Source organism: Rhodococcus gannanensis (assembly GCF_042681175.1).
In the GTDB taxonomy this organism is placed as follows: domain Bacteria; phylum Actinomycetota; class Actinomycetes; order Mycobacteriales; family Mycobacteriaceae; genus Rhodococcus_G; species Rhodococcus_G gannanensis.
In genome coordinates, this window is sequence record NZ_JBHUFB010000009.1 from 264,281 (window position 1) to 378,480 (window position 114,200).

A 114,200-nucleotide genomic window follows, 5' to 3' on the forward strand; every position below is an offset into this window, starting at 1 on the left:
CTCATGCCAGCCTCGCCGGGAAGAACATCAGCTGCAGCTGGCTGACGAGGAGATTCGTCGCGAAGATGCAGAAGACGCTGAGGACGACCGAGGCGTTGACCGCGTTAGCCACGCCGGTGGGGCCGCCCTTCGCCTCCAGGCCGCGCAGGCTCGCGATGACGACCACCGTGGCGGCGAAGAGCAGCGACTTCACCACGGAGAAGGCGAGGTCCGTCGGCGTGGCGAATGCGCCGAACGACTGCCAGAAGCTGCCGGGTACGACGTCGTTGACGTTCGCGGAGATCAGCAGGCCCGCAGCAACACCCGCGGCGATGATGATGATGCACAGCATCGGCGCGATCGCGATCATGGCGATGAAGCGGGGCACGACGAGGCGCTGGACCGGGTCGATGCCCATCACCCGGATGGCCTCGATCTCCTCGCGGATCGCGCGCGCCCCGAGATCGGATGCGATCGCGGACGCCGCCGCCCCGCTCATGAGCAACCCGGCCGCCATCGGAGCTCCCTGCCCGACGACGCCGAGGCCGCTCGCGGCACCGGCCAGGGAGTTCGCACCGACCTGGTTCATGATTCCGCCGACCTGCACCGACACCTCGGCGCCGATCGGGACAGCCATGAGCAGCGCGGGCAGCGCCGTCACCTTCAGCAGTTTCCACATCTGCTCGACAACCTCACGCAATGCCAGTCGACCGGACAGCGTGTCGGTGACGCAGAATCGCAGGACGTTGCCACCGAGACGCGCGGACCTGCCGATCGTGGCGAGGCTCCGGCTGGGCTTGTCGCGCAGGTATCCGGCGAGCTGGGCGAACCGAGCCCGCGCGGACCGCTCCACCGCTTCCGGCACCGCGGTCGGGGCGCTCATCGCGCCATCACCCGGGCGGCGTCGAGATCGTCGGCGATGGCATCACGTGCCTCCGGCGGCAACGTCGGGAGCATCCGGCGGACCCGCTCCCGCCTGCGTGCCACGGCCCGCCGCTCCGGGAGTCCCGGCGTGGGGCGCATCTGCGGCGCGATGCCGACGAGGCCCTCGACGCCGCCGGCGTGGTGGCCCGCGTCGACGAGCGCCTGCTCATGCGCCATCTGCGCCTCATCCTTCTCCTCGGACATGCCGATCGGACCGATCATCGCTCCGCCGAGGAACTGCCGGATCACCGGCTCGTCCGAGCTGAGGAGCACCTCGCGGGGGCCGAACATCACCAGTTCCCTCCGGAAGAGCATGCCGATGTTGTCCGGGACCGTCCGGGCGAGATTGATGTTGTGCGAGACGATCAGGATCGTGGCGTCGATCTCGGTGTTGATGTCGATGAGGGTCTGCGAGATGTACGTGGTGCGAACCGGGTCGAGTCCCGAGTCGGGTTCGTCGACGAGGATGATCTGTGGTTCGAGCACGAGTGCACGGGCGAGTCCCGCCCGCTTGCGCATGCCGCCGGAGATCTCGCCGGGCAGCTTGCCCTCGGCACCGACGAGGCCGACCAGTTCGAGTTTCTCCATCACGATCCGCGAGATCTCCGACTCGGGCTTGCGGGTGTGCTCCCGCAGCGGAAACGCCACGTTGTCGAAAAGATTCATCGACCCGAACAGCGCCCCGTCCTGGAAGAGGACCCCGAACAGGGTTCGGATCTCGTACAGCTCCCTCGCCGAACACCGCATGATGTCCACGCCGTCGACGACGATCTCGCCTTCGTCCGGGCGGAGCAGCCCGATCAGCGACTTGAGGAACACCGACTTGCCCGTTCCCGACGGGCCGAGCAGTGCACTCACCTCACCCGCCGGCAAGGTCAGCGACACATCCCGCCAAATTTGGTGCGAACCAAACGACTTGGTCAGATTCCTGACCGACACTTCGATGCCCACCCCGGTTCCCTTCCACCGCGCGATCACGTGCACGGCTCCGCCGCCCGCAGCTGCCGATCGCAGCCCGAACCGAATCCACCGGTCACGCTCTCGCTCGTCACGTGTGTTTCGATTGGCCCGCCGTGCCCCGACCACGACGGTCCCTGTACGTCCTCCTCCGCGACTCTGTCGAGCCGCGGGCTACTCACTGGCCCGCCACGGCCGGTGACGTGTTCACACCGCTTTCGACACCTGACGTCCCAACGCGACGTCGACCATGCCCACACGACCCACAACCTTCACCCGCGAACGCCCCACAGCCCGACCGGCCTTACGCTCATGCGCGTCCAACCGTTTCCACCCCGCCAGATCGACACGATCGGCGTGCCGATCGGCGAGCAGTCGACCGAACGCAGACGGATCCTGCTCAACGACGCCGAAACGTCCCCCGGCGAAGTCCGCAACAAGCTCTGCCACAGTCTCTTCCGAACACTGCCGGTTCGAGCCGATCACGCCGGTCGGACCACGCTTGAGCCACCCGGCCGTGTAGACACCCCGAACAGGCGTGCCCGTCTCGGGATCGTGGACGGCGCCGCGACGGTTCGGCAGCACACCGAGTTCGTCGTCGAACGGAACACCCTGCACAGGACGCCCCCGGAACCCGACCGAGCGGAGCACGAGCCCCGCGGTCAGATCCTCGACCCTCGGGTCTCCATCGAGCGCCGGCCCGGTGGCCTCGATCCGTAGGCCCGCCGTCGCCGCCGCACCGATCACCTCGGTCGGCGACCGGAAGAACTGCAGATGGATCTGCCGGTTGCCCGGTACCGGCCTGGCGTTGCGATACCGATCGAGGATCGCGGCGCGGAAACGCGTCAACTCGTCGACGACTGCAGCCGCCGGATCGAACGCGTGCGACGCCGTCACGTCCACCCCGGGAAGGTGCCCGAGCCCGAGCAACTCCGCGGTGCTGAACGCCGCATGCTCCGGTCCACGCCGACCCAGAACCACCACTTTTCGAATCCTGCTGGCGGCCAGTGCCTCCAGGGCATGTTCGGCAATATCGGTGCCGAACAGCCGTGAGACGTCGCTCGTCAGGATCCGGGCGACGTCGAGTGCCACGTTCCCGTTGCCCACCACGACGGCGCACTCACCCGTCAGGTCGAACGTGCTGTCGGCGTGGTCGGGATGGCCGTTGTACCAGAGCACGAAGTCACGCGCAGCCACCGTGCCGGGCAGGTTCTCACCGGGAATGCCCAACCGCCGGTCACCCTCGGCACCCGAGGCATAGATCACCGCGTGATGATGGCGCAGGATCTCGTCGTGCGTGACATGCACTCCCACTTCGGTGTTCAGGTGAACCGTGCAGGACTTCCTCCCCAGCGTGCGCGCGAAGAGCGTGGAGATCCCCTTCGTCGCAGTATGGTCGGGCGCCACTCCGTAGCGGACCAACCCGCCCGGCGTAGGCAACTTCTCGAGGATGCTGACCTCGACGTCGAGCCCCTTCGTCGTGCACAACGCCTCTGCCGCGTAGCACGCCGACGGTCCGCTACCCACGATCGCCACCCGGAGGGTGCCGAGCGGGGGCGTTCCGATCTCAGGTTCGCCCTCGTCCGGCGTTTCCGCCCGAGGCAGGCGGAAGTACGCCGCGTTCAGTTCGACGAAAGGCTCTGTCGCGGACGTGATGTCCTCCGGCGGCACGATCGCATCCACCGGACACTCGTCCACACACGCACCACAGTCGATGCACGCACCCGGATCGATGAAGAGCATCTCCGTCCGGATCGTCACCCGCTCCTGAGGAGTCGGATGAATGCAGTCGACCGGACATACCGCGACACAACTCGCATCGTTGCAGCACGGCTGGGTCACCACGTGCGCCATTGGTCGCTCCTCGTCGCTGTTGTCTCGCACCCTCACCTCTGGCGGTAGGACGCGGGAGGGTCGTCGGGGTGCACACGGAAAACTCGGTGGCCGTGAGTGTTACGCGCTCATCGTGTGCAGCTCTCCGGCGAGCTGATTTACAACTTACAGGTTCTGTCATCCGTTATACGTCATGTGACCCACACCACGCAAGGGTGCGGTCGGAGCAATCGCGGACGCGTCGCGGCAGTGGGGACGCCACGCAGTGAAACGAACGACCCACAGGCGTCAGCTCAGCGGAGGAAGGACGTCTCCAGCGGGCCGATCGGCGACGATCCCGGGCAGCATGAGGCGGGTCAGGAATCCTCGGAGGTCCGGGTCGCTCGCAGCACCGAAATCCATGCGCCCCACCAGGATGAGCTCCACGAGGACGATCCAGTCGGTGATCTCGCGGTTCGTGGCCCCGGGCCGGATCTCCCCGCGCTCCCGGGCGGCGTCGATCACGGGCGACCACATCTCGTGAGTCAGTTCGGCGGCGAGTTCGGAACTGCCGGCCAGCGGGGCACCCCAGCCGAGATGTTCCGGACCGACGATCAGGCGGATGAGCGGGTCCTGGCGGCCGAGATCGACGAGATGGAGCAGCCCTTCGACGAGTTGCTCGGCGACCGACTCGTACCGGCACAGGAACTCGCGGGTCTCGTCGAACAGCCGCCGCGACCGCACCTCGATGAGGGCGGTGACCAGTGCGTCGCGGTCCCTGAAGTACCGATACAGGGTCGGCCTGGACACCCCGGCTTCCCGGGCGATGTCGTCCATCGTCGACTTCAGCACGCCGTACCGCTGGAACGTCGATTCCGCGGCAGCGAGGATCTGCCCGCGGGCGATGCCCGCGTCGGCGCTGAGAACGCCCGTCGCGCGTCGTCGCGCCATGTGCACCTCCTCGACTCAGACCGGGCCGTCGGCCACGCCGACAGCGGTCTCCGCGGTGGCCTGCGCCGTACCGTCGACGATGGCGGGCAACAGGAATCGGGTGAGCATACGACGATGTTCGGGATCGTTGCCGCTGCCGAAATCCTTGCGTCCCATCAGGATCAATTGCACCATCGTGATCCAGTCGCAGATGTCCTCGCTCGTGGTTCCCGACCGGATCTCACCCCGAGCCCGGGCCTCGTCGATGAGCGGGGTCCACATCTCGGTGGTCAGGCGTGCCGCCAGGCCCGAGCTGCCGAGCAGAGCCGTCGCGGTGTCCATGTGCTCCGCGCTGACGATCAACCGCATGATCGGATCGGATCGGCCCCGATCCACGAGGAACACCAGACCGTCGACGACCTGCTCGCCGAACGTCGGCCGGCGTCGCAGGTAGGCCCGGGCCTTACCGAACAGTCGCCGCGATCGGGACTCCACGATCGCCGAGAGCACCGCGTCACGATCCGCGAAGTAGCGATAGATCGTCGGCCTCGACACACCGACTTCCTGGGCGATGTCACCCATCGTGGCCTTGACCACCCCGTAGCGCTGGAACACGACCTCGGCGGCAGCGAGAATCTTGGCGCGCGCGTCTTCCGCGTCTTCCCCCAGGACGCCGACGCGCCTGCGCGCCATTCGACCCTCCACTCCACCGATTCCACACTCGCCATCCGGCCAGCAGAGCCTAACAAGCATCGCCCCTGGTCTCGGCGATGACCCCGCCCGGGAACGGCGGACTCTCGGAGTCCCACCGGGCCGCTCGCGGCGTGACCGCACCCCTGTTCGGCCACGCCGCGGGCAGTGGAGTCACGCGACCGTTCGTCGCGACGACCCCGCATCCTGAAGGGGGTTGACGGCCCTCAGTCCTCCGGGGTGAACCGAATGGGGAGGCGGACGCATCCCCGGACCTGGCTGCCGTGCAGGATCGGCGGATCCTCGTCGACCAGGCGGTAGTCCGGGATCCGGCGATGCAGTTCCTCGAGTGCGACCGACAGTTCGATCCGGGCCAGGTGCGACCCGAGGCAGCGGTGCGCTCCGGACCCGAACGACAGGTGCCGGTTCGGGTGCCGATCGAGCTCGAGGTCGTTCGGATCCTCGAACTCGTCGCCGTCGCGGTTGGCGGAGCACAGCATGAGAATCAGCTGGTCGCCCTTCCGAATGTGCACTCCTCCGAGTTCGACGTCCCGCGTGGCACACCTGCCGGGAACGACGGCCGCCTCGATTCGGAGGATCTCCTCGACCGCACTCGAGATCAGGTCGTCGTTCTCGATCAGGTCCGCACGCTGGGCAGGGTTGTTGTACAGGTGGATGATGCTCCAGGCCAGGGACCCCTGCACGGTGTGCAACCCGGCGATCAGGAGCAGGAAGAACATGCGGTTGAGCTCCTCGTCGGTCAGCAACCGCGTGCCGTCCTCGAGTTCCACCTCCGTGTGGATCAGCGTCGACGTGATGTCGTCACCCGGGTTGGCCCGCCGCTCGTCGACGATCTTCTGGAAGTAGGTGAGCATACCCAGGCCGGCTTCGGCGCGCGCCTGCATCGATTCTTCCTCGCTGGCACCGGGTTTCCCGGTCAGGACGATGTCCGTGGCCTCGGTGAACATCGGCGCGTCCTCGACCGGCCAGTCCATCAGTGCGAGGAAGACCCTCGTCGGGAGCTCGTGCGCGAACTCGCTGATGAACTCCGCCTCCCCCTTCGCCGCGAAGCCGTCGATCAGCTCGCCCACGAGGTCCCGGATCTGGGCGGTGAGCGCCTTCATGCGGTTCGGCGAGAACAGCGGCTGCAGCGCGAGCCGGTACCCGGTGTGCTCGGGTGGGTCGAGTTCGATCGGGATGAACTTGCCCATTCCGCCCGGACCGGTGACGAGGTTGTTCGGGTAGCTCGAGAAGGTCTCGGGGTCGCGGAGGACCTCGTGAATCTCTTTGTAGCGCGTGACGATCCAGTGTCCACCGTGCGCGGTCGAGTACACGACCGGTCCCTTGCCCGCCAGATCGGCGACGCGGTCCTGGATGGTGTCGACCGGCTGCGTGAGTCCCGGGTCGTAGATGTCGAAGTCGACGACGAGATCGGATGGCGCATCGTCCACTGTTGTCGTGGTCATGTCTTTCCCTTCCTCGAAAGCCTTGAATTTCTGTCTGTTTCGGAAGATCACACCGATTCGACGGTGAGTGCCCGCTCCGGACACGCCAGGGCGGCAGACCGCGCCGACTCGACCTCGGCCTCCGTCCCGAGCGGGTCGCGCAGGACCACGGGATCACCCTGGTCGTCGCAGTCCAGTACGTCGGGCCAGCCTCCGTAGCAGAGGCCGTGCCCGGCGCAGGCGGTGCGGTCGACAGCCAATCGGACCGCCGATGTGCCGTTGGGATTCATCCGAGCTCCTTGAGAGACGGGAGTGTGTGGCCGCACGCGGGCAACGGCCTCGCGGCGCTGTACGAAACGCCACAGGGAGTGGCGCCGGAGAAGAACCCGACCGGGATGCGACCTTCCGCCCCGGCCTGTGACCGACGTTACATCCACTGACAACTGACGTCAATCGATATTTGTCACCAGTTCGCAGTGCGCCCACCTCGGAAGACACGGAACTCCCCGGGATGAACCTCGTCCCGGGGAGTTCGAATGTGTGAAACTGCTGGTTGTTCGCGAATACGGCGATGGGGGCGGACCGCCGCGGTCCGCCCCCACTCGTGTGGTGTCGCCGTCGGGTCAGCCGACCTCGAGCGGCAGCGACTCGTCGGAGACCCACTCGTTCATCGACCCGTCGTAGACGGCGACGTCGTCGCGACCCAGCCGGGCGAGCTGGAACGCGAGGAAGGTCGCGGCAATGCCGCCACCGCAGTAGGTCACCACCGACTTGCTCTCGTCCAGTGCGCCTGCCTCGGCGAACAGCGGCCGCACCAGATCGAGGCCACCGACCCGGCCGTCCTCTGCGACCAGGTCACCGAAGAAGACGTTGACACTGTCCGGAATCCGTCCCGGGCGGCCGTACCCGTAGGTGTCGACCTCGCCGCGGAACGTCTGCGGCTCCAGAGAGTTCACCAGGACGCCGTCCGGATTGCCGATCCCCGCGAGGATGCTCTCCTTGGTGGCCAGCAGCTCGGGCCGCCGCTCACCGGTGAAGACGGCGGCCGGGTAGCTGTTGCCGCCGCCCTTCTCCGTCTCCTTGCCCGCGGCCCTCCACGCACCCAGTCCGCCGTCGAGGACCGACACCCGGTCGAATCCCTCGAGGCGCAGGTTCCACCACAGGCGGGTCGCCCACAGGTTCCCACCCTGGTCGTACAGAACGACATGGGTGTCCGGGCCGATACCGAGGGCACCCGCGCGCTGCGCGAACGTGTCGTGGTCGAGGCTGGTGAAGGCATACGGCGAGTCCGTGTTCGCGAGGTCGCCGAACACGTCAGCGTGCGCAGCCCCTGGAATGTGCTCGGCCTCGTACGACTCGCGACCCGACGTGGTGAACGACTCCCCCGCATCGTCCTTCCCGTGCGAGATGCTGACGTCGTAGATCCGGATGTTCCCATCCGAGCGGTGGGAGTCGAGCCAAGCGGCGTCGACGAGCAGGGGCACGGTGGGCATGGGTACAGCTCCATCCTGCGCGGCAGTGGCCCGCCACGCATCGAAAACCTATTCTTCGTAGACAAGGCTATCTCCCGAGCCGAGCGCGGCGAGGGTTCCGATCCCTGCGATCGGAACCCTCGGCGCCGCGACAGTTCCGGTCACTGAACGGCTAGTACGCGATGAAGAGGATCTCGTCGCGCGAGTAGTTCATTCCCGGATGTACGTCGGCGAGGTGTGACCGAGTCTTCTCGACCAGGTCGTCCTCGTCGGATCCGGTAATCCCTGCGCCACAGGGGCAGCTGAGCCTCGTCTTGATTCGCATTGGCTGTCAACCTTCCGGTCGAGAGAGTTGGAGTTCGAAATCATCTGTGCGGAGGGAGGAAACGGACCCCATAGCGGTCCGCGAGTTCGCGGGCACGAGCGGCAAACCGATCCGCACCCCCGGGATAGGAACGAACAAACGAGACGACCCCGCCGGTGCGCGCTGGAAAGCCAATGCCGAGCACCGATCCGGTGTCGGCGTCGTCGTCCGAACCGACGACGCCTTCATCGAGACAACGCAGCGCCTCGACGGCCTGGACGAACATCAACCGGTCGCGCATGTCGTCGAGCTGTATCGTCCGGCGCGTACCGAACACCTCGTGGAGGCCGGGCCAGAGCCCGATACGTGAACCGTCGACGTCGTAGTCGTAGAACCCACGTCCCACAGACCGGCCACCTCGGTCGTGGTCGTCGATCAGCCGGTCACGGACCCGATCCGCGCTCGTTCCCTGCCAGGTGCCACCGACCGCCTCGACAGCGGTCCGGTTCTCACGTTGAACCGCACGATTGAGTGTCAACGAGATCTCGTCCAGAAGTCGCAGAGGCGGAACCGGGTACCCGGCGGCGGTCGCCGCGCGTTCGACGACGTCCGGATCGACTCCCTCCCCGACCGCGGTCAGGGCTTCGTCGAGGTAGCGCTCCATCACCCGACTGGTGAAGAAGCCCCGACTGTCACGGACAACGATCGGGGTCTTTCCCAGCATCCGCGCGTAGTCGAGCGCTGTCGTGAAGACCGCCTCCGATGTGCGTGCGCCGGCGATCACCTCCACCAGCGGCATCCGGTCGACGGGCGAGAAGAAGTGCATTCCGACCAGGGCCTCTGCCCGCGTCAGCGCGGATGACAAGGTCGTGATCGGCAGGGTCGAGGTCGTGGACGCGAGCACGGTGCCCTCATGAGTGACAGCCTCCACCGACCTCATGACCTGCTGCTTGACGACGACGTTCTCCGGCACCGCCTCGACGACGAGCGAGGCTGGCTCGAGGTCCGCCAAGCGATCGGTCGGCGTGATGCGGTCGAGCAACGCACGTGACACGGCCGAGTCTGTCGTCCGGGCTCGGGCTTCGCGGTGGCTTGCGTATGCGACACCTCGGCGTGCGCCGTCGACGGTCCGTCCGACCAGGACGACGTCGGCTCCGGCTCGTGCGCACGTGTACGCGAGTGCAGCGCCCATCATCCCGGCGCCGACTACGCCGATGGTCTCACCCCCGAGGCACTCCAACCGCCCGGTCCCGGTGGCAGGTTCCGGTGCGGCGTTCACGACGCCCCGGTCCTTCGCCGCCCCACAGCGACGTCGACCCACAGCGACGTCGACCCCGGGCGCACCGCGGCCCGCCTGGCCTTGCGCTCGTGCGCGAACTCACCGATGAACTCCGCCTCGAAGTCGACGACGAGATCGGATGGCGGATCGTCCACTGTTGTGGTGGTCATGACTTCACCTTCCTCGAGAATCGTGAAGCTCGGCGTAGGCGGCCGGCGCCGACGTCGGCTTCCGTATCCGTGGGTGTCGGCCTCGCCGCGGAACGTCTGCGGCTCCGGCGAGTTCACCGGGGCCGACTGGGTATCCGTTGATCGCACGACGACGAGGGTTCCGATCGCCCGGATCGGAACCCTCGCGCTACCGCGCACGTGGCCGCGCCATCATGCGGCCACCGTCACCTCGTCGCGTGTTTGCTCCTGCACCGACTCCCCCCGGGCCCGGGACATGACCGCCGCGACGAGTCCGAGGAGCGCAATGCCACACAGCAGCAGGCTGAGCCAGATCGTGGTGTCGTCGAAGGCAAGCGGCACTGCCACCACCGGCACGACGGCTGCACCGAGCGCGTTGCCGGTCTCGCGACCGAGACCCAACCCGCTATACGCGTGCTTCGTGTCGAACAGCTCGGTGACGTAGGCGCCCATCGGACCGAAGATCGCCGCGACCCCGATGCCGTTGCCGAGCGCGAGGACCACCCAGAACAGGGTCGGCGACCCGTGGCTCGACAGCAGCCAGAACGCGAGCCACGCGAAGACCGCGCTGTAGGCGAAACCGAACATGATGACCGGTCGCCTGCCCACCCGGTCCGACAGTCCGCCGAACAGGGGGATGAGAGCCGCGTTCGCGACCTGCGCGGCGATGAGACCGATCAGGATCTGGGTCTTGTCCAACCCCAGCTGGTTCGCCCCGAACGTGCCCATGAAGACGAGGTAGAAGTAGCCGATCCCGGTCTGGCCGACCGTCATGCCCAACACCGTGACGAGGGCACGCGGTTGCTGCCGGATCACGTCACGCACCGGAGTGCTCGCCGTGTCGTCGGCATCCTCGATCCGCCGGAACTCCGGCGTCTCCGGAAGCGACCTCCGCAGCCAGAGCCCGTACGCGAGGATCAGCCCGCTCATCAGGAAGGGAATGCGCCAACCCCAGTCCAGGAAGGCGTCCTTCGACAACACCGTCGAGACCAACAACAGGGCACCGGTGCCCAGCACGCCACCCAGGGCCGCACCCATGCCGGGGAGCGATCCGAGGAGGCCGCGCTTGCGCTGCTCGGCGAACTCGACCGCGACGAGGGTTGCTCCCCCGTACTCGGCGCTGGCGCCGATGCCCTGCACGACACGCAACAGCACCAGCAGGAGCGGCGCGAGCCAGCCGATCTGCGCGTAGCTCGGCAACAGTCCGACGAGCAGTGTGGCGGCGCCCATGAGGACCAGAGTCAGTACGAGAATCTTCTTGCGCCCGATACGGTCTCCGAGGCTGCCGAGGATGACGCCGCCGAGCGGGCGCACCAGGAATCCGACCGCAAACGTGCCGACGGCCTGGAGGGTACCGAGGAACGGACTGGATCCGGAGAAGAAGACGCTGGCGAACACCACCGTCGCGGCAGAGGCGTAGAGGCTGAAGTCGTAGTACTCGAGGAGGGTTCCGACGAACGCCGCTCGACTGGCCCGCCTCGACTGGCTCCGGGAGGTCGTTCCGGCGGATTCGGGCTCCGATTCGACGGTTGGGGGGTGGATCTCGGTCATGCACACCTCGTGTGTGTGAGCCCGACGGAAAGCCGGGCACGGCCTGTGATGCACGACACGTTAACCGACAACTGTTAGGTTTGTCTACGCGAGCACGAACGCCCGAGTCAGCATCAAATACGTGTATGGAACACGTATTTCGTGATTCGGATCGCATGTCACGCCCTGCGGCGTCCGGCCCCGGATCGGCGCAATGTCACATCGGGCGCATCCAGTGCGCACGATGTGACATTGCGCCCACAGAGCAGGGGCGCCAGGTTGCAGCGAACGGGTCGCGGGTGCGGCCTGACAGAGGCGCGGGGTGGTCAGCCGCCGCAGGCGGGACTTCCAGGGAACGCAGACACCCCGAACCTGCACCCGACCTCGGTGACGGCGGCCAGGCGCTCGATCGGGTTCCGGTGCTGAAGGGCAGGCAGCAGCCCGTCCCCGAGCAGAGCGGACTTCTCCGACGGAGCCATGGCCGACTCGTCGAGAACACCACGCACCTGGGCGAATTCGGACAGTTCGTCGAAGATCATCGACAATGCGGCTTCGGTGGTGCGGTCCTCCGGCTCGATCCCGGTGACGTCCACCCCGGTCTCGTACTCGTGGCGGACGGCGTGCGGGCCCTGGTCGCAGGTGGGCTTGTTCAGGTCGATGCGAAAGTCCGGGCGTTCCGCGGATGGCGCCGTGACCGTGCCGGCATCGGTGCAGGCGTGATGCGAGATCCGGTCGGCGAGCGCGTGGATGTAGATGCCGATCCTCGCGTTCCACGACTCCGCCCCCACCCACGAGTCGAACTGTGGGGCCAGCACACCGTCCGAAATCACCTGCGGTCCGGTCATGTTGGTGAACGGAATGGCGAGCGGCGCCTGCACGCTGTACGTGCCGTTGATCTGCGTCGGATCGGGATCGTCGAAGCACTCGGCGCCGGTGGCGTAGTCACCGGACGCCGAGGGGTTCGTGAAACCGCCAGTGCACAGCGGCACGGCGCTACCGGGCCCGGCCATCGCCCAGCGCCGTACATGCGTGAGCATCACCTCGTGCGCCGGGTCGTCCACGTCGGGACGCAGACCGTCGGGCTCCGGGTCTCCGGGCCCGCGCATGGTCGGCAGGAAGTGGAACAGGAATCCGCCGGTCGCGAAGTGCGTCCGCACGAGTCCGCTGATGTCGGCGGTGGTCAGGGCGGCGGCGTCCGGTACCGGTGCTCCGTTCGCGTCACGCGGCACGAAGGTGCCGAGGTCCGTCGCCTCGTCGTACGCCGCGATCCAGTACGCGTCTCGCTCGGAGAACCCGACGGTGCGCGCGATGATGTAGGTGGAGTCGGAATGCACGAGGCTGCGACCGCCGAGCGGCTGACGGAGCGTGTAGCCATATCGCACGAACGCCTCCAGCCCACAGAGCGGACCGTTCGGATCGTCCGCCGGGCACGGCGGTGGCAGTGGCGCGCAATTGTGCGGCGGCGCCCCGCCGGGGGTGTAGCAGATGTCCTCCGCGAACCCCTGTGCCTGTGGCGGCGCGAACGCGAACGTCGCGCCGACGACTGTCAGCAACACCGTGGTCAAGCTCCGAATGTGGCCGCCCATCGCGCGCACCTTCCGGTTACCCGCCCCCGATCACCGTACACCCGACGACGAGACACCGGACCGGAAAACCGCAGGTCACAGCTTGATCACCGAATACGCGCGCTACCCGGCGGTGACCGCCGACCGCAGTGCGGGGTCCGCGGCCGACGGCTGCAGTACGCCGGAACGCACCAACTCGTCGACCTCGGCATCCTCCATGCCGAGCAGTTCGGTGCAGATCTGCCGGCTCTGCTCGCCCGCGAGTGGGGCCTGCCGGGCCGGCGGGTCGTCGATCTCGCCGAACACCGCAACACGAGCGGTCGCGGGCAGATCGGCGGCCAGCAGATCGTGACCGATGGTTGTGTAGGTGTGCCGCGCGGTCAGGTGCGGATCGGTGAGCAGTTCCGGCAGGCGCACCATCGCGCCCGCCGGAACGCCCGCGGCCTGGAGTGTCGCCGCCGCCTCGAGCCGGTCCCGATCCCGCAGCCACGCTGCCACCAGTGCATCCGCCTCGGCTCGATGGGCGACGCGTTGCGCTGCCGTGGAGAACCTGCTGTCCTCCAACAGATCCCGTCGGTCCAGAGCCGAGCACAGCGCGGCCCACTCGTCGTCGTCGCGGACAGTGACGACACACCACTCGTCGTCACCCGCGCAGGCGTACACGCCGCTCGGCGCCGCGTACGGGTCGGTGTTTCCGGGAGCGGTGACCGTGCCTGGTAGCAGGCCCTCGGTGACGAGCTGCGTTCCGAGCTGGACCAGTGCCGTGTCCGCCTGGGCGATCTCGAGATTCGTCCCGCGTCCCGTCCGGCGACGGTCGATCAGTGCGGCGAGCACGGCGACCGCAGCCACGTGTGCCGCGATGTGGTCGGGGTACACCGTCTGCCCGTCGCACAGCAGCTCCGCGTTGTCGGGGTAGCGCCACAGCGCCGACACACCGCACGACGCGCGCACCAGGGGTCCGTAGCCAAGGCGGGTGCGCCACGGTCCGGTACTGCCGAACGAGCTCGACTCGGACACCACGATCCGCGGGTTGATCTCCGCCAGGCTCTCGTAGGAGAAGCCCATCGAGGCCAGCGTTCCCGGTTTGAAGTTGGCGAGAACCACGTCGGCGCTCTCCACCAGACGGCGGAAGATGTGGGCACCGTCGGAGCTGCGCAAGTCGATACCGAGGCTGCGCTTGTTGCGGTGTCCCCAGGCAACAGACGCCGCGAGCGCCGCACCGCGCTTGGACTGGCGCAGGCCGTCCGGGAAGTTGGCGTTCTCGATCTTGATCACGTCGGCGCCGTAGTCCGCGAACTGCCGGCTGAGCTCGGCGCCGAACACGATCACACCGAGATCGAGGACGCGCAGACCAGCCAGCGGTGCTTCGGACGGATCGGCGCTTCCGCTCGGCAGTGGGCTCCGGGGCGCGAAGGCCCGGCCGTCGTGCTCACCGAGCTTGGGCGCCCGCGCGCGGATTCCGGCACGCTCGCCGGCCACGCTGACGTATCCGGACGGGACGCGAGCGTGGAGCCCGGGCGCGATCTCGGCATCCACCAGGGAACCCGACGCCGCGAAGTGCTCGGTGGTCAACACCTCCGCGAGGGTGTGCACGCCACCGACCGGGACACCCCGACGCGAACCTTCGGCCACCAGCTCGGCCTGGGTGTACGAGGCGAACAGGTCCTCGATCAGGGGGTGCAGGGTGTCCGCCGCAGCGAACCGGGCGGGAATCGTGTCGTACTTCGGATCCGCGAATTGCGCGGGTTCACCGAGCCATTCGAACATTCCGCGCCACTGCCGCTTGGCGAGCAGGCAGATCCGGACGTGTCCGTCCTTGCACGGGAAGACCGGATAGAAGTTCGCCGCGTCGGGACGACCCCGCGGAAAGTCCTCAGACCTTCCCGCCGCAGCGGACCCCTGCGCACCGAATCCGGGATCGAAGCCGTGCACGATCGCCTCGAAGGCGGACAGGTCGACGGTGTCGCCACGCCCACTCGCCAGCCTGCGGTGGTACGCCAACAGCGCCGCCCACGCGACGTGCGCGCCCACGCTCTCCTCGACGAGACCGGCCGGCGGCAGCAGCGGTTCGGCCCCAGGCGCACCGGACCGGGACAGCACCCCGGACAGCGCGTACAGCACGGGCTCGGTGGCGATCCAGTCGCGGTACGGTCCGGTCTGGCCGAATCCGGTGACCGACACCCACACCAACTCCGGTGCCAGCGACCGGACCTCGTCCGGTCCGACACCCCGATCGGCCAGCCGTCCGGGGCGCTGCGACTCGATCAGGATGTCCGCACTCGACGCGAGCTCCCGAAGTCGGGCTCGGCCCGCGTCGTCGTCCAGGTCGAGGACGACGCCGAGCTTGTTGGCGTTGCGCAGCGCGAACGGGATGCTCACGCCGTCGACGACCGGTTCCGTTGCCCGCGAACGCGATCCGCCGGGGACCTCGACACGGATCACCTCGGCGCCGAGGTCGGCGAGGTAGCGCCCCGCGGATTCGCCGAGGCCGTCGGTGAGGTCCAGGACGCGGACGCCGTACAGCGGAAGGGTCATCGTGCGCTCCGTTCGCAGAAGGTCGAGTCGCTCAGGACCAGAAGTAGATCGACTTGCTGTCGTAGTAGGGCGCGATGCCCTCCGGGCCGAGTTCACGACCCAGACCGGACGCCTTGACACCGCCGAACGGCGCGTCGAAGTCGAGGGCGTAGTGGTTGACTCCGACCGTGCCGCTGTGGATCCGGTCGGCGATCGCCAGCCCGCGCTCCTCGTCGGTGGTCCAGACGGTGCCGCCGAGGCCGTACTCGGAGTCGTTGGCGATGGCGACAGCCTCGTCCTCGTCGCCATAGGGCGTGATCGTCAGGACGGGACCGAAGATCTCCTCCTGCGCGATGCGGGCAGAGTTGTCGACGCCCTCGAAGACGGTGGGTGCGACATACCAGCCGGTGGGTTGATCGGCAGGCACAGTGCCACCGGTGGTGACGCGGTACCCGTCGCCCCGTCCGATGTCGATGTAGCCGAGCACCCGGTCGCGCTGCGCGGCGCTGACCAGCGGCCCGATCTGGGTGGACCTGTCGAGCGGGTCACCGATCCGCAGGGCACGCACCGTCTCGGTCACCGCGTCGACGACCTCGGCGTAGCGGCTTCGCGGCGCGAGGATACGGGTGCCGGCGTGGCACGTCTGACCGTTGTTCGGCAGGGACACCCCGAGGATGTTCTCCGCGAAGACATCGAGGTCCGCGTCCTCGAGGACGATCGACGCAGACTTTCCGCCGAGTTCCAGGGTCACCGGGCGCAGCAACCGGCCGCACGTCGCGCCGATCGCGCGCCCCGCCGGTGTGGAGCCGGTGAACGCCACCTTGTCGACACCGGGGTGCTCCACCAGGTAGGCGCTCACCTCGCGTCCGGCGGGGACGACGTTGACGACACCGGCGGGAAGCCCTGCTTCGGCAGCGGCGTCGGCGAACACGAAGGCGTCCAGAGCGGTTTCGGGTGCCGGCTTGAGCACGACGGTGCAGCCGGCGGCCAGGGCGGGCGCGATCTTCATCGCAGCGAGCGACTGCGGGTAGTTCCACGGGGTGATCGCGGCGACGACGCCGACCGGCTCACGCCGCACCACGGTGCGTCCCCCGAGTGCGCTGGGCCGCACGTCGTCCGACGCCGTCCGACGGATGAGATTCGCGTAGTAGCCGACCATCATGCTCGGCGCGAAGCCGTTGGCACCGATGGACAGGGAGATCGGCATGCCGTTCTCCCTGGTGGTGAGCGCAGCCGTCTGTTTGGCGCGTGCCTTGAGCGCCGCCGCGAACCGGTCCAGGTGGTCGGCGCGGTCCGCGGCTTCCAGTGCCCGCCAGGTTGCCAGGCCACGGCGCGCGGACGCCACAGCCGCATCGATGTCGGAGGTGGAAGCGAGAGCTGTTGTGCCGAGCACCTTCTCGGTTGCAGCCTCGATGACGTCGAACGTGGCGTCGGACTGCGGGGTCACCCACTCGCCGTCGATGAACAGGGTGCGCCGGTCCAGGGAGATGTCCATGTCGATCCTTTGGCTGCGTCGTCTACGGGTGGCTGCGTCGTCTACAGGGCGTCTTGGTGGCCGAACAGCGTCGAACTGACGACCGGCGCCATCGGGCCACCGATGAACAGCGACGTCCGTGCGCCCTCGACCGGGTTGGTGGAGGTGCCGCGAATCTGCCGGACCGCCTCCACGGCCAGGCCCATCCCGTTGACGAACGAGTCGGCGATGTTGCCGCCGCTGGTGTTGACCGGCAGCTTGCCGATTCCCGCCGTGAGGTTGTCGACGGTGAGGACATCGCCCGCAGCGGGACCGGTCGGGACCAGCCCGTGATCGATGAGCGCGGCGACCGCCGGCCCGCTGAAGTTCTCGTACACCTGCACGACGTCCACGTCGTCAGGGCCGAGACCCGCAGCAGTCCAGAGCCGTTCGGCGACACCCGGCCGACCGGGACGGCCGGCGAACCCGGCGGTGGTGTAGAGGTCGTCGTTGTCGATGATCGACGAGTAGCCGCCAGGTGCGCCCTGCGCACCGGCGAGCACGTAGGCGGCGTCGGGTCGCATGCTCTTCGCCCGCTCGGCGGAGACCAGCACCAGCGCCACGGCGCCGTCGTTCTCGCGGGAGCAGTCGAACAGGTGGAACGGCTCGGCGATCATCCGGGACGCATCGTAGGTTGCCTCGTCGAGGGGCCGGCCGTACCCGGCGGCGGTCGGGTTGTTCTGCGCGTGCCCGTACGCGGCGAGCACCAGTGCCCGCATCGCCTCACGAGGCACGCCGTCGTGCTCGAGCAGCCGCTGCGTGCGCAGGGCACACACCTGGGCAGGAGATCCGATGCCGTGCGCGAGGTAGTGCGAGCCGTAGAAGTACTTGGCGTACCCGAGGCGACCGGTGTCCTCCTGCGCCATCGAACGGTAGACGATGACGCACTCGGCCTGACCGGCGGCGATAGCAACGGCCGCGTTGTTGACGGCGGCGGCGACGGTGCCGCCGCCCCCGCCCCACATCATGTTCGACCAGCGCACGTCGTCGACGCCGAGGGCGCCGCCGATGATCGCGCCGTCGTGTCCGCCGCCCGCGTAGGAGACGAAGCCGTCGAGCTCACGCGGCGAGATGCCGGCGTCGGCACAGGCGGCCACGATCGCCTCGAGAGTCATCCGCAACTCGCCGTGCGGGGCCTCACCGCGCTTGTAGTGCAGCTCGGACACGCCCACGACCGCGGCCGCGCCGCGCATGGAGATCCCGCTCATGCCTGTGCTCCTTCGCGTCGACGCCACCGCAGCAGCGGCCACGTCGCGCCCTCGTCGAGTTCGATGTGCCCGACCACCGGGTCGCCGATCCGGACGTCGGTGTCGTCGCCGGTGAGAATGCCGAGGACCCTGCGGTTTCCGGCTCCCGGAAGTTCGACGAGGACGGTCACGTAGGGGATGCGCTCGGCGAGTTCTGTGATGAACGGGTAGTGGCTGCGCGCCCAGCTGTACACGGCGCCCACCGCCTCCACCGTCTCCCATCCGGGGTCGAAGGTGTGGCAGGTGGCGCAGATCCACTGCGGGCCCCAGATCCACTCGGCACAGTTGCCGCAACGCTGCAGCCGCAGTTCACCGGCGAGCAGACCGTCCCAGTACGGCTGGTCGAGACCGTCCGGCGCGGGGCCCCAGGGGAATTCGACCGCGGCGGTGCCGCTCACGCCGTCGGTAGCGGCGCCGCTCACGCCGTCGCTCCGGCGGCCGGGAAGTTCTCCAGCGCAGCGGCTTTCCACTGTCCGTCGTGGAGCTCCCAGATGGAACGGAGGCCGATGACACCCTCGGGGGTGTCGTACACCGTTTCGCCGATCTGCCGGTCACCCTCGGCGCGAACGTCCTTGATCTCGAAGGCGTTGACGGCGCCGCGCGGCACCGACACTCCGTCGAAGACGGCCGGGATGTTCTCCTGAACCATGTCGGCGAGTGCGGCCTTCATGTTTCCCGAGACGACATACCCGACGTGACGCTCGTACAGCGTCCGAAAGTCCTCTGCAGACATTCGAGTTCTCCTTGATCCACGTGCGCCCGAGGCGCCGGTTCGGCGCGATGCGCCGGTATGCGATTTACCTTATGCCTTTAGGTAACGACGCGTCAATGGGTGCCCGAGGACCCACCTGCGAAGGGAAGGGCTCACACGAACCCGAAACCACCGTCCTCCGCGACGACAACACCCTGACCTGCATCATCGGCGGCGAGCAGTAGGTCGAGAGCCTCGGTGTCCGTGGTCGACGCGAGCGTCCGACCACCGTCGGGGGTACGGGCCGCGAGGAAGCCGCGCTCCGGCTCCCCCGACCGGTCGTACAGGACCGCCCACGACTCGGCCGTCGCCGGACCGGCGTAGGTCGGGTGCGCGCGAACGGTCGGCTCGCGGTCCACCGTCGCCTGCACGTCCTCGCGGCGGAACCCGCCGGTGGGCGGCTCGGTGCGGTACACCCCGAAGGCGTGCTTGGTGAGGTACCCGCTGTTGGCGGTGACCAGTCCGTAGCTGCCGGGCGACTCCCGCAGTCGGGTGGCCATGGTCGCGATGGCGTGCGTGCTGTAGTTGTTCCACGGCCCGCCGGCGAAGGTGAGACCGCCGGTGAGCGTCAGCGGCCGGCCGGGATCGCCGAGGGGAAGCCCCAGCTCACGCGCCGCGACCTGGACCGCGGACGGGAAGCAGGAGTAGACGTCGACGTGTGCGAGGTCGTCGACGCCGATGCCCGCCAGGTCGAGTGCGCGGGCACCGGCGATCTGGATGGCCGGCGACCGGTCGAGCGCGCCGCGCTCGGCGATGTCGTAGGTGTCGTGCGACTCGGTTCCCGACTGCGGAAACACCCAGTTCTCGCGGGGGATGCCGAGCCGGGTCGCGGTCTCCACCGAGCAGAGCAGCAACGCCGCACCCTGCTCGACCATGTTGTTCGAGTTGAGCAGCTTGGTGTACGGCGAGACGATCCACCGGTTGTCCGGGGACGGGGTGACGATCTCGTCCGCGGTGTACTCGCGCTGCGTCCAGGCGTGCGGATTCGTCGCCGCGACCTTGCTGAAGCCGGACCACAGGGCACCGATCGCGTCGCGGTGCTCGGCAACGGTCCGCCCCGACGCGATCCGCAGCGCCTGCTCGAACAGCGGGTAGACGTACGCGGGCCGGTCGATGACGGCACGCATCTCCGTCTCCGACCGCATCGGAACCTCGTCGACCACCAATGCCGCCTTCGGCACGGAGTCGTCCTGCACGGTCCAGTCCGGGCGAATCCCCTGTGCGCGCAGTTTCATTCGGGTGCGCCACGACTCGGCACCACCGATGAGGACGACGTCGGACCGGCCGGCCGCGATGTCCTCGGCCGCCATGTTCACGAGCACCTGCGGCGTGCTTCCTCCGCTGCCGGTGTAGGCGGTGTGCCGGGGCGCAGCCCCGATCCGCTCCCCGACGAGCGCGCCGGGGTCGCGGTACTTCCACGACAGCAGGCCGACGATGCGGACGGAGTCGACGAGTTCGAGCAGCCTGACGCTGCCCGCCTCGGCCGCCGCCCGATGCGCGGCGTCGGCGATCAGGTCGACCGGCTCGCGGCCGCCGTCGCGGTCGTTGATCTGGCCGCCGCCGACCAGGACGGGCGTGCGGGGGTCGAGCGGGGCAGTGTGGGCAGACAACGGGCACCATCCAGATCTCGCACGGGTTCAACTAACTTCTTTAGGTTACTGCAGTGCGCTCCCGCGCCTGTGCGTGGTTTCACCCCGGTTGGGGTGAAAACCACTCACAGCGGCGGAGCTGCATCAACGGATGGCATCGAGGATCTTCTCCCTGTTCTCGGGGCGCGGCCAGCCGCCCAGGATCAGGGTGGTGAGGCAGGTCGGCTTCCAGCGCCTCTCGATGTCCTCGCAGATCTTGTCGGCCGGGCCGACGAGGGCCACGTCCTCGACCATCGCGGTCGGGACGGCCTGCGCGGCCAGGTCGGCCCGGCCCTTCAGGTAGAGATCCTGGATCTCGGCGCACGCGTCACCCCACCCCATCCGGACGAACACGTCGTTGTGGAAGTTCGCGTCCTTGGCGCCCATGCCTCCTGCGTACAACGCGACCACCGGCTTGAGACGGGACGCCGCGCGCTCGACGTCGTCGTCCTCGACGAGCCAGCAGACGTTGGCGATCTCGAAGTCGTCGGCTGTGCGACGGGCGCCCTGGCGGGCGAAGCCCTCGGCGAGCGCGGCGCGGTAGAAGTCGTCGGTCTTCGGAGAGAACCACAACGGCGTCCAGCCGTCCGCGATCTCGGCGGCCAGCGCGACGTTCTTCGGGCCCTCGGCACCCATGTAGATCGGGATGTCGCGGCGGAGCGGATGCACGATCGACTTGAGCGGCTTCCCCAGACCGGTGCCGCCCTGGTACGGCAGCTGGTAGTGCCTCCCGTCGAAGGTCACCGGCTCGTCCCGGGCCCACACCGCCCGCATGATCGAGATGTACTCGCGGGTGCGTTCGAGCGGGCGCGGATACGGCTGGCCGTACCAGCCCTCGACGACCTGCGGGCCCGACGCACCGATGCCGAGGATCACGCGACCACCGCTGAGGTGGTCGAGCGTCTGCGCCGCCATCGCCAGTGCCGTGGGCGTGCGCGCCGACATCTGGCACACCGAGGTGCCGAGGGCGATGGTCGAGGTCCGCGCGCCCCACCAGGCCAGTGGGGTCAGTGCATCGGACCCGTAGGACTCGGCCGTCCAGAAGCTGTCCACACCGAGCGCCTCGGCCTCCGCGACGGTCTGCTCCATCCGCTTCGGCGGTCCCGATCCCCAGTACCCGGCCATCACGCCGACCTTCATCGCCGCCACCTTCCGTTCGTCACAGTCGTTGTTCTTCAGTGGTTCCGATACACGGGAGGGCGCTTCTCGAGGAACGAGTGGACGGCCTCCCGGTGGTCCTTGGTCATGGCGGCGAGGATCTGGGTCCGGTTCTCCAGATCGATCGCGGCGCGCAGGCTGGGGACCTCGAGGTTGGACCACATCACCTCCTTGGTCATCCACACGCCGAACGGGCTGTTGCGCGCGATGTTCTCCGCGGTGTCGAGTGCCGTGTCGAGCAGCCGCTCGGCCGGATGCACCGAGGACACGATGCCGACGCGCTCGCATTCGGCGGCGTCGACGGGTCGCCCGGTGAGGAGAATCTCTGCGGCCCTGGAGAATCCGATCATCCGCGGTAGCAGCCAGCTGACGCCGATGTCGCAGCTGGACTGCCCACGGTTGATGAAGGACGCGTGCAGCGCCGCTCCCTCGGCCATGATCCGGACGTCGGCCATGAGGGCCAGCGCCATGCCGCCGCCGGCAGCGGCACCGTTGATCGCCGCGACGACGGGCGGCCTTGCGCCGCGGAACGCCTCGACCAGGGAGGCGATGTGCTGCTGGACGCGCATGCCCGCCTGCGCGCGCCCCTCGCCCTCGGTGGCGCCGGGCGGGGTGCCGTAGCCGCGCAGATCGATTCCCGCGCAGAAGGCCCGACCGTTCCCGGTGAGGACGATCGCCCGGGTCTCGGAGTCGTGCCGGACGCTCGCCAGCACCGCGTGCAGCGCCTCGACGAGTTCGACGTTCATCGCGTTCAGGGCGTCCGCGCGGTTGAGGCGGATCAGCAGTACGCCCGGCCGCGGGCGCTCGGTCTGGATCAGTTCGGACATTCGGGGCCTTCCCCTCGTGTGGTTCCGACAGCCACCGTCTCGCAATGTGACCGTCGACATATCAAGCTAATGCCTTTAGGTTAATACCTCAAGATCGGTCATCGAGGAAAGGACTCGACACACATGACGGAGCTACACGGCAAGGTTGCGGTGGTGACCGGCGGAGCGAGCGGAATCGGCGCTGCGACATGCACACTCCTGGCAGCGCGCGGCGCGCGGGTGGTCGTCACCGACATCGACAACGAACGAGGCGAGGCCGTCGCAGCGGGCCTGGGTGAACACGCCGTCTACGTCCACACCGACGTCACCCGGGAGGACGACGTCGCGGGTGCGGTACGCGCGGCGACCGAACACTTCGGACGCCTCGACGCGATGGTGAACAACGCGGGCCGGGTCGGTGCGTGGACGTACGTCACGGACACCACCGCCGACGAGTGGGACGCGTCGTTCGCCGTACTCGCCCGCAGCGCCTTCCTCGGCACCAAGCACGCCGCCCGGGTGATGCGCGAGCAGGGCTTCGGCACCGTCGTGAACGTGTCCTCGGTAGCCGGGGTACGCACCGGCTTCGGCCCGCACCCCTACGGCGCGGCAAAGGCCGCCGTACTGCAGATGACCCGAAGCGCTGCGCGGGAACTGGCGGAGTTCGGGGTGCGGGTCAACGCCGTCACCCCCGGCGGAGTGGCGACGCGGATCACCGGGCACGGCGCCGGACTGGAAGGCGACGCCCTGGACGCCAGCGTGGCCGCCGTCCGCAAGGGACTGGCATCGTTCCAGCCGGTCCCCCGGGCCGGCGAGGGCGAGGACATCGCCGGCGCCATCGCCTACCTGGTCTCCGACGACGCCTCGTTCGTGACCGGGCAGAACGTCGTCGTCGACGGCGGACTCACCCTCGGCAAGGCGTGGCCAGGCAACTACCGCGCCGAGGCCGACGCCGCCAGGCACTGACGCACCTGTGCGCACTTTTGGTAGTCCTGGCTACCAGAAGTGCGCACAGGCAGCGGAGCTGCTTACACCGGGCCGCCGAGCCAGACGCCGACCTCTTCACCGGAGACGTGCCTGCCGTCCTCGCTGACCAGGAACGACACCGTCGACGCGATGGACTCGGCGGGGATTCTCGGCCAGTGCGCGGCGAGGTTCTCGACGGCGGTCTCTCCGCCGGAGGCGATGATGTCGGTCTCCACGAAGCCGGGCATGACGGTGTTGACGGTGATGCCGCGGCGGGCGACCTCCAAGGCCATCGTGCGGGTCATGCCGACCAGCCCGGCCTTCGCGGCGGCGTAGGCGCTCATCCCCGGGGACGGGCGCCGGCCTCCGGACGGGCTGTTGACGAACACCACGCGACCCCAACCACTCTCGTACATCGCGGGCAGCGCTGCGTGCGTGCAGTAGAAGGCGCCGCTGAGGTTGACGCCGATCACCCGGTCCCAGTCCGCCGGCGACTGCTTGCGCGCCGAACCGGCGATGTTCATGCCCGCGTTGTTCACCAGCACCGTCGGCGCACCGAGCGCGGAGGTGGTCGCGGCGATCAGCTCCTCGGCCTGCGCCGCGTCGGAGACGTCCGCGCGTATCGCCGCCGCCCGGCCGCCCGCCGCCACGATCTTGTCCACGACGTCCTGCGCGTCCGCCGCACTGGACGAGTAGTTCACCGCGACGGCGAATCCGTCGGCCGCGAGTCGCCGAGAGATCGCGGCACCGATCCCCCGGCCGCCGCCCGTCACCACCGCGACCCGTTGCTGCTGCGTCACGCCGGTCACCGCACCTTCGGGTAGGTCTGCGGCACATCGGAATACGTCTCGCGAAGGTCGCGCTTGGAGATCTTGCCGCTGGCCATCCGCGGAAGGCCCTCGTCCACGAAGACCACGTACCGCGGAACCTTGTAGTCGGCGAGGTGCTGGTTGCAGTGCTCGACGATGTCGCGCTCGGTCAGCCCCTCGACCTTCTTCACGATGGCGGCCGGGGTCTCGCCGAACTTCTCGTCGGGGACGCTGATGACGGCGACCTCCTCCACGCCGGGCATCCTGTTCACGACCTGCTCGATCTCCGCAGGCGAGATGTTCAGTCCGCCGGAGATGATCATGTCCTTGAGCCGATCCACGAACGTGAGGTAGCCGTTCTCGTCGAGCTTGCCGAGATCACCGGTATGCAGCCAGCCGTCGATCAGCGCGGCGCGGGTGGCGTCCTCGTTGCGCCAGTAGCCGGGCATCATGCCCGGCCCCCGCAGCAGGATCTGTCCGACCTCACCGGGGGCACAGTCGTTCCCGTCGGCGTCGACGACGCGGATCTTGGTGAAGATGCCACCGAAGCCACACTTGTCGGGGTGGTCGGCCGCCTCGTGCCGGGGCATCGCGGTCGCCGATCCACCGATCTCGGTCTGCCCGTAGATCTGCCGCAGCTGGACCCCGCGGGCCAGCCAGGTGCCGACCAGTGCCGACGGCACCCGGGCACCGCCGACGTGGGCGGTGGTCAGGTGGCTCAGGTCCGCGCCGTCGAAGCCGGGAACCCGGGAGATCTGCTCGAACAGGATCGGCGGCCCGGTCAGGGTGGTGGCGCGGCTGTCCTTCATCACCCGCAACGCCGCCTCGGGGTCGAAGCCGGGCTGCAGCAGCAACGTGCCGCCGTGCAGGACGGTGCGCGAGATGCCCCAGATGATTCCTGCGGCGGTGAAGAGGGGGAGCACGAGCAGCGGACGCAACTTGTTCTGTTCGATCGGCTCCATCAGCGACCACTCGTGCATCTCGCCTGCGATCGTGGCGTGTGTGAACACGACACCCTTCGGCTTGCCGGTGGTGCCGCTGGTGAACACGATCGCGGTGGCGTCGGACTGATCCGACAGCGGGGTACGGAAGGGCGAGTGCGTGATGCCACGCAGGGGGCGGACGTCCGCATCGAAGTCCGCGACCTGGAACGTGGGACGCTCGGCGTGCACCTCGTCGAGCCGTGAGCGCAGCGCCGCGTCGCAGTACACGACGGTCGGTTCGCAGTCGTCGACCAGCACGGTCAGCTCACCAGCCAGCATCCGCTGGTTGAACGGGGCCGAGATCGCGCCCACCTTCATCGCGCCGAGCGCGGCTACGCACCACTCCAGGGAGTTGACGCCGAGGTAGCTGACGCGATCCCCGGCAGTGACGCCGCGCGCGGCGAGATCGTGGGCGACGCCGTCCGCCCAGGTGTCGAGTTCGCGGTAGGTCACGACGTCGCCGGCGAAGTCGATCGCCGGCTGGTCGGGGACGGTTCGCGCCCAGTAGGTGAGTGCGTCGATCACGGTTCCGCTCATGGCAGGCCTCCCGGGGGATTGCTACGGACGATTCGTCCGGCCGTAGCCGCGCAGGACAGGGGTGATGGCAACGATGGGTGTCCCACGTCACACCCTCTTAACCTAATGCCATTTGGTTATCTGCACAAGCCTCGAACAGGAGGCCTGCCCCCGTCCACATCTCGTCAAGAGCATCGCCGTCAGACGAGGACGACGATCAACTCACCCACTCCGACTAAACACACGACACCGGCAAGCATCAGCGACGGAAGTCCGCTGCGTGCAGCTCCGCGCCGGGAGTCGGAGACGCGGAGGCACCGCACTCGACTCATTGCGAGAGCCCATGCCACCAGCAGCGTGACTCCAACGAGAAACGCGACCCACATGAATCCCGACGTCAATCCCACCAGGCGCGTGATGACCGCCGTCCCGACCACCACAGACAACGCTGTCCGCTGCCACGCCAGCGCGGTCCTCTCGTTCGCCAGGCCCGAATCCGTGCTCACCAGGTGGCCGGCAGAACGATCAGGGCAGCAACGACCGTGACCGTGGCGAAAACGAGGCCGAACCGGAACGACGGAAGCGCCTCACCGCGCCGGATTGCGGCCTCTGCCCTGGCCCACCGTAGCCACGAGGCCACGGCCACCGCGATGCCCGTGCACACAAGGAGAAGCCCCAACGAACGTCGCGCAACCTCGGGCAGTGCCAGATCGACGACCTCCAGCGCCGCTCCCGCAGTCAGCAGCGCGAACGCAGTTCTGATCCACGCCAGAAAGGTTCGCTCGTTGGCGAAGCTGAATCGGTAGTCGGGATCCTCGCCCTCTCGATAGACCCACTGCGGCCACCTACCTGCACCACTCACGTCATTCACCCTCGCCCCAAAGCATCGTTGACTTTTAATCCTAATGCCTTTACATTTTCGATCATGACGCAGCTCACATCGCGGGAACGCATGATCGATGCCGCCGAAGAGTTGATCGCCGAGGACGGGATCGCAGCGATGACGCTGCGTCAGGTTCACACCAAAGCTGGACAGTCCAATCGCGTTGCTGCGCAGTACCATTTCGGCTCCAAGACAGGACTCGTAGAAGCGGTCGTAGAAAGACGGATGCCGAGGATCAACGAGGAACGACGAGCAATGCTCGAACGCACCTCGAACCCGCCGACTCTGCGAGCCCTGGTCGAAGCACTCGTCCTGCCATTCGCACAGGAAACCATCTATCGCGAAAACAGTTACTGGGCACGCTTTCTCGTGCAGTGCATGAATGATCCGCGACTTGCCGACATGATCTACAAGCACTTCCATGCCGACAGTGCCCGTGACGTGATCAACCTGATCGTGGAGTACTGCGATCTTCCGGAACGCACTGCCCGCAACCGCGCGATGAACCTGGCCCACCTGACGGCCGTCGCCATCGCACGAATGGAAGTTCCTGACAACGAAATCGACGACCTTTCCGACAGGATCGCCGATCTCATCGACTCTGGAGTCGGGCTGCTCGAGGCCCCGGCGTCAGCGCGACGCCAGTAGTCGCGAACCGCACCCACACAACGACCCGGTTCGGCTCGGCCACGCCGTCAAGCCGATACCTCTGCACCGCAGCGCATTCTGCTCACGCGGGCGACCGAGACTGTCCGACGCATGCCTGTCAACCACAGGAGGCGCACAGGTATGTCGTTTCGGCTCTCCTGTTACCCCGGACCCTTCGTCATTCGACCAGGGCACACCGCCTGGTTCTTCGTCATACACGGATTCTCTTGGAAGGAAACCTCTCATGTTGCGTCAGCACTCGGTGACAACACCCGCCATGGCGGCCGTGGGACTGGGTCCCATCGTGTCCCGTCGCTCACCGGACTCGTTCGGCCCCCAGACCTACAATCGGATCACCGTACGCGCGGTGACCCCGACGATCGGAGCCGAGATCACCGGGATCGACCTCGGCTCCGTCGACGAGGAGTCGTTCGCCGAAATCGGACGGGCACTGTTGGAATGGAAGGTCCTTTTCTTCCGGGACCAGCACATCACGCGCGACGAGCATCGGGAGTTCGCCGCCCGGTTCGGCGAGATCGAACTCCACCCCTTCTTCCGCTTCGCGCAGCCCGGCCAGTCGGCGAAGGATGTTTCCACCCTGGCCAGGGGAACCGGAAGCCCGGGATACGAGAACAACTGGCACAATGACGTTACTTTCCTTGAAACTCCCTCGAGAGCAGCTGTTCTCAGAGCAGTCGAGATTCCGGAGGTTGGCGGCGACACACTGTGGGCGGACATGGGCGCCGCCTACGACGCCCTCACGGACGACGTCAAGGAGCGCCTCGACACGGCACACGCCGAACACCACTGGGTGGACACCTTCGGCTCGTACATGCAGGACGATGTTCGCGACGGGTTCCTCGCGAGCCATCCCCCCATCGAGCATCCCGTGATTCGGGTGATCCCGGAAACCGGACGCCGCGTCTTGTTCGTCAACGCACTCTTCACGAAGCGCATCCTCGGGGTCACCGAAGAGGAGTCGAGCGCACTGCTCGACGGGTTGTACCGGCACATCCAGCGTCCCGAGTTCCAGGTCCGACTCAGGTGGCAACCCGACACGATCGCTGTGTGGGACAACCGGTCCTGCCAGCACTACGCCACCAGTGACTACTTCCCGGCGCGCCGGGTGATGGAGCGCATCTCGGTGGTCGGAGAGCGCCCTCTCGGTGTGCTGTCATGACCACGGAATCGGCCCCTACCGACCGTGCGATCGCGGACGCGAGGCAAGAACAAGAACCCGCGCCCTCAGCCGAACTGTCGAGCCGCCGATCGATCGTGATCGTCGTCCTCCTCGTTCTGCTGGCGGAGGTCTTCGCGTTCGAGTTCAACATGGTTGCGCCGGCACTACCGAACATTGCGGCGCACTACGGCGTCACCAGCGTCAGCATCGTCTTCGCGCTCGGACTGTTGGTGGGTGCCGTCGTCGTCCCGGTCTTCGCCAAACTGGGTGACAGGTACGGCAAGAAGAAGATCCTCCTCACCGCGTCGGTGGCCGTCGCTGTCGGTGCCGTCATCTGCATCTTCGCGCCCACCTTCGAGGTACTTCTCCTCGGTCGCACAGTCCAGGGAATCGGCATGATCGGGTCCGTCATCACCTACGGGCTGATCCGTGACCTGCTTCCCCCACGCTTCGTCCCGATCGGCATCGGCGGCATCGGCCTGGGGTTCGGGGTATCCGGGTTGCTGGGCCCACTGCTCGGCGGCTGGCTGATCGACAACAGCGGATGGCAGGCCACCTTCGTGTTCCTGCTGGTGTACGTGGCCGTCACCGCGCTGCTGGTGGCGCTGTTCGTACCCGAAACGACCGTCCGAACCCGCCATCGCGTGGACTACACCGGCGCAGCCCTTCTCGGTGTCGGGGTCGGGCTCCTCATGTACGCCGCGACCTTCGACAGTCACAGGTGGGCGGCGGCAGTCGTCGGCGTCCTGGTACTGGGCGTCTTCTATGTCGTCGAACGGCGTACCGCCGAGCCCTTGATTTCGTTCCGGCTGCTCGCTCATCCCCCCGTGTGGACGACGCTGGCGGTGTGCGCTCTCCTCGGCGCCGCTGTCGCGGCCGGCAACGGCATCCTCCCGCAGATGTTGCGTGCGACCTCCGAACCGGGGTCGGACGCGATGGGAATGGGCCTGACTGCACTGAAGTACGCGCTCTACCTCGGTGTGCCCTTCGGTCTGACGGGTGCGCTCACGGGTCCCCTCGCCGGCTGGTGCAGCCGCCGGTGGGGTCCGCGGTTGCCGTTCGCCCTCGGTGGCGTGTCGTGGCTGCTCGCATGTCTGCTGCTGGCCAGCGGAATCGTCGACAACGTGGCAGCCGTCGTCGCGGTCGGTCTCCTGCTCGGGGCGGGTCAGGGCTGCTATTACGCGTCCTCGGGCAACATGCTGATCGAGGCGGTGCCAGCGACATCCCAGGGCATCGGCGCTTCCATGAAGTTCCAAGCAGAACAACTGTCGGGCTCGCTGAGTCTCGCGGTCTTCGGCTTGATTCTCACGTCCTCGGTGCAGGGCGTCGACCCGAAGACGTCGATGGTCTGGTACGACATGGACGGGTTTCGGATCATCTACCTGATCCTCGCCCTCGTCTGCCTCGTCGGTGTGGTAAGCGTGCTCCGGATGAAGCACGGTCGAGCCCCTGCGACTGGCGGCACCGTGTCCGACCGTCCCGAGATCGTCGCGCTCGAGAGCAGTCACTGACATCCGAATTGCGGGGTGGTGGTGCCGCACTCCCATACATCGGAGCGCGGCACCACACTCGCTCCTCAACACGATGGACGCGGTGGACCTCCAGATCCACGGTCATGATCAAGTCCAGCGACCGCCGCGCCCGGGACTCCACGGCCTCCGGCAGGCGGGGCGAGAGTTTGTACGCTGCATCTCATGTCGAACGGATTCCTGACGGCGGTCGGTGCGGAGCTGACCATGCCGGAGCGCAGCACGGTCGCCGCACACCCGGAGGGCTGGCTCGTGCGGTCACCGCGAGGGGTGGACGTCTTCGACGCGATGTTCGAGCAGGTGCTCTTCACCGCGACGTTCGGGGGGTGCGGCACGTCGACTGTCTCGGACGCCCTCGACTACGCCGCGGTAACCCTCCAGGATCGGGCGCAGCTGCGTGGACGTGACGGCTCCGTGGTCTGGGAGCACGTGCACGGCGGCTGGCCACAGTGGGGAACGGGATCCGCGTACTGGGATTCGGCGACGGAGACGTTCGCGTTCACCGAACCGGGTGACGACAGCGACCACTGGCATCTCGTGCGTGACGGGAAGTTGGTCGCATCCGTCGAGCTCACCGAGCTGACCGCGGGCGGATCGCATGTCGCGCGTAGCGCGGACGGCAGGCTCGGGCTTTCGATGGGCGCCGGCCAGGACGGCTGTGCGATCTACTGGATCAACCCGACGGGGCTCGGCGAACGGCTCGATCCGGTCGTCCACGACGACGAGATCCTCCTCGACGTCGTCGGGCAGAACTCGGTGGTGACGCTGTCGCACGAGACGGACGTCCTGCGGGTGCGGTCGACCGTGGACGCGGTCTCGTTCGTGTCGGCACGCTCGGACGAGATCGGCGACGGACTCGACGAAGGCGTGCCGTTCCACTGGGTCGTCGCCGCCGGGGATCACTTCGTGGCGTGCGCCGGCGACGAGGAGGAGCGAGTGTTCCTCTCCGCCGCCGACCTCGGATCCTGGGTCGAACTCGACCGCCCGACCGGAATGGATGACGGAACCGTTCTCGTGAGCGGGCCCGGCGGGCTCTGCGCGAGCTACGACTGGCCCTCCGGAGCGGTGCGGCTGTGGCAGGTGTCCGAACTCCCCCGACTCACCGACGGACCACGTCCACGTTGATACCGGTGAGCTGGGACTGGTTGCTGAGCGGGTCGTAGCCCTCGCGTCCGGTGGGCGCGAGCCGGTTGACGTTGACGCCGGGGTGCCGGCGGGCCACGTCGAGCCCGTGGGCGGAGCCCTGACCCCAACCGTGCGTCATCGACACGACCCCCGCGCGCAGGGCGTCGTCGTACACCAGCACCGCATCCACCTCCCCGTACCGGTTCCGCACCGTGACGTCGTCGCCCTCGACCAGGCCGCGCCCACGCGCGTCGTCCGGGTTCATCCACAGCGGATTATCCTGGTGGACACCCTGTTTGAGTACCGGAACGTTGTGCAGCCAGCTGTTCACCATGTAGTTGGTCCGGCGGGTGACCAACTTCAGCTGATCGGAGGGCTCCGACACCAACTCGTCGAAGATGCGTTCCGCGACATCGTAAGCGCGCTCGAACAACGCCGGGCAGCAGTCGATCAGCCCGTCGCCGTGCTGAACCGCGACGGAAAACACGTCGGACGGCACCGCCTCGGGCAGCACCGCCGTCTGGCACGGCATGCCCTTCAGGAGTTCGATGCTCACTCCCGAATCCGCCATGACCGCGTCCACGGCGGCGAACGGATTCGGCTCCGGCTCGTCGAGCAGCCCGGGGACTCCCATCTCCTGCTGGATTCGCGAGAGGATCCACCAGTCGTCGCGGCGTTCCCCCTTCGGCGGGACCACCGCGGGCGTGTATTGCACGTAGGGCTCCATCGCGACGCCCATCGTGTTCAGGAAGTTCACGTCCTCCCGTTCGAGCCAGTCCGTCGCCGGCAGAACGTAATCCGCGATCTCCCCCGTGACCGTGCGGTAGAGGTCGACGGTCACGATCAGTTCCAACTGTTCGAGAGCCCGCCGCAGGCGCCCGTCACCGCCCACCGACAGCAGCGGGTTGCCGGACACCACGATCAGCGCGCGGATCGGGTCGACGGCGTTCTCCACGAACTCCGGGAGCAGTGCCGCGGGCAGGTCGCCGCCGACCGTCCGCATCTCCCCGAGCGCGCCCTCGAAGAACGGGTCCTCCCGCTTGCGTTTCGAGTGCTGCACCGTGTCCGCGGCACCGCGGGAGTAGATGTTGCCGCCGCGCCTGCCGAGATTGCCGGAGAAGAGGCTCACCATCGTCAGCATCCAGTACGCCAGGGTGCCCTGGCGGCCCTGGTTGACCCCGGTGGCCATGTAGATGCTCGCGCTCGACGCCGCGCAGAACTCGTCCGCAACGCGCCGGATCTCCTCCACCGGGACACCGACGACCGCCGCGACCCGCGAGGCGGGGTACCGCCGGACGAAGTCCAGCAACTCGTCGACACGTCGCGCACGACGTTCCACCGCCGCCCGGTCGAAACCGATCCGGAAGACGATCTCGTGCAGGACCCCGGCGAGGAAGTAGAAGTCGGTGTCCGGCTTGATCTGCAGGACGTCCCCGGTCTCCGGCGACGACGACTCGATGCGGCGCGGATTGACGAACAGCACCGTCCCACCCCGCCGGTTGATCGCGCGGATCTTCGCCATCGGATCCGAGATGTGGATCAACGTCATGTGCGAGACCTGCGGATTGCTGCCCAGACACAGGAAGTAGTCGGTGTGCAGCAGGTCCGGGATCGGGTGCGCCATCGACGCCCCGTAGATCGCCTCGCTGGCAGCGTATTTCGCGGAGGTGTCCTGTGTTCCTGCGCTGAATCGCATCCGGGTGTCGAAGCCGCGGGCGATCGTGCCGGCGTTCGCGTAGTAGGCGCCGTTGAACGCCGACGGGTTGCCCTGATAGACCGCGAGCGCGTTCCGCCCGTGTCGCCGACGGATGTCCTGCAGCCGTGCCGCGATGTCGGCGACGGCGTCGTCCCAGCCGACCGGTTCGAAGACCCCGCGTTCCTCGTGGCGCGGGTTCGTCCGCCGGAGCGGCCGGTCCAGCCGATCCGGATCCCGGTGGACCTGCAGGTAGTGCACGCCCTTGTGGCAGGAGAAGCCGCGGTGCACCGGATGCTCCCGGTCGGGTTGCAGCCGGGTCACGTCGCCGCCGTCGACCTCCGCCAGCAGCCCGCACCCCGGCTCGCAGATGCGGCAGAAGGTGTGGACGCGACGTGTCATCGCGATGCCCTCGCCACGGCCGCGACCTCGAACGCCGCGGCTGCGTCGACGATCTTGACCCGCGGGCGTCCTGCCGCACGACCCTGCTCACGTTCGTGCCTGTCGATAGCGCGCCAGTCCCCGCCCCCGAGGGCGTGGGGCCGTCGGGCACGGACCAGGGCGGTCAGGTCCGCCGCGGACCCGGTCGGCGCGACGAGTCGCCCCTCGCGGTGATCGTCGAGCAGGGACTCGACCGTCTCCGCCGCGCAGTAGCGATTGGTGCCGATCACGCCGGTCGCGCCTCGCTTGATCCAGCCGGCCACATATTGACCGGTGACCGGGTTCCCGGTGTCCGGCTCCACGACGCGGCCCGCGACATTGGCGACGGTGCCGGAACCGTCGTCGAACGGGAGACCCGGGATCGGGAGTCCCCGGTAGCCGACCGCCCGGAGCACCAGCCCGCACTCGATCCGGCCCTCGGCACCCGAGTCGGTGTCCGCCACAAGTAGCGCCTCGACGACGTTCACACCGACCACCTGCGTCGGCGTCGACCCGAACCGCAACACGATGCGCCGATTGCCCGGTGTCGGCGTCCGCCGCGAATACTCCGCCAGGATCTGCAGCTTCATCGGCGCATCCGGACCCGCGTCCACCGGTCCGTCCACCAGGACGTCGATCCCCGGCAGCGATCCGAGCGCCAGCAGTTCCGGTGTGGTGCAGGCCGCGTGCTCCGGTCCCCGCCTGCCCAGCACCACCACCTCCTCGATCCGGCTGTCCGCGAGTGCGGACAGGGCGTGGTCGGCGATGTCGGTGCGGCGCAACGTCTCCACGTCGGACACGAGGATGCGGGCGACGTCCAACGCGACGTTGCCGTTGCCGACCACGACGGCCCGCGAGCCGGTCAGGTCGAACGAGCGAGCGGCGTGATCGGGATGGCCGTTGTACCAGGCCACGAACTCCCGGGCGGCGTGGCTGCCCGGCAGCTCCTCGCCGGGGACACCGAGGCGCCGGTCCCCCGACGCACCGGACGCGTGGATCACCGCGTGGTGGTGGGTCAGCAGCTCCTCGACGGTCACGTCGCGCCCGACCTCGACACCGAGGTGGAACGTGAAGCCGTCGCGGCGTGCCGTGCGGTCGAAGACGCGGTCCACCGTCTTGGTGTGCCAGTGATCCGGCGCGACACCGAATCGCACCAATCCACCTGCAACAGGCAGCCTCTCGACCATGGTGACCTCGGCGGCGATGTCGCGGCGCGCGAGAAGTTCCTCGGCGGCGTAGAACGCGGACGGCCCGGATCCCACGATCGCCACCCGCAGCGGCGGCGGGTCGGCGACCCCCGCGGTCGCGATGGCGAGCGGCAGCGGCTGGACGTGCGCGCCCGGGGCCGCGGCGCGCGGATTGCGCTGGAAGTACTCGGCATTGATGTCGCGGTAACGGTCGATGTCCGGCACGAGTGCGTCACCGGGGACGATCGCGTCCACGGGGCACACGTCGGAGCAGGCGCCGCAATCGATACAGGAACCAGGATCGATGTACAGCATCTCGGTGCGCTTGTACTCGCGTTCGGCGGGCGTGGGGTGGATGCAGTCGACCGGGCACACGGCCACGCAGGTCGCGTCGTTGCAGCAGTTCTGGGTGACCACGTACGCCATCAGGAGTGCTCCTCGCTCGTGCGCGCCACCGTGACCGGGACGCCGTTGAAGATCGGGGAGGCGGTCAGCGCCTCCAGTTCCGTGGTGTCGTCCACCAGCGCGTTGTAGTTGCTGCCGGGAGCCGATGCCGACCGCGTTGTGCGCAGCCCCGGGCCGTCGTGGCCCCATCCGTGCGGCATGCTCACCACCCCGGGCCGGAGCGCGACGTCGATCCGCAGTTCCGCGGCGACTGTGGTGATGCGCGATGTCACCGCGACGCGGTCGCCGTCGACGAGGCCGCGCGCGGCCGCATCGGCAGGGCTCATCAGCAGCGCGCACTGGCCGCCGTCGGGTTGGGGCAGCGCATTGTGCAACCACGAGTTCATGCCCCGCCGCTGACGCCGGTTGATCAGCAGCAGGTCCGGTACCGGCCGGGTCAGGCTCTCCCGCAGCCGCGGCAGATCCGCGGTGATCATCTCGGGCACCAGATCGATCCGGCCGTCCGGCGTCCTCAACACCTCGGGCAGTCGCGGCGTCAGCGGTCCGTAGTCGATGCCGTCGAGGTTGTCCTCGAGCACCGCGAGGGTCAGCCCGCCGGGGTCGAGTCCGAACCGGTCGCCGTACGGCCCGCTGCGCAGACGCAGGTCGAGCAGGCGCAGCGGACCGCGGCGACCGTCGGTCGCGGCGACGGCCCGTTCCGGTTCACAACCGCTGAGCTTCGCGGCCCGCCTGGCCGCGACGGCCGCGACCTCGTCGTCCATCTCGTCGACGGGCCGGTGCGGGGTGCCCTTCGCGATCGCGGCCAGCCGCAGCAGGATCTGCCACTCCGCCATCTCCCCGTCCCCGAGGTCGAGCAGTGGCGGCGTGTAGCGGGCGACGTTCCGGATCTGGAAGTGCGACAGCGTTACGTCGTGGTGCCCGCGGGTGGTGACCGGCGGCGGGGGCAGGATGACGTCGGCGTGGCGGGTGGTCTCGTTGAGGTAGCAGTCCACCGACACCATGAAGTCGAGCGCGCCGAGCGCGTCCTCGATCGCACCGCTGTTGGGCAGGGACCGAGCGGGGTTGCCCGCGAGGGTGATCAGTGCGCGGGTGCGTCCCGGCCCGGGGGTGAGAATCTCCTCCGCGAAGCAGACGGCGGGCAGTTCCCCCATCGCCTCCGGCAGCCCCCGAACCCGCGACCGCCACCGGTCGAACATCAGCTTCGGCGGCTTCGTCACCGGCCAGGTGTTCTGACCACCCGCGGCGGGGAGCGAGAACATGGCGCCGCCGGGGCGGTCCAGGTTGCCGGTGACGATCGTGAGCACTTCGACGAGCCAGTTCGCGAGGGTGCCGAACTCCTGCATGCAGGTGCCGATGCGCGAATGTGCCACCGCGGCAGATGCTCCCGCGAACCCACGGGCGACGACCCGGATCAGGGCAGCGTCGATGCCACACGCCTCGGCGACCGATTCCGGGGTGTACTCGCGTGCCAGGGCGAGCGCCTCGTCCAGCCCGTCGACGACGTCCGGCACTCGGCTCGGTCGGGCCAGGCCCTCCTCGGCGACCACAGAGAGGACGCCGAGCAGGAACAGCGCGTCGGTGCCGGGCCGGATCGGCACGTGCAGGTCCGCGACCTCCGCGGTGCGGGTGCGTACCGGATCGACCACGACGAGCGTCCCGCCGCGCTCCCGCAGTGCCCGCAGCCGCTGGTGCATGCCGGGCGCCGTGACGGTGCTGCCGTTGGAGACCATCGGGTTCGAGCCGAGGACCAGCAGATAGTCGGTGCGGTCGATGTCGGGCAGGCTCAACCCCAGCCCGGTGCCGTACAGCAGCATGTGCGCGAGGTTCTTCGGCCAGGTGTCGACACTGGCCGGGGAGTAGACGTTCCGGGTGCCGACGGCACCGATCAGTTCGCCGAGGTAGAACGTCGCGTCGAGGTGGTGGGCCGCCGGATTGCCGTGGTAGATCGCGCAACTGCCGGGATCACCGGTGACGAACTCCGGCAGCCTGCGTTCGATCTCGGCGAAGGCCTCGGCCCAGGTCGCCTCGCGGAACCCGCCGTCCCCGGATCGGAGGAGCGGGGTCCGGATCCGGTCCGGATCACCCTCGATTCGTCCGAGGCCGAGGCCTTTCGCGCAGCTGTGACCGGCGCTCATCACGTCGTCGGGATTCGGGGCGACCCGCACGATGGATCGTCCGTCGAGCTCGACGAGCAGCCCGCACGTGGACTCGCACAGCGGGCAGATGCGGTGCCCGGTACGTACCTCGGTGGAAGTCACCACTCGTCGTCCTCTCCGCCGGTGACGGGTTCGACCGCGACGGGCACGGCGGTCAGGGTCGGCATGGCGTTGATCGCCTGCACTCCCGTGTCGGTTCCGGTCAGTTCGTTCACATTCACTCCGACGTCGTCGCCCGGGTCGACGCTGCCGAAGCAGTGGGTCATCGACACCACGCCCCGGGCGAGGGTGCGATCCGCCTGGGCCATCGCCCGGAGGCGCCCGGACACCGAGCGCACGGTCACCCGCTGCCCGTCGGCGATGCCGAGGTCCGCGAGGTCGTCCGGATGCACACGGGCCGGGTTGGTTCCACCCGGAACGAGGCCGGGCACGCGGGTTCCTGTGGAGTTCACCGATTCCCGGATCCGGCGGACCACCAGGCGCATCGGAAACCGGACGTCGACCGACTGGTCGGTGAGTGCTGCCCGGAGTTCGGCACGCACGTCGTCAGGCATCAGGTGCAGGCGGTGCCCGGCGCCCTCCTCGGTCGCGGGGCCCACGACGGCGCCGCTGTCGCCGGCAAGGTGCCCGTGCGGGGCGGCGACCAGGTCGGTGAACGGGACGCGTCCACGTTCCGCCGTCATCGCCAGCATCTGTTCGGAGGTCGGCGGCGCGGCCGGGTCGAGAATGCGGCCGGCGAACTTGACCGGCTGCCCCGACGCGGCGGCGAGGCCGAGGAAGAACCGCCAGTCGTCGACGACACCGGGCGGCGGTGCCACGACCGCGGGGGTGAACTGCGCGAAGCGGCGCGCAAAGAACGGTTCCATGATGGCGGTGTGGTCGGCGCGTTCGTACATCGTGGTCGGCGCGATCACGTAATCCGCGAGCCGGGCGGTGTCGGACATCCGCGGGTCCACGCACACCAGCAGGTCCAGGGACCGCAACGCGCGCAACGCTTTCGCACGGTCCGGAAGTGCCGCCGCGGGATTGCCTCCGGACACGACGAGGGCGCGGACCCGGTCCGGCCCGGGTTCGAGGATCTCGTCGGCGAGGATGCCGGACGGGAGTTCGCCGCGGATCGCGCGCACGCCGCCGACGCGGCTGCGGAACCCGGTCTCGTAGGCCCGGGTCGGCGGGGCGACCTCGGCGCGAGCCGGCACCTGCCGGGTCAGGACCGCACGGTCGTCGGCCCGTTCGCCCTCGCGCAGGTACCGGCCGCACACCACGTTCAGTGCGGCGACGAGGTGCTCGGCGAGGTTCGAGTGCGGACCCATGCACAGACCGGTGCCACTGGTCGCCATGCCGCGGCGACCGTCGGCGAACACCCGGGCGGCCTCTCGGACCCGGTCCGCACCGACACCGCAGACGTCCTCGACGACAGCGGGAGTCACCCCGACGATCGCATCCACGAGCGCGGGCAGGTCCGCGACGTACCGGCGGCAGAAGTCGCCGTCGTGCAGACCCTCGGTGAGGATCACGTGGAGCAGGCCCGCGAGCAGCACGGCATCGGTACCCGGCCGGGGCGCGAGGTGGATGTCGGCCAGGGCGGCGGTCTCGGTGCGCCGCGGATCGACGACGATCAGCCGCAGGCCCCGCTCGCGGGCGGCTCGCAGCGTGACGGACGGATTGTGTACGACGGCGCCGTCGCCGTCGCCGCCGTTACCGGAGACGACGGGGTTGGTGCCTGCGAGCAGCCACACGTCTGCGTCCTCGAATCGTTGCCTGCCCCCGAGGTAGGTGCCCATCCGTTCGGCGACAACCCATTTCGCGGACTGGTCGATGGTCATCGTGGAGAAGAGCTTGTGTGATCCGGTGCCCTTGAACCAGGCGCGGACCATCGGCGGGGTGAGCGCGGCGAAGTTCTGCTGGGTTCCCATGAACAGCGCGACCGCGTCGGGACCGTGCCGGTCGACGATGCTGCGCAGGCGGTCGGCGATCTCGCCGGTTGCCTCTGCCACGGTCACCGGTTCGTGAGTGCCGTCGGCGGTGCGCCGCACGGAGGTGGTCAACCGGTCGAGACCGTGGCCAAGATCGCCGCCGCGCCGTCCCTTCGGGCAGGTGTAGCCGCCGGAGATCGGATGGTGGGCGTCCCCGAGAACCCGTGCGATCCGCCCGTCCTCCACGTCGAGCAGCACCCCGCAGGAGGAGGCGCAGAGCCTGCAGAACGACGTGTGGCGGGACGTGGCGGATCGCACGGCGATCAGTCCACTCGGACCGCGACGGGCGCGGTCGTGGCCGCGGCGAGTGTGACCCGCTCGCGACGGCGCTCGCGGGCGAACAGCAGTCCGAGGGTGACGACCGCGAGCGCGGTCGGCGCGATCATGAGCAGGAAGATCGTGCGGGCGTCCATTCCCGCCGCGATGAGCGCGGCACCGACCGTGGGGCCGACGATCGACCCGATGCGGCCGATGCCCATCGCCCAGCCGATGCCGGTCGACCGGGCCGCGACCGGGTACACGGACGCGGCGATCGCGATGATTCCCGCCGAACTGCCCGAGACACCGAATCCGACGACGCAGATCGCCAGGAGGAGCAGGGTGGAGTTCGCGAGGGAGAGCGCGACAGCGCCGATGAACAGCGCACCGAGGGTGTACCCGGCCATGACCACCGCGTACGCCGCACGGGGACCGTCGGAGCGACCCCATGCCGCCGCAACACGGTCGGTGATGCGGCCGACGGACAGCGCACCCGCCATGCCGCCGAGGTTGAACAGCGCCGCCGCCAGGATCGCGTTCGACGAACTCTGACCGGCCTCGCTGAACAGCGTCGGCATCCAGCCGAACAGGAAGTAGATCACCAGGAAGTTGACGACGAACACCACCCAGAGCAGTGCGGTGTCCACCGCGCGGCCGCCCGCGAACAATTCACGCACCGGCGACTTGGTCTCGGCCACCGAGTCCTGGGTGAACCGCACACCGTCCGACAGATCGGTCTGCGGCGAGATGGCCGCGACGATCTTCGACACGGAGTCGTGGTCGCCGCGTGCGGCGAGGAACTTGCCCGACTCCGGCAGCCACCTCCAGGCGACCGCGGCTGCGACCAGTGGCAGGACACCGCCCGCGACGAAGATGGACTCCCAGCCGTACGCCGGGATCAGCCGAGCCGCCGCCAGTCCGCCCAGGAATCCGCCGAGGGACATGCCCGCGACGACGATGGTGACCGTCGTGGCGCGACTGCGTGCCGGGCTGTACTCACTGGTGAGTGCGATCAGGTTCGGGGTGACGCCGCCGAGGCCGATGCCGGCGAGGATGCGCAGCACGATCAACGCACCCATCGACGGCGCGAACGCGGACGCCAGGGTGAACACCGAGAAGAGCACGGTGCACACGAGGATCACGCGGCGCCTGCCCCAGCGGTCGGCGACGGGTCCGAACAGCAGGCTGCCGACGACCATCGCGCCGCTGCTCAACGCGAGCAGCAGACCGAACGACGCTTTCGTGACCCCCCAGTCCTCGGACAGCGCGGGGATGGCGAAGCCGATGAGCTGTGCGTCCATCCCGTCGAGGATGGCAAGCGCCAGACACAGTGCGATGGCACGTTTCTGGAGGGCAGAGACCGGTTGAGTGTCGATGAGGCGGGAGATGTTGACTTCACGGGTGGGGGCCACGATGTGCATTCCTCTCGGACGGGGGAACTGCAATGGATGACGCCGGCCCCGGTCGGGGCCGGCGCGTACATCGGTGAGCTCGGGTGGGTCAGGCGGGGGCGACGGTTCCGCCGACGGCCGAGCCGACAATCCCCTCGACGGCGAAGGCGTCCGTGGGGACCTCGGGGAAGCGCTGGCGCAGTGAGGGCTTCGCGAGCTTGCCGGAGAAGGTGCGCGGCAGCGGCTCACCCAGCGCGACAGCGTGCTTGGGGCGCTTGAACTTCGCGAGGTTCTCGCCCGCGACCTCCGCGATGTCGGCGACGATCTCGGCGGCGGGGCGCTCACTGTGGAAGACGACCATCGGCACCTCTCCCCACCGGTCGTCCTTGACTCCGATGACCGCGAGGTCGACCAGACCCTCGATGCCGTGCAACGCCTTCTCGATCTCCGCCGGATAGACGTTCAGTCCACCGGAGATGAGCATGTCCTTGCTGCGGTCGACGATCTTGAGGAACCCGCCCTCGTCCTGCATGCCGAGGTCACCGGTGCGCAGCCACCCCTCGACGAGGGTCGACGCCGTGGCCTCGGGCTTGTTCCAGTACTCCCGCAGGACGTGCTCGCCGCGGACCAGGATCTCGCCGACCTCGCCTGCCGGGGTGTCGACGCCGGGGTCCCCGATCTTGACGTGGGTGCCGACCAGCGGCAGGCCCGCGAAGCCGGGGCGGGACACGGCGTCCTCGTAGGCGAGCGTCGAGACCATCCCGGACGCCTCGGTGAGTCCGTAGCACTGGGTGAGCGGGATGCCGTGCGAACGGTAGAAGTCGAGCAGGTCGAGGCTCACCGGCGCGCCGCCGGTGCCGGCGAAGGTGAACTTCGCGAGCTTCCGGGTGCCGAAGTCGGGGAGCATCGTCATCCGCTCCCAGATCACCGGGACGGTCGTGGTGGCGGTGATCTGCTCGCGCTCGAAGGTGTCGAGGGCGATCTCGGGGTCGTACTCGCGCAGCAGCACCATCGTCGCGCCGGGCACCACGACGAGCTGCATGAAGATCGAGAGCACCGAGCCGGTGTACACGAGCGGAGCGGAGCAGAGCACCCGGTCCCGGGAGGAGAAGCCGAACGTGAGGGACTGCGAGATGCCGGGCGTCATCGCGTTGCGATGGGTGATCAAGGCACCCTTCTGCACACCCGTGGTGCCCGAGGTGTAGCAGATGAAGCCGGGGTCGTCGGCGTCGATCGCGACGACCGGGGCGGTGCCGGGATCGATCAGCCGCTCGTACGGCGGGTGTGCGTCGCCGCCGATGGAGTACGTCTCGAACTCCACCTGTCCGGCGGCGACCTCCAGCAGTGGTGCGAACGCGTCCTCGACGATCACCACCCGCGGGGCCGAGTCGACGATCATCGGCGCCAGCTCCTTGGCAGTGAGCCGGAAGTTGAGCGGGACGCTGATCGCGCCGAGCTTGAGCGTGGCGAGGATGACGTGCGCGAGCTCGGGACGGTTGAGCATCATCACCGAGACACGGTCGCCCTTGCGGACGCCGCGGGCGGCGAGCCCGCGGGCGAGTGCGTCGGTGATCGCGTCGACCTCGGCCCAGGTCTGGGACGTGTCGCCGAAGACGATCGCCTGCTGCTGCGAACGCGTCTTGCCCCAGAACCGGGTCAGGTCCGCGAGATTCATCTGTGCTCCTCGGTGTCATGTGCCGGCTCACCGGCGAGTCGTCAGCTGGTGCGGCGGCGTCGGCGGGGTGTGACCGCCCTCACTTGATGCCCGTAAACCTAACAGTTGTAGGGAGCGTGCGCAATGCCCGATTCGAGACTTTCGACCCCACGTCGCGTGGCTGGCCGAGAGCACGAAAACGACACCCACACAGTTGTTTTCGCGTGGGTGTCGTTCTCGTGTTCACGTGTCCGTCAGCCGACGGGAGGCGCCTCGCCGCGCCGTGCGTCGCCACCGCCGGAGACGGCCGCGATGCGCTCCTCGTCGTAGCCCGCCACCGACCGCAGCACCTCCGCGGTGTCGGCACCGACTGCCGGCGGCAGCGCGGGCGCGAACTTCTCCCCCGCGACGCGCACCGGGCTCACGACGAACTCGAGCTCGCCTACCTGCGGGTGGTCCACCCGGTACGTGTTCTCCCGCGCCCGGAAGTGCGGGTCGGCAAGCATGTCGGCGACGGTGTTCACCGGTCCGCCCGCGATACCGTGTTCGAGAAACAGCTGCACCCACTCGGCGCGCGTGCGCTGCACGAAGATCTCCGTGAGCGCCCGCCACACCAGGTCCGCCCGGGCCGCGGCGCCGTCGTCGACGCTGGTCAGGTCGACCCCGACCAGGTCCTCCCGGCCGACCGCGACCAGGAAGTTGTGCCAGAACTTCTCCACGTGCGACCCGAACAGGATCGCCTCGCCGTCGCTGGTGCGGTAGGCCTCGAGACGCGGCCAGTCCGGCAGCCGCCCGTCCGGAAGCCAGGACGGACGCGGAATCGACCGGTTCTTGTTCAGCTCCGCGTCCACCAGGTCCGGCATCCAGGCCGCGGCGACGTCGATGCCCGCCACCTCCACGTGGCAACCGACGCCCGTGGCCCCGGCCTTGTGCAGTGCGGCCAGCAGGCCCATCGCCCCGTACGCGCCGAGCGCGTACATGGCGATCGGGGGTGTCGTGGAACCGGCCATGCCCTCGGTCGGCGGGTTCGCGGGCGTGGTCACCTCGCGCAGCCCGGCGTAGGCGTCGAACACCGGACCGCCGGTGCCTAGCACCCGATAGGGACCGTCGGTGCCCATCCCGGACACCGTGCACAGCACGATCCTCGGATTCACTTGCCGCAGTTGCTCGTAGCCGATCCCGAGCCAATCCAGGTACCCGCCACGCATGCCCTCGATCACGGCGTCGTACGAGGCGGCGAGATCGAGGAACGCCTGCTTGCCGTCGGGGCTGCGCAGGTCGAGCGCGACGGACTTCTTGCCGCGGTTCCAGCGCAGGTGCATGAACGCCGGGCCGTCCGCGTCGCCGATCGCCCGGCTGCCGCCGACCCGGACGGGATCGCCGAGCGGACCCGACTCCACCTTGATCACCTCGGCGCCGAGGTCCGCGAGATGCCCACCCAGCGACGCCGGGGCCAGCTGGGCGACCTCGAGGACCCGTACGCCGTCCAGCAGAGAGAATCCACTCATCGGTCACGCCCTTCCAGGTCTTTCGAAATATTCTGTGTCTGTTCGGGTTTGAGCTCGACCCACAGTCCGTCGACGTCGGCCACCAGGATGTCGCCGTGATACATCGCACCGCGCAGGAACCGCTTGCGGCCCTCCTGCCCGACCAGTTCCGCGGTCACCGTCAGTTCGGTGTGCAGCGGGGCGAGTGCCCGGAAGTTCACGTTGAGATACGCGGTGCGCCCCCACGGCCGACCCGCGCTGTTCGCGAGGCGGGCGAGGAGTTCGTCGAAGATCAGCGGCGTCACGCCGCCGTTCATCGCGTACCGGCCGGAGTGGAACCGTCCCACGGTCACCCGACCCGTCGCAGTGGTGTCGGTGACGGTGTCGATGTGCAGGACCGGCGCGAGTGCGTGCGCCTTTCCCGGTATATCCCAGCGCTTTCCGGCGATCTGCGTGTCCTCGTCGACTTCGTGGGAACGCATCTGCCGCGCGACCTCCCGCAGCGTCGCCGCGGCCTCCGCCGCCGCCTCCGGGGTCGGCAGGCTCCGCGTCACCGCCTCCTGGACCTCACGCAGCGCGTCGACCAGGTCCGCGTACTCGTCGTCGGCGTCCACCGTCGGCCGGAAGGGATCCGGCCAGCCCGGGTTCCAGATGTCGAGGGTGGTGGATTCGGTCATCGTGCGGTCCTTCCCGACCGGGTGAAGAAGCCGGAGAACAGATCGGTGATCGGACGCGGGCGCAGCGTGGTCCGGGCGACGGTGTTCTCCCGGTCGTAGCGGGTCCTCAGATCCCGGCCCGGCCCGTCCAGGAGCAGGGCCTTGATCTCGCGCAGCCCCTCCGGCGGCTGTGCGGCGAGTTCGGTCGCTGCGTCGAGGGCCAGGCGTGCGACGTCCCCGTCCTCGGCGAAGCGGCTGAGCAGACCGATCCGGTGGGCCTCGGTGCCGTCGACGGTCCGCGAGGTCATCAACAGGTCCCGCGCCTGGCCCGCCCCGACCAGGCCGTCCAGCAGCCAGGTCAGGTTCGCGCCGCCGTACCTGGCGGAGCTCATCGTGAACCGGGTCGAGGGACCGCCGACCCGCAGGTCCGAGGTGACGGCGAGGATGTTGCCCGCACCGTGGGCGGCACCCGCGACGGCCGCGACGATCGGCTTCGGAAACGTGAGGTAGCGCCACACCAGCTCCTCCCGGTCGAGCATCGCCGCCGTCGTCTCGTCCGGGGACATCGAGGCGAGCTCGGACAGGTCGTAGCCCGACGAGAAGGCGTCCGGCCCGGCGCCTGTCACGATCACCGCCCGGACCGCGTCGTCCCGGGCGACCTCGGCGAGCACCGCGTCCAGCTCCCGCTGCAGGGAGAGGGAGAGCGCGTTGCGCACCTCGGGGCGGTTGAGCGTCAGCCGGAGCACTCCCGGGGCCGGGTGGTCACGGAGCAGGTCGGCCATCGACGGTTACCGTGCCGCCGCGAGCCGGGCCTCGCGCGCGCGGTCGAGTTCCTCGACGTCGCCGGCGACCATGTTGTGGAAAAGCTGTCCCGGCAACTCGTTTCGGCCGTAGATGAGCTCGTCTACCTGACCGTGCGCGGCGTTGTCGGTGATGGTCTTGGTGACGAACCAGTCCTCGGCGTGCAGCGTCTCCATCAGCAGCTCCCAGTTCTTCTCCAGGATCCGCTCCTCACGCGGGGTCTCCGGCCTTCTCGGGGACAGCAGCCGGATCGTGCAGTGGCTGACGTTCGGATCGTCCTTGTCGGGCACGATCGTCCAGATCTCGAAGTGGTTCGGCTCGGTGACCAGCATGGTGCCCGGGTAGATCGTGTAGTTCGCGAGCGAGTAGTCGCGGACGTCGAAGCTGTCCGGATCGGCATCACGGACCTCGGTGATCGCCTTGCGCGCCACCACGAGTCGCCACGAGCGGCCCACGACGTCAAGTGCGGTGATGTTGCCCTCGAGGTAGTTGCAGACGGTCTTCGTGTGCAACTGGCACAGGTGGTAGGAGTCCTGCACGCCGTCGACCGCGATCTTCCAGTTCATGTCGAGCTTCCAGGTCTCCTTGCGGACCTGGAACGAGCCGGCCATGCCGGTGTCGGTGACCTCCGCGTCGTGCTTGGCACCGAGCACGGTCGCGATGTCGAGGTCGGCGCCGACCGTCGGCACCACCCAGACGAGTCCGTGCCGTACCTCGCACGGGAACTCGACCAGGCCGTACTCACCGCGGTCCATACCGTCGAAGCCCTCGGCGTGCGGCAGTCCGCGCAGCGAACCGTCCTTGCCGTAGGACCAGTTGTGGTACGGGCAGGCGAACACGCGCTTGCAGCCCGACTCGCCGAACTCCACCTTCGACCCGCGGTGCCTGCACACGTTGGAGAACGCCTTCACGCTGCCGTCGTTCTGCTTGACGACGAGCAGCGGGGTGCCGATGAGTTCGGTGGTGAGGAAGTCGCCGGACTTCTGCAGCTCGTCGACGTGGGCCACGATGTGCGGGAACCGCCGCACCACGTCCCGCTCCTTGGCCGCGAGCTCCGGGTCGTTGAAGACCGAGAACGGCACGCGGAGCAGGTCGTCCGCGTAGTCGGTGGTGTCGTTGTCCACGTGGGCGATGAGCCGCTGCGTGAGCCTGATCTTCTCGTCGCGCTCCATGGATCGAGAGTGACACACGAGACAATCAATGTCTAGCGTCTTATCTAACTACTTTCGGTTGTTTTCGGATTGGTACCGTTCTCCCGTGGCAGCACGCACCGGCACCGACACCCCGACCGACGCCCGCGCAGCGATCCTGGCGGCCGCCGAGGAATGCTTCGCGCGATTCGGCATCGCGAAGACGACGATGGAGGACGTCGCGAAGGCCGCCTCGATGTCGCGGGCCACGGTGTACCGCTACTTCGCGGACCGGGAGGCACTGATCACCGAATCGGTCGTCCGGCGGGCCCGGGCGAACATGTCCCGAGCCCGCGCGTACATCACCCGCTGGCCGACGGTCGAGGACCGCATCGTCGAGGGCATCTGCCAGGACATTCGCAAGGGCCACCTCGACCCGCTGGTGAACCGGCTCGTCTCCCCCGAGTCGATGGCGCTGTCGATCCAGCTGCTCAGCGATTCGGGACGCGCCATCGAGCTCACCCACGAGCTGTGGGGCCCCATCATCGTCGACGAACAGGCGGCGGGAAACATCCGCGCCGACCTCGACCCGAGGCTCGTCTCCGAGTGGATCTCCGAGCTCGAGATCATGTACATCAGCCAATACGGGACCGACGACAGCGCCCTCGACAGGGTGCGGGTCAAGCTGCGCGCATTCGTGGTGCCCGCGCTGCTGCCCCGCTGACGCTGATCAGGCGCTCCCGGACCATCCTGCGACCGTCCCCGCCAGCATCCCCACGTACGCCTCGAATGCCGCGTCCACCCGATCCCGGTCTCCGGTGGCCAGCAGGTCGAGCGAGAGGCCCCGAATCTGGGCGAGGATCAGCGTCGCGTTCGCGGACACCTCGCCGTCCGGACAGCCGGCCGCACGCAACCCGGACTCCAGCGCCGCGAGCCACTGCCCGATGAACTTGTCGAGGAACCGCGGGTTCTGGTCGGGCTTGAGCACGGCCTGCACGTAGAGCTCCAGCATCACCCGGAACCGCAGCAGTTCGTCGGGCGCCATCCGGACGCTCCACCACGACCGCAGCAGTGCGATCGGGTCGTCGACGTTCCCGGTGGTCAGCTCGGCGGGGATCGTGTCGCTGCGCATCCGCTCGATCACCTCGGCGAGGAGGTTCTCCTTGCTCCCGAAGTGATGCAGGAGCGAGGCGTGCGAGACACCGACGACCTTCGCGAGCGGCCGCATCGACAGATCGGCCACCCCGTGCTCGATGACGTAGGCCGTGACGGCGTCGAGGAGTTCGTCTCGGCGCCCCGCGTACCGCAGGGTGCGCCCGTCCACCCGCTCCGTCCCCGTCACGGGGCCAAGCGTACGGGCGGAACCCGTCTGGCCGCGCGGGTGGAACTCGTCTACCCCATCGGGTCGTCGACGACGTCCACGGCGGGAACCCGGAACGGCGGCAGCACCGCTCCCCAGCGCACGCACTCCCATCCGCCAGCCGCGGTCGGCACGAGCTCGATCGTCTGCGTGTTGTCGAGGTGCGTGTCGGCGGAGAACCGGCCGTCGAGGCCGGTCAGGTGCGCTGCGACCAACCGGATCGCCGCGCCGTGACTGACGACGAGCACGTCGCCGTCGCTGTCGTCCTGTTCGAGGTACTGGCCGCGGAGCGACTCGACCACGGGCAGGTACCGCTCCAGGACGTCCTCACCGGACTCACCACCCGGGATCCGGGCACCGAGCTCGCCGACGTGCCACGAGTGGAACACCCCGGCGAACAGTTCGTGGGATGCGCGGTCGGAGCGGTTCTCGAGCTCACCGGCCTGCGCCTCGTGGATGCCCTCGCGGACCTGCACCACGAGACCGGACGCGTGCTCGACGTAGCTCGCGGTCTGCCTGGCCCGCAGCGCCTCGGACGCCACGAGCGCCTTCGGGCGGGGACCGGTGAGCCCGGCCCCGAAGGTCTGCGCCTGCCCTTCCCCTACCTCGGTCAACCGGGCACCGGGGAGCGCGGTGTCCAGCCGCCTGGCCACGTTCGCCTCGGTCTGACCGTGCCGGACCAGGATCAGCTTGCCCGCCAACTCAGTTCGTCCCTTCGCTCTCGCCTGCGACGACACGTCGCAACCACTCGTTCGCCTCGTCGTCCGACGGCGGGCGCCTGCCGCCGTCGGTGGCGGCGGGCCAGGATCCGAGGAACCGGACGGTGTGCTTGCGGTGCAACGCTTTCAGCGCCTCGGCAACCGCGGAGTCCTCGATGTGGCCGGTGCAGTCGAGGTAGAAGCGGTAGGTGCCGAATTCGACTCGCGTCGGCCGGGACTCGATGCGGGTGAGGTCGATACCGCGGGTGGAGAACTCGGCCATCGCGCCGACCAGCGACCCGGGCTCGTGGTTGAGCTGGAGCACGACGGAGGTGCGGTCCGATCCGGTCGCGGCCGGCACCGGCGCAGGCCGGGTGACGAGCACGAATCGTGTTATCGCACCGGCGAAGTCGGCAACGCCGGAGGCCAGCGAAGTGAGTCCGAGACGTTCCCCGGCCAGCGCGGTCGACACACCGGCGTCGGCCCGGCCTGCCGCGACGTCCTCGGCGGCACCGGCGTTGGAGGACGCCGATTCGACGACGGCGTCCGGCAGGGTGCGCTCGATCCACTCCCGCACCTGCGCCTCGGCGACGGGGTAGGCACGGATGGTGCGGACGGCGTCGAGCGTCGTACCCGGCCTCGCGACGATGGTGAAGCTCACGTCGAGTTCGGTCTCGGCCATGATCTGCAGCCGCCCGCCGACCGCCAGCGCGTCGAGCGTCGGACGGACCGGTCCCTCGACGGAACTCTCGATCGGGACGACGGCGCCGTCGACGGCGCCGTCTCGGACGAGTGCCAGCGCCGCGGGCGGGCTCGAGGCGACGACCCGCTCGACCGGGCCGGCGAGGACACCCGACGACTCGAGCTGGGCGAGCGCCATCTCGGTGAAGGTTCCGGACGGCCCGAAGTAAGCGATGCGCGGCACCCGTCCAGGTTACGCAGCGGACACCTCGACCCCGTCCCCGCCACGATCGGATCGGCTCACCCACCCTGAACGGACGCCCACGCCTGGCATGAACAGTTCCGTTCAGTCGATCTGATCGAGTGAACGGAACCGTTCACGCCGACCAACCGGGTGCCGGTACGGGGTCAGCGGCTACCGAGGTCGGCGGTGATCCCGAGGTCGCGGAGCTCGGCATCGATGCCTGCGCCTGCCGGAACCGCGATCGCGACGAGGATCTCGCGGACCGCCTCCGCGGCCGCGGTCGAGAGTGCCGCGACCGGGGCGGGGTCGGCGGCGCGGAAGGCGGCGGGAATGTCGTCGCCGGTCAGGGCCGCGACGGTGGCGGCGAGGATCGCGACGACCTCACGGGCGTCGGCGGCGTGGGCGACGAATCCGGCGTCCGAGTGCGCGAGGACGGCGAGGAAGTCGGCGACGTCCTCGGCTCCGAGGCCGGAGGCGAGCACCGGGTGTGCCCCGGTGGCGGCGATCCGTTCCGAGGATTCGGCGGCCCAGCCGCGGCCTGCGCCGTCGGCGGCGACGCGCACGGCGAGCCGCGCCGGGAGCGGTCGCGGGTCACCCTTCGCGAGCGCGACGGCGTCGTCGAGGTGCTCGAGCGGGCACTCCACCTCGATGCGCACGAGTTCCGGGAGCGACTGCGGCAGGACGTCGAGCTCGACGTCGAGACCCAGCCAGAGCGGCCCGTCGGCGGAGTCCACGCCGCTCAGCGCGGACGCGGCGAGCAGCGGAGGGCCGAAGAGCGGATCCCGGATGCGGTCGCGGACCGCGGCGGCGTCGGCGCAGGTCTCGGCGAGCAGTGCGGCGAACGGCGGCTGCTGTTCGCGGGGTGCGGGAGGTTGCAGGTTGAGCAGGGTGGCCACCGGTCAACAGTAATCGGGCGTTCCCCTTGCGCCTGCGGGTATGCATACCCTAACTTAGGCGTGGCTAACCTACTGTGACAGCCGCCGCACCTCGACGACTCGCGCTTCCAGGGACCCGGACGACAAGGAGCACCACATGACCGCCGCCGCCACCTCGATCGGCCCGACCACCGCCGAACGCGTCCGCACCGCCTGTGCTCGCGCCCAGCAAGCGGTCCTCGCCGTCGACGGCAGCGACACGGTCACCGTCGCCGTCCACCACCTGCGGACCTGTGGCGACGTCGTGCTCGCCGTGCCCTCCGACGTCGCGGTCACCGCCCTCGCCTGGCAGGCCGGTCGCGGCGGACTTCCCGCCGTCCTCGAACTCACCGACAACGCACCCCTCGCGCTGCGTGAGCGGGTCCGGTCGCTCGTGTGGCTGCGCGGCTCCCTGCACGCCGTGCCGGGCGAGGCCACCCGCGCCCTCGCCGCCGCCGTCGCCGCCGACAACCCGGACCCCGCGCTCCTCGACGTCGGACACACCACGACGCTGCTGCGCCTCGTGCTCGACTCCGCCGTCGTCGCCGACAGTCACGGCGCCGAGCCGGTGCCGCTCGACGACCTGCTCACCGCCGTGCCCGATCCGTTCTGGGCCGTCGAGGACTGCTGGCTCGAGCACCTCGAGGCCGGGCACGGGGATCTCGTCCATCAGCTCGCGCACCGCCTGCCCACGAGCATGCGCGGTGGACGCGTCCGTCCGCTCGGCCTCGACCGGTACGGCGTGCGCCTGCGCGTCGAGTCCCCGACCGGCGACAGCGACGTCCGGCTCTCGTTCGCCGAACCCGTCGACGACGCCGCCGGTCTCAACCGCGCGCTGCGCATCCTCGTCGGCTGCCCCTTCCTCAACGGCCTCCGCGCGCGGCACTGATGCGCTCCGCGCCTGTGCGCACTTGTGGTAGCTCCCACTACCAAAAGTGCGCACAGGCGGCGGAGCCGCTTACCTTCGTGACGTGACCCGGCTCCACGACTGGCTGCGCCCGACCCCTCCTCCACAGACGGATCCACCGCTCGACCCCGGACAGCGGCGTGCCCTGTGGATCGAGGTCACGATCGTCCTGCTGGTCACGTTCGGCCTCAGCGGACTGTCCGGGATCCTGTCGCTGATCGAGACGGCGCTGCAGCCCGGGCAACTGTCCGACCAGTCGGTCGCGCTGAACGCCTCCCGCTCCACCTTCGGGTGGATCGACCTCGGCCGCCAGCTGCTCGGCATCGCGCGACTGTGCGCGTGGGCCGCACTCGGCCTCTACCTGCTGTGGCGCAGCGGACTCGGCCCGGAACGCATCGGCCTCGGCAGGCACCCGCGATGGCGACGCGACCTGCTGCCCGGCGTCGGCCTGGCCGCACTGATCGGCCTGCCCGGCCTCGCCCTCTACCTCGTCGCGACCGCGGTCGGCGCCAACCTCACCGTCGTCCCCAGCACCGTCGACGACCACTGGTGGCGCCTGCCCGCACTGGTGCTGTGGGCGCTGGCCAACTCGGCGGCCGAGGAGATCCTGGTCGTGGCGTATCTGATCTCCCGGCTGCGGCGGCTCGGCTGGAGCGAGAACGCGTCCCTGGCCGCGTCGGCGCTGTTGCGCGGCAGCTATCACCTGTACCAGGGACTCGGCGGCGGCCTCGGCAACGTCGTGATGGGGCTCGTGTTCGGGCGCTATTGGCAGCGGACCGGGAAGCTGTGGCCGCTGGTCGTCGCGCACTGGCTGATCGACGCGGTCGCGTTCGTCGGCTACACGGTGCTGCGCGATCGCGTGTCATGGCTCCCCTGACGTCCGGCCTGCACACGTACAGTTTCTTGCGTGAACGACGACCGTCCCCGCAGCCCCGACCCCCGAGACCGGGGTCGAGCGGCCGATCCGCGTCAGGGGCACGGTGTCGATCCCAGGCGGGCGCAGCCCGTCGATCCGTCGAGAGGACAGGGACGGGGGCCTCGCCCGGGCCCGCACGGCCCCGGCACCCCGCAGCAGCCACCACGAGGTCAGGTGCCGCCGCGGGGAAACGTCCCGCCGCCGCGGTACCCGGCGCCAACGGCGTACCGGCCGCACGATCCGCGCTCGGGCCCGCCGCCCGCCGAGGGCACGCAGATCATCCGCCGCGACGGACGCCCCGCCGCGCCACGAGCGTGGTCGCAGGAGCCTGCCGCGGAGCCGGTCCGACCTGCCCCGCCACGGCCCCGCACCGAGTACGCGCCAACGCAGACGCCGCAGCCGTACGTCGATCCGCAGCGCCGCAGGCCGGCACCGCCCGCCGCACCGCCGCCGCGCACCCGACGTCCGTCGTCCGGGCAGCCACCCGAACCCCCGCGGCCGCCACGACGACGCAGGAACTGGGGCAGGCGGATCGGGCTCGTCCCGCTGATCCTGGTGATCCTGCTGGTCGGTTCAGTCGTCTACCTCGACCGATCGCTGAACCGGATCGACGCGCTCGCCGACTACCCGGGCCGGATCGCCGACACGCCCGGCACCAACTGGCTGCTGGTCGGGTCGGACAGCCGTGAGGGCCTGACCGCCGAGCAGGACCGCGAACTGGCCGCGGGTGGCGCGATCGAGGGCAAGCGGACCGACACGATCATCGTCGTGCACGTTCCCGAGAGCGGTGCGGCGACGATGGTGTCGATCCCCCGCGACTCGTACGTCGACATCCCCGGATGGGGCAGCGACAAGATCAACGCCGCCTTCTCCATCGAGGGCGGCGGCCCACAGTTGCTCGCGCAGACCGTCGAAGAGGCGACGGGACTACACCTCGACCACTACGCGGAGATCGGGTTCGGCGGGTTCGCGGACATCGTCGACGCGCTCGGCGGCGTGCACCTGTGCGTGCCGTACCCGATCGACGACCCGCTGGCCGGGATCAACCTGCAGGCGGGCTGCCAGGACCTCACCGGTCCCGAGGCACTCGGGTTCGTCCGCAGTCGCGCCACACCGCTCGCCGACCTCGACCGGATGAACAACCAGCGCCTGTTCATGTCAGCGATGCTGGACAAGGCGACCAGCCTCGGAACGATGCTCAACCCGTTCCGGTTGTGGTCGCTGGTCACCGACACCGCCGGCTCGCTCGAGGTGGACGAGGGCGACCACCTGTGGAATCTGGCGTCGCTGGCCTGGGCGATGCGCGGCGACCTGGTGACGACGACGGTCCCGGTGGGGGGATTCGAGGACGTGGCGGGTTCCGGCAACGTCCTGCTCTGGGATCAGGAGAAGGCGTCCCGGTTCTTCGAGGCCCTCGCCAACGACGAACCGGTGCCCGCGGACCTCGTCGCCAACTGAAAATCCGTTGTCGACGCGGCGTTCCGCGTGTGAGCATCGCGTCATGTCCACAGCGCCGTCCGTCGACCGGTTCCGCCGCCTCGCGCGGTCGTCGCCGTGGCTGTGGCAGACGATCGAGTTCCGGTGGCGCGTCTACGACGGGGCCGAGCGGCACGCCTGGATCCGGCGTCCCGGCGACCTTCGAGTCGAGGACGCCGATGGCGAACCGATCCAGTCTGCGCAGACCACGAAACCGTTCCCCGGGGCGATGGTCGGTGTCCGCGGTGGTGGGTGGGAGCCCATGCCCGGGCGGTGGCCGTCCGCCATCGATCCCCCGCGCGACCCGGACGGACTGGTCACCGTGGTTCCGGACGAGGTCGACGTCGACTACGACAGTCCGTTCTTCGAGAACTACCACTGGGTCGCGATGCTCAACCCGGTCGAGTTCGCGGACCCGGTGCACTGTCGCGACAGAACCGGCCTCCCTGTGGACCTGACCGAGCTGGCAGTCGTCGATCATCGCGGGCGCCGCGCGTGGGAGGCACTCGCGCAACCGACCGCCGTCTACGACCCGCGGTGCGACTGCTGCCCGCTGCTCGCCGGCGGATACGACGGCGAGAACGACGCGTGGATCCCTGGGCCGCCGTCGCGGGTTCGGCTCGACGAGGAGACGGGTGTCTGCGTGCGCATCGAGCAGGGCGGCAGCCTCGACCTCGACGTGGACATCGTCCGGGTCGACGGGACGCTCGACGACGCCCTGTTCGTCGCTCCGCGCCGACGCCTGTTCCGCCGCTGACGCCTGTTCCGCCGCTGACGCGAACCGGCCCCCTTCCGTCGTAGCGGAAGGGGGCCGGGTTTCGGGGTGCGTGTGGCTTACAGGCCGCCGAGCAAGAGATGAAGCAAGTCCCCCACGATGGTGATCAGTCCGGCAACCAGGCCCATTCGTCACTCCTTCATTCGGTGTTCCCGCCGGAGCGGGGTGCTCGTTCGAGCGGTTCCGAACCTAGGCAACCCGAATTTCGGACAAATTGCCGTCACGTTAGCGAGCGCAAGAAAACGGAAACGAAAGTGTTAAACGAAGTAACTTGAACTTTTGATCACACGCACATCGTCGACTCCGGAGACGATTCGCCCGCGCCGACGACGGGCACCCGCGGGTGACCTTCCTCTCACGGCCGGCGTTCCGCGACCGATCCGACGGGCGGCACCCCCTGTCGTGACGACACCCCTCCGAACCCAACCGGATCGAAAGGGGTTGAGCCGCAACCTGTTCCGACCGACGATCACCACCAGGCCTGTTCTCCAACCCCGTTGCGAGACAACGAAACCCAGGCAAACCTCAGTTAGGGAACACTGCCCTCAATAAGGGTTCACTTGGATGCGAACCCCCTCTGACCAGCGCTATTGTCGCCGCCATGAGCATTTCCGAGGACATTCACCAGACCAAGTTCCATGCTCTCCTGCACGACCAGATTCGCAACGAGTTCACCGCCGCCCACCAGTACCTGGCGATCGCGGTGTACTTCGACAACGCCGACCTCCCGCAGCTGGCGAAGCACTTCTACGCCCAGTCGGTCGAGGAGCGCAATCACGCGATGATGATGCTCCAGTACTTCCTCGACCGGGACATCGCGGTCGAGCTCGGCGGCATCGACGCCGCCAAGTCGCATTTCACCAGCGTCCGCGAGCCGCTCGCGTTGGCACTGGCGCAGGAGAAGACGGTGACCGAGCAGATCGTGCGGCTCGCCAGCACCGCCCGCGACGAGGGCGACTACCTCGGCGAGCAGTTCATGCAGTGGTTCCTCAAGGAGCAGGTCGAGGAGGTGGCGACGATGAACACGTTGCTCACCATCGCGGACCGCGCCGGTACCAACCTCTTCGACCTGGAGAACTTCGTCGCCCGCGAGATGAGCCCGGCGTCGGCCGGCGAGACGGGCGCGCCCGCCGCAGCAGGCGGCGCTCTGTAAGCGATTCGCGCATGTGCGCACGTCTGGTGGTTCCGGCTACCGGACGTGCGCACAGTGCTATGCGTCCATGTCCTCGTAGTAGCCGCGGATGTGGGCGAGGATCCGGGCCTCGGCGAGTGCCGGGTCGCCCGCCGCGACCGCATCGACGAGCCCGCGGTGTTCGTGGCGCAGGCGGGTGCACGTCGTCGGCCAGGTCGGCTCGTCGATGCCGGAGACGACGTAGTTCTCGATCGATTCGCGAAGCCCGGCCATCATCGCGGCGATCACCTGGTTGCCCGCCGAATCGGCGAGCGCGACGTGGAATTGCGCGTCGAGGATGAGGAACTCGGTCGCGGACAGCGCGGCGTCGTCCATCGAGTCGAGCAGTTCCACCGCCGCACCGAGGTCGGGAGCCGGGCGGCGCGCCGCGAGCGTCCGCATCACCTCCGACTCGAGCACCAGCCGGGTCTGAACCACGTCGGTGACCGGAAAGCCCTGTGCGGCAACCTGCATGCGCATCAGCATCGACATGCCGCCGGTCGGGCGACTGACGATCATCGCGCCCGCGGTGGGACCGGAACCGGTCTGCGCGCGCAACAGCCCCAACGCCTCCATCACGCGCAGCGCCTCCCGCACCGAGGACCGCCCGACACCGAGGTCCGCGGCCAGCACCCGCTCCCCGGGCAGACGTTGCCCGGGACGGACCTCACCGGAGACGAGCATCTGTTCGAGCCGCGCAAGGACCTGTTCCCAGGCGCGCGGTTGCGGAGTCGTCTCGGCGGGCATGGGTTCCGAGCCTAGAGCCTCCGCCGCGCACGGCGGTGCGTCACCGTCACGGGAGCATCCACGACAGCACCGGCGTCGACTGCAGGTACACCAGGGTGCACAGGATCAGCAGCATGCCGAGGCTGTACCCGATCACCTTGCGCAGCAGGATCGGCTCGCTGCCCGGCTGCCCGACTGCGGTCGCCGCGATGGTGAGGTTCTGCGGGCTGACGAGCTTGCCCACCACGCCACCGGAGGTGTTCGCGGCGACGAGCAGGGTCGGGTCGATGCCCGCCTGCTGACCCGCGGTCTGCTGCAGCTTCGCGAACAGGGCGTTCGCCGAGGTGTCGGATCCGGTGACCGCGGTGCCGAGCCAGCCGAGGATCGGGGAGAAGAACGCGAAGACCGCACCGGTCCCGGCGAGCCAGGTGCCGATGGAGACGGTCTGACCGGACTGGTTCATCACGTAGCTCAGGCCGAGGACGGTCGCGACTGTCGCGATCGCCAGCTTCATCTTCACGAGGGTCTGCCCGAAGGTGACGACGGCGGCGCGGGCGCTCATCGGGAACATGCCGCCGCTGGTCCAGATCGCGTAGACGATCGTGACGACGATGCCGCTGATCAGCAGCAGGGTGCCCGGGTTGGACAGCCAGGAGAACGTGTAGATCGCGCTCGACGACGGGTCGCCGGTGCCGGTGAGCAGGTTGCCGTACAGCCCCGGCCATTCGATCTTGCGGTCGGTGCCGGAGAGCCAGGCGGGGACGTCGACACCGAGCGTCCACAGCTTCGCGACGCCGAACACCACGACGACGAGCAGGTACGGGAACAGCGCGAGGAAGGTCCGTCCGGCTCCGAGCGGCTCCGGGTGGACGTGCGAGCGCTGGCCGTCGGGGGTGGCCGGGCTCCAGAAGCGCAGCATCGCGACGGCCGCGGCGAGGCCGGCGAGCGAGGCGACGACGTCGGTGAGTTCGTACGAGAAATGGCTCGAACACCAGAACTGCGCGACCGCGAACACGGCACCGGTCACGAGCGCGATCGGCCACACCTGGCGCAGTCCGCGGCGGCCGTCGACGAGGAACAGCAGCAGCAACGGGACGAACAGGGCGAGCACCGGGGTCTGCCGGCCGACGTAGGCGGCGATCTCCTCGGCGGGGATTCCGGTCAGGTTGCCTGCGGTCGTGATCGGAATCGCCATGGCGCCGAACGCAACCGGTGCGGTGTTCGCGACGAGCACGGTGACGGCTGCGCGGATCGGCGGCATTCCGAGGGCGATGAGCATGGCACCGGTGATGGCGACGGGGGCACCGAAACCGGCGAGTGCCTCGAGCATGCCGCCGAAGCAGAATGCGATCAGCATCGCCTGCACGCGCATGTCGCCACGGCCGACGGAGTTGAACACCCGCCGCAGGTCCTCGAAGCGTCCGCTGACGACCGTCAGCTCGTAGAACCAGATGGCGGTGACGACGATCCACATGACCGGGAACAGGCCGAAGGCGATGCCCTGGAGCGCGGAGAGCCCGGTCAGGGTGACCGGCATCGAGAACCCGAGGATCGCGACGAGGGCGGCGACGGCGAGGGCACCGAGACCGGCGTACCAGGCCTTGAGCTTGACGCCGGCGAGCAGCACGAAGAACGTCACCAGCGGGGTGAGCGCGACGAGCGCGGTGAGGGTGAGGTTGTGCGCGACGGCATCGGCGGCGGGCGTGTACGTCTCCGCGAGTAGGTGGGTTGCCACGGGAGCTCCTGGAGAGGGGATCGCCGCTGGTCGCGGCGCTGACGTCGTCCGACTGTGTGGTCAGACCACAGCACGGTACAACATGACCCCGATCACAGTCGAGTACCGAATCCGATCTTGCGAACAGCCGCCGACCATGGCTTACTGTGGTCAGACCACAACGACGACTGCGGAGATCCACATGCGAATCGCGCTCTTCGCCACCTGCATCGGGGACACCATGTTCCCCGATGCCGCGAAGTCCACCGCGCTGCTGCTCACGCGGCTCGGACACGAGGTGGTGTTCCCACCCGGCCAGACCTGCTGCGGGCAGATGCACGTCAACACCGGGTACCAGCCAGACGCCCTGCCTCTGGTGCGGAACTACGCCGACGAGTTCGGCGACGCCGCGTACGACGCCGTCGTCGCACCCTCCGGATCGTGCGTCGGATCCGTTCGCCACCAACACGAGATCGTCGCGTCCCGGTACGGCAGCCCCGCGCTCCGCGAGCGGGTCGAGACGGTCAAGGCCAAGACCTACGAACTGTCCGAGCTGCTCGTCGACGTCCTCGGTGTGACCGACGTCGGTGCCTGGTACCCGCACCGCGTGACCTACCACCCGACCTGCCACTCGCTGCGGATGCTGAGAGTCGGCGACAAGCCCCTGCGACTGCTGCGCGCGGTCCGTGACATCGACCTCGTCGAACTCCCGGCGGCCGACTCCTGTTGCGGGTTCGGCGGCACGTTCGCCATCAAGAACGCGGAGACGTCCACCGCGATGCTCGCCGACAAGATCCGTGCCGTCGCCGACACGGGAGCCGAATCCCTCTGCGCGAGCGACTCGTCCTGCCTGATGCACATCGGCGGCGGCATGTCCAGGCTGCAGATGGGCACGCGCACGGTGCATCTCGCGGAGGTCCTGGCGTCGACGTCACCGGCGGTGGCGCGATGAGCGCCGTCGGGCTCGGACTGCCCGCGGTCCCGCCCCGCGCCCCGCAGGGGGTCGGGTTCCTCCGCGGCACGGAGACGTTCCCGAACGCCGCGCACCACGAACTGGCGAACGCGCAGCTGCGCCGCAACATCGGCAAGGCCACCCACACCATCCGCGCCAAGCGACTCAAGGTGACCGGCGAGCTCCCAGACTGGGAAGCCCTGCGCGACAGCGGGTCCGCGATCAAGGCCGAGGCGATGAGGCGGCTTCCGGAACTGCTCGAAGAACTCGAGGCCGCCGTCGTCGCGCGTGGCGGTGTGGTGCACTGGGCCGCCGACGCGATCGAGGCCAACGCCATCGTCACCGATCTGATCCGGGCCACCGGCTCGGACGAGGTCATCAAGGTGAAATCGATGGCCACGCAGGAGATCGAACTCAACGAGCACCTCGAGGCGCACGGCATCACCGCCTACGAGACCGATCTCGCCGAACTGATCGTGCAGCTCGGCCACGACAAGCCCTCACACATCCTGGTCCCTGCCATCCACCGCAACCGGTCCGAGATCCGGGAGATCTTCCTGCGGGAGATGGACGGCGTCGATCCCGACCTGGACTCCGAGCCCGCCCACCTCGCCGCGGCGGCTCGGAAGTTCCTGCGGCACAAGTTCATGACCGTTCCGGTCGCGGTGTCGGGTGCGAACTTCGGGATCGCGGAGACGGGGACGCTCGGGGTCGTCGAATCCGAGGGCAACGGCCGCATGTGCCTGACGATGCCGCAGACGCTCATCACGGTCATGGGCATCGAGAAGGTGCTGCCGCGCTTCGCCGACCTCGAGGTGTTCCTGCAGCTGCTCCCCCGGTCCTCCACCGGCGAGCGGATGAACCCGTACACCTCCCTGTGGACCGGGGTCACCCCCGGCGACGGCCCGCAGGCCTTCCACCTGGTGCTTCTCGACAACGGCCGCACCGCCGCGCTGGCCGACTCCGTCGGACGCGAGGCGCTGCACTGCATCCGGTGCTCCGCATGCCTGAACGTGTGCCCCGTGTACGAGCGCACCGGCGGGCACGCCTACGGCTCGACGTATCCCGGCCCGATCGGCGCGGTGCTCACCCCGCAGCTCGCCGGGATGGACGCCCCGGACGACCCCAACGCCACCCTGCCGTTCGCATCCAGCCTGTGCGGCGCCTGCTTCGACGCCTGCCCCGTCAAGATCGACATTCCGTCGCTGCTGGTCGAGCTGCGCCACCAGAAGGTGGAGAAGGCGGGCTTCGGGATGGAGAAGGCCGCGATGAAGGCCGCGTCCGTCGCGATGGGCTCGGCGCGAAGGTTCACGCTGGCGCAGAAGGCCGCCGGGCTCGGACGCGTCGTCGCCGGACGCAAGGGCCGGATCGAGACGCTACCGCCGCCGCTGAACGGATGGACCGCCGCCCGCGACATCCCTGCCCCGCCGAAGCAGACCTTCCGGCAGTGGTGGGACTCCGAGGAGGGCCGCGCCGCCGTCGACGCCGCACGAGAGGAGTCCGGGAAGTGAGTGCGCGCGAGACGATCCTGTCGCGGATCAGGGACGCCCAGACCCTTGCTCCCCCTGTCGCACAACAGGTTCCACGGGGCTATCGCACCGGGCGCACCCTGCCCGACGCGGAGCGGGTCGAACTGCTCGTCGACCGGCTCGTCGACTACAAGGCGCACGTCCACCGCTGTGACGCCGCGACGCCGGCCGAGACGATCACGCGGGTGCTCGGAGAGGTCGGTGCTCGCCGCGTCGGTGTTCCAGGCGGCCTGGACGAGGCGTGGCTGACCGGCTTCGTCGGCGACGTCGTCGTCGACTCGGCCGACGTGCCCGCACCGGAACTGGCCGAGCTCGACGCGGTCGTGACGGCGTCCACCGTCACCTGCGCGGAGACCGGCACCATCTTCCTCGACGGCAGCCCCGACCAGGGCCGGCGCGCCCTGACCCTCGTCCCCGACGTGCACGTCGTCGTGGTGGCCGTCGACAGTGTCGAGGTCGGGGTTCCGGAATCGCTGGCCAGGCTGGTGCCGGAGCGCCCGATCACTCTGATCAGCGGTCCGTCCGCGACGTCGGACATCGAACTCGAGCGGGTCGAGGGTGTGCACGGCCCCCGCAACCTCCACGTCGTGCTCCACGACCGACCCCGCCTGTGAGTGACTCGTACCCTCGTCGGAGTACTGATCACTCAGGGGCGGCGGAGCCGCCTCGGGCGGTACTCGACGATCGTGAAGGCGAGTGAGACGTACCGCTCGACCAGGTCGTCGATACTGACCGACCCATCGGGGCGGTACCACTCGGCGAGCGCGTTGCACCCGGCGATGATGGTTCGCCGTGCGTCCTCCGGGTAAGGGGTGAGGAACAGCCCCTCGCTCACTCCGCGCTCGATGATGTGCCGGAAGCGTTCGGTCCCACGGGCCTCGTGGTCCCGGAACTTCTGCTGGTGTTCCGTGTCCAAGTTCCGGCGCTCGGTCATCCCGATGCTGCTCTTCGCCGGGTGTGTCGCGCGGAAACGGACCGTCGCGTCGACGAGCGCCTCCAGTTGCTCACCGGGATCGTCCCCCGCCGAGGCCAGTGCCTCGTCGCATGCGTCGGCGTAGGCGGTGAGTCCGTCGTTGAGCAGCGCGACGAGCAGCTCCTGCTTGCTCTTGTAGTAGTAGTACATCGCCGACAAGCTCAAACCTGCACGCTGCGCGATCGTGCGAATGGTCGCCGCCGCATATCCGCGTTCGGCGAACTCGGCGCGGGCGGCGTCGAGGATGGCGACGTGGCCGGGTGGTTGGGTGCGCACTGGTCTCCGATTCGGAACGCGTCTCGGGCCGGGCGCCGGGACGATCGACGGGTCCTCATTCAAGCACGAACGAATGACGCCCGGCTTCCACCGGCACTGAACGCTTGATCAGTAAAACAGCGTCGCAGATCACATACAGCTGTCGCGCGCGCCCCGGAATGAGGGTTGAATCTCTTCTCAACTTAACGTTCGTACGTTAATCTCGCGATCGACGCTCGCCCCCTCGCAACTTCCCCTCGTAGCTAGGACGCGCATGACGACCCGCCGCCCCACCGGCCTGCCCGACAGCCTCACCTACCCCGACACCGACGCCGGCGCCATCCTCGCCGGGACCGCACGCCGCTATCCGGACAACATCGCCCTCCGGGACGGCGAATTCACGCTCACTTACACCGAACTCCGGGACAGTGCACTGCGCGTGGCGCAGGGCCTGCGGGAACTCGGTGTCCAGCAGGGCGACGCCGTCGCTCTCTGCCAGCCGAACTCCGCCTGGTTCACCGTCACCTACTACGCCACGCTGCTGGCCGGTGCCGCCGTCGCCCCGATCAACCCGACGCTGCCGCCGGCGGTCGTCCGTGACCAGCTCGACGAGGTCGGTGCGGTCGCCGTCATCGCGCACCCGCTCACGGCTCCACTGGTGCAGGCTGCCGACGCACCGTCGGTGCGGTTCGTCGTCGCCGTACCCGAAACCGCCGCCGCGCCGGCACCCGAGACGACGGCGGACGGATTCGTCCCGCTGGCCGACCTCCTGGCTGCGGAGCCGGTCGAGGGCCCCGCGGTCTCCCCCGATGCCGTCGCCCACCTGTCGTTCACCGGTGGCACCACCGGACGGTCCAAGGCGGTACGGGTCCTGCACCGCAACCTGGTCGCGAACACCTGCCAGATGTCGGCGCTGCGGACGGGCTCGGTACCCGCCGTCGACACCGAGGGGGGAGTGTTCCTGGACGCGGTCCCCGGCGCGGTGACCCGCTTCATGTCGGCGCCCGGCACCGGATGCGCACTCAGCGTTGCGCCGCTGTTCCATGCGATGGGCCTGATCAGCCAGAACATCACCGTGATCACCGGCGGCACCGCAGTCATGATGGGCCGCTTCGACCCGGCCGCCTACCTGAATCTGGTCGAGAAGCACTCGGTAACCCAGATTTCCGGGTCACCGGCCTTCTTCCATCTGCTGCTGGCGACGCCCGGTGCCGCCGACCGGGACATGAGCCACGTCCGCTCGGTGACGTCCGGCGCCGCTCCCATCGACACCACCACCCTGGCCGCGCTCAAGGGGATCTTCCCCAACGCAACCGTCGTCGAGGCGTACGGCCTCACCGAGGCCACCATGGGTCTGACCTCCGGGCTGTTCGACGAATCCGATCCGGTCCCCGTCGGATCGGTGGGCGTGCCCATCTTCGACACCGAGGTCGAACTTCGCGACCCCGTCGACCCGGACACCAGCGTCCCGCCGGGCGAGGTCGGCGAACTGTGGGCCCGCGGACCGCAGATCGCCGCCGGATACCTCGGGCACCCCGACCTCACGGCCGCCCAGTTCCGCGACGGATGGCTCCTCACCGGCGATCTCGCACAATTCGACGAGAACGGCAACATCTTCATCGTCGGCCGCGCGAAGGACATGCTGATCTACAAGGGCTACAACGTCTATCCCGGCCAACTGGAGGAGCTCCTCGCGAAGCACCCACTCGTCGCGCAGGCGTCGGTGATCGGGGTGCCTGCGGGCGACACCGGTGAGATCCCGGTCGCGTACGTGGTCCTCACCGGGGGCGCCGTCCCCGACGAGCAGACCGCGACAGCGCTCATGGATCACGTCGCGGAGCGAGTGGCGCCATACCAGAAGATTCGCGAGGTCCACTTCGTGGACGCGATGCCGACCTCCGCCGCGGGCAAGATCCTGAAGACCGAACTGCGCCGGATGCACCAGTCGATCGACGCCTGACCATCCACCACGACATCCCTCTGGGAAAGGAATCACCTTGCAGCGCACAGTCTTCAACGAGGACCACGAGGCGTATCGGAAGACGATCCGCGACTTCATCGAGAAGGAGGTCGCGCCCTACCACCACGAGTGGGAGGACCAGGGTCACCCGCCGCGCGAGTTCTACAACAAACTCGGTGAACTCGGCGTGCTCGGTGTGGAGGTGCCGGAGGAGTACGGGGGCGGCGGCGAGACCAGCCTCAAGTGGGCCTTCGTCGCAATGGAGGAGGCCTCGCGGGCAGGCGTGTCGTTCGGCAACGCGTCCGTCCACACCAACCTGATTCTCCCGTACCTGCTGGCGTACGCCACCGACGAGCAGAGGCAGCGCTGGCTGCCCGGCTTCGCGTCCGGCGAGATCATGACCGCCATCGCGATGACCGAGCCCGGCACCGGTTCCGACCTCGCCGGCATGGCCACCACCGCGAAGCTGTCCGAGGACGGTACGCACTGGATCCTCAACGGCGCCAAGACGTTCATCAGCGGCGGCGCACTCGCCGATCTGATCCTCGTGGTCGCGCGCACCTCCCCCACCACCGAGCAGGATCGCCGCCGCGGTCTGACGATCCTGTGCGTGGACACCACCTCCGAGGGCTTCGCCGTCGGTCGCAAGCTGAACAAGATCGGCATGAAGGCCTCCGACACCGCCGAGTTGTCCTTCACCGACGTCAAGGTGCCGGTCCGGAACGTCCTCGGCGAGGAGGGCAAGGCGTTCGACTACCTGTCCCACAACCTGCCGCAGGAGCGCCTCATGATTGCGCTCGGTGGTTACACCACCGCGGCGGCGGCCCTGCAGTTCGCGATCGACTACGTCAAGGAGCGCACCGTATTCGGCAAGCCCGTCGCCGCGTTCCAGAACACGAAGTTCGTGCTCGCCGAGTGCGCGACCGAGGTGGAGGCGATGCAGATCATGGTCGACCGCGCCCTCGAACTGCACGACGCCGGCGAACTGTCCATCGCCGACGCCGCGAAGGCGAAGCTGTTCTGCACCGAGGCCGCAGGCCGCGTCATCGACAAGTGCTTGCAACTACACGGTGGATACGGTTACGTCACCGAGTACCCGATTGCCCGCTTGTACGCGGACACTCGCGTGTCCCGTATCTACGGCGGCACCAGTGAAGTCATGAAGACGATCATCGCCAAGTCGATCGGCCTCTGAGCGAAGCCTGACAAGAAGGAGAACAACCCCATGCGTGACGCAGTCATCGTCGACGCGGTCCGGACCGCGGTCGGCAAGGGCAAGCCCGGCGGCGGCCTGTCCGGAGTCCACCCCGTCGACCTGTCCGCGCAGGTCCTGCAGGCGCTCGCCGAGCGCAACTCGCTCGACCCTGCCACCGTCGACGACGTCGTCTGGGGCGCCGTCTCGCAGGTCGGCGAGCAGGGCGGATGCATCGGCCGTTACGCCGTCCTCGGCGCCGGCTGGCCCGAGTCCGTGCCCGGTCTGACCATCGACCGCCAGTGCGGCTCGTCGCAGCAGGCCGTGCACCAGGCCGCGGCGGGCGTCATCGCCGGTCAGTACGACATCGCCGTCGCCGGTGGCGTCGAATCGATGTCGCGGGTGCCGATGGGCTCCACCCGCGCCGGTGGCGCATTCGGCGAGCCGTTCGGCCCCATGGTCGCGGCGCGGTACGACAACTACCGGTTCAACCAGGGTGTCGGTGCGGAGATGATCGCCGAGGAGTTCGGCCTCTCCCGTGAGGACCTCGACCAGCACGCCATCGACTCGCACGCGCGAGCCGCGCGGGCGATCGACGAGGGCCGGTTCAAGCAGCAGATCGTACCGATCACGGTGACGGACGCCGAGGGCAACACCGGCGTTTTCGACACCGACGAGGGTGTCCGCCGCGGCACCACCCTGGAGCAACTGGGCGCGCTCAAGACCCCGTTCAAGGAGAACGGTGTCATCTCGGCGGGCAACGCCTCGCAGATCTCCGACGGCTCCGCGGCCCTCCTGATCACCACCAGCGAGATCGCCGCTCGCAACGGCTGGACCCCGATCGCCCGCGTCCACACCGCGGTCGTCGCGGGCGTCGACCCGATCACGATGCTCAAGGGTCCGATCCCGGCCACCCGCAAGGCCCTCGACAAGTCGGGCCTGTCCGTTGACGACATCGGTGCTTTCGAGATCAACGAGGCCTTCGCCTCGGTGTCCCTCGGCTGGCAGCGCCAGATCGGTGCCGACTACGAGCGGATGAACCCGAACGGCGGTGCGATGGCCCTCGGACACCCGCTCGGCGGCTCCGGTGCCCGCCTGATGACCACCCTCGTTCACCACATGCGGGACAACGGAATCCGCTACGGGCTCCAGTCGATGTGCGAGGGCGGCGGCATGGCCAACGCCACCATCCTCGAACTGATCTGACCCGAGCACGAAGAACGGCCCCGGGCGAGTGTCTCGCCCGGGGCCGTTCGCGTCGAACGCGGTTCTAGCGCAACGTCACCTGGCGTCCGCGCAGACCGTCGCGGGCGCGGCGCTCGTCGGAGGTCAGCGGCGCGTCCACTGCGAGTGCCTGTGCGAGCCGGTCGCCCAGCTCCGCGGTCGCGGCCGCCCACTCCTGCGCGTGCTTCTCCGGATCCAGGTCGAAGACCGGAACCAGCAGTCCGTGCGCGCGGAAGGAGCCCGCGTAGCGGGAGCCCTCACCGAGGTGCAGGCCGCCCGCGGCGTGGACCCGAGCCAGCGCCAGCATCAGCGCGTCCTCGTCCTCGGGCCGCACCCACCGCAGGTGCGCCTTCTCGCCCGCGTCGACCCACCACGCCGCGACCACACCATCGGCTTCGAGGCGCGCCGACGGCATGATCACCGAGTTCGCCTGCTCGACCGTCGCGGCGACCTCGGGCGCCGGGGTGACACCCTCGGGGATCCACCAGTCGAAGTTCTGGTGCACGGTGATGTCCAGTGCGGCGGTCGGGTCGACGACGTCGCTCAGACGCGGGCCGTCGGCGCTCGGGTTCGCCGCCGTCAGCGACTCACCGGGCGTCCCCGTTGCGGCCCACGTCGCAGCCGCGGCGAGGTCCGCGCCCAGGTCGGGCGACTGGACCTGCACCTGCAGGCCGACGAAACCGGTCGGGGTCTCCTCGTCGCGCACCAGCGCTGCGACGGCGCCGGGCAGCACCGTCGCGACGACCACCGAGCGGTCCCCCGACGTCACCGGCAGGGGCGCCGTCGCGGACGGGACGAACTCGCGCAGCGCGATCAGGTCGCACTCGGCCGCGAGACCGGCGAACGGTCGCGCCGCTGCGGCCGCGGCAGACGCGGCGGCCTCCTGCTCGGCACGCCGCTCGGCGAGCTTCGCGGCGCGGTTGCTGTCGGGCTTCGGACCACTGTTTCTTTTGCTCTTACCCACGTCGGGAAACCTACACGCCCGCCGCAGGGCGAGAGCCCTCATGACCCAGGGCGAGAGCCCTCATGACCCGGCCGCGAGGCAGTGCTCAGCGGCCCAGCCACTCCCGTGTGCGACCGGGGTGGTTGGTCGCGATCCATCCGACACCGAGGTCGCGGCACAGCTCGACGTCACTGCGGTCGTCGACGGTCCAGCAGTAGGTGGCCCGCCCGGCGGCAGCGGCGCGGTCGACGATCTCCGGATGCTCCCGCAACGACTTGATCGACGGGCCGACGGCGGTCGCACCGACCGTGGTCGCGGCGCCTCCGCCGAGGTACCGCGACGACTCGCCCAACAGGACCGTCGGGAGCAGCGGCGCGGACCGCCGGATCCGCCACACCGCGGCGGCGGAGAACGACATGACGACCGCGCGGGAGTGGGTCGCGGACGGGGGCGCGGCCAGCCCGAACCGGGCCAGCTCGGCGAGAACCTTGCTCTCGACGAGGCCACCGAACCGGACGGGGTGCTTGGTCTCGATGAACAGTTTCGTCGGCCGTGACGTGTGATCGAGGACGAGGGTGATCAGCTCGGACAGAGTGAGCACCGGCTCGCCGTTGCCGCCGAACGCCAGCTCCGACAGGTTCCCGAGGGTCATCTCGCTGACCACGCCGGACCCGGTGGACGTGCGGTCGACGGTGCGGTCGTGGACGCACACGAGGTGCCCGTCCCGGGTGAGCCGGACGTCGCACTCGAGGCCGTCAGCGCCCTCCTCGAGCGCCAGTTCGTAGGCGGCGAGGGTGTGCTCGGGGAGCGCGGCGGACGCCCCGCGATGAGCCACGACCAGCGGGCCCCTGCGATCCGGACTCACGCGACCACCCACCGGGTGTGCGACCGCGGTCGCCCACCGAGGTCGAGACCGCCGACGCGCCGCGTCAGCATCAGGGTCAGTGCCGCCGCCGCCGCGGCGACCAGATTCATCAGAACGGCGAACAGGACACCGTTGGCGCGGGCCTGCAGGGAATCCTGCGACCGCCACACCAGGCTCACCACCAGCATCACGCCGCTCGCCGCCCACGTCACCCACCACACCCGAACGAGTGACCTGATCCGGTGGTCCGCAGTGGCGAGCTCGCTGAGGAACACCCCGGGCCACACGAGGTTGACGACGGGGACCAGGCATCCGAACGCGACCGCCGCGGCGGAGCGCGGATCCTCTCGGCCGACGCGCTGCCACGCGTTTCGGCGTGCACCGAGCAGCCACGCGACCGACGCGGACGCCGCCGCGAACGCGACCAGCGGCGCGAGCACGCCCATCGTGAAGACCAGCGCGTCGGACACCGCGAGCACCGTCGGCGAGACGAGTGCGTTGCGGTTGTACAGCAGCAGCCCGTATCGGAGGAGTTCGGCGAAGGCGGCCAGTCCGAACAGCACGATCGTCGCTCCGAGCAGGGTCGGAGCGAGCTCGGCGAGACGCTCGGTTCGGGTCTGCGGCAGCACGTCGGCGGCGGGCCGCGGATCGCTCAGGCCCCAGCGCGGCGTCTCACGGTAGGCGGGTGTGCGGTCGTCGACTGGCGGTCGCGGCGCGGCCGGAGTGGGTACCCCACCGGGTCGGCGGGCCACCCAGCGGAAGTTGCGGCCCGCGCGCGGCTCGACCTTGCCCGGCCGGATCGGGGACATCAGCGCGCCGCGACAGCCCGGGCACCACCTGGCGGGTGCACCGGTGACGGGCCAGCGGCTGGCGCATCGAACGCAGACCTGGACGCTCATCTAGAAGATCTTCGCCGCCCGGCCGTCGTCCGCAACCAGGGGACGACCGGACTTCTGCCACGCCACCATGCCCCCGGCGACGTTGAACGCCTCGAATCCGTTCTGGTTCAGATACGGGACGACGTTCATCGAACGGCCACCGGACCGGCAGACGACGTAGACGACGGCATCGATGTCGATCTCGTCGATCCGCGCGGGAACGTCGCTCATGGGGATGTGAACGGCGTCGGGTGCGTGGCCGTTCGCCCATTCGTCGGACTCGCGGACGTCGAGGAGGACGGCGTCCGTGTACGGCGACGCGGGCACCTCCTCCACAGGAACCGTGGGAACGTCGGCAAAGCTCACACCTCGATACTGTCACGATCCCCACATGCCCGGCAGATCGAGTTCACGGATCGGTCCCCAGCCTGGAATTGCACAGGCTGTGCGTCGATGTGGGCAGGTTTTCCACAGGCAGTTCGGCATCGTCCGGGCCGAATTCGTGAACAGGGACAGAACTTTTCCACCGGGTTCTCCACAATCTCCACAGGGTTGTCCACAGACCACGCACACCCCGCCGTGTGCGGCGCCACTCACGGCCATCGGGCAGAGTTGACGCCATGGAACTGCGTATCTTCACCGAACCCCAACAGGGCGCAACCTACGAGCAACTGCTGCGCGTCGCGCAGACCGCCGAGCAGCTCGGCTACGGGGCGTTCTTCCGCTCCGACCACTACCTCGCCATGAACTCCGACGGCCTGCCCGGGCCGACGGACGCGTGGATCACCCTCGCCGGAATCGCCCGCGAGACGTCGACGATCCGACTCGGCACCCTCGTCACGTCCGCGACGTTCCGCCATCCCGGACCGCTCGCCGTCACCGTCGCGCAGGTCGACGCGATGAGCGGTGGCCGCGTCGACTTCGGTCTCGGCGCGGGCTGGTACGAGGAGGAGCACCTCGCCTACGGCATTCCGTTCCCGTCGTTGAAAGAGCGTTTCGACCGCTTCGAGGAATCCCTCGCCGTCATCACCGGCATGTGGGAAACCCCCATCGGCGACAAGTTCTCCTACGACGGCGCGCACCATCGCGTGGTGGACTCCCCAGCGCTGCCGAAGCCGCATCAGCACGCCGGTCCGCCGATCCTGATCGGCGGCAACGGTCGCAAGCGCACGCCCGCGTTGGCCGCCCGCTACGCCGACGAGTTCAACGTGCCGTTCGGATCGCTCGACGACACGACCACCGCCTTCGAGCGGGTCCGCGGCGCGTGCCGCGCGATCGACCGCGATCCGGGCGAACTCGTCTACTCGAACGCGCTGGTGCTGTGCTGTGGACGCGACGACGCCGAGGTCGCCCGCCGCGCCGCGGCCATCGGACGCGAGGTCGACGAGCTGCGCACGAACGGTCTCGCCGGTTCACCCGCCGAACTGGTCGACAAGATCGGCCGCTACGGCGAGCTGGGTTCGAGCCGGATCTACCTCCAGACCCTCGACCTGGACGATCTCGACCACCTCGAACTCGTCGCGTCCGAGGTGCTGCCTCAGCTCGGCTGACCACCCGAGCGCTCTCCCGAATGGCCCATCCGGTCGCCTCACACGACCGGATGGGCCATTCGGGAATCAGTGCGAGGTCGCGGACCCGAGAAACGCGCGGATGTCCGCGCTCCACTGCCGCCGCCTGCGACGGTCGAGCATCGCCCGGGCGGCGAGGAAACCGGTGGCGCCGACGAGTGCAGTCGACGTCCAGGTGAACAGGCCGACCATCACTCCGGCGGTGGCAGCGGCCGTCGCGGTGACGGGCGCGGAGGCGAGGTTTCCGTCGGCGTCGACCCAGATGGTCACCTCGGTGCCGGCCGTTGCGCCGGGGTCGACGGGCACGTCGTCGCGGTGGGTCCGGTCGTCGACGACCCACTTCGCCGGGGCGGTGTCGATGCTGACCGGTACGGCGTCGGAGGCGACGGACCGGCTCGTGGCGTCCTCGACGGTGGTGGCGGTGACCTGTCGGTGGTCGCGGGCCTGCTGCTCGGCGAGCGCCGACTGCTGGTCACCCGCGGCGTTGCCGAGCCACACGGCAACGGGAACCATGACGACGAGCAGGATCAGCAGTCCGAGGGCGAACAGTCCTTCCAGCCTGTCCGGGCGGCGACGCAGTGGGTCGTGCCCGAGGCGCAGCGACCGCCGCGTCAGTGCCGCGTAGCCGCACGTCTCCCGCCACATGTGAACCCCCTCCTGGTCACGTGTCCATCAGACCCTTCTTCCAGAGTCGACCTGCACGCGACCAAGATCAAGCAGCTTCACCCACTTGTGGTATGGGTCACTCGCGACCGTCAGCTCCCGGTGACGTCGGATGTGTCGCGAACGACCGGTTTCGGGTTGCCCACACGCGACGCCAGCGTCCCGATCCATCGCCCGGCGGGCACCTCGACCACCTTGTAGAGCACTTCGGCGGCGACAGCGGTCGCGGCGAGGAAGACCACGACGGCACCGGTCTTGCCGAGCGTGTCGACGGTCCAGTCGTAGGCCCGGTACAGGATCAGGGTGTGCAGCAGGTAGATGGCGTAGCTGCGGGTTCCGGTCCAGCGGATCACGGACAGGCGTGTGATCGCGCCGTCGTAGCGGGCGAGGAGCAGGATCGCGGCGGCCACGACGGCGATCGTCCACAGGTAGCGGTCGCCGGCCCAGTAGGCGCGGATGTCGGTGGCGAGGAGCACGACCTCGGCCTGGGCGAGCGCGGCGACGGCGAGCCAGCGCCAGCTCGCCATGGACGTCCATGCCATGTAGATGACCTGGCCGAGGAAGACGGCAGGCAGGGTCGCGGCGACCTTCGTGAGCATGGGCACCGAGTACGGCTGCGGCACGTACACGTTGTAGAGCAGGACGGCGATGCACAGCAGCGCGCCGAGGATCGGCACCGCGACCGGTACGCGGCGCAGCAGCGGGCGCGTCGCGACGCTGTAGAGGTAGAAGACGATCTGGACGACCAGCGTCCAGGTGACGCCGAGGACCGCGACCTCGGGTTTGAGGAAGAACCCGCCGAGGACGAAGCTGAGCGCCGACTGTCCGGCGGTGATGCCGTCCTGACCGCTGAACATGCCGTTGATACCCAGCGCGACCAGCAGGATCGCCACCGCCACCGCAACCCACAGCGCGGGCAGCAGGCGACCGATCCGGTTGACGAGGAAGCGGCTCGGGGCAGTGCGGGCGGCGGAGGCAGTCAGCAGCAGACCGGTGAGCATCATGAACACGGCGACGCCGAGGAACGACAGGTGCTGATTGAGCTTGACCCCGTCGACCAGGGTTTCGTAGACGACGTCTATCAGCCACCAGCCGGTGCCGAGGTCGTCGATCAGGTAGTACGAGATGTGCGAGTAGAGCACCGCCAGGACGGCGAGCGTCCGCAGGAGATTCGCGCCCTCGAATCGGAGTCGCGTCCCCTGGGGCGGGGCTGCGGTCGGCTCGGGCATCACGCAAGCTTAAGGTTTCGTTCACCCTCTGTACGAATTCCCCGCCGCCTCGTCGACCAGGCGCCTGATCGCAAATATTGCGGAGGGTGTACCAATGAGCTTGGGTTAGAGCCCGAGCCAGGATCGAAGAAGGTACACGCCGGGCGTCACCCACGCCCGTAAGGAAGGGACCGAAGTGTCTGTCTACACGCTGCCTGAACTGCCCTACGACTACGCAGCCCTCGAGCCGCACATCTCCGGCAAGATCATGGAGCTGCATCACGACAAGCACCACGCCGCATACGTCACCGGCGCGAACACCGCCCTCGAGAAGCTCGCCGAGCTGCGCGAGGCGGACACCCTCGCCCCCGTGGTGAACCTGCACGAGAAGAACCTCGCGTTCCACCTCGGTGGCCACACCAACCACACCGTCTTCTGGAACAACCTGTCCCCGGACGGCGGCGACAAGCCGGAAGGCGAGCTGGCCGCCGCAATCGACGACCAGTTCGGCAGCTTCGACGCGTTCCGCAGCCACTTCTCGGCGAACGCCAACGCCATCCAGGGCTCCGGCTGGTCAATCCTGGCCTGGGACTCCATCGGCCAGAAGCTGATCATCGTCCAGCTGTACGACCAGCAGGGCAACATCTCCCTCGGCCTGGTCCCGCTGCTGCTGCTCGACATGTGGGAGCACGCCTTCTACCTCGACTACCAGAACGTCAAGGCCGACTACGTCAAGGCTTTCTGGAACATCGTGAACTGGGCGGACGTCGCCGCGCGCTTCGAGAAGGCCCGCACTGCGACCGCCGGCCTCATCGCCTGACGCATCACTCACGGCACCGATCGCCGCACCCGCCTCGGGTGCGGCGATCTGCGTTTCCAGGACTTTTACCTGCCGGGGGCTGTCTCGGAACAGGTCCGCGGTCGTATCGTGAGGTGGTGACCGTGACGGTGGACACAGTCGTCGACGGGCTCGCCTACCCGGTGGGCGCGTGCTGGCACGACGGCCGATTCTGGTTTTCCGACCACGCTGCGGGGACCGTGCTGGCGCTCGATCCTGCGGACGGCACCCTCAACACCGTGGCCGACGTCGTCGGACTGCCCGCGGGCCTGGGCTTTCTTCCCGACGGGCGGTTGCTGATCGCCTCCAGCCACGACCACCTGCTGATCCGGCGCGAACACGACGGCAGCCTGGTCGTCCACGCCGACCTCGACGGTGTAGCGACACGCCCCCTCGCAGACGTCCACGTGGATGCCTCCGGCCGTGCCTACGTGGGTAGCCGCGGCGACGACGCGTCGACTGCGGACCTCGCGATGGTCGAACCCGACGGAACCGTCCACGACGTCGCCGGCTCGCTGACGTGCGCGGGCGGCATCGTCGTCGGCGCCGACGGGGTGACACTGACCGTGGCGGAGAGCCGGTCGGCACCGCCGCGGCTGACGGCGTTCACGATCGCCCCCGACGGCAGCCTCGAACAGCAGCGGGTGTTCGCGGAGTTCGACGAGTCGGCGCGCCCGGAGGGTCTGGCGATCGACGCGGAGGACGGGATCCTGGTGGCCTCGGTCACGACCGACGAGGTGCTGCGATTCGACTCGTCGGGCGCGGTCGCGGACCGCTGGCCGGTGCCGGGCCCGCATTCGCTGGCCCTGGGCGGCGACGACGGACGCGACCTGTTCGTGTGCACACTCCGGACGCCCGAGGAGGCTGCGGAGGACTTGGTGGGCGCCGTGCTGCGCCTGCGCGTCGGGGTACCGGCCCGCGGAATCCGAGCCCTCGGGTAGTACGACACCGCGCCACGCTGGCACTCGACCCGAGTTGTCTGCCAGCCGTTTTGGGCGCATCCTTGAGGTATCTGCCGGCAGCGTCGCCGGTCCACGCGACGATGGGCAGGAGGCGGAATTGTGAGCACGAACGATTTCATCGGGGTCTCGCCCTTCCATGCCGCCGGAGCGCTGCGAGGGTTCGTCATCTCGGGCCGCTGGCCGGACACCACCAAGGAGTGGGCACAGCTGCTGGTCCTCGCGGTCCGGGTCGCGTCCATCCCGGGATTACTCTCCACGTCAACGGTTTTCGGTGCCCACGAGGACCTTCCGGACGATCCGGAGCCGGGCACCGTCGGACTCGTCCTGGCGGAAGGCCCGGTGATCGGCGAATCCGCGGTCAGCCCAGGCTGTTTCGCAGACCGTCAGCCACCGGCCCTGATGATGCTGCACCCGCCGTCGGAGACGGTGCCGTCCCTGCCGGAGTGCACGGGCGCGGCATCGGGGTGCCTACTGCTGCCGGGACTGCCGTATCTGGGCCTCGATCATCGGGCGGCGTGGGTGGAGACGGAGGCGGACGGCACCGTCACCTCGATGGTCAGCCGGGTCAGCCTCGATCCGAACAGTGATCCCGACACCGCAATTTTGGCGATGCTGCTCGCCGCGTGACAGGTCGTCGGAATCTCAAAGTTCGGGTTCCCAAACTTGTTGCAACACTTGGCGATTTAGCCATCCCTGGGTACTCTTCGGTTAGCGAAGGGGAGTAGCCCGCAATCGCGCAGTCGACATACTGGCCGAATCCGGCCCGGCTGCGCGAACCGAGTCCCGTTGAAGGAACCGGTGGGCGAGACCTTCGGTCGTCGACCACCCCGCGTTCGGCGGCCGGAGGAGTTAATTTTCCCGACTTCCTCCGAATCGAGAACGGAGGATGTGAATCGTGCTTGCCGCCCTGCTGCTGAGCTTCGGCGTCATCTTCGTCGCCGAACTCGGCGACAAGTCCCAGCTCATGGCGATGACCTTCGCCCTGCGGTACCGCTGGTGGGTCGTCGTCGGCGGCATCACCGCCGCGACCACCGTCGTGCACCTGGTGTCGGTCGCGGTCGGACACTCGCTCGGCGCCGCACTGCCGACCCAGGCCATCGGCATCGTCGGTGGCCTCGCGTTCATCGGATTCGCGGCGTGGACGCTGCGCGGCGACAGCCTCTCCGACGACGAGCAGAACAAGGCGGGCCGGGTCGGCGCCTCCGCGTTCCTCGCCGTGATGTCGGCGTTCTTCCTCGCCGAACTCGGCGACAAGACGATGCTCGCCACCATCACCCTCGCCACCGACAACGACTGGGTCGGGGTGTGGATCGGGTCGACGGTCGGCATGGTCGCGGCCGACGCCCTCGCAATCGTGGTCGGCGCCGTCCTCGGCAAGCATCTGCCGGAACGGTTCATCCAGCTCGCGGCAGCGACCCTGTTCCTGGTGTTCGGCGTGCTGCTGCTCCTCGACAGCCTCTTCCCGGGCACGCCGGCCGGCCCGATCGCCGCGGCGGCGGTCCTCGCGGTCGCCGTCGTCGTCGGCATCGTCAAGCGCCCAGCGCGGATGAGTGGCGTGCAGCCCCAGGAGAGTGCAACCCAGTCGATGGAGAGCGACCCGCGCTAGCTGACCCCCACCACGGTCCCTGGCGTCTGTACACGCGTTCACGCCGGTCTCCCTCGACTGGCGGATCGTGGTTGGACAGAATGGCAGCATGAGTCCCGTTCATCGGGCCGAAGGGGAGATCTCCGCGATCGGCCGCACCACCGAGATCCTGAAGACGTTCCGGGACAGCCCGGGTGTTCTCAGCGCCGCAGCACTGGTGCGTCGCACCGGAATGGCGAAGACGACAGTGCACCGGATGCTGGACGATCTCGTGCGGGTCGGACTGCTTGAACGGGACGGCAAGGATTTCCGTCTCGGACTGCTGCTCTTCGAAATCGGCGAATCGGTCCCGCGACAGCGAAATCTGCGCGAGGCGGCGCGCCGGCACCTGTCGGCCCTGCGGGAGGCCACCGGGCACAACGTCGGACTCTGCGTGCTGGACGGGTTCGAAGTCGTGTACCTCGATGTGTTCCGGGGCGACGACGGGCCGCGGCTGCCGCAGCAGATCGGCGGACGCTGGCCTGCCCACGCAAGTTGTTCGGGCAAGGCGATCCTCGCGCATTCGGCCCACCCGGACTCCGCCCGGCCGGAGGCCCTGAAGGCGTTCACCGACAACACGATCACCGATCCTGCCGAGCTCGACCGTGAACTCGACCGGGTTCGCCGCCGGGGCGTCGCCTTCGACCGTCAGGAGGCGATCCGCGGCATCGTCGGCGCGGCGGCACCGATCTTCGGGCCCGACGGCACCGTTCTCGGATCGGTCTCGATCTCGGGCATGGCCGGCCGGATCAACCTGACCCGCATCGACGCCGCGGTCCGGACAACCGCGGTGTCGATCTCCGGGGACCTGTCGCGGGCGCAGTCCGTCGTGCGGCCGGTGCTGCAGCGCCGGTGAGGTCGCCCGGCCCTCGTTGCTAGACTGCCTGCCGTGGAGATCGAGGTCGACAGAATCTAGCCACCGAACTGCCGGTGGCTGTCCCTATCGGGTTCGACGCGGCTGCCCGCGTCCCCTGATCTCGTCGTGTCACGCTGCGCTTCTCCGCACGTGACCCTTTCGTGGACACGACCCGCCGCACGTTCACTCCGTGCCGACCACAGGCCGCATCGCACTCGACTCCCCGGGCGTCGAGGTTCGCGCAGTCCGTGCTCGGTTGTCCTCCACACCTTCACCGCGCTCATCGCGAGCGCACCCAGGAGAACAGGCATGTCCACAACTTCTGTCATCACCCTGCACGACCTCACCTTCGAATGGCCGGACGGCACAGTCGCACTAGACCACGTCAGCGGTAGCTTCACGGGCGGCCGGACCGGCCTGGTCGGCCGCAACGGCGCGGGCAAGTCCACTCTGCTGCGGCTGGTGGCGGGGCAACTGCTTCCCACCGGCGGTCGCATCGACACCGTCGGGGAGGTCGGATACCTCCCCCAGACCCTCACGCTGGCGAAGGCGACGACCGTCGCGGAACTTCTCGGGATCGACCGCATACTCGCCGCGCTGCACGCGATCGAGGCCGGGGAAATCGACGAACGGCACTTCGACACCCTCGGCGACAACTGGGACATCGAGGCCCGCGCCGACGAGGCACTGCACGACATCGGGTTCTCCGCCTCGGATCTGCACCGCCCGGTCGCCGCGCTGTCCGGGGGCGAGGCGATGCTGATCGCCGTCACCGGCCTGCGCATCCGGCGCACACCCATCACGATCCTCGACGAGCCTACGAACAACCTCGATCGGGCGGCGCGGGCGGCCCTCGGCGAGTTCCTGGATGCCTGGCCGGGAACCTTGATCGTGGTCAGCCACGATCTCGAGCTGCTCGAACGCATGGACAGCACGGCGGAGCTGTACGCCGGAGGCCTCGAGGTGTTCGGCGGCCCATACAGCGCGTGGCGCGAACACCGCGAGCAGGAGCAGGCCGCGGCCACCGCGGCAGCCCGTTCGGCCGAACAGGCGCTGAAGGTCGAGAAGCGCCAGCGCATCGAGGCCGAGACCACACTCGCCCGTCGTGATCGGACTGCCCGCAAGACGCAGAAGGACGGCGGGATCCCGAAGATCCTCGCGGGCAACCGCGCCAGTCGGGCACAGGCCTCCGCCGGCGCCTTGCGCGGGGTGCTCGACACCAAGGTCGAAGCGGCCCAGGCCGCGGTCGACGCCGCGTCGGCGCGGGTGCGCGCCGACGAGCACATCCACCTGGTCCTGCCTGATCCAGGCGTCCCTCGCGGCCGGAGGATCGCCGAATTCCGCAGTGGTGAACGCGTATTCGTCGTCCAGGGGCCGGAGCGCGTCGCGCTCGTCGGGCCGAACGGCAGCGGCAAGTCGACGCTGCTGGACGGGTTGATCTCGCGCAGCGCACCGGACGCGACTCTGCTCACCGACCGGGTCGGCTATCTGCCGCAGCGGCTGGACGGACTCGACGAGTCAGCTACGGCAGTGGAGAACGTGCAGTCAGTGGCGAATTCGATGCCTGTCGCAGAGATCCGCAACCAGCTGGCGCGTCTCCTCCTCCGCGGCGCGAGCGTCGACCGTCCCGTCCGAACGCTGTCGGGTGGAGAGCGGTTCCGGGTCTGCCTGGCGAAGCTGCTCCTGGCGGACCCACCGCATCAGCTGCTGATTCTCGACGAGCCGACCAACAACCTCGACATCGCGTCGGTCGAGCAGCTCGGCGAAGCCCTCGACGGGTATCGCGGTGCCGTCCTCGTCGTCAGCCACGACCATGAGTTCCTGCGCAGGATCGGGGTGGACGCCGTCCTGGAACTCGACGGGACGGGCCGACTCCGCCAGGGAGCACCGGACACGCTCTGAGAGCGGGGCGTGTCTCTCGATCCCCGTCCGTGTGCCGAACGGGGATCGGGAGGCACGCCCGATGTCAGCCTCGGCCGACGAACGGCATCCTGTTCGCCATGATGGTCAGCGATGGCACTGTCACGTCGAGTGGCAGGCCGACGAGATGCACCACGGCATCGGCCACGTACCGGGCGTCGAAAGTCGGCTCGGCGCGGTGGGTTCCGTCGGCCTGCCGCGCCGAGGTCCCCACACCCGCGGTCATCGCGGTGGCGGCGTTGCCGATGTCGATCTGGGTGCAGCAGATGTCGTGATCGCGTCCGTCGAGCGAGATCGACTTCGTCAGGCCGGTCACGCCGTGCTTGGTGGCGGTGTACGCGACGCTGGCGGGCCTCGGCGTGTGCGCCGACAGGGAGCCGTTGTTGACGATCCGGCCGCCTCGGGGCGACTGCGCCTTCATCATCCGTACGGCCTCCCGGGCACAGAGGAAGGTCCCGGTGAGGTTCGCCGCGACCGTCCGCTCCCAGTCCTCCGGTTCGATCTCGTCGACGCTGCCGGACGGTCCGAACGTGCCTGCGTTGTTGACCAGGACGTCGATCCGTCCGAACACCTCACCGATCTGCTCGAACAGTGCGCGGACCGACGGGGCGGACGACACGTCGGAGGGGATCACCACGGCCTGCTCGTGCCCACTCGCGGTGTCCCGTAGTGGCGCACGGCTGCGCCCGGTCAGCACGACGTGGTGTCCGGCCTCGAGCAGCGCGGTGGCCATGGCGCGGCCCAACCCCGACCCGGCGCCGGTGACGACGATGACGCGTGCATTCACTCTGTACTCCTGTTCTGTCGGTGTCACCGGGTCAGTGGTTGTCGCCCGCGACGGCGGTGCCGCGCTTGCCGACGAGGAAGTCGAAGTCGACGCCGCGATCGGCCTGCAGGACGTGGTCCACGAACAGTCGACGGTAGCCGCCGGCGGGCACGTCTGCGGTGGGTACGAACGCCTCGCGGCGACGGCGCAGTTCGTCGTCGTCGACCTCCAGGCGCAGGACCCCACCGGGCACGTCGAGTTCGATCCGGTCGCCGTCGCGGACGAGGGCAAGCGGCCCCCCGACAGCCGCCTCGGGTGCGACGTGCAGGACGACCGTCCCGAAGGCGGTGCCGCTCATCCTGGCGTCGGAGATCCGCACCATGTCGGTGACGCCACGTGCCAGCAGCCGACGGGGCAGCGGCAGGTTCCCGACCTCCGGCATGCCGGGTGCACCCACCGGACCCGCGCCGGTGAGCACGATGACGTCGTCGGGTTCGATGTCGAGGTCGGGCGAGTCGATCCGGGCCCGGAAGTCGTCCATGCCGCGGAACACGACAGCGCGTCCCACGTGTCGCAGCAGGTGCCGCGACGCCGCCGACGGCTTGACGACGGCACCGTTCGGGGCGAGATTGCCGGTCAGCACGGTGATCCCGGCATCTTCCTGCAGTGGCGACGCGCGGCGGCGGATGACGTCGTCGTCCCAGATCGGTGCGCCGGTGACGTTCTCGCCCAGGGTCCGGCCGGTCACGGTGAGTGCATCGGTGTGCAGCAGGTCGCCCAGTTCCGCGATCACCGCGGGCAGCCCACCTGCGTAGTAGAAGTCCTCCATCAGGTAGCTGCCCGACGGCATGAGGTTCACCAGCAGCGGGATGTTCCGGGACTGCTGCGCGAAATCCTGTAGTTCCAGGGGGATTTCGAGGCGACCCGCCAGGGCCAGCAGGTGTACGACCGCGTTGGTGGAACCGCCGATCGCGGCGTTCACCCGGATCGCGTTCTCGAACGACTCGCGGGTGACCACATCGGACATCCGCAGATCCTCCGTGACCATCTCCACGATGCGGACTCCGCTGTCGCGAGCATGCACGCGCCGCCGGGAATCCACCGCCGGGATGGCCGCATTACCGGGAAGCGCGAGGCCGAGCGCCTCGGTGACGGACGCCATCGTCGACGCGGTGCCCATGGTGTTGCAGTGTCCGGGCGACCGAGATGTCGCGGATTCTGCTGCACGGAAGGCACATTCGCTCATCTCTCCGGACCGAACGGCCTCGCTCATCGCGAACACCGAGGTCCCCGAGCCGATGGTGCGCCCCTCGTGCCGCCCGTTGAGCATGGGTCCACCGGAGACGACCAGGGTCGGCAGGTCGCAGCTCGCCGCACCCATCAGCAGGGCGGGAGTCGTCTTGTCGCAGCCGCACAGCAGGACGACCCCGTCGATCGGATTGGCCCGGATGGACTCCTCGACGTCCATGCTCACCAGGTTCCGGTAGAGCATGGTCGTGGGACGAATGATCGTCTCACCGAGTGAGGTGACCGGGAACTCCACGGGGAAGCCGCCTGCCTCGATGATGCCGAGCTTCACCTGCTCGGCGAGGTCGCGGAAGTGGGCGTTGCACGGAGTCAGCTCCGACCAGGTGTTGCAGATTCCGATCACCGGGCGACCGTCGAACATCCGGTCCGGGATCCCCTGGTTCTTCATCCACGACCTGTGGATGAACGCGTTGAGGTCGTTCCCTGCGAACCACTCGCGCGAGCGGAGGGGTCGCGCGGCCGGGATGTCGTCACTGCTCATCGAGGGCTCCCTTCAGTCCGAGGATGGTTCGGGCCTCGTCGGCGGTGGCGGGTTGCAGACCGAGACGTTCGATCACCTCGACGATGTGCTCGACGAACCGCACGTTCTCCGTCGGCTCCCCCGGGACCAGGCACGGGTTGTCCTCGATCCCGACCCGCACGTGCCCGCCGAGCAGCAGAGCGTGGGTCAGTCCCCGAATCTGCTCGGCGCCGCTGATGCTGACCGAGAACACGGAGTCGTCGGGCAGGACGTCGACCATCTGCTGCAGGATCGCCGGGGTGTAGGGCAGCGCGTTCTGGAAGGTGTGATCGAGGCCGAGCACCATGTTCACCAGATGGGGCCCCGGTTCGCCTGCCGTGAAGGTCCGGATCTCCTGCAGCAGGTGCGACGGGCCGAACGCCTCCCATTCGGGTTTGATCCCGCGGGTCCGCATCGCAGTGGCCAGTTCGGCTGCCCGGCTGGGCGGAGTGTCCATGAGGATCTCCCCGTACGGAGAGGAGATGTAGGCGGTGATCGCGTCGAGGGTGCAGGTGTCCGCGCCGCCGCCGAGTCCGTCGAGCCGCGCTGCCCAGTCGACGACGCGGGTGCCGTCTTCGCGGGTCCGCACCATGTCGCCGGTGACGCCTCCGCCGGTGGAGTTGTTGACGACGATATCGCATCGTTCTCGGACGAGATCGTTGATGCGCCGGTATATCTCGGCATCGCACGTCGCCTGGTCGTCGGGGCGGCGGGCGTGCAGCGCCGCCATCGACGCGCCCGCCCCATGACAGCGGGCAACGTCCGCGGCGATCTCCTCTGGCTGGGTGGGGACGTACGGGTGGTCGGCCCTGGTGAGGAACCCTCCGGTCGGCGCGACCGTGACGATCACCCTGTCCCGCAGCGCGTTCACGCCGCGGCTCCGTCGGGTGCGGCGGCAGCGAAGAACATCGCGATCGCCTGGGCGCCCGGATCGACGACGCCGCGGGCATGGCCGCCGACGTAGCTGGCCCGGCCACGCCGAGCCAGCAGGGATCGGGTCGATTCGGCGCCCTCTTCGGCAGCGGTCCGTGCCGTGGCGAGTGCCGCGGCGACATCGCCGGATGTTCGTGCGGCCCGGGTCAGCGCGTCGGCGGCGGGGACCATGGCGTCGACCATCGTCTTGTGCCCCACCTCCGCCCTGCCGAGACGCTGCACGGCCCGGGTGGCGGTGTCGACCGCTGCCGCGAACTCCGCGGCACCGACCTCGTCTCCCTGGACTTCTGCGATCCGGCCGAACCACAACCCGAGCAGCGGACCGCTGGTTCCCCCCGTGCCGAGGAACGCATCCGAGACCCGCCGGAACGTGTCCCCGGGGCAGGCGGGCGGATCGTCGACGATGGCGGCGAGCGAGGCGCGCACCGCCGAGCGCAGATTGCGGCCGAAATCCCCGTCACCCACCAGGCGATCCAGTTCGGTGAGGGCGTCCACCTGCGCCTCGACCTCGGCGGCGAAACGTGCGATCCAGTCGCGTGTCCATGCGAGCTGCAGAGTTGTCATCGTTTCCTCCGAGAATTCCTGTACATCGCGATCACCACGACAGCGCCGGCGTTCGGACCGGGTCGTCCCACAACTCGACGAAGCCGTCCTCCGCACGAACGAGGGTGATCGACAGGCCGTGCATGTCGAACGAGGTGACGAACGACCCGGCGAGCAGGCGTGTGGGCTCGATCCCGTGGGACTTCACTGCCCGCACGAGTTCCCGGGTCGCGATGGCCAGTTCGAGGGAGTGGGTGGCACCGAGCCCGTTGACGATCGCAATGACACCGTCGCCTCGGCTCACCCTGCCTCCGGCGACCAGTTGCTCGACGAGGTCGTCGACGAGAGCGCCCACCGGGGCGAGCGGGCGGGTCCCGCGGCCATGCTCGCCGTGGATCCCGACACCGAGCTCGATCTCGTCGTCGGCGAGATCGAAGGACGGTCGCGAGTGCCCGGGCGGCGTGCCCGCGCGCAGCGCGACGCTCAGCGTGGACGATGCCGCGACCACCCGACGCCCCAGCTCGGCGACCTCGCGCAGCGCCCAACCCCGTTCTGCCACTGCGCCGCAGATCTTCTCGACCGCGACCACGGCAGCGGTGCCTCGCCGGCCGGGCCCGTCCTCCGTGGCAGAGTCGGTGGCGAGGTCGTCGTCGACCACGACGATCTCGGTGGTTCGGTCTCCGCCCAACAGTTCTGCGGCGATCGAGAAGTTCAGCATGTCGCCGGTGTAGTTCTTCACGATCAGGACGGATCCGTGGCCGGTGTCGACGGATTCGACGGCCGCGCGCACCTGCAGCGCCGTGGGACTGGAGAAGACCCCTCCCGGTACGGCGGCGTCGAGCATGCCGACACCGACGAACTGGGCGTGCAGCGGCTCGTGTCCGGCTCCGCCCCCGGACACGAGTGCCACCTTCGGTCGGGAGTTCTCCGTCCGCACGACGTGCGTGGGATCGGTTCGGTAGGTGAGGAACTCGGGGTACAGCAACTGCAGACCCTCGAGCGCCTCCCTGGTGACATCCTCCGGCGCGTTGACGAAGTGCCTGCTCGTCATGTCCGCTCCTCGTGGCGTGCGGGAGCGATCCGCTGCGCGAACTCCCGCACGCCACTGTGCACGGTGTCCCCCACCCGCAGTCCGGCCTCGTGGGCCGGGGCGTTGACATAGGACAGGACGCCGTGATGCCACATGTCCATGCCGTTGCTGATCTCCGCGGAGTCGTGGCTGACGGCCGCTCCGGGGATGCCGGCGGCGCCCATCGCGACGACACCGGCGATACCGGCGTCGTCCTTGCCGACGCCTGCGTCGTTGAACACCGCCAGCGCGCAGCGGATGTCGACGGCCAGGCGGCCGGACTCCTGACCGCCGTTGGACGCGGCGACCAGGATGCGGCCACGGTCGCCGGTCTCCACCTGGGACATACTGTCCATGACGACGATCTGTCGCCCGTTCTCCGCTCCGATGATGCTGCGGAACACTAGGTTTCCCTCCTGTCGGTGAGCATGAGTATCTGCTCGCGCAGCGGTTCGCCCACGCGGATGCCGAGCCGTTCCGCGACCTCGTTGACGTAGCTGACGATGCCGTGTTCCCACCCGTCGGTTCCGTCGCCGATCCGCGCGGTGTCGTGGGAGACGCCGATTCCCCCGATTCCCCGGGCGGCCACGGCGGCGAGCCCGGCGACACCGGCGCGGTTCTTCCCGATGCCGGCGTCGTTGCACACCACGACGGCGACACCGAACGAGGCGGCGTACTCCCCTGCGCTGGCACCGCCGTGTGATCCGGTGACGAGGATGTCACCGGCCTGATTCGTCCCGGCGAACGCGATCGAGTCGGTCACCCACACCCGGCCGCCCACCGCATCGTGCACGAGTTGCGGTTCGGTACCTGCGATGTCGATCAGCCTCATACGGATACTCCCAACAGTTCCCGGGCCTGGGCGGGGGTGGCGGGCTGCCGACCGTGGCGGCGCCCGAGATCCGCGACGTGAGCGACCAGCTCAGGCGTCGACGGGTGACCGAGTTCGCCGTAGTGGTGGTCGCCGGCGCCGATCGCGACGTGCCCACCGCGGATGATCGCCTCCTCCGCGGCCTCGAGGACGTTGCCGCGGTATGCGGACACGATCCACTCGATCGGGAGGTCGGCGGGTAGGAGGTCCACCTGTGCCCGCAGCCCCGCGACGGAAGCCGGATGCGCTGCGGGGAACTCCTCGCCGCCGAGAATGATCGCGAGGACCAGCGGAGGCGGCAGGGGACGGAACCTGGCGTGCGCGACGATGGCCCGAGTCCAGCTGACGTTGAAGGACGTCAGGTACGGCGTCATCTCCAGTTCGCCGGCGCGGTCGAGCAGTTCGGCCTGGGTCCGGGTGTCGTTGAGGAACACCCGGTCGTCGGTCACGAACCGTCCCGACCGCGGATCGATCAGGTCCATGGCCGCGAGGCCCATGTCGATCACGAGGAAGTCGGCCCGGGTCTCCGGTCGCCCCTGGTTCGGCGCCACGTTCGCCAGCCGCTCGGCCACCGAGCGTCCCGGCACGTTGGCCAGGGAGGGGGCAAGCAGGAGATCGGTGGCGGCGCGCACCAGCTCGATGGTCTCGCCGTAGGTCTGCGCCGAATGATCCACTCCCCCATCGGGCGTCCGGCCGTGAAAGTGCATGAGTGACGCTCCCGCTGCCCGGCTCGCCGCGGCGGTCGCGGCGATCTCCGCCGGTGTCCACGGGATGTGTGGGTTGGGTTCACGCATCGTGTTCTCGTTGACGTGCACTCCGATCACGAGCGGCTTGGCGGTCCCGTCACACATCGTGTCCACCCTTCGGTACGCGCCAGCCGGCGCCGATCGACTGACCTCCGTCGACCGTCCACGTCTGGCCGGTTACGAACCCGCTGCCCTGACCCGCGAGGAACGTCACGACCTCGGCGATTTCGGCGGGCTGGGCGTAGCGGTGCAGCGGAATCGACTGCAGGATGGCCTTCTTCGCCTGCGGGTCCTGTGCCTTCTGCGCCAGTGGGGTCAGGGTCGAGCCCGGAGCCACACAGTTGACCCGGATCGCCTCGTCGGCAAGTTCGAAGGCAAGCTGCGAGGTCAGCGCAACGACGCCGCCCTTCGACGCCGAGTAGGCCGCGCGGTCCTGGCTGCCGCGCAGCCCCGACACCGACGAGATGGTCACGACCGAACCACCGCCGTCGGCGGCGAGCAGATCCACGAAGGCCCGCACGACGGCGAACGTGGCGACCAGGTTGACCTCGAGCGTGCGCCGGAATTCGTCGGGTGTGGTGTCGCGGACGGGTGCGTTCCGGGCGATGCCCGCACTCGTCACGACCGCGTCGACCCGTCCGAATCTCTCGGTCGTGAACTCGACGAGCCGCGTGATGTCGGCGGCGTCGGTGACGTCGGCCTGCACCTCCAGCACTGCGTCGCTCGCCGCTCGGGCACGGGACCCGACCGGGGCGAGGTCGGCGGCGACCACCTGCCACCCCAGGTCGACGAAACGTTCACACGTGGCCTGCCCGATTCCCGACGCACCGCCGGTGACAACAGCCACCCGGCTCACGATCCGAGCACCGTTCGCATGTCGCGTACGGCGTCGGTGCCGTCCCAACCGACCGACGCCGCCGCGACGGCGCGGAAGAGATCACCTTTGCGGCCACTGATCTCTGACAGTTCGACGACGGTGCCGGGGAACGGGCCCTCCTCGAAGTAGGCGAACCGCTCGTCCGGAGCACCGCTTCCGGACAGACCGCTCTGCAACTCGGTCAATCCCTGGTCGCGGGCCGCCGTCAGGTGCCGGTCGAAGTCGGTGGTCCAGAAGGCCACGTGCTGCAGTCCCTCGAGGCCGCGATCGGTGAAGTCCTTGAACGCAGACGGTTCGTCGTTACGCTGCTGGATCAGTTCGATCTGGATGTCGCCGGTCTGGGCGAGGGCCACGCTGAAGCGCGGCGAGCTCGACTGCCCGCGGAACCGGAAGTTGTTGAGCGGCTGGTCCTCCACGTAGAAGAACGGCCCGACACCCGCCGTCTCGGTCCAGTGCGTCATCGCGCCCTCGATGTCGTGCACCACGTAGCCCAGTTGTCGTACCGGGCCGAAGATTCTGCTCATGATCACCTCTGTGTCGAACACCGTCGGAAACTCACAACGGTGTGGAGTCGTGTCGATGATGTCGTCCGAACTGGCCCAGAAGAACGAATTGGTTCCGATCAACGGGACTTTTCTCGCCGCCGGGTCAGCGGACGGTCAGTCTCGGTCGGTCCCGACGAGCTCAGCGACCGCAGTCGACCGGGAAGTGGTGCGCGGGTTCCGTGTCGCGTACTTCAGCGCGAGAACGATGCCCGCCGCGAGCGCGAGAACGAGCGAATACACGCCGATCGCGGGCGTGAAACTGCCGGTCGCGTCCTTGATCCATCCCGTGACCTGTGGACCGAAGTAGCCGCCGAGGTTGCCCATTCCGTTGATGACACCGAATCCCGCGGCGAGGGCGACACCGGTGAGGAAACTCGACGGCATCGTGATGAAGATGCTCATCGAGCTGTAGAGCCCGATCCCTGCGATGCAGAATCCGATGATCGCGATGACCGGCGTCTCGAAGAACACGGCCGCGATGGCGAACCCGAGCGACGCGACGCCCGCCGCGATCGCGAAGTGGACGGGTCGCTCACCCCGCCGGTCGGAGTGGCGGGTCCACCAGATCATCGGGCCGATGGCGACCAAGGCGGGAAGGGCGGCTATCCAGCCGATCTGGGTGGTCGTCATGCCGAACTGCTTGTAGATCTGGGGCATCCAGATCTGGAAGCCGTTCAAGCTGAATGTGAAGCAGATGAAGACCGCGATCAGCACCAGCACACGCGGGTGAACGAGACCCTGCCAGAAGCTGTGCGACCCGGCCTGCGATTCGGTCTCCGCGGACTCCTCGTCGAGCTTCTTCGTGAGCCATCCCCGCTCCTCGTCGGTGAGGAACTCCGCCTCTGCAGGGCTGTCACGCAGCACCCGGAAACACACGAACGCCATGATCACCGCAGGAACGCCCGTGAGGATGAAGACCCAGCGCCAGCCGGACAGTCCGAGGAACCCGTCCATACCGAGCAGGTAGGTCGTGATCGGTGTGCCCAGTCCGGAGATGCAGATGAACGTCACGATCCAGGCCATCGCGCGCCCGCGGTCGGCGTTCGGGAACCATCTGGAGACGAAATACAGCATGCCGGGCGAGAATCCTGCTTCGGCGATGCCGAGCAACACGCGACAGATCACGAGCGTCGTCGCGCCCTGGACGAAGCCCGTCGCGATGGTCACGATGCCCCACGTGATCATGATCCGGGTGATCCACCGACGAGCCCCCACTTTCGTGAGGATGTAGTTGCTCCCCGGCTCGCAGATCGTGTAGCTCCAGAAGTAGACCCCGGCGGCGAACCCGAACATCGACGCCGAGATTCCGAGCTCTGCGTTCATCGTCAGACCTGCGACGCCGATGTTCAGGCGATCCAGATACAGGACGATGTACGCCAACCCGACGACCGGCATGAAACGCAGCATGACCTTGCGAACAGTGCGGACCCCCAACGGGTCCCGCACCTCCGACGTCGTGACTTCACTCATGATCCACCTCGCGACCCAGGCGCATCACTGTGATGCGCGACACGGGAACCATGCGCGCCGTGCTGCCTCGTTCCCAATCATAAAGTTCCGATCATCGGGACACTGTTCGCCGACCACGCCGGCCCACACACACCGAGAGCCTGCGCAGAAACGGACTCGTCCCCACACCCGAAGATGCGGGGACGAGCCGTGCAGGGCTGGCATCGTTCGAAAACCCGCCACGCCGGTCGCCGTGTGACGGATCGCCTCGAGGGCCTGGTGATCAGCCGGCGAGCAGCGCCGGGGCGGTCGGACGCCCGTTCTCGTCGAGGATTACGACAACGGGTTCGTCGACCGGGAAGTGCGCCGGCATGAGCAGCATCCGATCGCGAGCGCAGCGGTCGAGCAACGCCTCACGGGTAGTACGCGCCCGAACGGGGTCGGAATCCCCCGCTTGTGCGAGATCCGGACGAAGGAACTGGAGCGGATGGTGGATGACGTCACCTGACAGCACCGCACCCCCGTCGGGTGTATTCACCTCGACGACGAGATGCCCGGGAGTGTGGCCAGGCGCGGACCTGACCACGACGCGGGTTCCGTCACGTACGGCGAGTACGTGACCGTCGGTGACCGTGGTCCATGCGGCATCGTCCAGCACCGGCTGCACGCTGTCGTGGAAGGCGCGGACGAGGTCGGACCGGACGGGGTCGTCCGGGTTCGTGGAGACGAGGACCTGCGCGCCCGCCAGCTCATCGGCGCCGAACAGGTAGGTGGCGTTGCCGAACGTGGGAACCCACCGTCCGTCGACGAGCCGGGTGTTCCACCCGCAGTGATCCGGGTGTAGATGGGTACTGATCACCAGGTCCACGTCGCCGGGATCCGTTTCGGTTTCGGCGAACGCGTCCTCGTAATCGGTGTCGAACATGTGGTGCGGCAACAGATTCGGTCGGTGCTTGTGATTCCCGTTCCCGGTGTCCACGACGATCGTGGCGTCCCCGATCCTGATCAGATGGGTGTGGATCGCGAGGACCAGATCACCTGTCCGCTGATCCACGAACGGCGCTTTCAGACGCAATGCCGCTCGCCCGGCCTGCTCGTCCGCGGCGGGGAAAAGCTCCCCCACCGGGAACGGCCACCGCGCCAGTTCCGTGAGCTGCGTGATGCGCGCCGCACCGACGTCACAGGTGAAGGTCACCGACCCGTCCTCTCGTCACGGTCGAGGTTGACCGATCACCCCGATCGTGGCGCCGCGGATCCGGAATCGCCAGCAACTGGTCCCGATCATCGGGCCCAAGTCGTGGACATCACGTCGGGCTCCGGCCGTGATCGTCGGGATGGCAAAGCGCCGCGCACCCGTGAGTGAGCCGGACAGCCGACGTACCCCGTGTCCGCCTCACCCCCGACTTCAACGCACATGCCAGGGGTGAACCACACGGCGAACCGGATAATCCCGAAACCTCGTCTCCGCAGGTCAAAGCGTTAAACGCGCGGGGGTAGAGCCTTCTCACCGACCGGCGCGCAGCAGTGCGGCCACCTCCCACTGTCCAAGCCGATTCGCGTGGTGCAAGGCGGTGAGTCCATCGGCGCCGCGGATGGACGGGTCGGCGCCCGCAGCGCGGAGTTGAGCGACCACATCCACATAGCGAGCCGACCCGTCGCCGTAGACGACAGCTTCGAGGAGTGCCGTCCAGCCGGGGTCGTTGACGTGGTTCACCGGGACCCCGGCCGCGATGAGCATCCGCACGGTCTCGACGTGTCCGTGCTCGGCTGCGGGGATCAGCGCCGTTCCTCCGAACCTGTTGATGCTGTGCACATCCGCGCCGTGTGTGAGGGTCAGCGCGAGGATCTCGGTCAGGCCCTCCGCACCGGCGTACAGGAAGGCGGAGTCCCGGATCCCGTCCTGCGCGTTGACGTCCGCTCCGGCTTCGATCAGTGCGGTTGCGGCGGCGACCGCGTTCGCCTTCGTCGCTGCGACGAGAGGAGTACGACGCCGGTCGTCGCGAGCCTCGATATCGGCACCGGCATCCAGGGCCGCTCGCACCGCGACGGGATCGTCGTAGCGGACGGCCTCGAACAGCGCATCCTCCAGTTCCGGCGTCGACATCCGCTGGGCCGGTAGCGACTCGACTTCCGTTGTCGTGAACACCGTCTCGTCAACCGACACGGGTGACTCGTCGTCGCCGGCGGAGCCGCCGCATGCGGTCACAACGACGGCGACGCCGATCAGAGCGACGGTGGCGCGGAGCCTCACCGCAGACTGTCCGCGATGGCGGCGAGACCGGCTGCCGCGCACGCCTGGTCGGCGTTGCCGTCGGGTGCACCGCCGACACCGATGCCGGCGATCGACGCGTTCCCGACCTTCACCGTCACACCGCCGGGAAGGAAGAGGGTCCCGGGGAGATCGGCGACGGTGGCGCCGTCACCCTTCGCGCGGTCGGCGAGGTCCGAGGTGTTCGCGCCGAACGCGGCGGCGGTGTATCCCTTCGCGCGGGACGCCTCGACGGTGTGCTGGGCGGCGTTGTCGCCGCGCAGCATGGCCTGCACGTTGCCGGCTCGGTCCACGACGGAGACGGTGACGAACCCGAGGCCGTCGGCTCGGCACTTGTCCAGCGCGGCCTGCGCGGCTCGTCCGGCGGCGTCGGCGGAGAGCCTGTTCGCGGACACGGTGCCGGTGTCTCCGTTCGCGGGCTGCTGCGACACCGCGGCCGGGGTGACGGCCGTGGTCGAGGCGGTCGCGGTGTCGTCGGACGATCCGCACGCCGTGACGGCGAGCAACGCGACGGCGGGCACGGCGACGGCGAGGGCGCGCGGCAGGTGGCGGGTGATGGTCATCGGGAGCCTTTCGAACCGGTGTTTCGGACGTTTCCCAGCCTGGTACCGGCCACCCCGTCACGGCATCGGCCGACCGACTGCCACGCGATCCGCCATCCGGCGGTGCCGACATCATCCGAATGGCCGATCCGCCACCACGGGGTTCTCCGTAGGATCGGCCGAATGCAGGGCAATGCGGCGTTCCGGGGTCCGATGGGACTCGCGATCCACGCCACCTTCTACCTGCTGCTCGCGGCGTCGACGGCCCGCTACCTTACGTATCACGGGGTGAGCGGCCGCTGGGTGGTCGTCGCGGCGCTCGTCGTCACCCTTGCGACGCTGTACGCCGTGGTCGTGGTGCAGTCCCGGAGGGGTGGGCCGTGGCAGCCGTGGGTGTGGCCCGTGCTCACGTCGTGGGTGGTGCTGGTGTGGCTGGCGCCGAGCTTCGCCTGGTCGGCGTTCCCGATCTTCTTCCTGTGCACCAGCGTGTTCCCGCGACGTGTCGCGTATCCGGTGGTCGCGGGTCTCGCCGTGTTCGCGGGCGTCGAGTTCGCGTCGTTCAGCGGCCGCACCGAGTGGCCGGTGCTCCTCGCGCCGCTGTGCACCGGTGCGCTGATCGTCCTCGCGTTCGGGCAGGTGCAGCGGGAGAACGCCGAGCGCGAACGACTGCTCGGCGAACTGGTCGACGCGAAGACGCGGCTCGCCGAGACGGAACGGGAGGCCGGGATGCTGTCGGAGCGCGAACGCATCGCACGGGAGATCCACGACACCGTCACGCAGGGGTTGACCAGCGCGCTGCTACACCTCGAGGCCGCGGACGAACTCCGGGACGTCGAGCCCGAGAAGGCGCGGGACGAGGTCGAGGTCGCGACGGCGTCGCTGCGGGACAACCTCGCCGAGACCCGAAACCTCGTGCACTACCTCGGCGCACCCGATCTCACGACACAGTCCCTGGATGCCGCCTTGCTGGCCGCGGCCCGGGGGTACGTGCCGTCTGCGCAGCTGCAGGTGGTCGGCGACCCTGTGTCGCTGCCCGACGGCGTCCGGCACACGCTCCTGCGGATCACCCAGAGCGCAGTCTCGAACGTGCGGAGGCACGCGCACGCGCAGACTGTGGGAGTGACCCTCACGTATCTGCCCGACGCGGTGGCGCTGGACGTGTTCGACGACGGCGTCGGATTCGAGGTCGCCGACGCGCACGGGTTCGGCCTGCCTGCGATGCGGCAGCGGGTGGAGGCACTCGGCGGGACTTTCGGCGTCGAGAGCTCGCCCGGCGAGGGCACAGTGGTCGCGGCGCAGATACCGACAGCAAAGGCCACGCAGTGATCACGGTGCTGCTCGTCGACGACCACGCGGTGGTGCGCGCCGGTCTGCGCGCACTGCTGGATTCGCAACCGGACATCGAGGTGGTGGGCGAAGCCGAAACCGGTGAGGACGCCGTCACCATGACGGCCGACCTCTCCCCCGCGCTGGTGACGATGGACCTCGCGCTCGGCGCCGGCATCGACGGTGTCGAGGCGATCCGACGGATCCGGGCCACCCGCCCCGACCAGCCGGTGCTCGTGTTCACCACCTACGACACCGACGCCGACGTCGTCCGTGCGCTCGACGCCGGCGCGATCGGCTACCTGCTCAAGGACACGGCCCCACGCGAGCTGTTCGCCGCGATCCGCGGCGCGGTCGCCGGTCAGAGCATGCTGTCGCCACCCGTCGCGGCGCGCGTCCTCGACAAGATGCGCCGTCCCGACCAGGCGTTGACAGCCCGCGAAGCGGAACTGCTGACCCTGCTCGCCGAGGGGCTCACCAACAAGGAACTGGGACGACGGCTGCACATCAGCGAGGCGACCGTGAAGACCCACCTCGCGCACATCTACACCAAGCTGGGTGTCGACACCCGTGCCGCTGCCGTGTCGATTGCGTTGCGCCGCGACGGTATTCGCTGACACCTGTGAGTGTCCGAACCACGAATCCGTAATCAGGGGCTGGTCACCCCTGGTTGTTCTGGTAGACCGAACCATCCGTCTCGTCATGTTGACGAACCCCTTCTGCGCCGACGGGCCGACACACGCCGTGTCCGCCTCGCCCCCCCGACGCCCGAGTATGATAGGGACGAATCAGACACCGCACCGCATAATCTCGAATTCCGTCGCCCACAAGCCAAAGGGTTGAACACAATTCGAGTCGGCGAGTTTGTCCAGCAGTCACCTGTTCCCACTGTGCGGCCGCTCACTCGTGCCGACCCTCACCGTCAATCGCGCTGCGGCACAGCGCTCGACCATGCCCGCTGCCACAACCATCACCGAGTGGGGCGCACCCCCGGATGGGTACGCCCCATTACACGGGGGAGGCCACTCAGCTCCCGGTGCCGCCTGCTGACTCCGGCCACACACGCGTGTTGCCGGTCGCGATCCGCCCGCCCGATGCCTGCACCGAGGTGCCGGCGAAAGTGAATCCCGTTGCGCTGCCGCGCACCCGATACTCGGGTGCGCGGAGCGTGAACTTGGGCGGCGGACGCGGAGCTGTCGGTGGTCGTGGACCGATCGACTTGCGCGTCCACGAACTCGAATCTGGGGACAAGGAACGTGACGCCGGTGACGTCTCCAACGGCGCCCGGCGGGGGTGATCGATCACCTCACTGGTCCGGCCATGCGGCGCTACGGCCCGCATATCCGAGGAGCCGGGTGAGGTCGTCGGTATCGGCGGGCACCGGAACCACCGGCCCGTACAGCCCCTCGCGGCTCGCTTCGTCACCGGGCTGCGACATCGCCTCCGCGAACCCGAGGCACGCGAGGACGTCGGCGGGCTCGGCGGCGAACGGCTGCCCGGTGGCGCGAGCGAGGTCCCAGCCGTGCAGTACGAGCTCGTCGAGCGCGACGACACCCATCACCGAGGCGGGCATCGTGACGCCACCCGCCGTAGCCTCTCCCTCCCAGGCGCCGGGGTCGCGCCACGCGGCGACGAGTGTGTCGAGGTTGGCGGCGAGACGGGTGCGCCAGTCGGCGGGAAGCTCCGGAATGACGGACGCATCGCCGGGGAACGGCGTCTTCCGCCCAGCCGCAGTGAATGCCTCGGAGAGGTACACGAGATGCGCCAGAAGCACCGTGACCGGCCACTTTGTGCACGGTGTCGGCGCGGCAAGCTGGTCGTCACGGACATTGGCCGCGATCGTGGACACCTGCGCCGCTGCCGGCGCCAGGTCGAGCTCGACAGGCATGGTTCCCTCCTCGGTCGGATCCCTCTTCGGATACCGACCCGGCCGGAACAGGAAACTCATCGAACATCCGGGTATCGGATCGGCCTCGTTTCACGTTGAACCGAGCATGACGCTTCCGGAACCGGGCGTCGCCTCGGCGCGTGATCGGATCGCAACCGAACGCGCCGACGCCGCGCACCGCATCGACTTCCTCACCGCCCGCCTGGCCGACATCATCGAGGGCTCACACCTGAGTACCGACGACGACGAGCACGACCCGGAGGGATCGACCGTCGCGTTCGAGCGGGCGCAGACGTCGTCCCTGCTCGACGATGCCCGGCGCGACCTGGAGGAGCTCGCCGCCGCCGAGCGGCGCCTCGACGCCGGTACCTACGGGGCGTGCGAGAAATGCGGCCGCCCGATCAATCCGGAACGATTGGACGCACTCCCCGCCGCCCGGCGGTGCATCGACTGCGCGTGACCGCGGAGGCCACCGCATCTCCATGCCGGTTACGAGCCCAACTCTCCCTCGACCCAATTGAGCAACTGCTGTTCGATGGCCACAGGCACGCACTGCTCGCCTCCGAAGCCGGGGCACCCGATAACGAGATCGAACGAACTCACGGCATCGAGCACCGCCAAGGGCGTCAACAGGGCCGCAAAGAGCCCGGCCGCGACCCACTGTTCGGGCGTCCACTCCGACGACAGGTACACCCCATTGGACGCCGACGACACGAAATCTTCCGCCGACTGCGCCGACGCCGTCCCCGTACCCACGACCGCCCCGCCGGCAACGATCGCCGCCGCCGACAGCGCCGCGACCCCGCCCCGAACCAACTTTCCTGCCATCAATCTCGTCCTTCTTGTAGTTGCCGAGAATCCGAGTGCTCCGACGACCGTGCCTGCCGACACGGTGGCGGCCCATCGAGATCAGACCGCTTTCGAGATCACCCTTGAGGCGTCAAAGGACTCGGACCACAGGTCAGCGGCGTCTTCGCAACTTCGAAACTGTTGCCCTCGATGACCGGCCAGTCCTGAGGTTCCAATCCGCCGACGGTGATACCAGCGCCGCTCTGCTGGATCGAACCCTCCCTGGCCGACGATGGGATCCCCTCGTAAGTGAAGACGAAGTTCGTGGTGATCGGGTAAGCGCCAGTGACCGTCACCGCACCAGTCTGGGCGTCAACCGTCAGAGTTGGGTTCGGATCATTCCTTGGGTGGAGAACGCCGTCGATTGTCTCGGCCCAGTAGATGTGGGTCTCCTTGAGCTTGTAATCGGGCGACGGCGGGTAGTCGGTGAAACGGGTGATGACATCGGTGTTGTCGTCGGTGGTGATGTCGTAGTCGACGGCGTAGTACCCCCCGCGCACCTCGTTGGTATTCACACTTCTTCGGAGAGTCATGCCCCCGAACACCAGTCTGTCGGTGTGATAGAAGGAGTCTGGGCACCCGACCCGATCGGACGAGCCCACACTGTTCAGGATGTCCACCTCCAGCTGCAACAACGGGTTCCACGGGTCGTACCAGACCTGAGCAGTAGCCGTACCCACTCCACCAACCATCGCTCCACCAACGACGATCGCCACCGCCGACAGCGCCGCAGCACCGCGCCGGATCGTCCCTGCTTTCATCCGTACTTCACCTTTTCGATTGAACTGACTGTGTCCCTAACCGATCTCGAAGCCGTCATGCCAGGACCGCGGCACCACCCACGAAACATCTCCTTACCCGATGTCACTCCTCTATATCTGATTGCACTGCACTGGTTTTCACCATCGCCCGCGAACACATGCGGTGGCCCCCTCGATCAGCAGGCCAGCGGCGTCGGCAAGACCTCGAAGCTGGTGCCCTCCATGACGGGCGCGTCGTACGGTTCCGCACCGGTGACGGTGAATCCGCCGCCGCCCCGCTGGCTGGAACCTTCCCTGGCCGTCCACGGCACCTGCGCGTAAGTGAAGGAGACATCCACCTTCGTCGCGAGCGGATATGAGCCGGTGACGGTCACCGCCCCGGTTGCCGCATCGATCTCGGGTGTCGGCCATTCGTGGTCACGGTAGTCACGCGTCGACACGATGACCTGGGTGAGCTTGTAATCCGGTGACGGCGGGTAATCGGTGATACGGCTGAGGAACGCCGCGGTGTCCTCGGCCTCGATGTCGTACTCGACCCGATACTCCCCTCCCGGATGCCCGCGAGTCACCACGTTCCGGTCGAATTTCACGCCATCGACCGTCTGGCTGTCCCGGTAATACACGCCGCCGGGGCACCCGACACGATCGGACGAGCCAACCCACTCGAGCGGGTGCAGCGGCGCGATCTCCGTGACCGCCCCCTCCATCTGCGCCGCACCCAGACGACCCATCCCGGTCACGTCGAAGGTGAGTCCACTGGGCAGCGGCCCGGGCATGGCGGTGTTGGGAATGCGGTAGCTGGCGTACACGCCGAGCTGGCTGGTGCGCGTCTGCGTGTTCGGGTCGTAGTCGGGGATCTCCCAACCGCCGTCGGGGGCCACGATCGTGACCGCCCCGGAAGCCGGGTCGACGGTGACCGATTCCGGGGCGAGCTCCGTCGACTCGTACAGCTTCAGGTAGGGCGAGTTCGTGACCCACGTGTCCGGCCCGTACGTGGTCAACCAGACCGAGACCCCCTCGAAGACGAAGCCCGCGGGCGGGTGTTCCACGATCGTGGTGATGTTCCGGCTCGGCGATCCGGTGCGGAAGAATGTGGTGCGGATTGAGTTGAGCTCGCCGCGCTCAGGCACCCCGGATCCTATGTGGCGCACCGTGATGTTCTCCATGTTCTGCGTCACGGAGAAGTTCGGCGGAGGGGTGTCGTCGAAACCCACGATCGATTCCGGGGTCAACGGGCTCGTCAGAGCCTCGGCTACGGCGCTGCTCCCGAATCCGCCGTCCTGTGCCGCGGCGGTGCCGACACCCACGATCGCACCCCCCGCGGCCACGACGGCCGCGGCCAGGAGCGCGCCAGTCTTACGCAACCTCATCCCCAAATCCCCTGTTCCAGAGGCGGTCGTGCATCGCGACCCGTGTCGCGGCGCCCGCCCTCTCCCCGCGACACCGTACCTTTCGGCCTTGTCCGATCGGACCGTTTTCGGCATCACGTTTTCGCAGGTCATAGCGTTGTACGCCGCCCTCGTTGCGAGCCGTTCACGCCCTCCGACTATCGTTCCGATTAGTAGGACGACCTAGTAATTGCGAGAGGGAGCGAACAGTGGAGATTCAGGGAACCGCGGCACTCGTCACCGGAGCGGCCTCCGGCCTCGGCGCGGCGACGGCGAAGCGCTTCGCCGACGCGGGCGCGACCGTCTTCGGACTCGACCTCGCCCAGTCCATCGAGCGCGCCGGCGACAACGTGCCCGCCGGGGTCACGCTCATCCCCACCGATGTCACCAGCGGTGACGAGGTGCAGGCCGCGGTCGAGCAGATCGTCGCGTCGGGTGTGCCGCTGCGCATCGTCGTGAACTGCGCCGGTGTCGGATGGGCCGGCCGCATCCTGTCGAAGAACGGCCCGCACGACCTCGAACTGTTCCGCACCGTCATCACGGTCAACCTGCTCGGCTCGTTCAACGTGATGCGCCTGGCCGCGGACGCGATGGCCAAGACCGACGCCGTCGACGCCTCCGGCCAGCGCGGCGTCGTCATCAACACCGCATCCGTCGCGGCGTTCGAGGGCCAGGTCGGGCAGATTGCGTACTCGGCGTCCAAGGGCGGCGTGCACGGCATGACGGTCCCCGCCGCACGCGACCTCGCGCAGTACGGCATCCGCGTGAACACCATCGCCCCCGGCATCGTCGACACCCCGATGCTTGCCGGCGTCACCGAGGAGTACCGCAAGGGTCTCGAGGCCGGGGTTCCGTTCCCGTCCCGCCTCGCGCAGCCCACCGAGTACGCGCAGCTCGCACAGATGATCGTCGAGCACGACTACCTCAACGGCGAGACCATCCGCATGGACGGCGCGCTGCGCATGGCACCCCGGTAGCGACCAGCTCGACACCTGCCAGACCGTGAAGGGTGGTCGCATCGCAACCGATGCGACCACCCTTCGACATCGCGACCGCCGGTCTCACGAGAACGGGAGCAGGTTCTCCGGATTCAGTTCCACGATCTCGTGATTCGCAATCTTCAGGCCGTGGATTCCGTCGACCCCAGCCATCTCGAAGGTGGAGTTGCTACTGCCGGTCGCGCCGAGCGGAGTGGTCAACGGGACGTGGTAGACGAAACGCATGATCAGGCGGTCGGTGCCGACCCAGTTCGGAATCGCCCACCCTCCCTCCGGAGCCTCGACCGTGACCGCTCCGGTCGACTTGTCGACGTGGGCCGTGCCGGACTCGATGGTTTCCTGCTTGTGGTCGATGCTGCGCACGACCTGTACTCCACTGAACACCAGTCCGGCCGGCGGATGTTCGACCACCTTGGTGATGCTTCTCGGCGTGGTGCCCTCCCGGACGGGGAGGAAGAAGGTGTTCTCGAAGGTGACCAGCAGTCCCCGCTCGATCGTGGTGGGGACGTCTCGCCGGAATATCACGTTCTCGGCCATGGTCTCCGGGTAGGACGTACCCCATCCTCCGCAAGGAAGGCAGGGCGTCTGAGGTTCATAGCTCCCGAACACCTCCCACCCCTGCTGCGCGGTCGCCGTACCGGCCCCCGCGATCACACTTCCCGCGGCGACCGCGGCTGCGGCGATGAGTGCGGCGGTCCTGGAAGTCCCCTGAACTCTCATACGACTCCTCCCCTTCTCGAGGTGGCCGTAGCCAGCGGCGTTGTGTCGCGGCACCATCCTCGTCCGGCAACAAGGTACAGGCCGGTTCGACCGACCGGACCAGATCGAGTACACATCCTTCTGCAGGCCATTGCGGTGTTGAACACTGTGTGCCGCAACCTGTCCCGGACGCACATCGACGGCTTGCGGATGACCGCCGCGGGGCACCCGACGGTGAGACGACCCGCGTGGACGGGTCACTCAGCAGGGCCGGCGCGCAAGCGCAGCGACACCCGACCGATTGCCCGAACATCGGGTGGGCCGACTGCATCGGGTATCGGCAACGGCAGGTCAGGACAGCGACGCGCTCCCCACGATCTCGTCGAACACCTCTGCCGCGGGCAACAGGGCGGTGAGGGCATCGACGAGGACCTCGCGGACGGGGTCGGGGATGTCGATCGAACCGGCGTCGTTGTAGCACCCACCGTCTGGATTCTCCTGGCAGTAGGCGTTCGCAGTTCCCGCTCCGACGACCCCGCCCCCGACGACCACACCCACGACCACAGCGGCGGCGCCGATCCCCGCAGCACCCCGACGCAGCAACTTCCTACCCATGACTGCACTCCCCGTTCTGCCACCAGTGATGCGTGCCTGCCCCACATGCGCGGAGCATCCGACACAGTAGCTTCTCGGCAGCGCCAGTCCGCTCACTTCGGTGAGAACCACGACCGGCATAAACTGTTGTGCACCAACACTCTTACGCCGAACCCGTCGCGAACGGGCCGGCCGATGACGGCGCGGACGACCACCGCAACGCGAGCCATCCGCACGGCGAAACGACGCGCGGCGCTCGCGGGGACCGCTACGCCAGCCGATGCTCCTCGATCTGCGTGCTGAAGGTCGCGCCGCCGAGGTCGAGGTACAGCAGGCGTTCGGTGACGGACACCGAGACGGTGTTGCGGCGTTCGATGGCCGATGCCGCGTCTTCGACGAACGCGCTGTCGAAGCTGTAGACCGGAATCGCCTCCGACTTGTGGATGCGCTTCGCCGGGAGCGCTGCCAGGACCTTCACCGGGTCGCGGTGGGTGTAGATCGCGACCCGGTCGGCGAGCTTGGCCGCACGGTGGATGCGGTCCACATCGGGTGCCCCGACATCGATCCAGGCGGTGACGTGCCCGGTGAGGTCGCAGCGGTTCAGGGCTCCCAGGTCGGAAACACCGGTTCGGGTGCCCACGGAAGGGCCGGCCACGGACCGTTCTCACCGTGAACGCCAAGGGTTCTGAGCAGGTTCTGGAGGGTGGTCGGGATTGGAGTCGGGCATGAGATGTTGCAGCCGAGCCAGACGTCGTCGGAGTCGATCGAACCCGTTGCGAGACCCGTGACGAAAATGACTTCAGCCGCCCGTTCCGGGACGAACCCGACCACACTGCCCACCGACGACTCTGCTGAAGCGGCGCCGAGGCCGAAACCCAGCCCGCCTCCGACCAGGGCGGTGGACACCGCGAGCGATGCGCCGACGCGCGTAAGAACTCGAGACATGATTCTCCTCGGATCGATTCTCCCCGTTTCGAGGTGCGGTCGCAGCTCCTCGTGTTGCTCGCACCACGCTCATCCAGCGGAAAGTACCACCCGGTCTTCTGGCCTGGGGTGGGATCCGAACACCTCGTTCAGGCAGAAGCCATGGTGTTGAACAGCCTCTGCCGCACATGCTTCCGGTCCGAGTAGGCACACCTCCGGCAGAGGATGCCGCAGGCGCACCACCACCTCGACGGCGAGACCATCCGCATGGACGGCGCGCTGCGCATGAGACCGCGGTAGCAATCAGTTCCAGACCAGCTGGGGTGGCCGCGCGAAACACGACGCGACCACCCCGACAGTCACGACTGCGACACGCCATCAAAGACGTGTTCGACGCTCCCTGCGACAGGTACGTACACAGCGAGGACAGCCAGGAGGGCCTGGCTGACCGGCTCCGTCAGGCAGAGGTACGGGCCGTAGCCGGGGTCCATGTCGCTGTAGCAGTAGTCAACACTCGATACAGCACTCGCGGTCCCCGCTCCGACGACCCCGCCCCCGACAGCCAGCCCCACGACGACAGCGCCTGCACCGATCAGCGACGCACCCCGCCGCAACAAGTTCTTCCCCACGATGACACTCCCCGTTCCGCCAGCAGTGATTTCCGGATACCCCACGCGCACGGGGGTGTCCGACAGACTATCCGGTCGGAGACTGGCACTCGACTGTTCCACAGACGATGAACCGCATGCCGAAAGTGTTGTACACCAACGAACCTGCGCCGATTTCGACTACGCGAGCCGATGCTCCTCGATCTGCGTGCTGAACGCCGCGCCGCCGAGGTCGAGGTACAGCAGGCGTTCGGTGACGGACACCGAGACGGCGGTGCGGCGTTCGATGGCCGCTGCCGCGTCTTCGACGAACGCGCTGTCGAAGCTGTAGACCGGAATCGCGTCCGACTTGTGGATGCGCTTCGCCGGGAGCGCTGCCAGGACCTTCACCGGGTCACGGTGGGTGTAGATCGCGACCCGGTCGGCGAGTTTGGCCGCACGGTGGATGCGGTCCACATCGGGTGCCCCGACGTCGATCCAGGCGGTGACGTGCCCGGTGAGGTCCCGGACCAGGACCGGCGCCTCGTCCGACGACACCCCGCCGTCGCTGAAGGAGATGCCGTCCTCGTACTCGAGGCAGTACGCGAGTACCCGGGTCAGCATGTACTCGGCGGTCTCGGACGGATGGCGCGCGACCCGCAGGTCCATGTCCTGGTAGACGCCGCGGTCGACGTCCGCCAGCTGTACGGCGAAGGTGTACAGGGTCGCGCTCAGTGCCATGCTTCCGAGCATACCGGCAGTTCAGGCCAGGAATTTCGCCGCACCCGCGCGGGGCGGTGATGTGCTGGGACGTCTATTCGGAATGCGCGGAGAGCGCCTCGAGCTGCACCGGGCTGACGTCACGCAGCACGGCGAAGGTCGCGGTGACGGCGAGCTCGCAGGCCCGGTCCAGATCAGCGCCGCCGACCACCACCGCCCGATAGGCGACGTCGAGGCTCATGCCGAGCAGCAGTGACGCCAGCGTCTCCGCACCCGCTCCGATCTCGGCGCCGCGGGCGGCGTAGTTGGCTCGCAGCCGGTCCGCGATCCGCGGGACCAGCACCTCGTGCAGCCGGCGCCCGGGGTCGGTGGTGGCGTCGCGGTGCCCGAACAGGACCCGGAACCCGTCCGGATGGTCACGCGCGTAGCCGAACAGCGCCTCCACCGCGTGCCGTGCGCGGGCGCCGTGCGGCATGTCCTCGCTCTCGTCGTACGCCGCGACCATCCACGACGTGAAGACGTCGAGTTCACGCTGAATTACCTTGTCTATCAGCGCATCCCGTGATCGGAAGTGCGCGTACAGGGTGACCCGGGTGGTGCCGCCGCGCTCGGCGACCATGTCCATGGTCGCGCGGTCGGCACCGACCTCCGCGATCACCGCCCGGGCGGCACAGAGCAGCTGCTCGTCCGTCGGACGATTCCGTGTGTTGGGCACCCCGTCACGCTACATCCACGGTCCGGCCGAAATATGCGGCCTCCACCATGTCCCGCCGCCCCCGGAGCTCGGCCGCGGGCGCCGACAGCGCCACCCGGCCGTGGTGCAGCACAACAGCCGAGTCCGCGATTCCCAGCGCGAGGTCGATGTGCTGTTCCACCAGGATCACCGCCATCCGCTGGTCGTCCGCGATGGACCGCAGCCGAGGTAGCAGCTCCTGCACGGCGATCGGCGACAACCCGAGGCTGAGCTCGTCGATGAGCAGGACCTTCGGACCTGCGAGCAGCGCCTTCGCCATGGCGAGCATCTGCTGCTCGCCACCCGACAGGTTGCCGCACTTGCGGGTCCGCATCGTCTTCAGCTTGGGGAAGTACTCGTACACCACGCCCAGGTCGGTGCCGCCCTTGCGCTTGGCCAGCCGCAGGTTGTCTGCCACCGACAGCCGGTGGAACACCCCGCGAGAGTCCGGGACGAGGGTGACGCCCCGCCTGGCGTTCTTCTCCACGGCGGAGTCGATCGGCTGACCGAGCGCCTGGACGCTGCCCGAGATCAGGGGCAGGGCACCGACCGCCGCGAGCATGGTGGTCGTCTTTCCGGCACCGTTCGGTCCCAACAGCGCCAGGATCTCTCCCTCGCGCACTGACGCGCTCAGTCCGCGCACCGCGGACACACCGCCGTAGCCGACGGTGATGTCGTCCAGTTCGAACACCGGCTGACCGCTCATGCCTGCTCCTCCCAATCATTCTGCGGTGCCGCTGCTTCCACCTCTGGACTACCGAGATAGGCCGCCACCACCGCCGGGTCGTCGAGGATCTGCGCGGGCGGGCCCTGCGCGATGACCTTCCCGAAGTCGAGGACGTACAGCCGGTCACAGACGTCGAGCACGAGCGACATGTCGTGGTCGATGAGCAGCACACCGATTCCGGTGTTCGCGATCCGACGCAGTTCGGTGCCGAACTCCTTGCTCTCGTGCGTGTCGAGACCCGCGGCCGGCTCGTCGAGCAACACCAGCCGGGTGTCTCCGACGAGGGCACGGGCGACACCGACCAGCTTCTGCTGACCGAGAGTCAGCTCGCCCGGCCGACGGTCCGCGACGTCGGTCAGCCCGACCAGCGTCAGGGCACGGTCGATCGCGTCCGCCGGAGGCTTCGACCCGTTCACGATGTCGGAGAACATCGCCCGCAGCCCGACCGACTGCACCGCGACGGCAAGGTTCTGCGCGACGGTGAGATCGGTGAACAGCTCGCCCGCCTGCCAGGTCCGGGCCATGCCCGCCCGGCGCCTACGGTGCGGGCTGGACTTCTCCAGCTGCGAACCGGCCAGCGACACACTGCCGCTCGACTTCGTGAACCCGGTGACCGCGTCGACGAACGTGGTCTTTCCCGCGCCGTTCGGACCGATGAGGCCGACGATCTCGCCGGCACCGACCGCGAGGTCGATGTCGGTGTTGGCGCTCACGCCGCCGTAGCGGACGGACAGCCCGCGTGTTTCGAGCAGTCTCTGCGCCGTCGTGGCGAAGGTCGTGTCAGACATGCGCACCTACCTGAGAGGGCGATTCCGGCTGCGGCGGAATCGAATCGTCGTCCTTGTGATGGCGTCCGCGGGCCCGGAGGTGTTCCCACGCCTCGGAGACCGCGCCGGCCACGCCGACCGGGTTGAGCACCGCCATCAGCAGCAGACTGCCCGCCGCGATCAGCTCGTAGTACTCGCCGAGGCTGAGGGTCTGGTTGAGGAACACGTAGCCGACGCCGAGCGGGCCGATGACCCCGGCGATGCAGGCGCCCGCGAACGAGGTGATGCCGCCGACGTACGTCATCGCGAGCAGCGTGAGGCCGATCATCACGGTGAACGAACCCGCCGACAGCTGACCGCGGCTGTACCCGATGAGGCAGCCGCCGATGCCTGCGAGGAACGCGGACAACGCGAATCCGAGGAGCTTCGTCGCGGCCACGTTGATGCCGGCCGAGGCCGCGGCGCGCTCGTTGGAGCGGACGGCGAGGAAGGCCCGGCCTGTGGAGCCGCTCATCAGGCGCAGCACCAGGACCGTGGTGATCGCGACGACGACCAGCACCAGGAATGCGAAACGCAACGTCACGAGGTTGGTGCCGTCGCGGACACCGAAGTCGATGCCGAACAGCGACGGGTCCTCGATCACGTTGCCCTCGTATGCGGTGATCGCCGGGTTGTTGAACACGAAGCTCTGGATGGCCAGCGCCGCAGCGAGGGTGACGACGGCGAGCTGGGCGCCGCGGATCCGGAGCGCCGGGATGCCGACGAGGACGCCGAGGGCGGTGGCGATGAGCGCCGCGAGGATCATGTCGAGCGGAAACGGGACGTGCCACTCGGTGGTGAGCTTCGACAGTGCGAATCCGGCGGTGCCCGCAAAGGCCATGCTGGCCAACGATATCTGTCCCAGGTACCCGGTGAGCAGCACCAGCGACAGCGCGATCAGCGACAGGATCACCGACGTCACCACGCCGTAGCGCCAGGTGCCGGTGGTGAACACGATCGCCGCGACGACCACGGCGGTGACGCCCAGCGCCGGCACCACCCGGATGGACGGGATGGTCACCGCGGGCATCTTGACCTCGCCGAGCGAACCGCGGGACGGGATGCGGCCACCGAGCAGGAACAGCGCGACGACCACGATGACGAACGGGACGGCGTCACCGAGGCCGGCCTGCGCCCACTCGGGCCACCAGTCCTTGGTGGTGAGCCACAGGATCACCGACTGGAAGGCACCGAGCACCAGGCCCGCGGTACACGCGACCCCGAACGAGCTGAGCCGGCCGACGAGAGCCACGGCCAGCGCCGGGATGACGAAGAAGGTGTACGTGGTGACGCTGAGGCCGATGGTGAACGACGCCAGGATGACGATGAGGCCGGTCGCGGCTCCGGTCAGCGCCCACACGATCGCGGCGAGCCGGTCCGGGGAGTAGCCGGTGAGCCGGGCGGCGAGCTCGTCCTCGGAACCCGCGCGGGTGGCGACGCCGAGAACGGTCAGCTTGAAGTACGCCCAGAACAACGCGGCGACGGCGATCGCGACGCCGGCGAGGATCAGGTCGGAGACGTTGACGACGGCGCCGAGGATCTCGACGGTGTCGTCCGGGAGGATCGACAGCGCGAACAGGTTCTCGGTGTCGAAACGCAGGTGCACGAGCGCCTGCAGGAAGAGCATGAGACCCACGGACGCGACGACCTGCGCGAGCACCGGGGCGTGCCGCAGGGGCCGGAAGACCAGCACGTGCGCGGCGAGCGCCCACACTACGGCACTGACCACGCCGATCAGCACGGCGAGCAGCATCGGGGTCGGGGAATCCTCGCTGCCGAGAGCGAAGGAGCCGATCGGCAGCACGAGTGTGCCGTCGGATCGGAGCGCGGCGACGGTGTAGACGGCCCAGAGGCCGATCGCGCCCTGCGCGAAGTTGATGATGCCGGTGGCCGCGTACACACCCACCAGGGACGAGGCGAACACCGAGTAGACGGCGCCGCTGGACAAACCGAGAAAGACGAACTGCAGGAACTGACCCATGGTGGCACTCACTCACTCGACGCGCCGTGCGGCGCGTGTTGGTAGAGAGGCCGGGCGGTGCCGTCGGGCACCGCCCGGCCGTCTCGGGGACCGGCTACGCGGCGCCCGGAATCATCCCGAGCACCTGCGGGTTCGGCGTGATGAACCCGCCGGTGACCGGCTCGGTCTTCTTGTCACCGGTGACCTCGAACAGCAGCATCTCGGTGGTGCAGTTCGGGCTGGTCGCCTTGCCGCAGTTGAGCTGCGGGCCCAGGAAGGACTGGTAGCCGTTGACCGCCTTCAGCGCGGTGAGCACGTTGGCGCCGGTGAAGTCCTTGACCCCGGCATCGGTGAGGACCGTCGCGAAGTCGATCAGGGTGGTGAAGGTGCCGTAGGCGTAGAAGCCGGCGGTGCCGCCCTCGGCCTCGATGGCCTCCTCGGCGGCCTGCAGATTCGTCTTCGCCGCCTCCGGAGCGGAGTCGATCGACGGCGGCAGCCAGAACGGGGAGTACGTCTGGGCGCCGACGACCTGCGAGCCCATGGTGTCGATGAACTCGGTGCAGGCGGCCATGAACTGGGTGCCCTGGTACTTCACCGACACCAGCGACTGCGCGAGCTTGGTGCAGGTGTTGTCGTTCGGTGCGGTCATCAGACCGGCCGCGGCGGGGTTGCCCTCCGCGAGGGTGGTGGCCAGCGCCGTGAAGTTCGGGCCGGTCGGCGGGTAGTAGACGGCCTTGGCGTCGATGCCGAGCTGCTGGCCGAACGGGATCATCAGCGCGTCGGCGACCTGATGTGCCTGCGGGAGATCGGTGTTCGCGAGCGTCAGCGAGGTCTTTCCCGCGGCCTTGAGCTGCTCCATGAAGCCGACGAGGAACGCGGCGGGCGGCGGACCGAAGTACACGCGGCCCTCGGCCTGGGCGCCGGTGGCGGTGTTGAAGGGGATCTGACCGACCATCGGGATGCCCGCGGACTGCAGGATCGGCATCGCGGCGAGGGACTCGGTGTTGTAGGCGTCGATCGCGGCGACGACGCCGGCCTCGACGAACTGGTTCGCGCAGGCGATCGTCGACTCGGGTGCCGTCTGGTCGAGTCCGCAGTCGATCAGTTCGATCGGACGGCCTCCGATCCCGCCGATCTGGTTGTTGATGTAGTCGACCGCGGCGTTCGCGCCGGTGGTCACGCCCGGCTGCGTGGCCGGGCCCTTCGACGGATTGAACAGGCCGACCTTGACGGGGTCGCCGGTCGCCTGGACACCGGTCGCGCTCGCGGCGGAGCCGCTGCTGCTGTCACTGCTGTCGTCGCTGCTACAGGCAGCCACCGACACCAGACAGGCTGCGGTCACGGCGACCGCAGCGATCCGACCAACTCTTCTACGCATGAACGCCGCCTTTCGGACGAGTTTTCGGGCACGACACATCAGCCCGAGGGGGCCCGCCACAACCGATCCCCCACACCGTTCGCCCTGGTAACGACCGGTGCAATGTACCTGCTGTGACCTGAGTCACGCAGAAATTAGCCCTACTTTACGGTCGTGTCAAGCTGAATCGGCAGACGGGAGACCAGGACATTTCGGAGGGAATCGACGCCGTGCGAGCACGCAACGTCACGTCGTGCAGGCACGCGACATCACGCAGTGCGAACACGACGAAGGGACGCCGGGGATCCGGCGTCATGAGGGATCGATCGGAGGTGGAGCCCTACAGCTCCGAGGCGAGCGGCACGTCGGCGGCTGCGCGGTCGGTCATCCACTCCCGCAACACCTTGGTGGCGCGCACGTCGTCCTCGTTGTAGACGAACAGACGTTCACGTTGGGAGAGGTCCGGTTCGCCGTCGTAGCCGACGGCGTCGCGGTACCAACTCATCGACGCCTCGCCACCGGCCTCCGCGTCTCGCCAGTGGAATCCTGCGACGGGTGCGATCTTCTTGAGCCCCTTGCCGTTCGGGCAGATGAACTGGTCGCTGACCGCCTGGTAGACGTCCACCCAGTGCGGGCCGTCGATGAAGGTGCGCACCTGCGCCACCGTCGGGATGCCCGGCAGGCCCGCGAACCGGGTCGCCGAGTCCAACAGCCACTTGTCCTCCGCGGACCGCGAATAGCAGTACGCGGCAAAGGTTTTTCCTTGTGCGAGGGCGCTCTCGAGGGTGTCGGTCAGCCAGCCCCAGAACTCGGCGAAGGACCGCGCCTCGTCCACCGTCGGCAGCGGATCCCACGTCACGAACGGCCGGTACGGCTGCACCACGCCCGACTCGGTCAGGAGCGTGCCCCACAGGTAGGCGCCGTGCTCCTGGTAGCTCTCCATGTCGACGTCGACCTCGACGTCGGCGCGGGTCACCGTCACCTCCTCGGCACGCCGCACCAGAGGAACGCCCTTGAGCCACGCACGGGCCACCACGACAGTGTCTGCGAACCCGTTGCCCTGCCACTCCTCCGGCGCAGGTCCGTCCCAGCCGGCGAGCGCGTCGATGGTGTGGACCCCGGCGGCCCGCAACACCTCCGCCCGCGAGCCCGTCGCGACGAGGCTGACGTCTCGGGTCTCCGTCAACGCCGCCTTGCAGTCCGGCCACCACGGGCAGGATCGGCACTCCCCCACCTGTGACGGCGCCGTCGCGACCTCGCCGCGCGCCACCGCCACCCGGTCCGTGAACCGCGCGTCGTACGACTCCATGACCGCGGCCAGATCGTGCACCAGGATGCACTCGCCGCCATAGCCGATGGCTCCGCCCTGCGCGGACGGGCTTGCATGGCCGTTGCGTTCGAGCATGCGGTGGATCTGCGCGAGACGGAACTGGTCACGCAGCTGGGCGCGGACCTTGCGCGTCTCGTCTGCGGCGGGCGCCCAGGCGTCGAGCCCGGAGGTGACCGCACCCGAACCCGGGTCGGTGACCTTGTGGTTGACGACGATGACCGGGATGTAGCCGCCGCGCTCGCGGTCACGGATCAACAGTTCGGAGCGCGCTCGTCGACCGGTGTCGTGTTCGTCGGGAAGCACCGCACCCCAGATGCGGTCCACCCCCTCCGCGCACGCCCGCAGAGTCGCGGCAGCACGCTGCGACGCTCGGGTGGTGGGGTCGATGATGACCCACGAGTGACTTTCGGACCCGGCGCCGTCCATGAGTCGTTCCCGCATCGACTCCCGGAATGCCCGCGCGGCCTCCCGCCGCTGCTGAACCCCGACGTCCTCGGGTACGTCCGCGACAGCCTGCGGGTACATCGTGTCGAGGTGGACGCGATGCCGACAGCCCGTCAGCGCCCTCGGATCGATCAGCACCGACCGCCGACCGCTCGGCGTGTCGGCGGGCAGAACGGGCTCCCGTGGGCCTTGCGAAGAATTCACGATGGAACTGATTATGGTCCGCCGGTCCGACAACCCTTCCACGAGGCTCGCCCCGACCGGCCGAACCTCGACTTCGCACCGATACGCTGTACTCGGCAGTGTTCCGGCGCTCGAGCACCAGATGGAGGGGCCACCCGCATGGGTTTGTTCAAGAAACGCAAGTCGCGCGCGACCCGCCGCGCCGAGGCGAAGGCCCTCAAGCACAAGGCGAAGCTCGAGGCCAAGCACGGCGCCCGCAATGACCGCAAGAAGCTCAAGGCGGACGCGAAGTCCGCGAAGAAGGTCGAAAAGGCGCAGCTCGCGACCCTGAAAGCCCAGGAGAAGGCGGCCGCCAAGACCGGCATCACCGCATCCCAGGTCAAGCGATACCTCGGTATCGCACGCGTGGTTGCGCCTGCGCTGCTACCTCTCGTCTACCGCGGCACGGTCCTGGCCCGCACCCAACTCGACGCCCAGCGAGCCCACCGACTCGGCGTAGCCCCCGAGGAGCTCGGCGCGTACACCGGGCACGGCGCCCGGCTCAGCGCCCGGATCGCCGGCGCGGAACGCACCGCCGACGAGATCACCAAGCGGCAGCCCGACGCCGACACCGCGAAGTTCACCACCGCGGTCCGCAGCCGGCTCGCCGAACTGGACACCGCCGTCCAGGCCGCCGAGCTGATGCCGACGCAGCGACGCAAGTCCGCCCACCTCGCGATCGCGACCGAACTCGACGGCGTCGAGGCGGATCTGCTCGCGAAACTCGGCGTGCACTGACCGCACCGTCGTAGTCGTGACCTCGCACCAGACATCCGGCGGCGCCACCATCCGTGGCGGCGCCGTCGGTGTCGTGCGAGGGGGCACCACCGGACCACTCCGTGGCAGTGCAGTCGGTGCGCTCACCGCGGCCCTCGCCGTCGCCGGTCACGGACTGGCCGGCGGCGGTTATCCGACCACCGCCGCACTGACGCTGCTCGTGCTGTGCAGCACCGTCGCCGGAGCCGTCGCCGCCACCTGCCGGGGAACGCGCACCGCACTCGCGGCGGCACTCGCCGGCGGCCAGCTGCTCGGACACCTGATCCTCTCGGGCACGACGGTGCACCAGCACGCCGCGACCGCATCCGCCGCGACGATGCTCGTCGCGCACACCGTCGCCACCGCACTCTGCGCCGCGCTCATCGTCGCCGCCGAGAAGCTGTACGACCCGATCACGCGTGCCCTGCGGGTGCCGCTCCGCGGGCCGGTCGCACGTCCGCTCCGACGCCGGTCGCACCGCATTCCCGCGGCGACCGACCCGCTCACCCACCTCCTGCTCGACCACGTGGTCTCGAGACGGGGACCTCCGGCAGCCGAGTTCGCCTGACCGGTCCCCCAACATCTTTCGAGAAAGACCACACATGAAGATCCGTTCCACTCGCACCGTCCTCGTCGCCGGTGCGACCGCCGCGTTGCTCGTCGGTGGCGCAGGCATGGCGTCCGCCCACGTTTCCGTCAGCGCTCCCGGCGCCGCCCAGGGCGGCTACACCGTGCTGACGTTCCGGGTTCCCACCGAGTCCGACACCGCGGGCACCACCAAGCTCGAAGTCACGCTGCCCGAACTGAAGTCCGCCCGCACAGAGCCCCTTCCCGGCTGGACCGCGCAGGTCGCCAAGAACGCGGAGGGCGAGGCGACCTCCGTGACGTGGACCGCCGATCCCGGCGTCTCCGTGGGCCCCGGTCAGTTCCAGCAGTTCCTCCTCTCGGCCGGACCCCTTCCCACCGAGGACACCGTGTCGTTCGCCGCCGTCCAGACCTACAGTGACGGCGAGGTCGTGGCCTGGGACCAGGTCGCCGAGAACGGCGCCGAGCCGGAGCATCCCGCCCCGACGCTGACGCTCACGGAGGCCGCCGACACCGGCCACGCCCACGGAGCCGACGCGAGCACCGACACCGAGGCTGCCGGTGACGTGGACGCCACGGACACCACCGCCCGTTGGCTCGGCGGCATCGGCCTCGTGCTCGGTGCGCTCGGTGCCGCGCTCGGCATCGGCGCGACCATCCGCGGTCGTCGCTCGTGACCGGCCGGATGCGGGTCCTGGCCGTCACACTGCTGACCGCTCTGGCCGCGCTGTTCGGCGTGGGAGTCGCGGGAGCACACTCGGCAGTCGTCGGGGTCGATCCCGAGACCGGCAGCTCGATCGCCGCCGGTCCCGAACAGGTCACCGTGACCTTCAACGAGCCGCTGCAGACGAGTTTCGCGGCGCTGACGGTCGTCGGGCCCGACGGCAACCTGTGGTCGAAGGGTGACCCGACGGTGTCCGGCCCGACGATCAGCGTCCCGGTCGGCGAGCTCGGACCGGTCGGCGAATACACGATCGCGTACCGCGTCACCTCCGCCGACGGCCACCCCGTCAGCGGAACCAGCACGTTCACCCTCACGGAGGAGGGCGGCGGCACACCGGGCGCGGCGGCCGGATCGTCCTCGGAGTCGAGTGACGACTCGGGCAGCATCCCGCTGTGGCCGTTCGTCGTGGCCGGGGTCGTCGTATTCGGCGGCGGGCTGGCGTTCGCGCTCCGCAAGCGGTGATTCACGGCTCCGCCGCCCGTGCGCGCTTGTGGCGGCCCTGGCCACCACAAGCGCGCACAGGCACGCTCGCAGTTCTGGGCGGGCTGGCGGGGGTGGCGGTGGCGTGGCTGCTGGCCCACCCGAGCGGTCCGGACGCGGCGGCGACGATCCGAGTCCTGTCCGACCTGCTCGGCGCGACCGTTCTGGGCCTGTGCCTGCTCGAGCTGTTGCAACGGGGTGACCGCAGGCCCGCCGTCCCGCTGACGTGGCTGTGGCGTCCGATGGCCGTCGCGGCGGCGGCCTGGGCGGTCTCCGAAGCCGCGTTGCTCGTAGCCGCTGCCGCGGAGACCGCCGAGGTGCCGGCCGGTGAACTCGACCCGGCCACGCTCGGACACTTCGTCGCCGAGATCAGCGTCGGGCGCATCGGATTCGCGACCGTCCTCGCGACCGCCGCACTGTCGGTGGCCGCGACGGTCGCGTTCCGGCGCGACGCACACTGGCCGCCCACACCGTTCGCCGCGGTGGCCGCCCTCGCCCTGGTGGCGCGGTCCGTCACCGGGCACATGTCCGCCTACGCCCTGGGGCCGGTGCTCGTCGCCGCGCACGTGCTGGCGGCCTCACTGTGGATCGGCCCGATGATCGCGATGGCACTTGTGCTGCGCGGGCGCGGGTCGTGGGCAACGCTGCTCCCCCGCTACTCGGACCTGGCATGGAAATGCGTTGCGGTCGTGACGATCACGGGAACGGTGGACGCCGCGGTCGCGCTCGGTGGTCTCGACGCACTGGTGACCACCGGCTATGGCCGCATCGTCCTGGCGAAGACGGTCGGGCTGCTCGGTCTCGTCGCACTGGGCTGGTGGTGGCGCCGCGGGTGGGTGCCCGCCGCGGCCGCGCATCGCTCGACCCAGGCTGTCTCGCTCCGCAACGCAGGCCTCGACGTCCTCGCCCTCGCGGTGGTGTTCGGGCTCGCCGCCGCCCTGGCGACGACCGGCTGAGCGGTCCTACCCGGCTGCCGAGTCCTCGCGCCTCGCCCGCACGTGCAGGGCGGTCGCGCTGACCAGACCGATGGCCAGGAAACCGGACGCCGCGAACAGCGAGATGCGGGTGGCGTCACCGAATCCCTCGGACAGTGCCGACGTCACCTCCGGCCCCGCCGGTCCGAGCGAGCCGGTGTCGCCCTGTTCCCGCAGCCCGGAGATCGTTCCGCCCGCCGAGTCGCGGGTCGCGGTGACCAGTTGTTCCTCCGCCTGCGGCGGAACGCCCGGCACGGTGTCGAGGCGGTCGGTCAGGGTGTGCGCCAACGACACCGACAGCACCGCACCGAGAACTGCCGACCCGAGCGCCGAGCCGAGCTGCCGGACCGTGCTCTGCGTGGCCGAGCCCTCCCCCGACTTCTCCGTCGGAATGTCGGCCAGCACTGTGCCCGTCAACTGCGCGGACGCCAGACCGAGGCCCGCGCCGTAGACGGCGAGCAGCACCGCGAGCAGCCACGGGGAGACGGTCGCGGAGACGAACACCGCGACGATCGCGACGCCGACCACCTCGAGCGCGAGCCCGAGGATCACCACCCGCGTTGCACCGAGAGCGACCGCCAGGTGCCGGGCGGCGGCACCGGACGCGAACGCACCCAACGCCATGGCGGCGAGCACGAGACCGGCACCCATGGTGGACAGGCCGAGGGCGTTGACCAGGAAGAGCGGAAGCACCAGCAGCAGGCCGAACTCGCCGATCGCCACCGTCAGGGCGGTGACGTTGCCCCAGCTGAACGTCGGCACCCGGAACAGGGTCAGGTCGAGGATCGCGGACCGGTGACTGCCCACTGCGCGGTGCCGTTCCCACACCACGAACAGCACCAGCGCGATCACTCCGATCGCCCCGGCGACCGGCACCACCGACACCGGTGCGTCGGGGGGCCACGTCCACCCGAAGATCGTGAACTCGGCGATCGGCGTCCACCACCCGAGGCTCTGCCCCTCGATGAGCGCGAAGATCACGCCGCCGAATCCGATTGCGCTGAGCAGCAATCCGTCGACATCGAGACCGGGCACGGTGATCGTTGCCCGCGTGTTCCGGACCGCGAGCAGGGCACCGAGCAGCACCGCGATACCGATCGGGATGTTCACGACGAAGATCCACGGCCAGGTGAAGTAGGTGGTCAGCCAGCCACCGAGGAGGGGGCCGACGGCCGCCATGCCGGAAATCACTGCACCCCACACGGCGAACGCCACCACCCGGTCGCGACCGCGGAAGGTCGCGTTGACGCTCGACAGCGTGGTCGGGAGCACGAACGCGCCACCGATGCCCTGCACCAGGCGTGCCGCGATCAGCGCGGTGGCACTGCCCGCGACGGCGGCGAGGAGGCTGCCGATCAGGAACACCACCACGCCGGCGATGAACATGGTGCGCCTGCCGAGGCGGTCACCGAGG

At 68.8% G+C, this 114,200-nt stretch carries 112 protein-coding genes (2 of these 112 running past the window's edge); 33 read left to right on the top strand and 79 right to left on the bottom strand.

Annotation, left to right across the window (positions count from 1 at the left end; translation table 11 throughout):
• From ACFSJG_RS07990 to ACFSJG_RS08095, 22 genes are all read right to left on the bottom strand, one after another.
• Positions 1–5, bottom strand: the 5' portion of a protein-coding gene (locus tag ACFSJG_RS07990) for an MlaE family ABC transporter permease (protein ID WP_378484668.1). It extends 823 nt beyond the left edge of the window; 5 of the gene's 828 nt are visible here — the first part of the coding sequence; it begins with the start codon at positions 3–5; its stop codon lies beyond the left edge, outside the window.
• Complete coding sequence (locus ACFSJG_RS07995; protein WP_378484669.1) at positions 2–862, bottom strand: ABC transporter permease; 861 nt, start codon at positions 860–862, stop codon at positions 2–4. The genes ACFSJG_RS07990 and ACFSJG_RS07995 overlap by 4 nt, the downstream gene beginning before the upstream one ends.
• Positions 859–1,854, bottom strand: coding sequence for an ABC transporter ATP-binding protein (locus ACFSJG_RS08000; protein ID WP_378484670.1), 996 nt, complete (start codon positions 1,852–1,854; stop codon positions 859–861). Before ACFSJG_RS08000 ends, ACFSJG_RS07995 begins: the two co-directional genes overlap by 4 nt.
• 213 nt (positions 1,855–2,067) lie before the next feature.
• Positions 2,068–3,714 carry an FAD-dependent oxidoreductase gene (locus tag ACFSJG_RS08005; RefSeq protein WP_378484671.1) on the bottom strand — a complete coding sequence of 549 codons (1,647 nt, stop codon included), beginning with the start codon at positions 3,712–3,714 and terminating at the stop codon, positions 2,068–2,070.
• Between the two features lie 267 nt (positions 3,715–3,981).
• Positions 3,982–4,623 carry a TetR/AcrR family transcriptional regulator gene (locus tag ACFSJG_RS08010; protein WP_378484672.1) on the bottom strand — a complete coding sequence of 214 codons (642 nt, stop codon included), beginning with the start codon at positions 4,621–4,623 and terminating at the stop codon, positions 3,982–3,984.
• A 15-nt stretch (positions 4,624–4,638) separates the two neighbouring features.
• Entirely contained in the window at positions 4,639–5,295 is a 657-nt protein-coding gene (locus ACFSJG_RS08015; RefSeq protein ID WP_378484673.1) for a TetR/AcrR family transcriptional regulator, read from the bottom strand.
• A gap of 224 nt (positions 5,296–5,519) precedes the next feature.
• Positions 5,520–6,758, bottom strand: a complete 1,239-nt coding sequence (locus ACFSJG_RS08020) for a cytochrome P450 (RefSeq protein WP_378484674.1) — start codon at positions 6,756–6,758, stop codon at positions 5,520–5,522.
• A 47-nt stretch (positions 6,759–6,805) separates the two neighbouring features.
• Complete coding sequence (locus tag ACFSJG_RS08025; RefSeq protein ID WP_378484675.1) at positions 6,806–7,027, bottom strand: ferredoxin; 222 nt, start codon at positions 7,025–7,027, stop codon at positions 6,806–6,808.
• Positions 7,028–7,360: 333 nt separating this feature from the next.
• Complete coding sequence (locus ACFSJG_RS08030; protein ID WP_378484676.1) at positions 7,361–8,230, bottom strand: sulfurtransferase; 870 nt, start codon at positions 8,228–8,230, stop codon at positions 7,361–7,363.
• Between the two features lie 151 nt (positions 8,231–8,381).
• A complete protein-coding gene (locus tag ACFSJG_RS08035) occupies positions 8,382–8,534 on the bottom strand; it encodes a DUF1059 domain-containing protein (protein ID WP_378484677.1) in 153 nt (50 codons plus the stop codon).
• A gap of 40 nt (positions 8,535–8,574) precedes the next feature.
• The gene (locus ACFSJG_RS08040; protein ID WP_378484678.1) at positions 8,575–9,792 is read right to left on the bottom strand and encodes a 3-hydroxyacyl-CoA dehydrogenase family protein; all 1,218 of its coding nucleotides are present in this window, start codon (positions 9,790–9,792) and stop codon (positions 8,575–8,577) included.
• Positions 9,789–9,962, bottom strand: coding sequence for a hypothetical protein (locus ACFSJG_RS08045; protein WP_378484679.1), 174 nt, complete (start codon positions 9,960–9,962; stop codon positions 9,789–9,791). Before ACFSJG_RS08045 ends, ACFSJG_RS08040 begins: the two co-directional genes overlap by 4 nt.
• Before the next feature lie 210 nt (positions 9,963–10,172).
• The gene (locus ACFSJG_RS08050) at positions 10,173–11,531 is read right to left on the bottom strand and encodes an MFS transporter (protein WP_378484680.1); all 1,359 of its coding nucleotides are present in this window, start codon (positions 11,529–11,531) and stop codon (positions 10,173–10,175) included.
• Between the two features lie 305 nt (positions 11,532–11,836).
• The gene (locus ACFSJG_RS08055) at positions 11,837–13,096 is read right to left on the bottom strand and encodes a hypothetical protein (protein WP_378484681.1); all 1,260 of its coding nucleotides are present in this window, start codon (positions 13,094–13,096) and stop codon (positions 11,837–11,839) included.
• 102 nt (positions 13,097–13,198) lie between these two features.
• Positions 13,199–15,610, bottom strand: coding sequence for a CaiB/BaiF CoA transferase family protein (locus ACFSJG_RS08060; protein ID WP_378484682.1), 2,412 nt, complete (start codon positions 15,608–15,610; stop codon positions 13,199–13,201).
• A gap of 31 nt (positions 15,611–15,641) precedes the next feature.
• The gene (locus ACFSJG_RS08065) at positions 15,642–17,084 is read right to left on the bottom strand and encodes an aldehyde dehydrogenase (protein ID WP_378484683.1); all 1,443 of its coding nucleotides are present in this window, start codon (positions 17,082–17,084) and stop codon (positions 15,642–15,644) included.
• Between the two features lie 41 nt (positions 17,085–17,125).
• Positions 17,126–18,310, bottom strand: coding sequence for a thiolase C-terminal domain-containing protein (locus ACFSJG_RS08070; protein WP_378484684.1), 1,185 nt, complete (start codon positions 18,308–18,310; stop codon positions 17,126–17,128).
• On the bottom strand, positions 18,307–18,771 hold the full coding sequence (locus ACFSJG_RS08075) for a Zn-ribbon domain-containing OB-fold protein (RefSeq protein WP_378484685.1): 465 nt from the start codon (positions 18,769–18,771) through the stop codon (positions 18,307–18,309). The genes ACFSJG_RS08070 and ACFSJG_RS08075 overlap by 4 nt, the downstream gene beginning before the upstream one ends.
• Positions 18,768–19,082: a hypothetical protein gene (locus ACFSJG_RS08080; protein WP_378484686.1), complete on the bottom strand. Its 315-nt coding sequence runs from the start codon at positions 19,080–19,082 to the stop codon at positions 18,768–18,770. Before ACFSJG_RS08080 ends, ACFSJG_RS08075 begins: the two co-directional genes overlap by 4 nt.
• 131 nt (positions 19,083–19,213) lie before the next feature.
• The gene (locus tag ACFSJG_RS08085; RefSeq protein ID WP_378484687.1) at positions 19,214–20,710 is read right to left on the bottom strand and encodes an acetyl-CoA acetyltransferase; all 1,497 of its coding nucleotides are present in this window, start codon (positions 20,708–20,710) and stop codon (positions 19,214–19,216) included.
• Positions 20,711–20,833: 123 nt separating this feature from the next.
• Positions 20,834–21,868: an LLM class F420-dependent oxidoreductase gene (locus tag ACFSJG_RS08090; protein ID WP_378484688.1), complete on the bottom strand. Its 1,035-nt coding sequence runs from the start codon at positions 21,866–21,868 to the stop codon at positions 20,834–20,836.
• Positions 21,869–21,903: 35 nt separating this feature from the next.
• On the bottom strand, positions 21,904–22,713 hold the full coding sequence (locus ACFSJG_RS08095) for an enoyl-CoA hydratase/isomerase family protein (protein ID WP_378484689.1): 810 nt from the start codon (positions 22,711–22,713) through the stop codon (positions 21,904–21,906).
• A 123-nt stretch (positions 22,714–22,836) separates the two neighbouring features.
• Between ACFSJG_RS08095 and ACFSJG_RS08100 the strand changes: the two genes are divergently transcribed.
• On the top strand, positions 22,837–23,658 hold the full coding sequence (locus tag ACFSJG_RS08100) for a glucose 1-dehydrogenase (protein ID WP_378484690.1): 822 nt from the start codon (positions 22,837–22,839) through the stop codon (positions 23,656–23,658).
• A 62-nt stretch (positions 23,659–23,720) separates the two neighbouring features.
• On the opposite strand, the gene ACFSJG_RS08105 is transcribed toward ACFSJG_RS08100, so the two are convergent.
• The 4 genes from ACFSJG_RS08105 to ACFSJG_RS08120 all read right to left on the bottom strand — a co-directional run bounded on the left by ACFSJG_RS08105 (position 23,721) and on the right by ACFSJG_RS08120 (position 26,828).
• Positions 23,721–24,467, bottom strand: coding sequence for an SDR family oxidoreductase (locus tag ACFSJG_RS08105; RefSeq protein WP_378484691.1), 747 nt, complete (start codon positions 24,465–24,467; stop codon positions 23,721–23,723).
• Positions 24,464–25,987, bottom strand: a complete 1,524-nt coding sequence (locus tag ACFSJG_RS08110; RefSeq protein ID WP_378484692.1) for a class I adenylate-forming enzyme family protein — start codon at positions 25,985–25,987, stop codon at positions 24,464–24,466. Before ACFSJG_RS08110 ends, ACFSJG_RS08105 begins: the two co-directional genes overlap by 4 nt.
• Before the next feature lie 179 nt (positions 25,988–26,166).
• Positions 26,167–26,472: a DUF202 domain-containing protein gene (locus ACFSJG_RS08115; RefSeq protein WP_378484693.1), complete on the bottom strand. Its 306-nt coding sequence runs from the start codon at positions 26,470–26,472 to the stop codon at positions 26,167–26,169.
• Positions 26,469–26,828, bottom strand: coding sequence for a YidH family protein (locus ACFSJG_RS08120; RefSeq protein WP_378484694.1), 360 nt, complete (start codon positions 26,826–26,828; stop codon positions 26,469–26,471). Before ACFSJG_RS08120 ends, ACFSJG_RS08115 begins: the two co-directional genes overlap by 4 nt.
• A gap of 63 nt (positions 26,829–26,891) precedes the next feature.
• Here ACFSJG_RS08120 and ACFSJG_RS08125 point away from each other — a divergent pair, with 63 nt between their 5' ends.
• The 4 genes from ACFSJG_RS08125 to ACFSJG_RS08140 all read left to right on the top strand — a co-directional run bounded on the left by ACFSJG_RS08125 (position 26,892) and on the right by ACFSJG_RS08140 (position 31,331).
• Positions 26,892–27,497: a TetR/AcrR family transcriptional regulator gene (locus tag ACFSJG_RS08125; protein WP_378484695.1), complete on the top strand. Its 606-nt coding sequence runs from the start codon at positions 26,892–26,894 to the stop codon at positions 27,495–27,497.
• 244 nt (positions 27,498–27,741) lie between these two features.
• Positions 27,742–28,677, top strand: a complete 936-nt coding sequence (locus ACFSJG_RS08130) for a TauD/TfdA dioxygenase family protein (RefSeq protein WP_378484696.1) — start codon at positions 27,742–27,744, stop codon at positions 28,675–28,677.
• Positions 28,674–30,188 (top strand): MFS transporter, encoded by a 1,515-nt coding sequence (locus tag ACFSJG_RS08135; protein WP_378484697.1) that lies wholly within the window; start codon positions 28,674–28,676, stop codon positions 30,186–30,188. The genes ACFSJG_RS08130 and ACFSJG_RS08135 overlap by 4 nt, the downstream gene beginning before the upstream one ends.
• Before the next feature lie 183 nt (positions 30,189–30,371).
• Positions 30,372–31,331, top strand: a complete 960-nt coding sequence (locus tag ACFSJG_RS08140; protein WP_378484698.1) for a hypothetical protein — start codon at positions 30,372–30,374, stop codon at positions 31,329–31,331.
• Here the strand turns inward: ACFSJG_RS08140 and ACFSJG_RS08145 are convergent.
• The 10 genes from ACFSJG_RS08145 to ACFSJG_RS08190 form a co-directional block, all read right to left on the bottom strand.
• Positions 31,306–33,426, bottom strand: coding sequence for a molybdopterin-containing oxidoreductase family protein (locus ACFSJG_RS08145; RefSeq protein ID WP_378484699.1), 2,121 nt, complete (start codon positions 33,424–33,426; stop codon positions 31,306–31,308). The two genes, ACFSJG_RS08140 and ACFSJG_RS08145, sit on opposite strands and share 26 nt — an antisense overlap.
• On the bottom strand, positions 33,423–35,057 hold the full coding sequence (locus ACFSJG_RS08150; protein ID WP_378484700.1) for an FAD-dependent oxidoreductase: 1,635 nt from the start codon (positions 35,055–35,057) through the stop codon (positions 33,423–33,425). The genes ACFSJG_RS08145 and ACFSJG_RS08150 overlap by 4 nt, the downstream gene beginning before the upstream one ends.
• A complete protein-coding gene (locus ACFSJG_RS08155) occupies positions 35,057–37,294 on the bottom strand; it encodes a molybdopterin-dependent oxidoreductase (RefSeq protein ID WP_378484701.1) in 2,238 nt (745 codons plus the stop codon). Before ACFSJG_RS08155 ends, ACFSJG_RS08150 begins: the two co-directional genes overlap by 1 nt.
• Positions 37,291–39,426 (bottom strand): molybdopterin-containing oxidoreductase family protein, encoded by a 2,136-nt coding sequence (locus ACFSJG_RS08160; protein ID WP_378484702.1) that lies wholly within the window; start codon positions 39,424–39,426, stop codon positions 37,291–37,293. The genes ACFSJG_RS08155 and ACFSJG_RS08160 overlap by 4 nt, the downstream gene beginning before the upstream one ends.
• Before the next feature lie 5 nt (positions 39,427–39,431).
• The gene (locus tag ACFSJG_RS08165) at positions 39,432–40,838 is read right to left on the bottom strand and encodes an MFS transporter (protein ID WP_378484703.1); all 1,407 of its coding nucleotides are present in this window, start codon (positions 40,836–40,838) and stop codon (positions 39,432–39,434) included.
• Positions 40,839–40,926: 88 nt separating this feature from the next.
• Positions 40,927–42,492 carry a class I adenylate-forming enzyme family protein gene (locus ACFSJG_RS08170; protein ID WP_378484704.1) on the bottom strand — a complete coding sequence of 522 codons (1,566 nt, stop codon included), beginning with the start codon at positions 42,490–42,492 and terminating at the stop codon, positions 40,927–40,929.
• 233 nt (positions 42,493–42,725) lie between these two features.
• Positions 42,726–43,979: a CaiB/BaiF CoA transferase family protein gene (locus ACFSJG_RS08175; RefSeq protein ID WP_378484705.1), complete on the bottom strand. Its 1,254-nt coding sequence runs from the start codon at positions 43,977–43,979 to the stop codon at positions 42,726–42,728.
• Entirely contained in the window at positions 43,976–44,635 is a 660-nt protein-coding gene (locus ACFSJG_RS08180; RefSeq protein WP_378484706.1) for a PaaI family thioesterase, read from the bottom strand. Before ACFSJG_RS08180 ends, ACFSJG_RS08175 begins: the two co-directional genes overlap by 4 nt.
• Positions 44,632–45,396, bottom strand: a complete 765-nt coding sequence (locus ACFSJG_RS08185; protein WP_378484707.1) for an enoyl-CoA hydratase/isomerase family protein — start codon at positions 45,394–45,396, stop codon at positions 44,632–44,634. Before ACFSJG_RS08185 ends, ACFSJG_RS08180 begins: the two co-directional genes overlap by 4 nt.
• A 6-nt stretch (positions 45,397–45,402) precedes the next feature.
• Positions 45,403–46,587 (bottom strand): aromatic ring-hydroxylating oxygenase subunit alpha, encoded by a 1,185-nt coding sequence (locus tag ACFSJG_RS08190; RefSeq protein ID WP_378484708.1) that lies wholly within the window; start codon positions 46,585–46,587, stop codon positions 45,403–45,405.
• Between the two features lie 85 nt (positions 46,588–46,672).
• On the opposite strand from ACFSJG_RS08190, the gene ACFSJG_RS08195 reads away from it, so the two are divergent.
• Positions 46,673–47,269 (top strand): TetR/AcrR family transcriptional regulator, encoded by a 597-nt coding sequence (locus ACFSJG_RS08195; RefSeq protein ID WP_378484709.1) that lies wholly within the window; start codon positions 46,673–46,675, stop codon positions 47,267–47,269.
• 6 nt (positions 47,270–47,275) lie between these two features.
• On the opposite strand, the gene ACFSJG_RS08200 is transcribed toward ACFSJG_RS08195, so the two are convergent.
• The 4 genes from ACFSJG_RS08200 to ACFSJG_RS08215 all read right to left on the bottom strand — a co-directional run bounded on the left by ACFSJG_RS08200 (position 47,276) and on the right by ACFSJG_RS08215 (position 50,424).
• Complete coding sequence (locus ACFSJG_RS08200) at positions 47,276–47,887, bottom strand: TetR/AcrR family transcriptional regulator (RefSeq protein ID WP_378484710.1); 612 nt, start codon at positions 47,885–47,887, stop codon at positions 47,276–47,278.
• Between the two features lie 50 nt (positions 47,888–47,937).
• Complete coding sequence (locus ACFSJG_RS08205; protein ID WP_378484711.1) at positions 47,938–48,606, bottom strand: histidine phosphatase family protein; 669 nt, start codon at positions 48,604–48,606, stop codon at positions 47,938–47,940.
• 1 nt (position 48,607) lies between these two features.
• Entirely contained in the window at positions 48,608–49,528 is a 921-nt protein-coding gene (pheA, locus tag ACFSJG_RS08210; protein WP_378484712.1) for a prephenate dehydratase, read from the bottom strand.
• 164 nt (positions 49,529–49,692) lie between these two features.
• Positions 49,693–50,424, bottom strand: a complete 732-nt coding sequence (locus tag ACFSJG_RS08215; protein ID WP_378484713.1) for a hypothetical protein — start codon at positions 50,422–50,424, stop codon at positions 49,693–49,695.
• A 136-nt stretch (positions 50,425–50,560) separates the two neighbouring features.
• Here ACFSJG_RS08215 and ACFSJG_RS08220 point away from each other — a divergent pair, with 136 nt between their 5' ends.
• The 5 genes from ACFSJG_RS08220 to ACFSJG_RS08240 all read left to right on the top strand — a co-directional run bounded on the left by ACFSJG_RS08220 (position 50,561) and on the right by ACFSJG_RS08240 (position 55,669).
• Entirely contained in the window at positions 50,561–51,331 is a 771-nt protein-coding gene (locus tag ACFSJG_RS08220; RefSeq protein WP_378484714.1) for a DUF2470 domain-containing protein, read from the top strand.
• A gap of 82 nt (positions 51,332–51,413) precedes the next feature.
• Positions 51,414–52,226: a CPBP family intramembrane glutamic endopeptidase gene (locus ACFSJG_RS08225; RefSeq protein ID WP_378484715.1), complete on the top strand. Its 813-nt coding sequence runs from the start codon at positions 51,414–51,416 to the stop codon at positions 52,224–52,226.
• A gap of 315 nt (positions 52,227–52,541) precedes the next feature.
• Positions 52,542–53,723, top strand: coding sequence for an LCP family protein (locus ACFSJG_RS08230; protein ID WP_378485254.1), 1,182 nt, complete (start codon positions 52,542–52,544; stop codon positions 53,721–53,723).
• 43 nt (positions 53,724–53,766) lie between these two features.
• Positions 53,767–54,498 carry a hypothetical protein gene (locus ACFSJG_RS08235; protein WP_378484716.1) on the top strand — a complete coding sequence of 244 codons (732 nt, stop codon included), beginning with the start codon at positions 53,767–53,769 and terminating at the stop codon, positions 54,496–54,498.
• 619 nt (positions 54,499–55,117) lie between these two features.
• Complete coding sequence (locus ACFSJG_RS08240) at positions 55,118–55,669, top strand: ferritin (protein ID WP_378484717.1); 552 nt, start codon at positions 55,118–55,120, stop codon at positions 55,667–55,669.
• Between the two features lie 57 nt (positions 55,670–55,726).
• Here ACFSJG_RS08240 and ACFSJG_RS08245 read toward each other — a convergent pair whose 3' ends face one another.
• Both ACFSJG_RS08245 and ACFSJG_RS08250 read right to left on the bottom strand, forming a co-directional pair.
• Positions 55,727–56,434 (bottom strand): FadR/GntR family transcriptional regulator, encoded by a 708-nt coding sequence (locus ACFSJG_RS08245; RefSeq protein ID WP_378484718.1) that lies wholly within the window; start codon positions 56,432–56,434, stop codon positions 55,727–55,729.
• A 46-nt stretch (positions 56,435–56,480) separates the two neighbouring features.
• Positions 56,481–58,148, bottom strand: a complete 1,668-nt coding sequence (locus ACFSJG_RS08250; RefSeq protein WP_378484719.1) for an L-lactate permease — start codon at positions 58,146–58,148, stop codon at positions 56,481–56,483.
• 181 nt (positions 58,149–58,329) lie between these two features.
• On the opposite strand from ACFSJG_RS08250, the gene ACFSJG_RS08255 reads away from it, so the two are divergent.
• The 3 genes from ACFSJG_RS08255 to ACFSJG_RS08265 are packed head-to-tail and all read left to right on the top strand — an operon-like array spanning position 58,330 to position 61,222.
• Positions 58,330–59,079, top strand: a complete 750-nt coding sequence (locus tag ACFSJG_RS08255) for a (Fe-S)-binding protein (RefSeq protein WP_378484720.1) — start codon at positions 58,330–58,332, stop codon at positions 59,077–59,079.
• The gene (locus tag ACFSJG_RS08260; RefSeq protein ID WP_378484721.1) at positions 59,076–60,590 is read left to right on the top strand and encodes a lactate utilization protein B; all 1,515 of its coding nucleotides are present in this window, start codon (positions 59,076–59,078) and stop codon (positions 60,588–60,590) included. Before ACFSJG_RS08255 ends, ACFSJG_RS08260 begins: the two co-directional genes overlap by 4 nt.
• On the top strand, positions 60,587–61,222 hold the full coding sequence (locus ACFSJG_RS08265) for a LutC/YkgG family protein (RefSeq protein WP_378484722.1): 636 nt from the start codon (positions 60,587–60,589) through the stop codon (positions 61,220–61,222). The genes ACFSJG_RS08260 and ACFSJG_RS08265 overlap by 4 nt, the downstream gene beginning before the upstream one ends.
• A gap of 32 nt (positions 61,223–61,254) precedes the next feature.
• On the opposite strand, the gene ACFSJG_RS08270 is transcribed toward ACFSJG_RS08265, so the two are convergent.
• Entirely contained in the window at positions 61,255–61,857 is a 603-nt protein-coding gene (locus ACFSJG_RS08270; RefSeq protein WP_378484723.1) for a TetR/AcrR family transcriptional regulator, read from the bottom strand.
• Between the two features lie 253 nt (positions 61,858–62,110).
• Here ACFSJG_RS08270 and ACFSJG_RS08275 point away from each other — a divergent pair, with 253 nt between their 5' ends.
• The 3 genes from ACFSJG_RS08275 to ACFSJG_RS08285 are packed head-to-tail and all read left to right on the top strand — an operon-like array spanning position 62,111 to position 66,194.
• Positions 62,111–63,796, top strand: coding sequence for a class I adenylate-forming enzyme family protein (locus tag ACFSJG_RS08275; protein WP_378484724.1), 1,686 nt, complete (start codon positions 62,111–62,113; stop codon positions 63,794–63,796).
• 37 nt (positions 63,797–63,833) lie between these two features.
• Positions 63,834–64,991, top strand: a complete 1,158-nt coding sequence (locus ACFSJG_RS08280) for an acyl-CoA dehydrogenase family protein (protein ID WP_378484725.1) — start codon at positions 63,834–63,836, stop codon at positions 64,989–64,991.
• A 30-nt stretch (positions 64,992–65,021) separates the two neighbouring features.
• Complete coding sequence (locus ACFSJG_RS08285) at positions 65,022–66,194, top strand: thiolase family protein (protein ID WP_378484726.1); 1,173 nt, start codon at positions 65,022–65,024, stop codon at positions 66,192–66,194.
• Between the two features lie 64 nt (positions 66,195–66,258).
• On the opposite strand, the gene ACFSJG_RS08290 is transcribed toward ACFSJG_RS08285, so the two are convergent.
• The 4 genes from ACFSJG_RS08290 to ACFSJG_RS08305 form a co-directional block, all read right to left on the bottom strand.
• On the bottom strand, positions 66,259–67,176 hold the full coding sequence (locus tag ACFSJG_RS08290) for a DUF5926 family protein (protein ID WP_378484727.1): 918 nt from the start codon (positions 67,174–67,176) through the stop codon (positions 66,259–66,261).
• A gap of 85 nt (positions 67,177–67,261) precedes the next feature.
• Positions 67,262–68,020, bottom strand: coding sequence for a glycerophosphodiester phosphodiesterase (locus ACFSJG_RS08295; protein WP_378484728.1), 759 nt, complete (start codon positions 68,018–68,020; stop codon positions 67,262–67,264).
• The gene (locus ACFSJG_RS08300; RefSeq protein ID WP_378484729.1) at positions 68,017–68,829 is read right to left on the bottom strand and encodes a DUF4328 domain-containing protein; all 813 of its coding nucleotides are present in this window, start codon (positions 68,827–68,829) and stop codon (positions 68,017–68,019) included. The genes ACFSJG_RS08295 and ACFSJG_RS08300 overlap by 4 nt, the downstream gene beginning before the upstream one ends.
• A 90-nt stretch (positions 68,830–68,919) precedes the next feature.
• Positions 68,920–69,264 carry a rhodanese-like domain-containing protein gene (locus ACFSJG_RS08305; RefSeq protein WP_378484730.1) on the bottom strand — a complete coding sequence of 115 codons (345 nt, stop codon included), beginning with the start codon at positions 69,262–69,264 and terminating at the stop codon, positions 68,920–68,922.
• A gap of 254 nt (positions 69,265–69,518) precedes the next feature.
• Here ACFSJG_RS08305 and ACFSJG_RS08310 point away from each other — a divergent pair, with 254 nt between their 5' ends.
• Positions 69,519–70,448, top strand: coding sequence for an LLM class F420-dependent oxidoreductase (locus tag ACFSJG_RS08310; protein WP_378484731.1), 930 nt, complete (start codon positions 69,519–69,521; stop codon positions 70,446–70,448).
• Between the two features lie 66 nt (positions 70,449–70,514).
• Here ACFSJG_RS08310 and ACFSJG_RS08315 read toward each other — a convergent pair whose 3' ends face one another.
• The gene (locus ACFSJG_RS08315; protein ID WP_378484732.1) at positions 70,515–71,111 is read right to left on the bottom strand and encodes an Rv1733c family protein; all 597 of its coding nucleotides are present in this window, start codon (positions 71,109–71,111) and stop codon (positions 70,515–70,517) included.
• A gap of 110 nt (positions 71,112–71,221) precedes the next feature.
• Positions 71,222–72,358 carry an acyltransferase family protein gene (locus ACFSJG_RS08320; RefSeq protein WP_378484733.1) on the bottom strand — a complete coding sequence of 379 codons (1,137 nt, stop codon included), beginning with the start codon at positions 72,356–72,358 and terminating at the stop codon, positions 71,222–71,224.
• Between the two features lie 175 nt (positions 72,359–72,533).
• Between ACFSJG_RS08320 and ACFSJG_RS08325 the strand changes: the two genes are divergently transcribed.
• The 6 genes from ACFSJG_RS08325 to ACFSJG_RS08350 all read left to right on the top strand — a co-directional run bounded on the left by ACFSJG_RS08325 (position 72,534) and on the right by ACFSJG_RS08350 (position 78,519).
• The gene (locus ACFSJG_RS08325) at positions 72,534–73,157 is read left to right on the top strand and encodes a superoxide dismutase (RefSeq protein ID WP_378484734.1); all 624 of its coding nucleotides are present in this window, start codon (positions 72,534–72,536) and stop codon (positions 73,155–73,157) included.
• A gap of 122 nt (positions 73,158–73,279) precedes the next feature.
• A complete protein-coding gene (locus tag ACFSJG_RS08330; RefSeq protein WP_378484735.1) occupies positions 73,280–74,116 on the top strand; it encodes an SMP-30/gluconolactonase/LRE family protein in 837 nt (278 codons plus the stop codon).
• A 120-nt stretch (positions 74,117–74,236) separates the two neighbouring features.
• On the top strand, positions 74,237–74,764 hold the full coding sequence (locus ACFSJG_RS08335; RefSeq protein ID WP_378484736.1) for a peptidase: 528 nt from the start codon (positions 74,237–74,239) through the stop codon (positions 74,762–74,764).
• A gap of 268 nt (positions 74,765–75,032) precedes the next feature.
• The gene (locus tag ACFSJG_RS08340) at positions 75,033–75,743 is read left to right on the top strand and encodes a TMEM165/GDT1 family protein (protein ID WP_378484737.1); all 711 of its coding nucleotides are present in this window, start codon (positions 75,033–75,035) and stop codon (positions 75,741–75,743) included.
• An 88-nt stretch (positions 75,744–75,831) separates the two neighbouring features.
• The gene (locus ACFSJG_RS08345) at positions 75,832–76,617 is read left to right on the top strand and encodes an IclR family transcriptional regulator (RefSeq protein WP_378484738.1); all 786 of its coding nucleotides are present in this window, start codon (positions 75,832–75,834) and stop codon (positions 76,615–76,617) included.
• A 309-nt stretch (positions 76,618–76,926) separates the two neighbouring features.
• Positions 76,927–78,519, top strand: coding sequence for an ABC-F family ATP-binding cassette domain-containing protein (locus tag ACFSJG_RS08350; protein ID WP_378484739.1), 1,593 nt, complete (start codon positions 76,927–76,929; stop codon positions 78,517–78,519).
• Between the two features lie 64 nt (positions 78,520–78,583).
• Here ACFSJG_RS08350 and ACFSJG_RS08355 read toward each other — a convergent pair whose 3' ends face one another.
• The 14 genes from ACFSJG_RS08355 to ACFSJG_RS08420 form a co-directional block, all read right to left on the bottom strand.
• Positions 78,584–79,324 carry an SDR family oxidoreductase gene (locus ACFSJG_RS08355; RefSeq protein WP_378484740.1) on the bottom strand — a complete coding sequence of 247 codons (741 nt, stop codon included), beginning with the start codon at positions 79,322–79,324 and terminating at the stop codon, positions 78,584–78,586.
• Positions 79,325–79,355: 31 nt separating this feature from the next.
• Positions 79,356–81,092 (bottom strand): IlvD/Edd family dehydratase, encoded by a 1,737-nt coding sequence (locus ACFSJG_RS08360; RefSeq protein WP_378484741.1) that lies wholly within the window; start codon positions 81,090–81,092, stop codon positions 79,356–79,358.
• Positions 81,082–81,981, bottom strand: a complete 900-nt coding sequence (locus ACFSJG_RS08365; protein WP_378484742.1) for a beta-keto acid cleavage family enzyme — start codon at positions 81,979–81,981, stop codon at positions 81,082–81,084. The genes ACFSJG_RS08360 and ACFSJG_RS08365 overlap by 11 nt, the downstream gene beginning before the upstream one ends.
• Positions 81,978–82,607 (bottom strand): dihydroxyacetone kinase subunit DhaL, encoded by a 630-nt coding sequence (gene dhaL / locus ACFSJG_RS08370; RefSeq protein ID WP_378484743.1) that lies wholly within the window; start codon positions 82,605–82,607, stop codon positions 81,978–81,980. Before dhaL ends, ACFSJG_RS08365 begins: the two co-directional genes overlap by 4 nt.
• A gap of 31 nt (positions 82,608–82,638) precedes the next feature.
• Positions 82,639–83,637 carry a dihydroxyacetone kinase subunit DhaK gene (locus tag ACFSJG_RS08375; RefSeq protein WP_378484744.1) on the bottom strand — a complete coding sequence of 333 codons (999 nt, stop codon included), beginning with the start codon at positions 83,635–83,637 and terminating at the stop codon, positions 82,639–82,641.
• Entirely contained in the window at positions 83,634–84,059 is a 426-nt protein-coding gene (locus ACFSJG_RS08380) for a hypothetical protein (protein ID WP_378484745.1), read from the bottom strand. Before ACFSJG_RS08380 ends, ACFSJG_RS08375 begins: the two co-directional genes overlap by 4 nt.
• Positions 84,059–84,487: a hypothetical protein gene (locus ACFSJG_RS08385; RefSeq protein ID WP_378484746.1), complete on the bottom strand. Its 429-nt coding sequence runs from the start codon at positions 84,485–84,487 to the stop codon at positions 84,059–84,061. The genes ACFSJG_RS08380 and ACFSJG_RS08385 overlap by 1 nt, the downstream gene beginning before the upstream one ends.
• Positions 84,484–85,377 (bottom strand): 3-keto-5-aminohexanoate cleavage protein, encoded by an 894-nt coding sequence (locus ACFSJG_RS08390; RefSeq protein ID WP_378484747.1) that lies wholly within the window; start codon positions 85,375–85,377, stop codon positions 84,484–84,486. Before ACFSJG_RS08390 ends, ACFSJG_RS08385 begins: the two co-directional genes overlap by 4 nt.
• Positions 85,370–86,119, bottom strand: a complete 750-nt coding sequence (locus ACFSJG_RS08395; protein WP_378484748.1) for an SDR family NAD(P)-dependent oxidoreductase — start codon at positions 86,117–86,119, stop codon at positions 85,370–85,372. The genes ACFSJG_RS08390 and ACFSJG_RS08395 overlap by 8 nt, the downstream gene beginning before the upstream one ends.
• 5 nt (positions 86,120–86,124) lie before the next feature.
• Positions 86,125–86,673: a VOC family protein gene (locus tag ACFSJG_RS08400; RefSeq protein WP_378484749.1), complete on the bottom strand. Its 549-nt coding sequence runs from the start codon at positions 86,671–86,673 to the stop codon at positions 86,125–86,127.
• 135 nt (positions 86,674–86,808) lie between these two features.
• On the bottom strand, positions 86,809–88,164 hold the full coding sequence (locus tag ACFSJG_RS08405) for an MFS transporter (RefSeq protein WP_378484750.1): 1,356 nt from the start codon (positions 88,162–88,164) through the stop codon (positions 86,809–86,811).
• 262 nt (positions 88,165–88,426) lie between these two features.
• Positions 88,427–89,338 carry an MBL fold metallo-hydrolase gene (locus tag ACFSJG_RS08410; protein WP_378484751.1) on the bottom strand — a complete coding sequence of 304 codons (912 nt, stop codon included), beginning with the start codon at positions 89,336–89,338 and terminating at the stop codon, positions 88,427–88,429.
• A 309-nt stretch (positions 89,339–89,647) separates the two neighbouring features.
• Entirely contained in the window at positions 89,648–90,247 is a 600-nt protein-coding gene (locus ACFSJG_RS08415; RefSeq protein WP_378485255.1) for an ankyrin repeat domain-containing protein, read from the bottom strand.
• A gap of 143 nt (positions 90,248–90,390) precedes the next feature.
• Positions 90,391–90,975, bottom strand: coding sequence for a GlcG/HbpS family heme-binding protein (locus tag ACFSJG_RS08420; RefSeq protein ID WP_378484752.1), 585 nt, complete (start codon positions 90,973–90,975; stop codon positions 90,391–90,393).
• 162 nt (positions 90,976–91,137) lie between these two features.
• Between ACFSJG_RS08420 and ACFSJG_RS08425 the strand changes: the two genes are divergently transcribed.
• On the top strand, positions 91,138–92,280 hold the full coding sequence (locus ACFSJG_RS08425; RefSeq protein ID WP_378484753.1) for a sensor histidine kinase: 1,143 nt from the start codon (positions 91,138–91,140) through the stop codon (positions 92,278–92,280).
• Positions 92,277–92,897: a response regulator gene (locus tag ACFSJG_RS08430; RefSeq protein WP_378484754.1), complete on the top strand. Its 621-nt coding sequence runs from the start codon at positions 92,277–92,279 to the stop codon at positions 92,895–92,897. The genes ACFSJG_RS08425 and ACFSJG_RS08430 overlap by 4 nt, the downstream gene beginning before the upstream one ends.
• A 689-nt stretch (positions 92,898–93,586) precedes the next feature.
• Here ACFSJG_RS08430 and ACFSJG_RS08435 read toward each other — a convergent pair.
• Positions 93,587–94,168 carry a TIGR03086 family metal-binding protein gene (locus tag ACFSJG_RS08435; RefSeq protein WP_378484755.1) on the bottom strand — a complete coding sequence of 194 codons (582 nt, stop codon included), beginning with the start codon at positions 94,166–94,168 and terminating at the stop codon, positions 93,587–93,589.
• Positions 94,169–94,274: 106 nt separating this feature from the next.
• On the opposite strand from ACFSJG_RS08435, the gene ACFSJG_RS08440 reads away from it, so the two are divergent.
• Positions 94,275–94,628 carry a TraR/DksA family transcriptional regulator gene (locus ACFSJG_RS08440; protein ID WP_378484756.1) on the top strand — a complete coding sequence of 118 codons (354 nt, stop codon included), beginning with the start codon at positions 94,275–94,277 and terminating at the stop codon, positions 94,626–94,628.
• A 29-nt stretch (positions 94,629–94,657) separates the two neighbouring features.
• Here the strand turns inward: ACFSJG_RS08440 and ACFSJG_RS08445 are convergent, their stop codons facing one another.
• From ACFSJG_RS08445 to ACFSJG_RS08455, 3 genes are all read right to left on the bottom strand, one after another.
• Positions 94,658–94,996 carry a hypothetical protein gene (locus ACFSJG_RS08445; RefSeq protein WP_378484757.1) on the bottom strand — a complete coding sequence of 113 codons (339 nt, stop codon included), beginning with the start codon at positions 94,994–94,996 and terminating at the stop codon, positions 94,658–94,660.
• 98 nt (positions 94,997–95,094) lie between these two features.
• Positions 95,095–95,778 carry a hypothetical protein gene (locus ACFSJG_RS08450; protein ID WP_378484758.1) on the bottom strand — a complete coding sequence of 228 codons (684 nt, stop codon included), beginning with the start codon at positions 95,776–95,778 and terminating at the stop codon, positions 95,095–95,097.
• 176 nt (positions 95,779–95,954) lie between these two features.
• Positions 95,955–97,148 (bottom strand): hypothetical protein, encoded by a 1,194-nt coding sequence (locus ACFSJG_RS08455; protein WP_378484759.1) that lies wholly within the window; start codon positions 97,146–97,148, stop codon positions 95,955–95,957.
• Positions 97,149–97,375: 227 nt separating this feature from the next.
• Between ACFSJG_RS08455 and ACFSJG_RS08460 the strand changes: the two genes are divergently transcribed.
• Positions 97,376–98,143: an SDR family NAD(P)-dependent oxidoreductase gene (locus tag ACFSJG_RS08460; RefSeq protein WP_378484760.1), complete on the top strand. Its 768-nt coding sequence runs from the start codon at positions 97,376–97,378 to the stop codon at positions 98,141–98,143.
• 84 nt (positions 98,144–98,227) lie between these two features.
• On the opposite strand, the gene ACFSJG_RS08465 is transcribed toward ACFSJG_RS08460, so the two are convergent.
• From ACFSJG_RS08465 to ACFSJG_RS08515, 11 genes are all read right to left on the bottom strand, one after another.
• A complete protein-coding gene (locus tag ACFSJG_RS08465; RefSeq protein WP_378484761.1) occupies positions 98,228–98,701 on the bottom strand; it encodes a hypothetical protein in 474 nt (157 codons plus the stop codon).
• 513 nt (positions 98,702–99,214) lie between these two features.
• Positions 99,215–99,478 carry a hypothetical protein gene (locus ACFSJG_RS08470; RefSeq protein ID WP_378484762.1) on the bottom strand — a complete coding sequence of 88 codons (264 nt, stop codon included), beginning with the start codon at positions 99,476–99,478 and terminating at the stop codon, positions 99,215–99,217.
• 247 nt (positions 99,479–99,725) lie between these two features.
• Entirely contained in the window at positions 99,726–100,112 is a 387-nt protein-coding gene (locus tag ACFSJG_RS08475) for a YaeQ family protein (RefSeq protein WP_378484763.1), read from the bottom strand.
• Between the two features lie 628 nt (positions 100,113–100,740).
• Positions 100,741–101,010 (bottom strand): hypothetical protein, encoded by a 270-nt coding sequence (locus tag ACFSJG_RS08480; protein ID WP_378484764.1) that lies wholly within the window; start codon positions 101,008–101,010, stop codon positions 100,741–100,743.
• A gap of 159 nt (positions 101,011–101,169) precedes the next feature.
• Positions 101,170–101,709, bottom strand: coding sequence for a YaeQ family protein (locus tag ACFSJG_RS08485; protein ID WP_378484765.1), 540 nt, complete (start codon positions 101,707–101,709; stop codon positions 101,170–101,172).
• A gap of 73 nt (positions 101,710–101,782) precedes the next feature.
• Complete coding sequence (locus tag ACFSJG_RS08490) at positions 101,783–102,403, bottom strand: TetR/AcrR family transcriptional regulator (RefSeq protein WP_378484766.1); 621 nt, start codon at positions 102,401–102,403, stop codon at positions 101,783–101,785.
• Positions 102,404–102,407: 4 nt separating this feature from the next.
• Positions 102,408–103,127 carry an ABC transporter ATP-binding protein gene (locus tag ACFSJG_RS08495; protein ID WP_378484767.1) on the bottom strand — a complete coding sequence of 240 codons (720 nt, stop codon included), beginning with the start codon at positions 103,125–103,127 and terminating at the stop codon, positions 102,408–102,410.
• Positions 103,124–103,936, bottom strand: coding sequence for an ABC transporter ATP-binding protein (locus tag ACFSJG_RS08500; protein WP_378484768.1), 813 nt, complete (start codon positions 103,934–103,936; stop codon positions 103,124–103,126). The genes ACFSJG_RS08495 and ACFSJG_RS08500 overlap by 4 nt, the downstream gene beginning before the upstream one ends.
• A complete protein-coding gene (locus ACFSJG_RS08505) occupies positions 103,929–105,935 on the bottom strand; it encodes an ABC transporter permease (protein WP_378484769.1) in 2,007 nt (668 codons plus the stop codon). The genes ACFSJG_RS08500 and ACFSJG_RS08505 overlap by 8 nt, the downstream gene beginning before the upstream one ends.
• A 94-nt stretch (positions 105,936–106,029) precedes the next feature.
• Complete coding sequence (locus ACFSJG_RS08510; RefSeq protein ID WP_378484770.1) at positions 106,030–107,292, bottom strand: ABC transporter substrate-binding protein; 1,263 nt, start codon at positions 107,290–107,292, stop codon at positions 106,030–106,032.
• A gap of 319 nt (positions 107,293–107,611) precedes the next feature.
• On the bottom strand, positions 107,612–109,180 hold the full coding sequence (locus ACFSJG_RS08515; protein WP_378485256.1) for a TM0106 family RecB-like putative nuclease: 1,569 nt from the start codon (positions 109,178–109,180) through the stop codon (positions 107,612–107,614).
• A gap of 207 nt (positions 109,181–109,387) precedes the next feature.
• Between ACFSJG_RS08515 and ACFSJG_RS08520 the strand changes: the two genes are divergently transcribed.
• The 5 genes from ACFSJG_RS08520 (at position 109,388) to ACFSJG_RS08540 (ending at position 112,768) form a co-directional block, all read left to right on the top strand.
• The gene (locus ACFSJG_RS08520; protein ID WP_378484771.1) at positions 109,388–110,005 is read left to right on the top strand and encodes a DUF6474 family protein; all 618 of its coding nucleotides are present in this window, start codon (positions 109,388–109,390) and stop codon (positions 110,003–110,005) included.
• A gap of 16 nt (positions 110,006–110,021) precedes the next feature.
• The gene (locus ACFSJG_RS08525; protein WP_378484772.1) at positions 110,022–110,591 is read left to right on the top strand and encodes a hypothetical protein; all 570 of its coding nucleotides are present in this window, start codon (positions 110,022–110,024) and stop codon (positions 110,589–110,591) included.
• A 34-nt stretch (positions 110,592–110,625) separates the two neighbouring features.
• Positions 110,626–111,285: a YcnI family copper-binding membrane protein gene (locus ACFSJG_RS08530; protein WP_378484773.1), complete on the top strand. Its 660-nt coding sequence runs from the start codon at positions 110,626–110,628 to the stop codon at positions 111,283–111,285.
• A gap of 8 nt (positions 111,286–111,293) precedes the next feature.
• A complete protein-coding gene (locus ACFSJG_RS08535) occupies positions 111,294–111,794 on the top strand; it encodes a copper resistance CopC family protein (protein WP_378485257.1) in 501 nt (166 codons plus the stop codon).
• Between the two features lie 98 nt (positions 111,795–111,892).
• Entirely contained in the window at positions 111,893–112,768 is an 876-nt protein-coding gene (locus ACFSJG_RS08540) for a copper resistance D family protein (RefSeq protein ID WP_378484774.1), read from the top strand.
• A gap of 6 nt (positions 112,769–112,774) precedes the next feature.
• Here ACFSJG_RS08540 and ACFSJG_RS08545 read toward each other — a convergent pair whose 3' ends face one another.
• A protein-coding gene (locus tag ACFSJG_RS08545) for an MFS transporter (protein ID WP_378484775.1) crosses the window boundary here: on the bottom strand, positions 112,775–114,200 show its 3' portion. Its footprint extends 221 nt past the window's final position; the window shows 1,426 of its 1,647 coding nt (coding positions 222–1,647); the start codon falls outside the window, past its right edge; it ends in the stop codon at positions 112,775–112,777.

What these genes read in the sequence shown, in the direction of transcription:
- ACFSJG_RS08435 (WP_378484755.1), bottom strand. Translation starts at nt 94,168, where the DNA reads ATGCCTGTCGAGCTCGACCTGGCGCCGGCAGCGGCGCAGGTGTCCACG.
- ACFSJG_RS08520 (WP_378484771.1), top strand. Translation starts at nt 109,388, where the DNA reads ATGGGTTTGTTCAAGAAACGCAAGTCGCGCGCGACCCGCCGCGCCGAG.
- ACFSJG_RS08090 (WP_378484688.1), bottom strand. Translation starts at nt 21,868, where the DNA reads ATGAAGGTCGGCGTGATGGCCGGGTACTGGGGATCGGGACCGCCGAAG.
- ACFSJG_RS08350 (WP_378484739.1), top strand. Translation starts at nt 76,927, where the DNA reads ATGTCCACAACTTCTGTCATCACCCTGCACGACCTCACCTTCGAATGG.
- ACFSJG_RS08400 (WP_378484749.1), bottom strand. Translation starts at nt 86,673, where the DNA reads ATGAGCAGAATCTTCGGCCCGGTACGACAACTGGGCTACGTGGTGCAC.
- ACFSJG_RS08455 (WP_378484759.1), bottom strand. Translation starts at nt 97,148, where the DNA reads ATGAGGTTGCGTAAGACTGGCGCGCTCCTGGCCGCGGCCGTCGTGGCC.
- ACFSJG_RS08175 (WP_378484705.1), bottom strand. Translation starts at nt 43,979, where the DNA reads ATGAGTGGATTCTCTCTGCTGGACGGCGTACGGGTCCTCGAGGTCGCC.
- ACFSJG_RS08015 (WP_378484673.1), bottom strand. Translation starts at nt 5,295, where the DNA reads ATGGCGCGCAGGCGCGTCGGCGTCCTGGGGGAAGACGCGGAAGACGCG.
- ACFSJG_RS08100 (WP_378484690.1), top strand. Translation starts at nt 22,837, where the DNA reads ATGACGGAGCTACACGGCAAGGTTGCGGTGGTGACCGGCGGAGCGAGC.
- ACFSJG_RS08375 (WP_378484744.1), bottom strand. Translation starts at nt 83,637, where the DNA reads ATGACGAGCAGGCACTTCGTCAACGCGCCGGAGGATGTCACCAGGGAG.
- ACFSJG_RS08360 (WP_378484741.1), bottom strand. Translation starts at nt 81,092, where the DNA reads ATGAGCAGTGACGACATCCCGGCCGCGCGACCCCTCCGCTCGCGCGAG.
- ACFSJG_RS08220 (WP_378484714.1), top strand. Translation starts at nt 50,561, where the DNA reads ATGACCGCCGCCGCCACCTCGATCGGCCCGACCACCGCCGAACGCGTC.
- ACFSJG_RS08530 (WP_378484773.1), top strand. Translation starts at nt 110,626, where the DNA reads ATGAAGATCCGTTCCACTCGCACCGTCCTCGTCGCCGGTGCGACCGCC.
- ACFSJG_RS08440 (WP_378484756.1), top strand. Translation starts at nt 94,275, where the DNA reads ATGACGCTTCCGGAACCGGGCGTCGCCTCGGCGCGTGATCGGATCGCA.
- ACFSJG_RS08260 (WP_378484721.1), top strand. Translation starts at nt 59,076, where the DNA reads ATGAGCGCCGTCGGGCTCGGACTGCCCGCGGTCCCGCCCCGCGCCCCG.
- ACFSJG_RS08300 (WP_378484729.1), bottom strand. Translation starts at nt 68,829, where the DNA reads ATGTCCCCGATCCGGCCGGGCAAGGTCGAGCCGCGCGCGGGCCGCAAC.
- ACFSJG_RS08385 (WP_378484746.1), bottom strand. Translation starts at nt 84,487, where the DNA reads ATGAGGCTGATCGACATCGCAGGTACCGAACCGCAACTCGTGCACGAT.
- ACFSJG_RS08070 (WP_378484684.1), bottom strand. Translation starts at nt 18,310, where the DNA reads ATGAGCGGGATCTCCATGCGCGGCGCGGCCGCGGTCGTGGGCGTGTCC.
- ACFSJG_RS08420 (WP_378484752.1), bottom strand. Translation starts at nt 90,975, where the DNA reads ATGACCATCACCCGCCACCTGCCGCGCGCCCTCGCCGTCGCCGTGCCC.
- ACFSJG_RS08065 (WP_378484683.1), bottom strand. Translation starts at nt 17,084, where the DNA reads ATGGACATCTCCCTGGACCGGCGCACCCTGTTCATCGACGGCGAGTGG.
- ACFSJG_RS08140 (WP_378484698.1), top strand. Translation starts at nt 30,372, where the DNA reads ATGTCGAACGGATTCCTGACGGCGGTCGGTGCGGAGCTGACCATGCCG.
- ACFSJG_RS08180 (WP_378484706.1), bottom strand. Translation starts at nt 44,635, where the DNA reads ATGACCGAATCCACCACCCTCGACATCTGGAACCCGGGCTGGCCGGAT.
- ACFSJG_RS08285 (WP_378484726.1), top strand. Translation starts at nt 65,022, where the DNA reads ATGCGTGACGCAGTCATCGTCGACGCGGTCCGGACCGCGGTCGGCAAG.
- ACFSJG_RS08255 (WP_378484720.1), top strand. Translation starts at nt 58,330, where the DNA reads ATGCGAATCGCGCTCTTCGCCACCTGCATCGGGGACACCATGTTCCCC.
- ACFSJG_RS08050 (WP_378484680.1), bottom strand. Translation starts at nt 11,531, where the DNA reads ATGACCGAGATCCACCCCCCAACCGTCGAATCGGAGCCCGAATCCGCC.
- ACFSJG_RS08025 (WP_378484675.1), bottom strand. Translation starts at nt 7,027, where the DNA reads ATGAATCCCAACGGCACATCGGCGGTCCGATTGGCTGTCGACCGCACC.
- ACFSJG_RS08465 (WP_378484761.1), bottom strand. Translation starts at nt 98,701, where the DNA reads ATGGCCGAGAACGTGATATTCCGGCGAGACGTCCCCACCACGATCGAG.
- ACFSJG_RS08170 (WP_378484704.1), bottom strand. Translation starts at nt 42,492, where the DNA reads ATGAATCTCGCGGACCTGACCCGGTTCTGGGGCAAGACGCGTTCGCAG.
- ACFSJG_RS08235 (WP_378484716.1), top strand. Translation starts at nt 53,767, where the DNA reads ATGTCCACAGCGCCGTCCGTCGACCGGTTCCGCCGCCTCGCGCGGTCG.
- ACFSJG_RS08080 (WP_378484686.1), bottom strand. Translation starts at nt 19,082, where the DNA reads ATGTCTGCAGAGGACTTTCGGACGCTGTACGAGCGTCACGTCGGGTAT.
- ACFSJG_RS08500 (WP_378484768.1), bottom strand. Translation starts at nt 103,936, where the DNA reads ATGTCTGACACGACCTTCGCCACGACGGCGCAGAGACTGCTCGAAACA.
- ACFSJG_RS08020 (WP_378484674.1), bottom strand. Translation starts at nt 6,758, where the DNA reads ATGACCACGACAACAGTGGACGATGCGCCATCCGATCTCGTCGTCGAC.
- ACFSJG_RS08505 (WP_378484769.1), bottom strand. Translation starts at nt 105,935, where the DNA reads ATGGGTCAGTTCCTGCAGTTCGTCTTTCTCGGTTTGTCCAGCGGCGCC.
- ACFSJG_RS08310 (WP_378484731.1), top strand. Translation starts at nt 69,519, where the DNA reads ATGGAACTGCGTATCTTCACCGAACCCCAACAGGGCGCAACCTACGAG.
- ACFSJG_RS08110 (WP_378484692.1), bottom strand. Translation starts at nt 25,987, where the DNA reads ATGAGCGGAACCGTGATCGACGCACTCACCTACTGGGCGCGAACCGTC.
- ACFSJG_RS08240 (WP_378484717.1), top strand. Translation starts at nt 55,118, where the DNA reads ATGAGCATTTCCGAGGACATTCACCAGACCAAGTTCCATGCTCTCCTG.
- ACFSJG_RS08315 (WP_378484732.1), bottom strand. Translation starts at nt 71,111, where the DNA reads ATGTGGCGGGAGACGTGCGGCTACGCGGCACTGACGCGGCGGTCGCTG.
- ACFSJG_RS08320 (WP_378484733.1), bottom strand. Translation starts at nt 72,358, where the DNA reads ATGCCCGAGCCGACCGCAGCCCCGCCCCAGGGGACGCGACTCCGATTC.
- ACFSJG_RS08275 (WP_378484724.1), top strand. Translation starts at nt 62,111, where the DNA reads ATGACGACCCGCCGCCCCACCGGCCTGCCCGACAGCCTCACCTACCCC.
- ACFSJG_RS07995 (WP_378484669.1), bottom strand. Translation starts at nt 862, where the DNA reads ATGAGCGCCCCGACCGCGGTGCCGGAAGCGGTGGAGCGGTCCGCGCGG.
- ACFSJG_RS08485 (WP_378484765.1), bottom strand. Translation starts at nt 101,709, where the DNA reads ATGGCACTGAGCGCGACCCTGTACACCTTCGCCGTACAGCTGGCGGAC.
- ACFSJG_RS08150 (WP_378484700.1), bottom strand. Translation starts at nt 35,057, where the DNA reads ATGGCGTACGTGGTCACCCAGAACTGCTGCAACGACGCGACCTGCGTG.
- ACFSJG_RS08035 (WP_378484677.1), bottom strand. Translation starts at nt 8,534, where the DNA reads ATGCGAATCAAGACGAGGCTCAGCTGCCCCTGTGGCGCAGGGATTACC.
- ACFSJG_RS08130 (WP_378484696.1), top strand. Translation starts at nt 27,742, where the DNA reads ATGTTGCGTCAGCACTCGGTGACAACACCCGCCATGGCGGCCGTGGGA.
- dhaL (WP_378484743.1), bottom strand. Translation starts at nt 82,607, where the DNA reads ATGACAACTCTGCAGCTCGCATGGACACGCGACTGGATCGCACGTTTC.
- ACFSJG_RS08185 (WP_378484707.1), bottom strand. Translation starts at nt 45,396, where the DNA reads ATGGCCGACCTGCTCCGTGACCACCCGGCCCCGGGAGTGCTCCGGCTG.
- ACFSJG_RS08060 (WP_378484682.1), bottom strand. Translation starts at nt 15,610, where the DNA reads ATGACCCTTCCGCTGTACGGCGTCCGCGTCCTGGACCTCACCGACGGC.
- ACFSJG_RS08390 (WP_378484747.1), bottom strand. Translation starts at nt 85,377, where the DNA reads ATGTGTGACGGGACCGCCAAGCCGCTCGTGATCGGAGTGCACGTCAAC.
- ACFSJG_RS08445 (WP_378484757.1), bottom strand. Translation starts at nt 94,996, where the DNA reads ATGGCAGGAAAGTTGGTTCGGGGCGGGGTCGCGGCGCTGTCGGCGGCG.
- ACFSJG_RS08095 (WP_378484689.1), bottom strand. Translation starts at nt 22,713, where the DNA reads ATGTCCGAACTGATCCAGACCGAGCGCCCGCGGCCGGGCGTACTGCTG.
- ACFSJG_RS08415 (WP_378485255.1), bottom strand. Translation starts at nt 90,247, where the DNA reads ATGTCGACGCCGGAACTGGAGGATGCGCTGTTCGAGGCCGTCCGCTAC.
- ACFSJG_RS08245 (WP_378484718.1), bottom strand. Translation starts at nt 56,434, where the DNA reads ATGCCCGCCGAGACGACTCCGCAACCGCGCGCCTGGGAACAGGTCCTT.
- ACFSJG_RS08535 (WP_378485257.1), top strand. Translation starts at nt 111,294, where the DNA reads ATGCGGGTCCTGGCCGTCACACTGCTGACCGCTCTGGCCGCGCTGTTC.
- ACFSJG_RS08125 (WP_378484695.1), top strand. Translation starts at nt 26,892, where the DNA reads ATGACGCAGCTCACATCGCGGGAACGCATGATCGATGCCGCCGAAGAG.
- ACFSJG_RS08510 (WP_378484770.1), bottom strand. Translation starts at nt 107,292, where the DNA reads ATGCGTAGAAGAGTTGGTCGGATCGCTGCGGTCGCCGTGACCGCAGCC.
- ACFSJG_RS08010 (WP_378484672.1), bottom strand. Translation starts at nt 4,623, where the DNA reads ATGGCGCGACGACGCGCGACGGGCGTTCTCAGCGCCGACGCGGGCATC.
- ACFSJG_RS08470 (WP_378484762.1), bottom strand. Translation starts at nt 99,478, where the DNA reads ATGGGTAGGAAGTTGCTGCGTCGGGGTGCTGCGGGGATCGGCGCCGCC.
- ACFSJG_RS08190 (WP_378484708.1), bottom strand. Translation starts at nt 46,587, where the DNA reads ATGGAGCGCGACGAGAAGATCAGGCTCACGCAGCGGCTCATCGCCCAC.
- ACFSJG_RS08495 (WP_378484767.1), bottom strand. Translation starts at nt 103,127, where the DNA reads ATGAGCGGTCAGCCGGTGTTCGAACTGGACGACATCACCGTCGGCTAC.
- ACFSJG_RS08045 (WP_378484679.1), bottom strand. Translation starts at nt 9,962, where the DNA reads ATGACCACCACAACAGTGGACGATCCGCCATCCGATCTCGTCGTCGAC.
- ACFSJG_RS08425 (WP_378484753.1), top strand. Translation starts at nt 91,138, where the DNA reads ATGCAGGGCAATGCGGCGTTCCGGGGTCCGATGGGACTCGCGATCCAC.
- ACFSJG_RS08450 (WP_378484758.1), bottom strand. Translation starts at nt 95,778, where the DNA reads ATGAAAGCAGGGACGATCCGGCGCGGTGCTGCGGCGCTGTCGGCGGTG.
- ACFSJG_RS08345 (WP_378484738.1), top strand. Translation starts at nt 75,832, where the DNA reads ATGAGTCCCGTTCATCGGGCCGAAGGGGAGATCTCCGCGATCGGCCGC.
- ACFSJG_RS08055 (WP_378484681.1), bottom strand. Translation starts at nt 13,096, where the DNA reads ATGGGCGGCCACATTCGGAGCTTGACCACGGTGTTGCTGACAGTCGTC.
- ACFSJG_RS08005 (WP_378484671.1), bottom strand. Translation starts at nt 3,714, where the DNA reads ATGGCGCACGTGGTGACCCAGCCGTGCTGCAACGATGCGAGTTGTGTC.
- ACFSJG_RS08030 (WP_378484676.1), bottom strand. Translation starts at nt 8,230, where the DNA reads ATGCCCACCGTGCCCCTGCTCGTCGACGCCGCTTGGCTCGACTCCCAC.
- ACFSJG_RS08135 (WP_378484697.1), top strand. Translation starts at nt 28,674, where the DNA reads ATGACCACGGAATCGGCCCCTACCGACCGTGCGATCGCGGACGCGAGG.
- ACFSJG_RS08405 (WP_378484750.1), bottom strand. Translation starts at nt 88,164, where the DNA reads ATGAGTGAAGTCACGACGTCGGAGGTGCGGGACCCGTTGGGGGTCCGC.
- ACFSJG_RS08145 (WP_378484699.1), bottom strand. Translation starts at nt 33,426, where the DNA reads ATGACACGTCGCGTCCACACCTTCTGCCGCATCTGCGAGCCGGGGTGC.